General features: G+C 64.2%; 99 protein-coding genes and 1 tRNA gene (1 of these 100 running past the window's edge). 72 read left to right on the top strand and 28 right to left on the bottom strand.

Annotation, left to right across the window (positions count from 1 at the left end; genetic code table 11):
• The 25 genes from HWE04_RS06765 to HWE04_RS06645 form a co-directional block, all read left to right on the top strand.
• On the top strand, nt 1-957 hold the 3' portion of the coding sequence (locus tag HWE04_RS06765; protein WP_241811921.1) for an N-carbamoyl-D-amino-acid hydrolase. Its footprint begins 6 nt before the window's first position; the window shows 957 of its 963 coding nt (coding positions 7-963); the start codon falls outside the window, past its left edge; its stop codon occupies nt 955-957.
• Between the two features lie 37 nt (nt 958-994).
• Nucleotides 995-1867, top strand: coding sequence for a transporter substrate-binding domain-containing protein (locus tag HWE04_RS06760; RefSeq protein WP_006462340.1), 873 nt, complete (start codon nt 995-997; stop codon nt 1865-1867).
• A 30-nt stretch (nt 1868-1897) separates the two neighbouring features.
• Entirely contained in the window at nt 1898-2647 is a 750-nt protein-coding gene (locus HWE04_RS06755; protein WP_006462341.1) for an amino acid ABC transporter ATP-binding protein, read from the top strand.
• Nucleotides 2648-2650: 3 nt separating this feature from the next.
• Nucleotides 2651-3322 carry an amino acid ABC transporter permease gene (locus HWE04_RS06750; protein ID WP_006462342.1) on the top strand — a complete coding sequence of 224 codons (672 nt, stop codon included), beginning with the start codon at nt 2651-2653 and terminating at the stop codon, nt 3320-3322.
• 12 nt (nt 3323-3334) lie between these two features.
• Nucleotides 3335-4009: an amino acid ABC transporter permease gene (locus HWE04_RS06745; RefSeq protein ID WP_198979870.1), complete on the top strand. Its 675-nt coding sequence runs from the start codon at nt 3335-3337 to the stop codon at nt 4007-4009.
• Between the two features lie 448 nt (nt 4010-4457).
• Entirely contained in the window at nt 4458-5243 is a 786-nt protein-coding gene (locus tag HWE04_RS06740; RefSeq protein ID WP_006462344.1) for an ABC transporter ATP-binding protein, read from the top strand.
• Between the two features lie 56 nt (nt 5244-5299).
• Complete coding sequence (locus tag HWE04_RS06735; protein WP_006462345.1) at nt 5300-6295, top strand: ABC transporter substrate-binding protein; 996 nt, start codon at nt 5300-5302, stop codon at nt 6293-6295.
• A gap of 2 nt (nt 6296-6297) precedes the next feature.
• Nucleotides 6298-7167 carry an ABC transporter permease gene (locus tag HWE04_RS06730; RefSeq protein WP_006462346.1) on the top strand — a complete coding sequence of 290 codons (870 nt, stop codon included), beginning with the start codon at nt 6298-6300 and terminating at the stop codon, nt 7165-7167.
• A gap of 36 nt (nt 7168-7203) precedes the next feature.
• On the top strand, nt 7204-7974 hold the full coding sequence (locus HWE04_RS06725; protein ID WP_039874635.1) for an SDR family oxidoreductase: 771 nt from the start codon (nt 7204-7206) through the stop codon (nt 7972-7974).
• Between the two features lie 58 nt (nt 7975-8032).
• Nucleotides 8033-8569: a cupin domain-containing protein gene (locus tag HWE04_RS06720; protein WP_039874638.1), complete on the top strand. Its 537-nt coding sequence runs from the start codon at nt 8033-8035 to the stop codon at nt 8567-8569.
• Between the two features lie 17 nt (nt 8570-8586).
• Nucleotides 8587-9474 carry an alpha/beta fold hydrolase gene (locus tag HWE04_RS06715; RefSeq protein WP_241811920.1) on the top strand — a complete coding sequence of 296 codons (888 nt, stop codon included), beginning with the start codon at nt 8587-8589 and terminating at the stop codon, nt 9472-9474.
• Between the two features lie 14 nt (nt 9475-9488).
• Entirely contained in the window at nt 9489-10322 is an 834-nt protein-coding gene (locus HWE04_RS06710) for an IclR family transcriptional regulator (RefSeq protein WP_006462350.1), read from the top strand.
• Between the two features lies 1 nt (nt 10323).
• Nucleotides 10324-11148, top strand: coding sequence for an SDR family oxidoreductase (locus tag HWE04_RS06705; protein ID WP_241811919.1), 825 nt, complete (start codon nt 10324-10326; stop codon nt 11146-11148).
• Nucleotides 11141-12880, top strand: a complete 1740-nt coding sequence (locus HWE04_RS06700; RefSeq protein ID WP_241811918.1) for a thiamine pyrophosphate-binding protein — start codon at nt 11141-11143, stop codon at nt 12878-12880. Before HWE04_RS06705 ends, HWE04_RS06700 begins: the two co-directional genes overlap by 8 nt.
• Nucleotides 12881-12890: 10 nt before the next feature.
• Nucleotides 12891-13691, top strand: a complete 801-nt coding sequence (locus tag HWE04_RS06695; protein ID WP_006462353.1) for an aspartate dehydrogenase — start codon at nt 12891-12893, stop codon at nt 13689-13691.
• A 49-nt stretch (nt 13692-13740) separates the two neighbouring features.
• A complete protein-coding gene (locus tag HWE04_RS06690) occupies nt 13741-15216 on the top strand; it encodes an aldehyde dehydrogenase (protein WP_006462354.1) in 1476 nt (491 codons plus the stop codon).
• 36 nt (nt 15217-15252) lie between these two features.
• Entirely contained in the window at nt 15253-16224 is a 972-nt protein-coding gene (locus HWE04_RS06685; protein WP_006462355.1) for a VOC family protein, read from the top strand.
• A 35-nt stretch (nt 16225-16259) separates the two neighbouring features.
• On the top strand, nt 16260-17420 hold the full coding sequence (locus HWE04_RS06680) for an FAD-dependent monooxygenase (protein ID WP_077237865.1): 1161 nt from the start codon (nt 16260-16262) through the stop codon (nt 17418-17420).
• Between the two features lie 7 nt (nt 17421-17427).
• Nucleotides 17428-17760 carry a hypothetical protein gene (locus HWE04_RS06675; RefSeq protein WP_006462357.1) on the top strand — a complete coding sequence of 111 codons (333 nt, stop codon included), beginning with the start codon at nt 17428-17430 and terminating at the stop codon, nt 17758-17760.
• Complete coding sequence (locus HWE04_RS06670) at nt 17760-17993, top strand: recombinase-like helix-turn-helix domain-containing protein (protein WP_006462358.1); 234 nt, start codon at nt 17760-17762, stop codon at nt 17991-17993. Before HWE04_RS06675 ends, HWE04_RS06670 begins: the two co-directional genes overlap by 1 nt.
• 40 nt (nt 17994-18033) lie before the next feature.
• Nucleotides 18034-19083 carry an aromatic ring-hydroxylating oxygenase subunit alpha gene (locus tag HWE04_RS06665; protein ID WP_006462359.1) on the top strand — a complete coding sequence of 350 codons (1050 nt, stop codon included), beginning with the start codon at nt 18034-18036 and terminating at the stop codon, nt 19081-19083.
• On the top strand, nt 19080-19511 hold the full coding sequence (locus tag HWE04_RS06660; RefSeq protein WP_006462360.1) for a RidA family protein: 432 nt from the start codon (nt 19080-19082) through the stop codon (nt 19509-19511). Before HWE04_RS06665 ends, HWE04_RS06660 begins: the two co-directional genes overlap by 4 nt.
• An 81-nt stretch (nt 19512-19592) precedes the next feature.
• The gene (locus tag HWE04_RS06655) at nt 19593-20540 is read left to right on the top strand and encodes a PDR/VanB family oxidoreductase (RefSeq protein WP_241811917.1); all 948 of its coding nucleotides are present in this window, start codon (nt 19593-19595) and stop codon (nt 20538-20540) included.
• Nucleotides 20541-20841: 301 nt separating this feature from the next.
• Complete coding sequence (locus HWE04_RS06650; protein WP_326491481.1) at nt 20842-21915, top strand: porin; 1074 nt, start codon at nt 20842-20844, stop codon at nt 21913-21915.
• 470 nt (nt 21916-22385) lie between these two features.
• Nucleotides 22386-24053 (top strand): methyl-accepting chemotaxis protein, encoded by a 1668-nt coding sequence (locus HWE04_RS06645; protein ID WP_241811916.1) that lies wholly within the window; start codon nt 22386-22388, stop codon nt 24051-24053.
• On the opposite strand, the gene tcuC is transcribed toward HWE04_RS06645, so the two are convergent.
• Nucleotides 23951-25264, bottom strand: coding sequence for an MFS transporter (gene tcuC, locus HWE04_RS06640; protein WP_234295927.1), 1314 nt, complete (start codon nt 25262-25264; stop codon nt 23951-23953). The genes HWE04_RS06645 and tcuC overlap by 103 nt on opposite strands.
• Nucleotides 25265-25312: 48 nt before the next feature.
• The gene (locus tag HWE04_RS06635) at nt 25313-26101 is read right to left on the bottom strand and encodes a substrate-binding domain-containing protein (RefSeq protein WP_241811915.1); all 789 of its coding nucleotides are present in this window, start codon (nt 26099-26101) and stop codon (nt 25313-25315) included.
• Between the two features lie 107 nt (nt 26102-26208).
• Between HWE04_RS06635 and HWE04_RS06630 the strand changes: the two genes are divergently transcribed.
• On the top strand, nt 26209-27135 hold the full coding sequence (locus HWE04_RS06630) for a LysR family transcriptional regulator (protein ID WP_241811914.1): 927 nt from the start codon (nt 26209-26211) through the stop codon (nt 27133-27135).
• A 442-nt stretch (nt 27136-27577) separates the two neighbouring features.
• On the opposite strand, the gene HWE04_RS06625 is transcribed toward HWE04_RS06630, so the two are convergent.
• Nucleotides 27578-27847, bottom strand: a complete 270-nt coding sequence (locus HWE04_RS06625) for a hypothetical protein (RefSeq protein WP_241811913.1) — start codon at nt 27845-27847, stop codon at nt 27578-27580.
• A 145-nt stretch (nt 27848-27992) separates the two neighbouring features.
• Between HWE04_RS06625 and HWE04_RS06620 the strand changes: the two genes are divergently transcribed.
• The gene (locus HWE04_RS06620) at nt 27993-29435 is read left to right on the top strand and encodes an ApeA N-terminal domain 1-containing protein (RefSeq protein WP_241811912.1); all 1443 of its coding nucleotides are present in this window, start codon (nt 27993-27995) and stop codon (nt 29433-29435) included.
• A gap of 156 nt (nt 29436-29591) precedes the next feature.
• Here HWE04_RS06620 and HWE04_RS06615 read toward each other — a convergent pair.
• The 4 genes from HWE04_RS06615 to HWE04_RS06600 form a co-directional block, all read right to left on the bottom strand.
• Nucleotides 29592-29676: transfer RNA gene (locus tag HWE04_RS06615), tRNA-Leu, on the bottom strand.
• A 66-nt stretch (nt 29677-29742) separates the two neighbouring features.
• Nucleotides 29743-30195 (bottom strand): surface-adhesin E family protein, encoded by a 453-nt coding sequence (locus tag HWE04_RS06610; RefSeq protein ID WP_241811911.1) that lies wholly within the window; start codon nt 30193-30195, stop codon nt 29743-29745.
• Between the two features lie 272 nt (nt 30196-30467).
• Nucleotides 30468-31547, bottom strand: coding sequence for a tartrate dehydrogenase (locus tag HWE04_RS06605; protein WP_077237875.1), 1080 nt, complete (start codon nt 31545-31547; stop codon nt 30468-30470).
• A 188-nt stretch (nt 31548-31735) separates the two neighbouring features.
• On the bottom strand, nt 31736-32674 hold the full coding sequence (locus tag HWE04_RS06600; protein ID WP_241811910.1) for a D-hexose-6-phosphate mutarotase: 939 nt from the start codon (nt 32672-32674) through the stop codon (nt 31736-31738).
• A 183-nt stretch (nt 32675-32857) separates the two neighbouring features.
• Between HWE04_RS06600 and HWE04_RS06595 the strand changes: the two genes are divergently transcribed.
• Complete coding sequence (locus HWE04_RS06595; protein ID WP_077237877.1) at nt 32858-33772, top strand: LysR family transcriptional regulator; 915 nt, start codon at nt 32858-32860, stop codon at nt 33770-33772.
• A gap of 69 nt (nt 33773-33841) precedes the next feature.
• Here HWE04_RS06595 and HWE04_RS06590 read toward each other — a convergent pair whose 3' ends face one another.
• Together HWE04_RS06590 and HWE04_RS06585 are read right to left on the bottom strand one after the other, a co-directional pair.
• Nucleotides 33842-34795, bottom strand: a complete 954-nt coding sequence (locus HWE04_RS06590) for a LysR family transcriptional regulator (RefSeq protein WP_077237878.1) — start codon at nt 34793-34795, stop codon at nt 33842-33844.
• 106 nt (nt 34796-34901) lie between these two features.
• A complete protein-coding gene (locus HWE04_RS06585) occupies nt 34902-35969 on the bottom strand; it encodes a helix-turn-helix transcriptional regulator (protein WP_102661374.1) in 1068 nt (355 codons plus the stop codon).
• A 228-nt stretch (nt 35970-36197) separates the two neighbouring features.
• Here HWE04_RS06585 and HWE04_RS06580 point away from each other — a divergent pair, with 228 nt between their 5' ends.
• From HWE04_RS06580 to HWE04_RS06555, 6 genes are all read left to right on the top strand, one after another.
• Nucleotides 36198-37844 (top strand): OFA family MFS transporter, encoded by a 1647-nt coding sequence (locus HWE04_RS06580; protein ID WP_241811909.1) that lies wholly within the window; start codon nt 36198-36200, stop codon nt 37842-37844.
• A gap of 441 nt (nt 37845-38285) precedes the next feature.
• A complete protein-coding gene (locus tag HWE04_RS06575; RefSeq protein ID WP_077237880.1) occupies nt 38286-38762 on the top strand; it encodes a formate dehydrogenase subunit gamma in 477 nt (158 codons plus the stop codon).
• Nucleotides 38762-40324, top strand: coding sequence for a formate dehydrogenase beta subunit (locus HWE04_RS06570; protein WP_241812069.1), 1563 nt, complete (start codon nt 38762-38764; stop codon nt 40322-40324). The genes HWE04_RS06575 and HWE04_RS06570 overlap by 1 nt, the downstream gene beginning before the upstream one ends.
• A 30-nt stretch (nt 40325-40354) precedes the next feature.
• Nucleotides 40355-43228 carry a formate dehydrogenase subunit alpha gene (fdhF, locus tag HWE04_RS06565; RefSeq protein WP_241811908.1) on the top strand — a complete coding sequence of 958 codons (2874 nt, stop codon included), beginning with the start codon at nt 40355-40357 and terminating at the stop codon, nt 43226-43228.
• 100 nt (nt 43229-43328) lie between these two features.
• Nucleotides 43329-44174, top strand: a complete 846-nt coding sequence (gene fdhD, locus HWE04_RS06560; RefSeq protein ID WP_241811907.1) for a formate dehydrogenase accessory sulfurtransferase FdhD — start codon at nt 43329-43331, stop codon at nt 44172-44174.
• 62 nt (nt 44175-44236) lie between these two features.
• Nucleotides 44237-44464 (top strand): formate dehydrogenase subunit delta, encoded by a 228-nt coding sequence (locus HWE04_RS06555; RefSeq protein WP_102661379.1) that lies wholly within the window; start codon nt 44237-44239, stop codon nt 44462-44464.
• Between the two features lie 100 nt (nt 44465-44564).
• Here the strand turns inward: HWE04_RS06555 and HWE04_RS06550 are convergent, their stop codons facing one another.
• Nucleotides 44565-45074 (bottom strand): flavin reductase, encoded by a 510-nt coding sequence (locus tag HWE04_RS06550; protein ID WP_077237886.1) that lies wholly within the window; start codon nt 45072-45074, stop codon nt 44565-44567.
• A gap of 194 nt (nt 45075-45268) precedes the next feature.
• On the opposite strand from HWE04_RS06550, the gene HWE04_RS06545 reads away from it, so the two are divergent.
• From HWE04_RS06545 to HWE04_RS06535, 3 genes are all read left to right on the top strand, one after another.
• On the top strand, nt 45269-46195 hold the full coding sequence (locus HWE04_RS06545; RefSeq protein WP_039874714.1) for a LysR family transcriptional regulator: 927 nt from the start codon (nt 45269-45271) through the stop codon (nt 46193-46195).
• 130 nt (nt 46196-46325) lie between these two features.
• A complete protein-coding gene (locus tag HWE04_RS06540) occupies nt 46326-47255 on the top strand; it encodes an NADP-dependent oxidoreductase (RefSeq protein ID WP_241812068.1) in 930 nt (309 codons plus the stop codon).
• 123 nt (nt 47256-47378) lie between these two features.
• Nucleotides 47379-47702, top strand: a complete 324-nt coding sequence (locus HWE04_RS06535) for an antibiotic biosynthesis monooxygenase family protein (protein ID WP_102661382.1) — start codon at nt 47379-47381, stop codon at nt 47700-47702.
• 5 nt (nt 47703-47707) lie between these two features.
• On the opposite strand, the gene HWE04_RS06530 is transcribed toward HWE04_RS06535, so the two are convergent.
• The 8 genes from HWE04_RS06530 to HWE04_RS06495 all read right to left on the bottom strand — a co-directional run bounded on the left by HWE04_RS06530 (nt 47708) and on the right by HWE04_RS06495 (nt 56378).
• Nucleotides 47708-48520 carry an alpha/beta fold hydrolase gene (locus HWE04_RS06530; RefSeq protein ID WP_241811906.1) on the bottom strand — a complete coding sequence of 271 codons (813 nt, stop codon included), beginning with the start codon at nt 48518-48520 and terminating at the stop codon, nt 47708-47710.
• A 41-nt stretch (nt 48521-48561) separates the two neighbouring features.
• Nucleotides 48562-49125, bottom strand: coding sequence for a nuclear transport factor 2 family protein (locus HWE04_RS06525; RefSeq protein WP_006462386.1), 564 nt, complete (start codon nt 49123-49125; stop codon nt 48562-48564).
• 115 nt (nt 49126-49240) lie between these two features.
• Entirely contained in the window at nt 49241-50059 is an 819-nt protein-coding gene (locus HWE04_RS06520) for an ABC transporter permease (RefSeq protein ID WP_006462387.1), read from the bottom strand.
• On the bottom strand, nt 50056-50853 hold the full coding sequence (locus HWE04_RS06515; protein WP_077237888.1) for an ABC transporter ATP-binding protein: 798 nt from the start codon (nt 50851-50853) through the stop codon (nt 50056-50058). Before HWE04_RS06515 ends, HWE04_RS06520 begins: the two co-directional genes overlap by 4 nt.
• A 3-nt stretch (nt 50854-50856) precedes the next feature.
• Complete coding sequence (locus HWE04_RS06510) at nt 50857-51816, bottom strand: ABC transporter substrate-binding protein (RefSeq protein WP_006462389.1); 960 nt, start codon at nt 51814-51816, stop codon at nt 50857-50859.
• A 133-nt stretch (nt 51817-51949) separates the two neighbouring features.
• Nucleotides 51950-53137, bottom strand: a complete 1188-nt coding sequence (locus tag HWE04_RS06505) for an acyl-CoA dehydrogenase family protein (protein ID WP_006462390.1) — start codon at nt 53135-53137, stop codon at nt 51950-51952.
• Nucleotides 53138-53634: 497 nt separating this feature from the next.
• A complete protein-coding gene (mchS3, locus tag HWE04_RS06500) occupies nt 53635-54075 on the bottom strand; it encodes an MchS3 family protein (protein WP_241811905.1) in 441 nt (146 codons plus the stop codon).
• Nucleotides 54076-54257: 182 nt separating this feature from the next.
• Nucleotides 54258-56378: a TonB-dependent siderophore receptor gene (locus tag HWE04_RS06495; RefSeq protein WP_241811904.1), complete on the bottom strand. Its 2121-nt coding sequence runs from the start codon at nt 56376-56378 to the stop codon at nt 54258-54260.
• A gap of 374 nt (nt 56379-56752) precedes the next feature.
• On the opposite strand from HWE04_RS06495, the gene HWE04_RS06490 reads away from it, so the two are divergent.
• From HWE04_RS06490 to HWE04_RS06440, 11 genes are all read left to right on the top strand, one after another.
• Complete coding sequence (locus HWE04_RS06490) at nt 56753-57880, top strand: LacI family DNA-binding transcriptional regulator (protein ID WP_241811903.1); 1128 nt, start codon at nt 56753-56755, stop codon at nt 57878-57880.
• Nucleotides 57881-58138: 258 nt separating this feature from the next.
• A complete protein-coding gene (locus HWE04_RS06485) occupies nt 58139-58942 on the top strand; it encodes a transporter substrate-binding domain-containing protein (RefSeq protein ID WP_006462394.1) in 804 nt (267 codons plus the stop codon).
• Between the two features lie 150 nt (nt 58943-59092).
• Complete coding sequence (locus HWE04_RS06480) at nt 59093-59788, top strand: amino acid ABC transporter permease (RefSeq protein ID WP_006462395.1); 696 nt, start codon at nt 59093-59095, stop codon at nt 59786-59788.
• Complete coding sequence (locus HWE04_RS06475; protein ID WP_006462396.1) at nt 59788-60438, top strand: amino acid ABC transporter permease; 651 nt, start codon at nt 59788-59790, stop codon at nt 60436-60438. The genes HWE04_RS06480 and HWE04_RS06475 overlap by 1 nt, the downstream gene beginning before the upstream one ends.
• Entirely contained in the window at nt 60425-61159 is a 735-nt protein-coding gene (locus HWE04_RS06470) for an amino acid ABC transporter ATP-binding protein (RefSeq protein ID WP_006462397.1), read from the top strand. Before HWE04_RS06475 ends, HWE04_RS06470 begins: the two co-directional genes overlap by 14 nt.
• The gene (locus HWE04_RS06465; protein ID WP_006462398.1) at nt 61156-61899 is read left to right on the top strand and encodes a sugar phosphate isomerase/epimerase family protein; all 744 of its coding nucleotides are present in this window, start codon (nt 61156-61158) and stop codon (nt 61897-61899) included. Before HWE04_RS06470 ends, HWE04_RS06465 begins: the two co-directional genes overlap by 4 nt.
• An 11-nt stretch (nt 61900-61910) precedes the next feature.
• Nucleotides 61911-62855: a sugar kinase gene (locus HWE04_RS06460; RefSeq protein WP_274620064.1), complete on the top strand. Its 945-nt coding sequence runs from the start codon at nt 61911-61913 to the stop codon at nt 62853-62855.
• A gap of 35 nt (nt 62856-62890) precedes the next feature.
• Nucleotides 62891-63850: a 2-hydroxyacid dehydrogenase gene (locus HWE04_RS06455; RefSeq protein ID WP_006462400.1), complete on the top strand. Its 960-nt coding sequence runs from the start codon at nt 62891-62893 to the stop codon at nt 63848-63850.
• A gap of 220 nt (nt 63851-64070) precedes the next feature.
• Complete coding sequence (locus HWE04_RS06450; protein WP_006462401.1) at nt 64071-64826, top strand: electron transfer flavoprotein subunit beta/FixA family protein; 756 nt, start codon at nt 64071-64073, stop codon at nt 64824-64826.
• Nucleotides 64827-64828: 2 nt separating this feature from the next.
• Nucleotides 64829-65758, top strand: coding sequence for an electron transfer flavoprotein subunit alpha/FixB family protein (locus tag HWE04_RS06445; protein ID WP_006462402.1), 930 nt, complete (start codon nt 64829-64831; stop codon nt 65756-65758).
• Nucleotides 65759-65852: 94 nt separating this feature from the next.
• Nucleotides 65853-67637 carry an acyl-CoA dehydrogenase gene (locus tag HWE04_RS06440; protein WP_006462403.1) on the top strand — a complete coding sequence of 595 codons (1785 nt, stop codon included), beginning with the start codon at nt 65853-65855 and terminating at the stop codon, nt 67635-67637.
• An 82-nt stretch (nt 67638-67719) separates the two neighbouring features.
• Here the strand turns inward: HWE04_RS06440 and HWE04_RS06435 are convergent, their stop codons facing one another.
• A complete protein-coding gene (locus HWE04_RS06435) occupies nt 67720-68142 on the bottom strand; it encodes a TM2 domain-containing protein (protein ID WP_102661395.1) in 423 nt (140 codons plus the stop codon).
• A gap of 313 nt (nt 68143-68455) precedes the next feature.
• On the opposite strand from HWE04_RS06435, the gene rpsP reads away from it, so the two are divergent.
• The 11 genes from rpsP to trpS all read left to right on the top strand — a co-directional run bounded on the left by rpsP (nt 68456) and on the right by trpS (nt 77655).
• Entirely contained in the window at nt 68456-68710 is a 255-nt protein-coding gene (gene rpsP / locus HWE04_RS06430) for a 30S ribosomal protein S16 (RefSeq protein WP_006462405.1), read from the top strand.
• A gap of 73 nt (nt 68711-68783) precedes the next feature.
• Entirely contained in the window at nt 68784-69398 is a 615-nt protein-coding gene (gene rimM / locus HWE04_RS06425) for a ribosome maturation factor RimM (RefSeq protein WP_241811902.1), read from the top strand.
• Nucleotides 69399-69482: 84 nt separating this feature from the next.
• Nucleotides 69483-70238, top strand: coding sequence for a tRNA (guanosine(37)-N1)-methyltransferase TrmD (gene trmD / locus HWE04_RS06420; protein WP_077237895.1), 756 nt, complete (start codon nt 69483-69485; stop codon nt 70236-70238).
• Nucleotides 70239-70414: 176 nt separating this feature from the next.
• Nucleotides 70415-70798, top strand: a complete 384-nt coding sequence (gene rplS / locus HWE04_RS06415) for a 50S ribosomal protein L19 (RefSeq protein WP_006462408.1) — start codon at nt 70415-70417, stop codon at nt 70796-70798.
• 123 nt (nt 70799-70921) lie between these two features.
• A complete protein-coding gene (locus tag HWE04_RS06410) occupies nt 70922-71593 on the top strand; it encodes a CoA pyrophosphatase (protein ID WP_006462409.1) in 672 nt (223 codons plus the stop codon).
• Nucleotides 71594-71773: 180 nt separating this feature from the next.
• On the top strand, nt 71774-72733 hold the full coding sequence (locus tag HWE04_RS06405; protein ID WP_241811901.1) for a CobD/CbiB family protein: 960 nt from the start codon (nt 71774-71776) through the stop codon (nt 72731-72733).
• Nucleotides 72734-73066: 333 nt separating this feature from the next.
• A complete protein-coding gene (locus HWE04_RS06400) occupies nt 73067-73417 on the top strand; it encodes a DUF3579 domain-containing protein (protein WP_006462412.1) in 351 nt (116 codons plus the stop codon).
• A gap of 197 nt (nt 73418-73614) precedes the next feature.
• Nucleotides 73615-75003 carry a class II fumarate hydratase gene (gene fumC / locus HWE04_RS06395; RefSeq protein ID WP_006462414.1) on the top strand — a complete coding sequence of 463 codons (1389 nt, stop codon included), beginning with the start codon at nt 73615-73617 and terminating at the stop codon, nt 75001-75003.
• A 377-nt stretch (nt 75004-75380) separates the two neighbouring features.
• The gene (locus tag HWE04_RS06390) at nt 75381-75707 is read left to right on the top strand and encodes a hypothetical protein (protein WP_006462415.1); all 327 of its coding nucleotides are present in this window, start codon (nt 75381-75383) and stop codon (nt 75705-75707) included.
• 76 nt (nt 75708-75783) lie between these two features.
• On the top strand, nt 75784-76344 hold the full coding sequence (locus HWE04_RS06385) for a glycine zipper family protein (protein WP_234295949.1): 561 nt from the start codon (nt 75784-75786) through the stop codon (nt 76342-76344).
• Between the two features lie 261 nt (nt 76345-76605).
• Complete coding sequence (gene trpS / locus HWE04_RS06380) at nt 76606-77655, top strand: tryptophan--tRNA ligase (RefSeq protein WP_006462417.1); 1050 nt, start codon at nt 76606-76608, stop codon at nt 77653-77655.
• A gap of 84 nt (nt 77656-77739) precedes the next feature.
• Here trpS and HWE04_RS06375 read toward each other — a convergent pair whose 3' ends face one another.
• Entirely contained in the window at nt 77740-79116 is a 1377-nt protein-coding gene (locus HWE04_RS06375; RefSeq protein WP_241811900.1) for an ATP-binding protein, read from the bottom strand.
• Nucleotides 79113-79850 (bottom strand): response regulator, encoded by a 738-nt coding sequence (locus HWE04_RS06370; RefSeq protein ID WP_006462419.1) that lies wholly within the window; start codon nt 79848-79850, stop codon nt 79113-79115. Before HWE04_RS06370 ends, HWE04_RS06375 begins: the two co-directional genes overlap by 4 nt.
• A 259-nt stretch (nt 79851-80109) precedes the next feature.
• Between HWE04_RS06370 and HWE04_RS06365 the strand changes: the two genes are divergently transcribed.
• From HWE04_RS06365 to HWE04_RS06345, 5 genes are all read left to right on the top strand, one after another.
• The gene (locus HWE04_RS06365; RefSeq protein WP_102661401.1) at nt 80110-80646 is read left to right on the top strand and encodes a Spy/CpxP family protein refolding chaperone; all 537 of its coding nucleotides are present in this window, start codon (nt 80110-80112) and stop codon (nt 80644-80646) included.
• A gap of 351 nt (nt 80647-80997) precedes the next feature.
• Nucleotides 80998-82569, top strand: a complete 1572-nt coding sequence (locus HWE04_RS06360; protein ID WP_241811899.1) for an MdtA/MuxA family multidrug efflux RND transporter periplasmic adaptor subunit — start codon at nt 80998-81000, stop codon at nt 82567-82569.
• 15 nt (nt 82570-82584) lie between these two features.
• Nucleotides 82585-85740, top strand: a complete 3156-nt coding sequence (locus HWE04_RS06355) for an MdtB/MuxB family multidrug efflux RND transporter permease subunit (protein WP_241811898.1) — start codon at nt 82585-82587, stop codon at nt 85738-85740.
• Nucleotides 85741-85752: 12 nt separating this feature from the next.
• The gene (locus HWE04_RS06350; protein WP_241811897.1) at nt 85753-88989 is read left to right on the top strand and encodes an efflux RND transporter permease subunit; all 3237 of its coding nucleotides are present in this window, start codon (nt 85753-85755) and stop codon (nt 88987-88989) included.
• A gap of 22 nt (nt 88990-89011) precedes the next feature.
• Nucleotides 89012-90559, top strand: a complete 1548-nt coding sequence (locus tag HWE04_RS06345; RefSeq protein ID WP_241811896.1) for an efflux transporter outer membrane subunit — start codon at nt 89012-89014, stop codon at nt 90557-90559.
• Here the strand turns inward: HWE04_RS06345 and pabB are convergent.
• Nucleotides 90556-92412, bottom strand: coding sequence for an aminodeoxychorismate synthase component I (pabB, locus tag HWE04_RS06340; protein WP_241811895.1), 1857 nt, complete (start codon nt 92410-92412; stop codon nt 90556-90558). The two genes, HWE04_RS06345 and pabB, sit on opposite strands and share 4 nt — an antisense overlap.
• A gap of 128 nt (nt 92413-92540) precedes the next feature.
• On the opposite strand from pabB, the gene HWE04_RS06335 reads away from it, so the two are divergent.
• The 8 genes from HWE04_RS06335 to HWE04_RS06300 all read left to right on the top strand — a co-directional run bounded on the left by HWE04_RS06335 (nt 92541) and on the right by HWE04_RS06300 (nt 103223).
• Complete coding sequence (locus HWE04_RS06335; protein ID WP_241811894.1) at nt 92541-93944, top strand: MFS transporter; 1404 nt, start codon at nt 92541-92543, stop codon at nt 93942-93944.
• A 25-nt stretch (nt 93945-93969) separates the two neighbouring features.
• Complete coding sequence (locus HWE04_RS06330; protein WP_182994376.1) at nt 93970-94872, top strand: DMT family transporter; 903 nt, start codon at nt 93970-93972, stop codon at nt 94870-94872.
• A gap of 62 nt (nt 94873-94934) precedes the next feature.
• Nucleotides 94935-95921, top strand: a complete 987-nt coding sequence (locus tag HWE04_RS06325) for a magnesium and cobalt transport protein CorA (protein WP_006462433.1) — start codon at nt 94935-94937, stop codon at nt 95919-95921.
• A gap of 317 nt (nt 95922-96238) precedes the next feature.
• Nucleotides 96239-98371, top strand: coding sequence for a TonB-dependent siderophore receptor (locus HWE04_RS06320; RefSeq protein ID WP_446719216.1), 2133 nt, complete (start codon nt 96239-96241; stop codon nt 98369-98371).
• 10 nt (nt 98372-98381) lie between these two features.
• Nucleotides 98382-99974: an ABC transporter substrate-binding protein gene (locus HWE04_RS06315; RefSeq protein WP_241811892.1), complete on the top strand. Its 1593-nt coding sequence runs from the start codon at nt 98382-98384 to the stop codon at nt 99972-99974.
• A complete protein-coding gene (locus tag HWE04_RS06310) occupies nt 99965-100939 on the top strand; it encodes an ABC transporter permease (RefSeq protein ID WP_241811891.1) in 975 nt (324 codons plus the stop codon). Before HWE04_RS06315 ends, HWE04_RS06310 begins: the two co-directional genes overlap by 10 nt.
• Entirely contained in the window at nt 100936-101769 is an 834-nt protein-coding gene (locus HWE04_RS06305; RefSeq protein ID WP_241811890.1) for an ABC transporter permease, read from the top strand. Before HWE04_RS06310 ends, HWE04_RS06305 begins: the two co-directional genes overlap by 4 nt.
• Nucleotides 101766-103223, top strand: coding sequence for an ABC transporter ATP-binding protein (locus HWE04_RS06300; protein WP_241811889.1), 1458 nt, complete (start codon nt 101766-101768; stop codon nt 103221-103223). The genes HWE04_RS06305 and HWE04_RS06300 overlap by 4 nt, the downstream gene beginning before the upstream one ends.
• Nucleotides 103224-103226: 3 nt before the next feature.
• Here the strand turns inward: HWE04_RS06300 and HWE04_RS06295 are convergent, their stop codons facing one another.
• From HWE04_RS06295 to HWE04_RS06270, 6 genes are all read right to left on the bottom strand, one after another.
• Complete coding sequence (locus HWE04_RS06295) at nt 103227-104732, bottom strand: PepSY domain-containing protein (protein WP_241811888.1); 1506 nt, start codon at nt 104730-104732, stop codon at nt 103227-103229.
• A 3-nt stretch (nt 104733-104735) separates the two neighbouring features.
• The gene (locus HWE04_RS06290; protein ID WP_241811887.1) at nt 104736-106913 is read right to left on the bottom strand and encodes a TonB-dependent receptor; all 2178 of its coding nucleotides are present in this window, start codon (nt 106911-106913) and stop codon (nt 104736-104738) included.
• 199 nt (nt 106914-107112) lie between these two features.
• A complete protein-coding gene (locus tag HWE04_RS06285; protein ID WP_077237920.1) occupies nt 107113-107454 on the bottom strand; it encodes a hypothetical protein in 342 nt (113 codons plus the stop codon).
• Between the two features lie 3 nt (nt 107455-107457).
• Nucleotides 107458-109017 carry a sensor domain-containing diguanylate cyclase gene (locus HWE04_RS06280; RefSeq protein ID WP_234295970.1) on the bottom strand — a complete coding sequence of 520 codons (1560 nt, stop codon included), beginning with the start codon at nt 109015-109017 and terminating at the stop codon, nt 107458-107460.
• Between the two features lie 201 nt (nt 109018-109218).
• Complete coding sequence (locus HWE04_RS06275; protein ID WP_241811886.1) at nt 109219-113277, bottom strand: translocation/assembly module TamB domain-containing protein; 4059 nt, start codon at nt 113275-113277, stop codon at nt 109219-109221.
• Nucleotides 113278-113331: 54 nt separating this feature from the next.
• On the bottom strand, nt 113332-115107 hold the full coding sequence (locus tag HWE04_RS06270) for an autotransporter assembly complex protein TamA (RefSeq protein ID WP_241811885.1): 1776 nt from the start codon (nt 115105-115107) through the stop codon (nt 113332-113334).
• Nucleotides 115108-115343: the final 236 nt, after the last annotated feature.

Raw genomic sequence — 115343 nt, 5'->3', positions numbered from 1 at the left:
GCAAGCAATCACAAACGCTTCGGCCTGGCCGTGGCGCAGATGGGGCCGGTGCAACTGGCCGAGGATCGAGCCACCGTGGTGCGCCGCCTGCTGGAGATGATGCGTGAAGCCGCCTCGCGCGGCGCGAAGATGGTGGTCTTCCCGGAACTGGCGCTGACCACCTTCTTCCCGCGTTACTGGATGGAAGACCAGGCCGAGGTCGATGCCCGTTTCTTCGAATCCGAGATGCCGGGGCCGCAGACCCGCCCGCTGTTCGAACTGGCGGCGCAACTGGGCATCGGCTTCTATCTCGGCTATGCCGAACTGACTGCCGACGGCCATCACTACAACACCGCCATCCTGGTCGATGACAAGGCGCAGATCGTGGCGCGCTATCGCAAGATCCACCTGCCCGGCCATAGCGATCACAAGCCCGAGGCGCCGTTCCAGCACCTGGAAAAGAAATACTTCGAGGTCGGCAACGATGGCTTCGGCGTCACCGACATGCTGGGCACCCGCATCGGCCAGTGCCTGTGCAACGACCGCCGCTGGCCCGAGACCTATCGTGTCATGAGCCTGCAGAGCGCGCGCATCGTCACGCTGGGCTACAACACGCCGTCCTGGAACATCCACTGGAACGAGCCGCCGCACCTGCGCATGTTCCACCACCTGCTGTCGCTGCAGGCCAATGCCTACCAGAACGGCCTGTGGGTGGCGGCCGCCGCCAAGTGCGGGTTTGAAGACGGCTTCCACATGATCGGCGGCTCGGCCATCGTCGCGCCTTCCGGCGAGATCGTGGCGCAGGCACAGGGCGAGGAAGACGAAGTCATCTTCGCCAACTGCGACCTGGGCCTGGGCGAGACCTTCCTGCAGCACGTCTTCAATTTCGCCAAGCACCGTCGTCCCGAACACTACCGCCTCATCGTCGAACGCACCGGTGCCGGCGAACCGCTGGCGCCGTCCGAACTGTCCACCTGAATCCTGTCCACCTTCCACCCAATCGAGGAGTGTTGCGATGTTGCCCTTCCTGGCCCTGCCGTCCAAGTTATCCCTGAAGTGTTCCCTGCTGGTCGCCCTGTCGGCCAGCGCGCTGCTGTCGGCCGGGGCATTCGCCCAGGGCGCGCCGCTGCGCACCGGCGTGGATGCCACCTTCGCCCCGCATGCCATGGTCAAGCTGGGCGGCGGCCTGCAAGGCTTCAACATCGACCTGGGTGAAGAACTGGCGCGCCGCCTGGGCCGCAAGATCGAGATCGAAGGCACCGAATTCTCCGGTCTGGTACCAGGCCTGAACGCCAAGAAATACGACTTCGTGCTGGCGCCGGTGACCGCCACCCCCGAACGCGCCAAGGCCATGCTCTTCACCGAGGGCTACCTCGATACCGACTACACCTTCGTCATAAAGAAGGGTGCGCCCGCCATCACCGCCCTGGAAGACCTCAAGGGCAAGACCATCTCGGTCAACAAGGGCTCGGCCTATGAACTGTGGGCGCGTGACAATGCGCCCAAGTATGGCTTCAAGTACGACGTCTACGGCAACAACGCCGATGCCGTGCAGGCAGTGCAATCGGGACGCGCCGACGCCAACCTGGCCGGCAGCACCGTAGCGGCCTGGGCCGCCAAGCAGAACCCGGCCGTGCAGACCACCTATACCGTCAAGACCGGCCTGGTCTGGGCGCTGGCCTTCCGCCTGGACGACAAGGCCGGCCGCGACGCCGCCGGCATGGCGCTCAAGTGCATGAAGCAGGACGGCACGATGGGCAAGATCGCCCAGAAGTGGTTCGGCTATACCCCCGCGCCAGACGCCACTGTGGTCAAGGTCGGCGTGGGGCAGGGCGTGCCGGGCCTGGATGGCTACGACCCGACGCCGGTCACGCTCAAGTGCCACTGATCCTGGCCCTTTTCACCGGATGAACCACCCATGAACCTTGCCGCCCCCATCCTCGAAATCGTCGGCCTGCACAAGTCCTATGAAGGCAATACGGTCTTGCGCGGCATCGACCTGCGCGTGCGCACCGGCCAGCTGATCTGCGTGATCGGCCCGTCCGGCTCGGGCAAGAGCACCATGCTGCGCTGCTGCAACCGGCTGGAAGAACCCAGTGCCGGCCAGATCGTGGTGGATGGGGTGGACATCATGCATGCCCGCACCGACCTCAACGCGGTGCGCCAGCAGATCGGCATGGTGTTCCAGCAGTTCAATCTGTACCCGCACCTGAGCGTGCTGGGCAATGTGATGCTGGCCCTGAAAAAGGTGCAGAAGCACTCGCATGCCGAGGCCGAAGCCCGTGCCCGACGGGCGCTGGAGCAGGTGGGCATGCTGGAAAAGGCGGCCGCCTATCCCGGCCAGTTGTCCGGCGGCCAGCAGCAGCGCGTGGGCATTGCCCGCGGCATCGCCCTGCAGCCCAAGGTGATGCTGTTCGACGAACCCACCAGCGCGCTCGACCCCGAGCTGGTGGGTAGCGTCCTGGAGGTCATGCGCCAGCTGCGCGAGGCCGGCATGACCATGCTGGTGGTCACGCACGAGATGGCCTTCGCCCGCGCAGCGGCTGATCGCGTGGTGTTCATGGACGGTGGCGTGATCGTCGAGGAAGGCCCGCCCGAACAGATCTTCGGCGATCCGCAACAGGCCCGCACCAAGGCCTTCGTGGCCCGCTACGCCGCACAGCACTGAGCCATGGAGCAATTCCTCTTTACCTTCTTCAATGCCGAGATCGCCGCCCGCTACTGGCCGGATATCCTGCGCGGCATGGGCGTGACCGTCCTGCTGAGTCTGGCCGTGATCGGCGCCGGGCTGCTGCTGGGCCTGTTGCTGGCGGTGCTGCGCGCCACCGGCAAGCGCGGCCTGGTGTTCATGGTGGTGGCCTTCGCCGATGTCATGCGGGCCTTGCCGCCGCTGATCCTGATCATCGTGCTGTTCTTCGCCTTCCCCTACATCGACCTGTCCATGTCGTCCTTCACTGCCACCTGGCTGGCACTGAGCCTGGTGCTGGCGGCCTACGCCGAGGAAAGCATCTGGGCCGGCATCGCCGCCTTGCCGCGTGGCCAGAGCGAAGCGGCGCGCTCCACCGGCCTGTCCTGGGGCCAGACCATGGGCGCGGTGATCCTGCCGCAGGCCCTGCGCATGGCCGTGCCGGCGCTGACCAACCGTGTCATTTCGATCACCAAGAACACTGCGCTGGGCTCGGTGGTGGCCCTGTCGGAAATCCTCAATACCGCCCAGGCCGCCAGCAGCAATGCCGGCAATCCCACGCCGCTGATGCTGGGGGCCGCGGCCTACCTGCTGATCTTCATTCCGGTGGTCTTGTTCGCGCGCTGGCTGGAAACCCGCTGGCGCTGGAAACGATAGGAGAGGGCGCCCATGGAAGCCTTGCTGCAGAATTTCTTCAACCTGGAGGTCTATCGCCAGGTGCTGCCCTTCCTGCTGGGTGGCCTGTGGACCACGGTCTGGCTGTCGTTGCTGGTGATTCCCATCGGCGTGCTCTCGGGCCTGCTGCTGGCCTTGCTGGCCACCCAGAGCCGTTCACGCGTGGTGCGCATTGCGGTGGCGGTGTATGTGGACTTCTTCCGTTCCTTCCCGCCGCTGGTGCTGCTGATCCTGATCTATTTCGGCGCCCCCTTCCTGGGGCTGGAGCTGCCCAAGCTGGTGGCCGTGGCGCTGGGCTTCATGTTCAACAATTCCAGCTATTTCGCCGAGGTGCTGCGCGCCGGCATCGAAAGCGTGCCCAGCGGCCAGATGGAAGCGGCACGCTCCACCGGCCTGTCGCGCTGGCAGGCACTGGCCTATGTGGTGGTGCCGCAGGCGGCGCGCAATGCGCTGCCCGACCTGGTGGGCAACTGCATCGAGGTCATCAAGCTGACCACCATCGCCAGCGTGGTGGCTCTGCCGGAATTGCTGCGGGTGGCACGCGACGCCCAGTCGCTGGTCTACAACCCGTCGCCCATCGTGCTGGCGGCGCTGCTCTACCTGATCCTGCTGCTGCCGCTGGTGCGCTGGCTGTCGCGGCTGGAACACCGGGGCCGCAGCCTGCACTGAGTCCGCTGTCTTTCCCTCCATCTTTCTCCCCGCTTAATACGCCGGCCGCTCCAGGCCGGCGTTTTCATTTCCGGCGCACCACACTGTGTCGTCATCGCGACAGGGCCCGCCACGGTGCAAAAGGCGCACCGGTGCGGCGCTGCATGCCTGTCTTTGGTGAGTTCCCAGCCGCGGAAAGCGCAGAAATCAGGCTTTCCAGCCTGGCACGCTGTTTGCATAAAACGAGCAAAACGGTTTTTATATAAACCATCAGTTTATATATGGAACAAAATAAGTCATTTTGTTTTGAGATATCTGCTATATTGACTGCGAATATCTCCCATATATAAATTGCTGTTTCATATATGGAACGTTTCGGTGCCCGGCAGGAGGCACCCGTCCGCAGAGACGGCAGCCGGGAAGAATAGCTGGGGCGCAACAGCGCGCTATGGCAATCAGCAGAGGCAACATGATCGAAATCGAATTCCGCAAGGTCGGCAAAAGCTTTGTCGATCGCCAGACGGCGCAAGCGCGCGCCGCTGTCACCAACGTCAACCTGTCCATCAAGAGTGGCGAGGTGGTCTCCATCATCGGCCCCTCGGGCTGTGGCAAGAGCACCCTGCTCAACATGGGCGCCGGTCTCTACCTGCCCACCGAAGGCGAAGTCTTCGTCGGCGGCGAGCGCGTGACCAAGCCGGTCCGCAAGGTGGCCTTCATGCTGCAGAAGGACCTGCTCATGCCCTGGCGCAATATCCGCGCCAACGTCACCCTGGGCCTGGAAATCGACGGCATGCGCGAGGCCGAGCGCCGACGCATCGCCGACGAGCTGCTGGCCAAGTGCCACCTCAAGGGCTTTGAAGAGCATTACCCGTACCAGCTCTCCGGCGGCATGCGCCAGCGCGCTGCGTTGGCCCGCACGCTGGCGGTGGACCCGCAGGTGCTGCTGCTGGACGAACCCTTCTCGGCCCTGGATGCGCAGACCAAGATGGTGCTGCAGCAGGACCTGGCCAAGATGCTCTACGAAAAGAAGAAGACCGCGCTCTTCATCACCCACGATCTGGTGGAAGCCATCGCCCTGTCGGACCGTCTGCTGGTCATGAGCGAGCGTCCCGGCACCATCGTCGAGGAAATCGTGGTGGACCTGCCGTTCCGCGACAACCCGCTGGAGCGTCGCAAGCTGCCCGAGATCGGCCCCTTGCAAGGGCGCCTGATGGAACTGCTCAAGGTGGGCAAAGAGACCGCCGAGCTGCACTGATTTCACGCTGCATCTTCACCCGTCAACAGAGAGACCCCAAGGGAGAGCCAGAAACCATGAAGAACCTGTTCGCATCCGCCTGTAGTGCACTTGCCCTGGTCGCCGCCACTGGCGCCGCCGTCCTGCCCATGGCCGCGCACGCCGCGCCGGAAGAAGTGACCTACCTGCTGCCTGCACCACCCAATTCGCCGGCCTTCGCCCCCTGGGTGCTGGCCCAGCACAAAGGCTATTACGCCGATGAAAACCTGAAGGTCAGCTTCATCGTCGCCAAGGGCGGCGTGGACGTGGCCAAGCAGATCGGTGCCGGCAATGCCGTCATCGGTGGCGCCATCGGCGACACCCCCATCGTGGTGCGCGCCAACGGCATCCCGGTCAAGGCTATCGCCGTGCTGGGCGCCGGTTCGGTGACCATGGTGGCGGCCAATCCGGCCGACGGCATCAAGGGCCTGAAAGACCTCAAGGGCAAGACCGTCACCGTGATGTCCTATACCGACACCACCTATTACGCCTTCCTGGGCAGCCTGAAGACGGCCGGCCTGTCCAAGACCGACGTGCAGATCCAGGCCGCCGGCCCATCGGGTGTCTGGCAGCTGTATACCTCGGGCAAGTCGCAGGCCTTCGCCGGCGTGCCGGACTGGGTGGTCAATGCCACCGATGCCGGTGCCAAGGTCGAACTGCTGGACAACGGCGGCTTCAAGAGCATGGCCCAGGCCATCCTGGCCTCCGACGACACCATCAAGAAGAACCCGGAGCTGCTCAAGCGCCTGGTGCGCGCCACCCTGCGCGGCATGCAGGACATCATGAAGGACCCCAAGGCCGCCGCCGATGACTACGTCGCTGCGCTGCCCACCTACAAGGGCAAGGAAGCCAGCATCCAGGCCACCTTCGAGATGTACAACAAGTACGTCTATGCCAACCAGAAGACCCTGGGCCAGATCGACCAGGCGCGCATGGAAGCGGTGCAGAAGTTCTACGTCAGCGAAGGCATCGTCACCAAGGCCACGCCGGTCAACGAGCTCTTCACCAACCAGTTCGTCGGAGTCGCCAAGTAATCATGAATACCACCACAGCCAAAGACCTGACCATGTCCAGTCCCGAGCCAACGTCCTCGCCCAATCCGGTCAAGCCGACGGCACGCCGTCCGCTGTTGAACGACAAGGCCCGCACGGTGTGCGGCAGCCTGGCGCTGCTGGTGGTGTTCATCGCCGCGTGGCAGTGGGGCCCGGGCATGCTGGGCATGCCTGAATACATCCTGCCCAACTTCATGCAGGTGGTGCGTGAAGCGGTGGTGATGTGGAACAACGCGCAACTGTTGCAGCACTTCGGCATCACCGCCATGGAAGTGGTGTTCGGATTCCTCTTCGGCGCCTTGCTGGGCCTGGCCGTCGGTGTCGCGCTGGGCCTCTCGCCACGGGCCGAGGCCATGCTCTCGCCTTACATCCTGGCGCTGCAGATCGCGCCCAAGGTGGCCTTTGCACCCCTGTTCGTGATGTGGCTGGGCTACACCATCTATCCCAAGATCATCGTGGCGGTGCTGATCGTGTTCTTCCCGATCATGATCAACGTGCTCTCGGCCATCCGTACCGTCGATCCCGACATGGTCAACCTGGTGCGCACGCTCAATGCCGGCCGCTGGCAGATCTTCCACCTGGTCGAGTTCCGTTCGGCGCTGCCGGCGCTGTTCTCGGGCCTGCGCATCGCCTCCACGCTGTCGGTGATCGGCGTGACCGTGGGTGAACTGGTGGGTGGCAACCAGGGCCTGGGTTATCTGCTGGTCGATGGTGAAGGGCAGGGCAATACCGCCGCCGTCTTCGTCTCCATCGTCGCACTGACCCTGATCGGCGTGGTCACCTACGGCGTGGTGGTCTGGGCCGAACGCAAGGTCCTGCACTACCTGCCCAAGGCCAATACCAGCACCGTCTGAATCCAGAGACTCAACCAGCGCAACAGGAGCAAGCACATGTCAGCAGCAAGCACGGCGACACTTTTGGCGGGACGACGCATTCTGGTCACTGGCGCCGCACGCGGCCTCGGCCTGGCGTTCGTGGACGCCATCGCCGCCGCCGGGGCCACGGTGGCCATGGCCGACATCCTGCAGGAAGAACTGGCGGCCTCGGTGGCCGCCCTGAAACAACGCGGCCTGCAGGTCGAGGGCTTTGCACTGGACCTGGCCGATCCGGCCTCGGTGAAGGCCTGCGCGGCCGCCGCCACGCAATGGCTGGGCGGACTCGACGGCCTGGTCAACAACGCCGCCATCACCAACTCCGGCGGCAAGAGCAGCGAGCAGCTGGAAGTGGACATGTGGGACCGCGTCATGGATGTCAACGTGCGCGGCACCTGGCTGATGACCAATGCCTGCCTGCCGGCGCTGCGTGCCTCGGGGCGCGGCGCGGTGGTGAACCTGTCGTCCGATACCCCGTTGTGGGGCGCTCCCAATCTGCTGGCCTACGTGGCCAGCAAGAGTGCGGTGATCGGTATGACCCGTTCGCTGGCACGCGAGCTGGGCGCCGACAACATCACCGTCAATGCGGTGGCACCGGGCCTGACGCTGGTGGAAGCCACGCAGTACGTACCGCAGGCGCGGCACCAGCACTACCTGGACGGCCGTGCCATCCGGCGCGACCAGTTGCCCGAGGATGTCTGCGGCGCGGTGGTGTTCGCGCTGTCGGAGATGGCGCGCTTCTTCACCGGTCAGGTGATGGCGGTCAACGGTGGCTTCGTGATGCATTGAAAACGTATTTCTTGCCAGATCAACCCGGATCACTCCGGACCCCTTCAAGGAGAAAAGCATGACCGATATGTCCGAACAGGAGAACATGGGCCGCAGCTGGGATCGCCCCGCCGGCGCCAGCTTCGCCGACTGGATGGAATCGCGCGTGGCGCGCCTGTCCACCCGCAAGTACGACTGGAACGCACTGAAGTTCCAGGCCGACTACGACCCCAAGTACCGTCGCGCCCAGATGCGCTACATCGGCACCGGCGGCACCGGCGTGGCGCATGACGCCAACGTCATTCCCTCCGAGCATTTCACCTTCTCGACCATGATCATCCCGGCCGGCCACGAAGGCCCGTCGCACCTGCACGTGGACGTGGAAGAAGTGTTCTTCGTCCTGCGCGGCAAGCTCAAGCTGGTGCTGGAAAAGGATGGCGAGCGTTTCGAGACCATCCTCACCGACCGTGACGTGGTCTCGGTGCCGCCGGGCGTGTATCGCGAAGAGATCAACATCGGTGACGAAGACGCGCTGATGTGCGTGATGCTGGGCGCCAAGAAGCCCATCACTCCGACCTATCCGCCGGATCATCCGCTGACCTCGGTCAAGCGCTGATTGCAGAGCACCACACCATGCATCCTCACACCTCCATCGCCTCCGCCACCGCAGTCAGCTGCGACGACGCCCTGCGCGAACCGCTGGCCCTGCTGGAAGGCCGCTTCGCCGAGGGCAGCGTCGAGGTGCCGGGCGGCCGTGTCAGCTATCGCAGCTGCGGCAGCGGTCCGGTGGTGGTGCTGTTGCATGGCATCAGCTCGGGCGCGGCCTCGTGGTTGCAGTGCGCGCTCAAGCTGGAGTCGCAGGCCCGCGTGATCGCCTGGAATGCGCCCGGTTACGGCCGTTCCACACCGCTGACGATGAGCCAGCCCAAGGCGGTCGATTATGCACGGCGTCTGCAGGACATGCTGCAGGCGCTGGAGGTTGAGCAGTGCGTGCTGGTCGGCCATTCGCTGGGCGCGTTGATGGCCGCAGCCTACCTGGCCCACGGCGATGGCCGCGCCCGCCGCACGCTGCTGGCCGATCCGGCGCTGGGCTACGGCGCCGCCGGCAAGCAGGAGCGCGCGCACCAGGTGCGGGAAGAGCGGCTGGGCGCCTTGCGCACCCTGGGCATCGCCGGCATGGCGCAGAAACCGACGCGCCTGCTGTCGGCCCACGCCAGCGCGCAGGACCACGCCTGGGTGCGCTGGAACATGCAGTGGCTGGACGCCTCGGGCTACACCCAGGCCGTGCAATTGTTGTGCGGTGACGATATCGCGCCTTACCTGCAGGCTGCACCACGACGGGGGTTGTCGGTGGCATGCGGAGCCGAGGACATCGTCACCACCCCACAGGCCAGTGAAGGGCTGGCCAGGCAGTTCGAACTTCCCTTCAAGCTGGTGGACGCGGCCGGTCATGCCTGCTATATCGAGCAGCCGTCGCAATTTGCTGCGCTGGTCAGCGCGCAACTCACCTCAACCAACTAGAACAGAAAATCATCATGAACAAACCAGTGATGCCAGAAGAAGAGTCGCAAGACAAGTATTCCGTCCCCGGCCTGGAACGCGGCCTGCGCCTGCTGTGCGAATTCAGCCGCCAGGACAAGACCCTGTCCGCGCCCGAACTGGCGCGTCGCCTGGACATCCCGCGCTCTACCGTGTTCCGCCTGCTGGCCACGCTGGAACGCATGGGCTTCGTCGAGCGTGCCGACGGCGGGCGTGATTATCGCCTGGGCATGTCGGTGTTGCGCCTGGGCTTCGAATACCTGGCCTCGCTGGAACTGACCGAGATCGGCCGCCCGCTGCTGGACCGCCTGCGCGACGAGATCGGCTACTCCTGCAACCTGGTGGTGCGCGATGGCCGCTCCATCGTCTATGTCGCCAAGTCGGTCACCCAGACCGCCTTCACCAGCCACGTCAACGTCGGTACCCGCCTGCCGGCGCATGCCACCGTGCTGGGCCGGGTGCTGCTGGAAGACCTGAGCCTGCCGCAACTGCGCGCCCTGTATCCGGAAGAACACCTGGAAGTCTTTTCCAGCAACACCCCCAAGACCGTGGTCGAACTGTTCGACATGGTGCAGGCCGACAAGGAACGTGGCTTCGTGCTGCAGGAAGGTTTCTTCGAAACCAGCATCTCCACCGTCGCCGCACCGGTGCGCGATCACTCCGGCAATGTGGTGGCCGCCATGGGCGCCACGATCCCTTCGCCGCACATCGACGCCAGCCAGCTCGACATCATCGTGGCCCGCGTGCGCGATACGGCGGCCGAACTGTCCCGCCTGCTGGACCACGCCCCGCAGGGCGGTGCCAAGGTAGTCAACATGTGGCGGGGCTGAGATGGCGATGACTTCTCTCCAGGGCAAGGTGGCCGTGGTCACCGGTGGCTCTTCCGGCATTGGTCTGGCGACCGTGGAGTTGCTGCTGGAAGCGGGCGCGGCCGTGGCCTTCTGCGGCCGTGATGGCGCCCGGCTGAAGGACGCCGAAGCCGCGCTGCGCGAGCGCTACCCGCAGGCCCGCCTGTACAGCGCCCCTTGCGACGTGCTGTCGCAGGAGCAGGTGCAGGCCTTCGCCGCCTCGGTGGAAAACACCCTGGGCGCGGTGTCCATGCTGGTCAACAACGCCGGCCAGGGCCGCGTCTCGACCTTCGCCGATACCACCGACGAGGCCTGGAGCGAAGAGCTGCGCCTCAAATTCTTTTCCGTGATCTACCCGACCCGCGCCTTCCTGCCGCAACTGCAGGCCATGAGCGCGCAGCACGGGGATGCCGCCATCGTCTGCGTCAACTCGCTGCTGGCCACGCAACCCGAGCCGCACATGGTAGCGACTTCCGCCGCCCGCGCCGGCGTGCACAACCTGGTGCGCTCGCTGGCCACCGAACTGGCCAATGGCGAAGCCGCCCGCGTGCGGGTGAACGGCATCCTGATCGGCCTGGTGGAGTCGGGCCAATGGCGCCGCCGCTATGCCGCGCGCGGCCCCGAACTGCAGGACCAGAGCTGGGCCCAATGGACCGCCGCGCTGGCCGCAAAGAAACAGATTCAACTCGGCCGTCTCGGCCTTCCCCGGGAAGCCGCGCAGGCGATCGTATTCCTCGCCACGCCGCTTTCCTCGTACACCACAGGCAGCCATATCGATGTTTCAGGAGGACTTTCCCGCCATGTCTAATACCAACCAGCAAGTGACCGTCGGCTGCGCCATCGCGGCTTTCCTCGAACAGTGCGGCGTGAAGGCTGCCTTCGGCGTGATCTCGATCCACAACATGCCCATCCTCGACGCCTTCGGCGAGCGCGGCAAGATCCGCTTCATCCCGGCCCGCGGCGAAGCTGGCGGCGCCAACATGGCCGACGCCTATGCCCGCACCACCGGTGGCCTGGGTGTATGCCTGACCTCCACCGGCACCGCCGCCGGCAATGCCGCCGGCGCCATGGTGGAAGCCTTGACCGCCGGTACGCCGCTGCTGCACCTGACCGGTCAGATCGAGACGCCTTACCTGGACCAGAGCCTGGCCTACATCCACGAAGCGCCGGACCAGTTGAGCATGCTCAAGGCCATCTCCAAGGCGGCCTTCCGCATCCGTAGCGTCGAGACCGCCATCAGCACCATCAAGCTGGCCGTGCAGACCGCACTGACCCCGCCGATGGGCCCGGTCTCGGTGGAAATCCCCATCGACATCCAGGCTGCCCTGATCCCCATGCCCAGCAACCTGCAACCGCTGGCCATCCCGCAAAGCGTGCCGTCGGCGCGCGCACTGGATGAACTGGCCGAGCGCCTGATGAAGGCCAAGCGTCCGCTGCTGTGGCTGGGCGGCGGGGCGCGGCATGCTGGCGCGCAGGTAAAGCGCCTGATGGACCTGGGCTTCGGCGTGGTCACCAGCACCCAGGGTCGCGGCATCGTGGCCGAGGATGATCCGCGCTCGCTGGGCGCCTTCAACCTGCACAAGCCGGTCGAGAATTTCTATCAGAGCTGCGACGCCATGCTGGTGGTCGGCTCGCGCCTGCGCGGTAACGAAACCCTGAAGTACGAACTGAAGCTGCCGCGCCCGCTGTATCGCGTGGATGCCGATCCGGCTGCCGAAGGCCGCTGCTACACCAGCGACTATTTCGTCTGCGGTGATTCGGCGCTGGTACTGTCCGGCCTGGCCGACCGCCTGGCCGCGCTGAAGGTCGATCCGGGCTTCATGGCCGACCTGCAGAAGGCACGCGATACCGCCGTGCATGGTCTGGTCGATGGCCTCGGCCCCTATAGCGCCCTGGTGGAACAGTTGCAGCAGGCGGCCGGCCGCGAGTTCAACTGGGTACGCGACGTCACCGTCTCCAACAGCACCTGGGGCAACCGCTACCTGCGCATCTTCGATCCGCGTGCCGGCGTGCATGCGCTGGGCGGCGGCATCGGCCAGGGCCTGGCCATGGGTATCGGCGCGGCCATCGGTGCGGCGGTCACGCAGTCCGGCAAGAAGACCTTCACCCTGGCCGGTGATGGCGGCTTCATCCTCAACCTGGGTGAGCTGGCCACGGCCGTTCAGGAACAGGCTGACATGGTGATCGTGCTGATGAACGACAAGGGCTACGGCGTCATCAAGAACATCCAGGATGCGCAATACGGCGGTCGTCGCCACTACGTGGACCTGCACACGCCCGATTATGCCGAACTGTCCTCGGCGCTGAAGCTGCGTCACCAGCGCGTGGGCAACCTGGCCGAGGTGGCCGGGGCGCTGGACGAGGCGCTGTCGCAGAAGGGCCCCTTCCTGCTGGAGATCGACATGCTGACCATCGGCAGCTTCAAGACTGCCTTCGCCGGCCCTCCGGTCAATCAGACGGAAAACGCGGAAAGCGCGGAAATGGCCGCCGCCGCAGCAGCAGCCGTGGTCGCCGCTGCCGCCACCGCGGCCACCGCCTGAGGAGCCGAGCATGCTGCACGTATCGATGATCGGATGCGGCGCCATCGGCGTGGGCGTCATGGAGATCTTGAAGAGTGATCCCGAGGTCGCCTTCGACATGGTGGTGGTGCCGGAGGCGCACATGGAGCGCGCCCGCAGCACCGTCTCCACACTGGCGCCGACGGCCCGGGTGGTGTCGCGGCTGGGGGACGAGCGTCCTGACCTGCTGATCGAATGCGCCGGTCACCAGGCCATCGCCGAACACATCATCCCGGCGCTGGAGCGCGGCATCCCCTGCATGGTGGTGTCCATCGGCGCCTTGTCCGAACCTGGCCTGGTCGACAAGCTGGAAGCCGCCGCCCGCGCCGGCAAGACCCAGGTGCAGCTGCTCTCCGGCGCCATCGGTGCCATCGACGCCCTGGCCGCGGCCAAGGTCGGTGGGTTGGAATCGGTGGTCTATACCGGTCGCAAACCGCCGCAGGCCTGGAAGGATACGCCGGCCGAGGCCGCCTTCGATCTGGATGCGCTCAAGGAACCGACCGTCATCTTCGAAGGCAGCGCCCGCGAAGCGGCGCGCCTGTATCCCAAGAATGCCAACGTCGCCGCCACGCTGTCGCTGGCCGGCCTGGGCCTGGACCAGACCCGGGTGCGCCTGTATGCCGATCCCGGTGTGAGCGAGAACGTGCACTACGTGGAAGCGCGGGGCGCCTTCGGCGGCTTTGAGCTGACCATGCGCGGCAAGCCGCTGGCGGCCAATCCCAAGACCTCGGCACTGACCGTCTATAGCGTCGTGCGCGCCCTGGGCAATCGTGCCCATGCGCTGTCGATCTGAGCAGTTGAGTATCTGAATATCTGAGCTTCGCAAGGACATGTCGACCATGATGAATCTGAACGAAACGCTGCCGATCTGCATCGCCGGTCAATGGCGACTGGGTGGCGGCGACCGTTATGCCACGCTCTACCCGGCCACGGGTGAGCCGGTGGCCTACCTCAATGCGGCCAGTGTGGCCGATGTGGAAGAGGCCATCGCCGGTGCCGACCACGCCTTCCGCACCAGCGGCTGGGCGCAGAAGAAGCCGCATGAACGTGCCGCCGTCCTGTACCGCGTGGCGCAGCTGATCCGCGAACGCGGTGAAGCGCTGGCGCAGATGCAGCGCCTGGACAATGGCAAGCCCATCAGCGAGACGCGCAATCTGGTGGCCAGTGCTGCCGGCACCTTCCAGTTCTTCGCGGCCGCCTGTGAAACCCTGGAAGAAACCCTCACGCCCATGCGTGGCGACAACCTCACCATGAGCGTGTATGAACCCATGGGCGTGGTGGCCGCCATCACGCCGTGGAATTCGCCGATCGCCAGCGAGGCGCAGAAGATGGCGCCGGCCCTGGCTGCCGGCAATGCGGTGGTGGTCAAGCCGGCCGAGGTGACCCCGCTGGCCGCGCTGGAACTGGCGCGCATCTGCATCGAAGCCGGCGTGCCGGCCGGCATGATCAGTGTGCTGCCGGGCAAGGGCTCGGTGATCGGCGACGCCATCACCTTGCATCCGCTGGTCAAGCGCGTCTCCTTCACCGGTGGTACCACCACCGGCAAGCACATTGCCCACATCGCCGCCGACAAGATGATGCCGGTCTCGCTGGAACTGGGCGGCAAGTCGCCCACCATGGTGTTCGAGGATGCCGATCTCGACCATGCCGTGGCCGGTGTGCTGTATGGCATCTTCAGCAGTTCCGGTGAATCCTGCATCGCCGGCTCGCGCCTGTTCGTGGCGCGCTCGCTGTACGACGGTTTCATGGAGCGCCTGGCCGCCGGTGCCGCTGCACTGCGCGTGGGCGATCCGGCCGACGAGCGCACCCAGATGGGGCCGCTGATCACCGCCCGCCATCGTGAAGGCATCGAGCGCTATGTCGACATCGGCGTCACCGATGGCGGCCGCATCCGCACCGGTGGCGTGCGTCCGCAGGGCGCGCAGTTCGAACGCGGTTACTACTACACGCCGACCATCATCGAAGGCGTCAGCAATGAACAGCGCATCTGCCAGGAAGAGATCTTCGGGCCGGTGCTGGTGGCCATGCCCTTCGACAACGAAGACGACCTGATCCGGCAAGCCAACGACAGCGTCTATGCGCTCGCTGCCGGTATCTGGACGCGCGACTACAAGCGCGCCTGGCGCATCGGCCGCGCAGTGCAGGCCGGCAATGTCTGGATCAACACCTACAAGCAATTCTCGATCTCGACCCCCTTCGGCGGCTGGCGCGACAGCGGCCTGGGTCGCGAGAAGGGCAGGCTGGGCATCCTGCAGTACATGGAGCAGAAGGCCATGTACTGGGGCATGAACGAACAGCCCTTGCCCTGGGCCGGCTAAGAGCGCCGCCCCCCTGAACACGTATTGGAGACACACATGGACGTATTGGGTATCGACGAAATCATCTACGGCGCGGACGACTTGCCGACCTGCCGCCAGTTCTTCCTCGACTGGGGCATGCTGCTGGCGCAGGAAAGCGCGGCCGAACTGGTCTTCGAATCGCAGAACGGCTGCCGCGTCATCGTGCGCGACAGCGCCGACCCCGGCCTGCCGCCGGCCATCGAAGCCGGACCGACCCTGCGCGAGGTGGTGTGGGGCGTGTCCTCGGCCGCCGTGCTGGACAAGTTCGCCGGCCGCATTAGCGGTCTGCCGGGCTACGTCAATGACGGCAAGCGCGTCGGTTGCACCGATCCGAACGGCCTGGCGGTGCGCTTCCAGGTCTCGGTCAAGCGCGATGTCGAGGTCGAATGCGCACGCATGAACACCTGGAACGAAAAGAACCGCATCAACCAGCGCAGCCCCATCTACGAACGTGCCACGCCCATCGAGGTGGGACACGTGGTGTTCTTCGTCAAGGACGTCAAGGCCTGCGAACGCTTCTATTGCGAGAACTTCGGCTTCGTGCCCTCGGACCGCTACCCGGAGCGCGGCGCCTTCCTGCGCTGCGCCGATGTCGGCGGGCATCACGACATCTTCCTGCTGCAACCGCCGGAGGCAAGGTCGGGCTTGAACCACGTCGCCTTCACCGTGCGCGACATCCATGAAGTCTTCGGCGGTGGCATGCACATGTCGCGCAAGGGCTGGGATACCCAGCTGGGTCCGGGCCGTCATCCGATTTCCTCGGCCTACTTCTGGTACTTCAAGAATCCGGCCGGCGGCCTGATCGAGTACTACGCCGACGAAGACCAGCTCGATGCCCACTGGGAGCCGCGTGACTTCGAACCCGGTCCGACCGTGTTCGCCGAATGGGCCATCGATGGCGGCATCGACGGCAACACCCGCCGCCAGAAGAATGCGCAAGGCCCCAGCGGCAAGTTCCTGACCGACCGCGCGCCGGCCGGCAAGTAAGACGGCAATCCGTCATTTGTAGAAAGGAAATCCAGATGTCCTTCAAGATCGGAATCCTGGGCGCCGGCATCGGCGGCCTGACCGCCGCCATCGCCCTGCAGCGCGCGGGCCATGAGGTGGTGGTGTATGAACAGTCCAAGCAATTCCTGCGCGTGGGCGCGGATATCAACCTCACCCCCAACGCAGTGCGTGCACTCGATGGACTGGGCATCGGCGAGGCCGTGCGCCGTACCGCCGCCCGTCCCACCCACCGCATCAGCCGTACCTGGGACAGCGGCGAGGAAACCTCGCGCCTGGCCATGGGCGACACCGCCGAGCAGAAATACGGCGCACCGCAACTGACCATCCACCGTGCCGACCTGCTGGCGGCGCTGGCCGAGGTATTCCCGCTGGAGCAGGTGCGCTTTGCCAAGCGCGCCGAGAAGATCAGCGAAGAGGGCGATGGCATCCATCTGCACTTCACCGACGGCAGCACGGACCGCGTGGACGTGCTCATCGGTGGCGATGGCATCCACTCCGCCGTGCGCACTGCCATGTTCGGTGCCGAGAGCCCGCGCTTCACCGGCGTGGTGGCCTTCCGCGCCGTGGTGCCGGCCTCCCGCGTAGCCGGCGTGCCGAACCTGCAGGCCTTCACCAAGTGGTGGGGGCCGAACCCGGAAAGCCAGATCGTGACCTTCCCGCTCAATCGCGGTGAAGACATCTTCATCTTCGCTACCACCGCGCAAGAAAGCTGGCACCTGGAATCCTGGACCACCCCGGGCAACGTGCAGGAACTGCGCGATAGCTACGCCGGTTTCCACCCCGACGCCACGGCCTTGCTGGACGCCTGCGACGAAGTGCTCAAGACCGCGCTGTATGAACGCGATCCGCTGCCGGCCTGGGCGCGCGGCAACATGGCGCTGCTGGGTGATGCCTGTCACCCGATGATGCCGTTCATGGCGCAGGGCGCCGGCATGGCCATCGAGGATGCGGTGGTGCTGGCGCGCTGCCTGGCCAAGGTCACCACGCTGGAGCAGGTGGCAGGATCCTTGCATGCCTATGCGCAGTTGCGCATGGAACGCGCCTCCAAGATCCAGATCGGTTCACGTGGCAACAACTGGCTGCGCGAGGGCGGTAACGCCGACTGGGTCTATGGCTATGACGCCTGGACCACGCCGCTGGATGCGCAGCCTGAATCCACCGCCGTCCCTGCGTGAGCCAGCGATGAGTGCAGAGACCCACTCCGACCGCATGCTCCTGACCATCTTGCTCAGGCATGACCAGTCGAAGAACCTGGAGCAGATCCAGGCGCACATGAAGCAGATGGACTGGTGGGAGCGCTTCCCGGTGGAAGGCTGTCGCGTGGTGTCCTGGACCGTGGCCATGGGCCTGGGCCAGATCGTCACCCTGGAGCTGCCGCCGGCGCTGCTGCCGCAAGTCAATGTCGAGCTGGAGCGCTCGGCCTGGGGTGTGTTCCGTACCGAGTGCTACCCCACTTACGATTTTGTTCCCGTGCGCGAGCGTATCCGCGAGCGCGTCAGAAATGGAGGCCAATGATGGTTGCAACTGTTACCGATGTCTATCTCAATCCGCACCAGGCACGTCGCCGTGCGCCGACCCAGTTCGAAGACCTGCTGGGTGACTCCATCGAGCGCGCCTATGCCGCTGGCATCCACGAGCTGGATGCGCTGGTGGCACACCTGAACCGTACCGGTCCGAGCTGCCCCTACAACCAGGGCGTATGGACCGCCGCCAACTTCCAGGAAGAGATTGCCCGCCTGGCCGCCTGATCCGTCCAGACGCCAAGCCAGCCTACAGGAGAGTATCCAAATGAGAACCACCGCCAATGATCCCGTCGACGCCGTCCTCGCCGTCGGCCTGAAAGACCTGTGGTACCCGATCTGCCCGTCCGAGTTTGTGGCCGAGAAGCCGGTCTCGCTGCGTCGCCTGGGCAAGAAGTTCGTGTTCTGGCGCGAGCCCTCGGGCAAGCTGCATGCCTTGGAAGACCACTGCCCGCACCGTGGCGCACCGCTGTCCATGGGCATCCCCATGGGTGACCGCATCGCCTGTGGCTACCACGGCGTGCAGGTGCGCTTCGACGGCGTGGTCACCAGCGTACCCGGCAGCCCCGGCTGCAAGCTGGAAGGGGCCAAGGCCACGCGTCGCTTCCACGTCACCGAAGCGGCCGGCGCCATCTTCCTCTACAACAGCATGGAAGACGTCGACACCCCGCCGCCGCTGCGCCTGCCAGAAGAACTGACCAGCCCCGAGTATTCCAACTTCCTGTGCTACACCGAATGGAAGGGTGATTACCGCTACGTGCTGGACAACGTGATGGACCCCATGCACGGCACCTTCCTGCACAAGCAGTCGCACTCCATGGCCGAAGGCGACAACACCGCCAGCTTCGGCATCCGCGAGACCGACATCGGCTTCGTCTTCGAAAAGGAAGGCCAGCGCGACGTCAACTTCGACTGGACCGAATGGGGCGATACCGACCTGCACTGGATGCGTCTGGCCATTCCCTATCCCAAGACCGGCGGCCCGGGCGGCAGCTTCGTCATCATCGGCAGCTACACGCCCATCGTGGACAACATCGCGGCGGTGTTCCACTGGCGCTGCCGCAAGCTGTCCGGCTGGCAGCGGGACACCTGGCGCTTCCTCTACCGCAACCGCCTGGAAGCGCGCCACTGGAACGTGCTGGAACAGGACCGCGTGGTGCTGGAGCTGATGGAGCCCGACGCCAACCAGCGCGAGATGCTGTACCAGCACGACATGGGCATCGTGCGCCTGCGTCGTCACCTGCGCGGTCTGGCCAAGGCCCAGCTGGCGCGGGAAGAAGAACTGGCCGCGGCCAAGGCGCCGGTGAAGGCAGCATGAACCACGCAGCAAGCCCGGTCGCCGTGCGCCATGTGAAGACCGACAAGGTCCCCGAGCTGGCCACGGCCACCTGGTCCAACTGCCTGGTGGTGGGCGACGAGATCGTGATGTCCGGCATGACCGCACATCCGGCCTCGCGCCAGCAGACGCTGGACACCTACCAGCAGACGCTGGTGGTGCTGGGCAAGATCCGCGATCTGGTGGAAGCCGCCGGCGGCAGCGTCGGCAGCATCACCAAGCTGGTGATCTATGTCACCGACATCGCGCACAAGGACGAGGTGGGACGCGCCCGGCGCGACTTCTTCGGCACGCCTTATCCGTGCTCGACGCTGGTGGCGGTGAGCGCGCTGGTGTTTCCGGAACTGACGGTCGAGATCGATGCCTTTGCGCGCCTGGGTGTCGACCTGCGGCAGGCAGTGGGCGGTTGATGCAAGTGGCTGCAAGTGGCAGCAAGTGACAGCAAGTGACACGAGGCGGTTTGAACAATCTGATGTGGTGGTGGTGCATTCATGAGCAGTCCTCTTATTTCCGTGCGCGTGCAGGCCATGCGCTTTGAAGCGCAAGGCGTAGTCAGCGTCGAACTGCGCCTGCCCGAGGGCGGCGAGCTGCCGGCCTTCGAGGCCGGTGCGCATATCGACCTGCACCTGGGCAATGGCCTGGTGCGCAGCTATTCGCTGTCGAACTCGCCGACCGAGCGGCATCGCTATGTGGTCGGTGTGCTCAACGACCGGGGCAGTCGCGGCGGTTCGCGCTACGTGCATGAACAACTGCGGGTCGGTGCCAGCCTCACCATCTCGGCACCGCGTAACAATTTCCCGCTGGAAGAATCCGCGCCGTTGTCGGTGCTGATCGCCGGTGGCATCGGTATCACGCCGATTTCCTGCATGTATCACCACCTGCGCGCCCAGGGTCGGGAAGCGGTGTTGCACTACTGCGCCCGCTCGCGCAAGGAAGCGGCCTTCACCGCCGAGCTGCTGGGCGAGCCGGGTGTGTCCAGCCACTTCGATGACGAGGCCGGCGCGCCGCCTGACCTGCGGGCTTTCCTCGCCGCGCATCCGAAGGACGCGCATTTCTATTGCTGCGGGCCGACGCCCATGCTCAATGCCTTCGAAAACCTGTGCGAAGAACTGGGCCTGCCCAACGTCCACATCGAACGCTTTGCCGCCGAAAAGGTAGAGGCGGTCCAGACCGGCAGCTACGTGGCCGAACTGGCGCGCAGCAAGTCCAGCGTCACCGTCCCGGCTGGCAAGTCGCTGCTGGACGCCTTGCTGGATGCCGGCATTGCGGTCGATCACAGCTGCCGCGAAGGGGTTTGCGGCGCCTGCGAGACCAAGGTGTTGGAGGGTGAACTGGAACATCGCGATGGCGTGCTCAGCAAGGCCGAGCGCGCTTCCGGCAAGACCATGATGGTGTGCGTGTCCGGCTGCAAGGGACAACGCCTGGTGCTGGACCTGTAGCAGGACCGGTAAGGCAACAAGGCCCGGGCAGCGTTCGCCCGGCCCCATGCCCGTGCTCAGGCACAGGGCATTTTTTTGAGCCTGATGAATTTTGTGGAACGTCGATCCATAGGTGAAACAAATAACACCGGATCACGCACCACCTGGCAAGCGGCGCCCGCCGACCATGCGGGACAGGGCGCCTCGCTTGCCGGCAGAAGTCACCTCTCCTGCGCACGGGGCGCCGGGGAGCAGTGAGTGAATGCGGCCTGGCCGCGTGTTTGGACTTTATTCGTTGAAGGGGAGTTTGATGAAGAAGTTAATGATTGCCGCAGCGGCATCCTGCCTGTCGGCGGGCGCCTTTGCGCAGAGCAGCGTCACCATCTACGGCAGCCTCGATGCTGGCGTAGCCTATATCAACAACCTCAATGGCGGATCGGTGTCGCGCCTGGATCAGGGCACGATGCAGCCGGATCGTATCGGCTTTCGTGGCATCGAGGACCTGGGCGGCAATCTGAAGGCGATCTTCCAGCTGGAAGCCGGCTTCTACACCGACACCGGCGGTACGCCCAATTCCTCCAAGCTGTTCAACCGCTACAGCACCATCGGCCTGTCCGGCGACTTCGGTGCGGTGACCCTGGGCCACATGCCGGACGTGGTGTTCGACTACGTGGGCAAGCTGTCCAACGGCTTCCAGCTGACCAACTGGTACCTGTTCCACCCGGGTAACCTGGACAGCCTGGCCAACACCTACCAGTTCGACAATGCAGTGCGCTATACCTCGCCCACCGCAGGCGGCTTCCAGGGCAGCCTGATGTACGGCTTCGGCGAAGTGGCCGGCGACAGCAGCGCTGGTCGCAACGTCAGCGCCGGTGCGACCTACACCAATGGCCCGTTCCGCGCGGCCCTGGCGTATTCCAAGCTGAACAACCGTGCCGCTGGTTACGCCGGCACCTTCCTCAGCAGCGTCGGCCTGGGTAATGCAGCGACGGTCTTCAACAGCCTGACCACCACCGCCGGCGGCCTGGGTTACACCATCGGCAGCGTGCGCCTGAACACCGCCTACACCCAGGTCAAGCTGGCCATGCCCAGCGGCGCCACACCCAAGCAGAAGAACCTGGATCTGGGCGCGGCCTGGCGCTATGCCACGCTGGACACCATCAACTTCGGTTATGGCCTGTCCAAGCTGGAAGGCGCGCGCTGGAACACCTTCAGCCTGTCGCACGTGCATGAGTTCTCCAAGCGTACCCAGTGGTACGTGCAGGCCGCCTACCAGCGTGCCGGCGGCGATGCGCGCTTTGCCGTCATGAACGGTACCGGTGCCAGCGGTTCCACCGGCGTCTCCGGCGGCCAGGGCCAACTGGTCACCACCATCGGCATGCACCACTCGTTCTAAGGCCATCTTTGGATGGCTGGCATTACCTTCTGTGAATAGTCTTGTCTTGCGTGCAGCTCCCCTGGAGCGGGGAGTTGCTTAGGGTCTGCTCACCTTCAAGCTGCGAGTGCGAGAGGTCGCCAAGCGTTGACTGCCTAGGCGCAGCGACGCGCCGTAGTGGTGCTACGGCAAGGAGCTGCAACAACGGCAGGCGACGCTTGGCGGCCTCTCCCGAAGGGTTGGCCCCAGAAGCCGCGCTGGCGGCGTTGCACGTCAGGGCTGGTGGAACCACCACCAGCCCTGACGCGCGCCTTGCCATCACGGCTTCTGGGGCCAACGCATCTCGCAGATTGAAGGTGAGCAGACCCTAGTAGTGCCTTGGGCGGAGGAAGTCCTCTTTCTCCGCCATTTTTTTATCCAAACCGAATTCATTGCCGGTGGGCATCATGGCATCGTCCCCCCCGGCATTCTTGCGTTGCGGAGAAAGCCTCATGATTGCAAATCTCAAACTGGGCGCCCGTCTTGGACTGGGCTTCGGACTGGTACTGGCGCTGCTGGCCGGGATCACGGGACTGGCCATCGCCAGCCTGTCCACGCTGCACCAGGGCACGCGCCAGATCGTCGAAGACCGCTACCCGCAGGTCTTGCTGGCCAATGACGTGCTCTTGCGCATCAGCGAGAATGCCAGCGCCATGCGCAACCTGCTGCTGCTGGACGACCACCAGAAACTGATCGAGGAAATCGCCCGCATCGACAAGGGTGAAGCCGCCATCGGCGAAGACCTCGGCAAACTGCAGGCACGCCTGTCCAGCGAACAGGGCCGCAAGTCCTTCGCCGAGATACTGGCCTTGCGCGCCAGCTACCGCCAGGGCCAGCAGCGTTTCCTGCAACTGGCCTCCACCGGCGCCACCATGGACGCCACCGAGCTGTTGATGACCAGCCTGCGCCAGGACCAGGACAAGTACATCGCCCGTCTCAAAAGCTATATTTCGGTGGGCACCATGATGATGGAACGCAGCGGCCAGGAAGCCGCCGACCAGTACCACGGCAAGACCCTGATCATGCTGGCCATCGCTGCGCTGGCGGTATTACTGGGTGGCGGCTTTGCCTGGTGGACCACGCGTTCCATCACGCGCCCAGTGCGCCACGCAGTGGAGGTGGCACAGCAGGTGGCCGATGGCAACCTGTGCAGCGAGATCCGGGCCGGCGCGCGGGACGAGATCGGCCAGTTGCTGGAGGCCTTGCGCCAGATGAATGGCAGTCTCACCCGCATCGTGGCCGATGTGCGCGGCGGGGCCGAGACCATCGCCACTGCCTCGGCCGAGATCGCCGGTGGCAACCTGGACCTCTCGGCGCGCACCGAGCAGCAGGCCGGCTCACTGGAAGAAACGGCGGCGGCGATGGAGGAACTGACTTCCACCGTGCGCCAGAATGCCGAGAACGCGCAGCAGGCCAACCAGCTAGCCTCGGATGCCTCCGGCGTGGCGGCGCGCAGCGGGGAAGTGGTACAGCAGGTGGTGAGCACCATGCAGGGCATCAGCGAGGCCTCGCGCCGCATCGTCGACATCATCGGCGTGATTGACGGCATCGCATTCCAGACCAATATCCTGGCGCTCAATGCGGCGGTGGAAGCGGCCCGCGCCGGCGAGCAGGGCAGGGGCTTTGCAGTGGTGGCATCGGAAGTGCGCTCGCTGGCCCAGCGCTCGGCCACGGCGGCCAAGGAGATCAAGGCGCTGATCGATGATTCGGTAGCGCAGGTGGATGCCGGTGGACGCCTGGTGGTACAGGCCGGCGCGACCATGGGCGAGGTGGTGGACAGCGTGCGACGGGTGTCGCACATCGTCGGTGAGATCAGCATGGCCACGCAGGAACAGCGTGCCGGTATCGAGCAGGTCAATCACGCCATCACCCACATGGATGAAACCACCCAGCAGAACGCAGCGCTGGTGGAACAGGCTGCCGCCGCGGCCCAGTCCTTGCAGGACCAGTCGCAGCGGCTGCGGGAGCTGGTGGGTGTGTTCCGGCTGCAGGACGTGCGACCGGAGCGGACGATGCTTCAGGCCGCCGAGGTGGACGATGAGGAGGCGGTCGCCGCCTTGCCGCGATACAACACCAGTGTGGCGATCAGCCCGCAGATGGCGGCAAAGCTCATCCAGTAACCCGGTGCTGCCTTGTCGCCCGAGGTCTCGATCAGCCAGGTCGAGACCAGTGGCGTGAAGCCGCCGAAGATGGCAGTAGCCAGGCTGTAGGCCAGCGAGAAACCGACCGTGCGCACATGCGCGGGCATCACCTCGGTGAGCGCCACCACGGCTGCGCCGTTATAGCTGGCGTAGAGGAAGGACAGCCACAGTTCGGTGATGAGCAGGTTCTTGAAGCTGATGTCCGAGACCAGCCACGACATGATCGGGTAGGCGGTCAGCAGGGTCAGCACCGTGAAAGCCACCAGCACCGGGCGGCGCCCCACGCGGTCCGACAGCGCGCCCATGATGGGCAGCCAGCAGAAGTTGGACAGGCCCACGCAGAAGGTGACGATGAGGCTATCCGAGGCCGACAGCTTGAGCACGTTCTTGCCGAAGGTGGGGGTGTAGACCGTGATGAGATAGAAGGACACGGTCGTCATCACCACCATCATCATGCCGGCCACCACGATCTTCCAGTTCTGTGCGATGGAGGCCATGATTTCGCCAAAACGCGGATGGTGCTTGCGGGCCAGGAATTCCTCGGTCTCCTGCAGCGAACGGCGGATGATGAAGATGGCCGGTACGATCAGGCAGCCGATGAAGAAGGGAATGCGCCAGCCCCAGTCGCTGATCTGCGCCGGTGCCAGCGACTGGCTGACCAGATAGCCGATCAGGGCCGACGCCATGATGGCCGCCTGCTGGCTGGCGGACTGCCAGCTGACGTAAAAGCCCTTGTTGCCGGGCGTGGCCATTTCTGCCAGATAGACCGACACGCCACCCAGTTCCACCCCCGCCGAGAAACCTTGCAGCAGCCGTCCGGTCAGCACCAGGATGGGCGCGGCCACGCCGATGGTGGCGTAGCCCGGCACGAAGGCGATCAGCAGTGTGCCGATGGCCATGATGGCCAGCGTCACGATCAGGCCCTGGCGGCGGCCGACGCGGTCGATGTAGCTACCCAGGATGATGGCGCCCAGGGGACGCATCAGGAAGCCCGCACCGAAGGTGCCGAAGGTCAGGATCAGCGAGACGAACTCGTTGTCCGACGGGAAGAAGGTCTTCGAAATGTAGCTGGCATAGAAGCCATACAGGAAGAAGTCGAACATCTCCAGGAAATTGCCGCTGGTCACCCGCAGGACGGTGGACAGCTTGGAGTGTTGGATGCTTTTTGTGCTTGTTGTGCTTGTGGTCATGTCGGTCTCTCTCTTCTCTCTTGATTCAGGCGCTGGATCAGCCGTCGATCAGCGCGGCGCCGGATCCAGGCCGGAGGCCTTGATGGCCGCCTCGGCTTCCGGCGAGGCCAGGTACTGCAGTAGTTCCCTGGCGGCCTGCGGCTCCCTGGTGCCGACCACGACGCCTACGGAGAAGGGCGTGAGCTGCTGCGCGCTTTCGGGGATGGGGCCGATGATGTCGATGCCCTTGATCGGCTTGAGCTCGGAGATCTGCTGCAGGCCGACTTCTGCCTCGCCACGCGCCACCACTTCACCCACCGGCTCGGCCGGGATCATGCGGCCCTTGTAGGCCATCTGCTGGTCGATGCCCAGGCGCTTGAACAGCTTGGTGGAAAGGAACACGCCGCTGGCGCTATCCGAATAGACCACCGAATGCGCCGTCAGCAGCGTGCGCTTGAAGGCGTCCAGCGTGGAGATATCAGGCCGGGGTGCGCCGGCCTTGACCGCCAGACCGATGCGCGAGAGCGCCAGCAGCTTGTGCTCGGAGCGCGACACCTTGCCCTCGGCCACCAGCTTGTCCAGAGAGTCACCGACCATGATCACCACGTCGATAGGTTCACCGCGCTTGAGACGGTTGGGGATGGCCTGCGGGGTTTCGCCCATGGACGGGCCCCAGCCGGAGATGAGCTTGTGGCCGGTCTTCTTTTCGAAGTCCGGGGCCAGTGCCTTGTAGGCGGCGGCAAAACCGCCCGAGCTGACCACGTGGATATCGGCTGCGGCGGCCAGGCTGCTGGCGGCACCGATGACCAGGGCCAGCACGCTGCGCTGGAGGACGGAATGGGTGAGGATGTTTTTCATGGGATCTCCGGATTGGCGTTTTTAGTTTGAACTAGGGGATGAGACCCGGCAGTTTGCGGAGTATCCTTTGAAAAGTTAATTGCATTTAATCTTGGGATTGATAAAAAATGCGCATCAATATCGAGACCTCCGAATTGCAGGCTTTCATCGCCGTGGCGCGCCAATCCAGCTTCCGGGCGGCGGCCGAGGGCCTGTTCATCACCCAGCCGGCGCTGAGCCGGCGCATCGAGAACCTGGAACAGGCGCTGCAGGAGCGCCTGTTCGACCGCACCACCCGGCGCGTTTCCCTGACCCCGGCCGGCGAGCTGTTCCTGGTGCATGCCCAGGCGGTGATGGAAGAACTGGAACTGGCCGTCAAGAGCGTGGAGCAGGGCATGGCGCAGCGCCGCCAGCATGTGACGGTGGCCTGCGTGCCTTCGGTGGCCAACAACCTGCTGCCGCTGATATTGAAGCCCTATGCGCGCAGCCATCCCAATGTGCGGGTGCGCATCATCGACGAGAGCGCGGCCGACGTACTGGAAAGCGTGCGCAAGGGCGAGGCGGACTTCGGCGTGAACTTCATCGGTGCACAGGAAGCCGAGATCGATTTCGAGGAACTGACCCGCGAGCGCTACCTGGCGGTCATGCCGGCCCATCATCCTTTGGCCGCGCATGTCACCCTGAACTGGAAATCGCTGGCCGGGGAAAAGCTGGTCTCGGTCTCGTCCAGCAGCGGTAACCGCAGCCTGATCGACAATGCCTTCGCCCGCGTACCGCAGCGCCCGGTGATCCAGTACGAGACCAATCACGTGGCCGGCGCCATCAGCCTGGTCGCCGCCGGCCTGGGCGTAGCACTGCTGCCGGAGCTGGCACTGCGCAATGCCCCCTACAAGGGCATTGTGGCGCGCCCGGTGACCAGCCCGGTCCTGAGCCGCGCCATGGGTTTGATCAGCCTGAAGGGACGGGTACTCAACCCGGCCGCCGCAACGCTGGCCCAGGCGTTGCGCGATGCGATCATGACCAAGGGCAAGAGATCGGCAGCGCGGGAAGGCTGACCCTTGCCGGACTGCCTATTTTTTGTGCGGTTTATTGGGAGGGCAGGCGGGGACGCCGCTTGCGCATCGGGGAAATGGGTTATCCACAAATTTATGCACATAAATCGTGGATAAGTTTCCTGCAACGACGGGGCTTCTCGCGAGGTTGCGTAAATTGTTTGCAAAATCGCTGCCCATAAAAAAGGCCCTCGCTGGGGAGGGCCTTTTTGGGGTGTTCTTGTCTGGTCCGGAGGCAGGTTTTCCTGCCTGGCAGGGCTGTCGAATTCCGAAGAGGGGGCGATTATATAGGCTCTGCAAAAAAAATGAAACTGCTCTTGGCAGAAAAAAGATCGGTTTGCTGGCGGGCGGTGCGGGAGCGTTGATTCGGGGGATTTTTCACCGGTTTCCGGGGATGGGTGCAAGGAAACGGGTTTGTCTGAACGGGTGTTCAGTGGCGAACGGATCAGCGGGATTCCTGAGCGAAAGGGTAGCCGGCCTCGTAGAGAATCCATCCCCGACCTTGCGCGCAGTTGACCTCCCGGTACATGAATGCCTTGACCACCTGTTCCCGTCCGAGGGCGCATGGTTCGCCTTTGCGCAGGATGAAGGCCACCTCGTCGGCCTCGTCGGCGGCTTTGAAGACGCTGACGTCCTGAGTCGCCCGCCACCGGCCTTCGGGCTTGCTGCAGCCAAGGAGGCTGAGCGTAAAGAGGATGGGGAGGATGAGTTTCATTGCTTGGTGTAGTGGTTTTTCTTGACGGCTCGTTTTGATCGCTGGATGGCGATCAACAGCTCTCGGTCGGGTATTTGGCTAAGCTATGCTGTCGCGATCAAGTGCTGTAGGCAGGTTCTGCTTTCATATATAAATAGAGGTCGTAATGGCAGAGATAAAAGACATCTTCGATGAGCAGGGACATTTTTGGTGGCAGGACGAACCGGTCTTGTCAGGGGATTTTGCTCCCGCGCATCACATGACAGGACGGCTCCGAATAGACATGGAAGGAACATCGTATTTGGAGTTGGACGGTATTCTTCCCGGAGAAAAGGATAGTTTTGGAAGAATTTTTTCTGGGGCAAAAAAGCATCTGCCACGAGCTATTCAAGGTGTGACGAAAATAACCGGCCACCGGGTCCTGCTGATAGATGCAATACCTAACGGTGGGGCGTTCAATTCAAATCGTTTTTCGTACGAACGGTATATGGCTACCATGTGCCTGTTCGGGAAAAATAGCTTCCCGACGAAAACAACTCCTTTGCATTTCTCAAGGTTCGAAATTGATCTTTCAGGCTTTGAGGAGTGGCTGCAACTGGGAGGACTGCAAGTCGAGCATACCAAGCGTAGCTTGTCGCTCAAAAGCAGAAACGTAAAAGACATCGTATTTGATACGGATGCCGGGAGGCTGATGATCTCTCACCACACTGAGGTTCCTGAGGGACGCGGTGTGTATTTATCTCAGTTGACGGTAAAGGAAGTGAATATCCTCTCTTTGAAGCCAAGAAGGGCCTTTAGTCCGGAAGCGGTACGAAGAGAATTTGCGGTTTTGCAAGACCTGATGATTCTACTGACGGAGACTCACTATTCGCTCAGTTGGCCAGTGGTGCAAATTTCTCGTACTAAGAGTGCATTTACGTTTTACTTTCGCCGTATTGCGAGCAGTGCGACATCTCCGCGATTTTTTGATATGCCTACTAGCTTCCCGCAATTAGAGGATAAGTTCGGGAAAATTTTTTCAAGCTGGCGTACCAAGCGAGAAGAATTTGGATCAGGTTTTCACGCCTATATTTCAACAAATCGTGATATTTCTTTCTACGCCGAGGGAAAATTTATGGCTCTGATTCAAGGGCTTGAATCGTTTCACCGGACTAAGTCAGGAGTTGTGAAATTAAATAATCGCTTACGAGCAAAAATCGATCGCATCTTGGGAGACGTGAAGCTGACGAAGGACAAAATCTGGTTAGAAAGGACGTTACGTCATTCTGCCGAGCCGAGACTCAGTGACCGCCTTGTCGAAATTTTGACCAGTCTCCCACTTGGGCTTGAGCAGGGGCGTATAGAAAAGTTTGCGCAAGAATGTGCGGCTATTCGAAATGATCTCGCGCACTTTGGCGGCCAGAAAACACGTAAAGTAAGTGCTAACTACTTACAAGAGATCGTCGAGAAGAGCCAAGCACTTTCTCTGTTGTACCAGATGGCATTGTGGAGAGAGATTGGTATTGATGATGAACAACTTTTGCTTATATTCTCGGGCTTTGGAGCACATCGGCGCAAACACACGTTAGCAACAGTCCAATTGCTCTCTCCTGAGGTTATTGATGCGTGACACGCTAAGGATCAAGTGAACATCAAGAATCCATAAGGGGACACAATCTTCCCTGCTAATACTCTACATCGGCAGTCAAGCGCGGACATGAAAAAGCCCGCTGTGTCAGCAGACACGCGGGCTTTAGAACATCTTTGAACTTCATTGAATACTGATTGGTGCCGGGAGCCGGAATCGAACCGGCACGCCTTGCGGCGCGGGATTTTGAGTCCCGTGCGTCTACCTATTCCGCCATCCCGGCGACGCGAGCCGGTGATTATTGCCGATTTCGTTTTCCGGGGCAAGCCCTTTCATGCTTGCCGGGAAATTATTTACCGCACACCGCTTCGATGGCGCGCTCGCCGGTGGAGCCCGGGATGGGGTCCTGCAGCTTCACGTCCGAGTAGGCCAGTTGCGGCGCCAGCAGCATCTGCCCTTTGCCGTCAGCCTGCGCGTACATCTTGCGGCTGCCAAAGCCGAGCTGGCGGCTGGTGCAGTCGAAATAGGCGGTCGAGACCTCCGACAGGTAATAGGTCTTGCTGCCCTGGCCCATCAACAGTTGCGGACGGCTCCAGTTCAGCAGGATCTGCGCCTGGCGCACGCTGCGGGTAACGACGATGCTGCTCTTGTCGATGAAGAAGCTGCCGATGGTGTTTTCGCCCAGGGGCGACCATTCGGCGCGCGCGGGCAGGCAGGTCGCGGCCAGGAGCAAGGCCAGCGGCGCCGCCAGCAGCAGGGTGGGGCGGGGAGCGCGCAGGAGGTGAGGGGACGGTCTATCCATATCGCAGGGCTTCGCGTCAGGTCAGCATCATGGCCAGCATGGCGACATCGTCTTCCAGCAGAAGTATCAGCGGGATGCTCCAGAAGAGCAGTTCGGCCAGTACGCGGTGTCCCGTCATGCGCAGGCTTGCAGCCATGTCCAACTCTTCGATCACGAAAATTGAAAGAGCGGCAATCCTAACATGCCCTTTGCAAATCATCATGGGGCCGCCATAGGAAAATGGCCCGCACGCGGCGAGCCATCTTCATTCAGTGAAGGGCAGTCAGGGGCGCTCAGATTGCCGCAGCCACCGCCTTGCCGACTTCGGTGGTGTTGCTCTTGCCGCCCAGGTCGGGGGTGGTCGGTCCGTTGACCAGCACTTCCTCGATGGCCGCCAGCATGGCGTCGTGGGCCTGGCGATACTTGCCTTCGCCGTTGCCCAGGAAGTCCAGCATCATGGCGCCGGACCAGATCATGGCGACCGGGTTGGCGATGTTCTTGCCGAAGATGTCCGGGGCCGAGCCGTGCACCGGTTCGAACAACGAGGGCAGTTCACGGGTCGGGTTGATGTTGGCCGAGGGCGCGATGCCGATGGTGCCGGCGCAGGCCGGGCCAAGGTCGGAGAGGATGTCGCCGAACAGGTTGGAGGCCACCACCACGTCGAAGCGGTCCGGGTTCAGCACGAAGTGCGCGGTCAGGATGTCGATGTGGTACTTGTCGCGACGTACGTCGGGGTACTTGGCGCCCATGGCTTCGACGCGCTCATCCCAGTAGGGCATGGTGATGGCGATGCCGTTGGACTTGGTGGCCGAGGTCAGGTGCTTCTTGGGACGGCTTTGCGCCAGGTCGAAGGCGAACTTGAGGATGCGGTCGGTGCCCTTGCGGCTGAAGACCGATTCCTGGATTACGGTTTCGCGGTCGGTGCCTTCATACATGCGGCCGCCGATGGAGGAGTATTCGCCTTCAGTGTTCTCGCGGACCACGTAGAAATCGATGTCGCCGGGCTTGCGGTTGGCCAGGGGGCAGGGCACGCCGGGCATCAGGCGCACCGGGCGCAGGTTGACGTAGAGGTCGAAGTCGCGGCGGAACTTGAGCAGCGAACCCCACAGCGAGACGTGGTCCGGCACCGTGGCGGGCCAGCCGACGGCGCCGAAGAAGATGGCTTCGAAGCCCTTCAGTTGCTCGAACCAGTCGTCCGGCATCATCTGGCCGTGCTGGGCGTAGTAGTTGCAGTGCGCCCAGTCGAAATGGGTGAACTCGATGTCGATGCCGAATTTCTTGCTGGCGGCCTCGACGGCGCGCAGGCCTTCGGGCATCACTTCCTGGCCGATGCCGTCACCGGCGATGACGGCGATCCTGTGGGTCTTGCTCATCTGCTGTGCTCCTGTGGTCTGTTCTGGGCGGTGTAAACGGTGTCCATCATAGATCGCTTCGGGCGGGGGATCATCCACGATCTGGTGATTTTATAAAACACGATCCGTGAATGATGCGCAAAACCTCAGCCCATGAAAAAGGCACTGCCCGGACTGCGGCAGTGCCTTGGTGATGCCTTGGGAGCGGTTCAGCCGCCCAGTGCTTCGCCCCACAGGCTGACGCCCATGCTGTGCTCGGCACCCGGTTCGAGTTCCACTAGGTCGTCCATCACATTGGCGGTCTCGATGCAGAGCATGCGCTGCCAGGCGTCGTCGGCGAACTGCGACAGGCGGCGCGCCTTGCTGACCCAGGGGTTCCACACCACGGCCGAGGTCGAGCCGCTGGCTTCGATGTGGATGCGGCGGTTCCAGCCTTCGTCGCGGATCGCCAGATGCGCTGGCAGGTCCAGGTAGATGCGGTCGGTTTCGCTGCTGACTACCAACGGGCGCTTCTGTTCGCGCTCGGCCCAGCCTTCCAGGGTTTCGATGTAGCGCTGGCCTTCCAGGCCTTCCACGGTGACGTCGTGGATGCTGCTGACGGCGAAGTAGCTGTGCAGTGCCTGGGTGAGGGCGATGTGCTGCTCGCTGCCGTTGCGGGTGGTGAGCTTGAGGTGCAGGCGGTCGTCGAGGAGGATTTCCAGGCGCAGTTCCAGGCCCGGCGGCAGATGGCGCAGGGCCGGAGAATCGGTGGTAGGAGGGATGGCCATCACCAGGCGCACGGTGTCGCCTTCGATGGCGTTTTCCATCAGCAGCCAGGGGATGCCGCGTACCAGTCCGTGCGCCGGCAGGCGGCCACCGGCATGCAGGGACTGCACCTGCGGTGGATTGCGCATCAGGTCGCCGAACCAGGGCCAGCAGACGGGGATGCCGCCGCGTACCGAGTTGCCGGCTTCGAAGGCGGCTTCCTCGCTCATCCAGATGATCGGTTCCTGGCCGTGGACCTGGTAACGCAGGACCTGGGCGCCCTGTTCGGCGATCAGTACTTCGGCGCGCGCGGTCTGCACGCGCAGGCATTGCAGCTGGTTGACTTCGATACGCTGGATGTGGGGAAGGTCGGGCGGGACCTCCTGCTCCTCGATGATGCTCATGCCGGTGACTCCAAGAATTCGTTGCGATAGCGCAAGACTGCCACAATTCGGGCGTCTGCGGGTGGTTTGGCGCGCCGCGCGAGGCGAGTCGTATCGGCTGGGTCACCCCGCCTGTGGCGCTTGTTCGGGTGGCTCGTGACCCGACTATAATCCACGGATCGTGGATTTCAATGGCTACAGATCGTGAACAATTCTCCCCTGCTGGAAGACCTGCGCCTGTTCTGCGTGGTGGCGCGCCACAGCAACTTCGCCGAATCGGCGCGCGAGGTCGGCGCTTCGCCGGCCTATATCAGCAAGCGCATTGCGCTGCTGGAGCAGGCGCTGGGCGTGCGCTTGTTCCATCGCACCACGCGCAGCGTGGTCATGACCGAGGATGGCGGCAATGTCCATGAATGGGCGCGCAAGATTCTCGATGACGTCGAGCAGATGATGGAAACCGTCAGCAGCGCCAAACGGGTGCCACGCGGGCTGCTCAAGATCAGTACCAGCTTCGGGCTGGGGCGCAAGGTGGTCTCGCCCCTGCTGTCGCGCTTTGCCAGCGAGCACCCGGAACTGAAGATCCAGCTGGAGCTGGTGGACCGGCAGATCGACCTGGTCAATGAAGGCATCGATCTGGATATCCGCGTGGGAGCGGGGCATGAGCCGCATCTGTTTTCCAAGCGCATCCTGCCCAGCCAGCGGGTGCTGTGCGCCAGTCCGGCCTATCTGAAGAAGCAGGGCGCGCCGGCCGACCTGGCGGCGCTGCGCCAGCACCAGTGCCTGGTGATCCGCGAGCGCAACCAGTCCTTCGGCATCTGGCGCATGATGGGGCCCAAGGGGCAGGAGACGGTCAAGGTCTCGGGGGGACTGGCATCTAACCATGGCGAGATCATCCACCAGTGGGCGGTGGATGGGCACGGCATCATCCTGCGGTCGATCTGGGACGTGGCCGATAGCCTCAAGCGCGGGCGGCTGGTGCGGGTGTTGCCGCAGTATTTCCAGGAGGCCGATCTGTGCGCGGTCTATCCCGTGCAGCTGAAGAATTCAGCCAAGGTGCGCGAGTGCGTGCGCTTCCTGCAAAAGCACCTGGATGTCACGGCGCCGGCGATGACGGTGTGAAGGTGCGCGTTCCCGTGGTCCGGTGGTCCGGCGACCCGGCCGGCAGGCCTCGGGCTGACTGCCTGATGTTCAGCGCACATCAAAGCGTTGCCGCACGATGCGCTCCAGGCCTTGCGCCACGTGGGCCACGGCGCGGTCGTCGGCGTGGCGGCGATGATGCAGCAGGCGCAGCGGCGGCGCCTCCAGTGGCAGGGGCGGGCGCAGGCAGGCCAGCACCACCGGATGGGCAGCGGTGGCAGCCGGCACGCAATACATGGGCATCACCGCGATCAACTCTGAGCCCTGCAGCAGGGCCGGTGCCATCAGGAAGTTGGGGATCACCATGCCGATGCGGCGGCGCAGGCCCTGGGTGGCGAGCTGTTCGTCGATGCGGCGATTGAGCGTGTCATGGCAGGCGATCTGCAGATGGGGATACTCCAGCCAGCGCGCCATGGTCAGCTGTTGCGCCGCCGGGTGGTCGCGCCGCATCACCACCACGCAGCGTTCCTGCAGCACTTCGCGGCCGCGCAGGGTGTTGGTCGGCGTGGCCGCGCCCAGGACCAGGTCGGTCTCCCCGCGCTCCAGGCGGGCGGCGGCATCGGCGTCGCCTTGCCAGGTCTGGAATTCCAGATCCAGCAGGGGCGCGCTGGCGCTCAGTTCCTGATACAGCGGCTGGGCCACCACCTGGGCGGGATAGTCGGGCATGAGGATGCGCACCCGGCGCGCCAGCGTGGCCAGGTCCTGCTCGTGCGCCGGGGACGCGGCGCCATCGCCGCCCAGCGCCTGGCGCAGCGGCTCGCGCAGGCTTTGCGCAAGGCTGCTCAGGCGCATCTGCTGGCCGCCATCTTCCAGCAGGGGATCGCGCAGCAACTGACGGCAGCGTTCCAGCGCATTGGCGGCAGCCGGCAAGGGCCAGCCCACGCGGGCGGCGGCACGTGCCAGGTGGACTTCATCGAGGATGGCGTCGAGCAGGCGCAGCAGACGTTGATCCATGGTGGCCAGCGCCAGCAGGGCAGGTGAAGAGGTGAGAGCAGCGGAATTCATGACGCGATCGGGCCAAAAGAGAATGGCCCGCCGCCAGGACGGCAACGGGCCAGGGGCGGGAGTGTAGCCTGATCGCTGCAGGGCTACAAGCGTCTGCGGAGCGCGCTCAGCCGAAGGCTTCCTTGATGGTCTGTATCTTGCCCATGTCGGTGGCGTCGTAGCCGGCCAGGTTGTTGACCACCTTGCGGAAACCATCCGATTGCAGGATGTCGATCACGGCGCGGATCAGCGGGTCTTGCAGCGAGGCCGCGGGCAGGGCGAAGAAGTAGCGTTCGCGCACCAGCGGGATGAAGCCCAGGCCGAAGCGGTGGGCCGCCGTCTGCACGCCGAAGCCGACATCGGCCATGCCGCTGGCGATGAAGGCGGCCACCGCCGAGTGGGTGAACTCGGTATTTTCGAAGCCGTTGATCTTCTTGTGGGCGATGCCGGCGCCGGCCAGCATCAGCTCCAGCAGCATGCGCGTGCCGGAGCCGGCTTCGCGGTTGACGAAGCGCAGGTCGCTGCGAATGAGGTCGGGCAGTCCGCGCAGGCCCTTGGGGTTGTCCGGTTCGACGAACAGGCCCTGGTTACGGATGGCCAGGTGGATCAGGCAATCGCTGCGCTTGTTGAGCCACTTGGCATAGGTGGCGATGGCCGGTTTTTCGAATTCGCCCAGCGGGACGTGGAAGCCGGCCAGGTCGCACTCCTGGCGCGACAGCGCGGCCACGGCATCGGTGCTGTGGCGGTAGCGCACCTCCACCGGCAGGCGAGCCTCGTTGATCTTGCCCAGCAGCGCTGCGACCGCAAAGCCGTGGCTGGCATTGAGCCGCACCTTCTCGGACTGGCCTTCGACCGTCTTGCCCAGTTCCACTTCCAGCTCCGAGGCCAGGCTGTCCAGGGTCGGCGACAGGCGCGCCGTCACCAGGCGGTCAGCCCATAACAGCTTGCTGGCGAAATCGGTGAGTGTGGTGCCACGGCCACGGCCGCTTTCTATCAGTGCGTTGCCAAACATCCTTTCCGCATCGCGCAATAGTCCCCAGGCGTGCCGGTAGGAATAGCGCGTCAATTGCGCGGCACGCGCAATGGAGCCGCTTTGCTGGATCGCCGTGAGCAGTTGCAGCAGGTTGGCCGTGTCCAGAGCCACCTCATTGTCATAGGCGATTTCCCAGTGCGGTTTGATGTGGACTTTGAACATTTAGGCAAAATAAAGCATATTGAAACGGCAGTTTATCGGTGATAATTTCGCGTCACTCCGCATAAATGATAAAAAATATATGCGGCGTTGTACATATATAAATAAATTAAAAGAGAAGGTTAGCGCCGCAAAGATGGGTCGGTTTCACGATCCGGCCCTACCGGCTTTGCGATGCAGTCCTTCCTTCGATTTACCCACCACACACACTCAAAAATATTCGGAGGAATAATGGCTTTCGATTTCCTGAACAAGGAACATACAGTCGCCAAGCCTGGCTTCAATCGCTGGCTGGTACCGCCAGCAGCACTCGCAATCCACCTTTGCATCGGCATGGCCTACGGTTTTTCCGTGTTCTGGCTGCCGCTGTCCAAGGCCCTGGGCGTGACCGCGCCCATCGCCTGCGGCGCCGATGTCGGCTTCTTCGCCCAGGTCTTCTCGTCCTCCTGTGACTGGAAGATCTCCATGCTGGGCTGGATGTACACCATGTTCTTCGTCCTGCTGGGCATCTCCGCCGCGCTGTGGGGTGGCTGGCTGGAACACGCCGGTCCCCGCAAGGCCGGCGTGGTTGCTGCGCTTTGCTGGTGCGGCGGCCTGCTGATCTCGGCCCTGGGCGTGAAGACGCACCAGATCTGGCTGATGTGGCTGGGCTCGGGCGTGATCGGCGGCGTTGGTCTGGGCCTGGGCTATATCTCGCCCGTGTCCACGCTGATCAAGTGGTTCCCTGACCGTCGCGGCATGGCCACCGGCATGGCCATCATGGGCTTCGGTGGTGGTGCGCTGGTCGGCACCCCGCTGGCCGATGCGCTGATGAAGAAGTTCGCCACCCCCACTTCCGTGGGCGTGTGGGAAACCTTCGTGGTCATGGCCGTGATCTACTTCGTCTTCATGATGGCTGGCGCCTTCGGCTACCGCGTGCCGCCTTCGGGCTGGAAGCCGGCCGGCTGGACCCCGCCGGTGGCCAAGTCCTCGGCTACGATGATCACCCAGAACCACGTGCACGTCTCCAAGGTCTGGGGCATTCCCCAGTTCTGGCTGGTGTGGCTGGTGCTCTGCCTGAACGTGTCGGCCGGTATCGGCGTCATCGGCATCGCCTCGCCGATGCTGCAGGAAGTGTTCGGCGGCAAGCTGCTGGGCGTGGACATCGGCTTCAATGACCTGTCGGTCGACCAGAAGACCGCCATCGCGGCGCTGGCCGCCGGCTTCACCGGTCTGATCTCGCTGTTCAACATCGGTGGTCGTTTCGCCTGGGCTTCGTGCTCGGACTTCTTCGGCCGCAAGATGACCTACGCCATCTTCTTCGTGCTGGGCTTCGTGCTGTACGTGAGCCTGCCGTGGTCGGCCAAGGCCGGCAACATCCCGCTGTTCGTGGGTGCGGTCTGCATCATCCTGTCGATGTACGGCGGCGGTTTCGCGACCGTGCCGGCTTACCTGGCCGACCTGTTCGGCACCCAGATGGTGGGCGCCATCCACGGCCGCCTGCTGACCGCGTGGGCGACCGCCGGCATCCTGGGCCCGGTGGTGGTGAACTACATGCGTGAATACCAGCTCTCCCTGGGCATGCCCAAGAGCCAGGTCTACAACACCACCATGTACATCCTGGCCGGCATGCTGGTGCTGGGTCTGATCTGCAACCTGCTGATCCGCCCGGTCGCTGCCAAGCACTTCATGACGCCGGAAGAACTGGCCCGCGAAAAGCAGCTGGCCCACGAAAAGTCGGCTGCCGATGCGGCTGCCACCGCTGGTTCCGGCGACATGTCGCAGATCGGTTCCGGCGGCAACCCGGTGGTGATCGGTCTGGCCTGGGCGGCCGTCGGCATTCCGCTGGTCTGGGGTATCACCCTGGTGTTGCAGAAGTCGGCCGTGCTGTTCCGCTGATCGCGTAGTCCCTGTTTCAACCTCGACTGCAGGCCGGCTCCACCCGGCCTGCACGAGAGACCCCAGCGGCGAAAGCCGCTGACACAAGCTGCCCTGCAACGTGAGCAGCGGCAGCTTGTGTCAGCGACTATCAAAAAATCAGGAGCGCAGTCCGTCCACCCGGTAGAGGGCAGGCCCGCATCCTCAGTGTTCACACCAACCCCGAAGGCAGGGCGAACATGCAACAACGGAGACCAGCTGTTCCACCAAGCACGACGGTGCGCGCCCATGCCCGGGCCTGCGCTGCGCTGCTGCATGCCGCTTCCCTTCGCCTGATCTGTTTCCAGCAGGCCGCCCCTCCGTAGGCGCGGTCCCACCCCTTTCATTCGTCATTTGCGCGGTCCATAGAAGATCCTCCGGGAGAAGGACGAGGTCCGCATCAAGGCAACACAGGAGGCAACAATGAAGCGGCAACAAGTTTTCGACGTGGCGGCGGTGCGCAGCATCATCGCCGATCGCAAGGACATGGCCGGTGCCATGCTCCCCATCCTGCACGGCATCCAGGAAAAGGTGGGGTACATCCCTGCCGATGCGGTGCCGATGATCGCCGGCGAGCTCAATGTCTCGCGCGCCGAGGTACACGGGGTGATCTCCTTCTATCACTTCTTCCGCCAGGAGCCGGCCGGCCAGCACGTGGTGCAGGTCTGCCGTGCCGAGGCCTGCCAGGCACGCGGCAGCGAGGCCCTGGCCGAACATGCGCAGAACGTGCTGGGCTGCGGCTTCCATGAGACCAGCGCCGACGGCAAGTTCACCCTGGAACCGGTGTATTGCCTGGGCCAGTGCGCCATCGGCCCCAACCTGACCATCAATGACGAGCTGCACGCCCGCGTCGATGCCGACAAGTTCAAGCGCCTGATCCAGGCCAAGCGGGAGGCATGATGAGCGCCAACGATATCGTCACCATCTACGTTCCCCGCGACTCCACCGCGCTGGCCCTGGGCGCCAATGAGGTGGCCGCCGCCATCGCCGCCGAGGCCGACAGGCGCGGTCAGTCCATCAAGCTGGTGCGCAATGGCTCGCGCGGCATGTTCTGGCTGGAGCCGCTGGTAGAGGTCGCCACCGCCGCCGGTCGCGTGGCCTATGGACCGGTCGCGCCGGAGGATGTGGCTGGCCTGTTCGATGCCGGCCTGCTGGCGGGCGGCACTCATGCGCTGCATCTGGGCCTGACCGAGGACATCCCCTTCCTGAAGAACCAGGAACGCCTGACCTTCGCCCGCGTCGGCATCATCGATCCGCTCTCGCTGGACGACTACCTGGCCCATGAAGGTTATGTCGGCCTGAAGAATGCCCTGGCCAAGACCCCCGAAGCCATCGTCGAGGAAATGATCGCCTCCGGCCTGCGCGGCCGGGGTGGTGCGGCTTTCCCCACCGGCATCAAGTGGCAGACCGTGCTGCGCGCACCTGCCGCGCAGAAGTATGTGGTCTGCAATGCCGACGAGGGCGATTCCGGCACCTTCTCGGATCGCATGATCATGGAAGACGACCCCTTCACCCTGATCGAGGGCATGACCATCGCCGCCCTGGCCGTGGGCGCGACCGAGGGCTATGTCTATGTGCGCTCCGAATATCCGCATTCGATTGCCACGATGAACGAGGCCATCGCCATCGCCACGGCGCGTGGTTATCTGGGCGAGAACATCCTGGGCTCGGGCAAGTCCTTCCACCTGGAAGTGCGCAAGGGAGCGGGTGCCTACATCTGCGGCGAAGAGACCGCCATGCTCGAAAGCCTGGAAGGCAAGCGTGGCGTGGTGCGCGCCAAGCCGCCGCTGCCGGCCATCGAAGGCCTGTTCGGCAAGCCGACGGTGATCAACAACCTGATTTCGCTGGCCTCGGTGCCGGTGATCCTGGCGCGTGGCGCCGACTTCTACAAGAACTTTGGCGTGGGTCGTTCGCATGGCACCTTGCCATTCCAGTTGGCCGGCAACATCCGCCAGGGCGGACTGGTGGAAAAGGCGTTCGGTCTCACCCTGCGCCAGTTGCTGGAAGACTTCGGGGGCGGCAGCGCCAGCGGTCGTGCTATCCGCGCGGTGCAGATGGGCGGCCCGCTGGGCGCCTACATGCCGCAGTCGCAGTTCGATACCCCGCTCGACTATGAAGCCTTCGCCGCCATCGGCGCCATGATCGGTCACGGCGGCCTGGTGGCCTTCGACGATACGGTGGACATGGCCCGCCAGGCCCGTTACGCCATGCAGTTCTGTGCCGTGGAGTCCTGCGGCAAGTGCACGCCTTGCCGCATCGGCTCGACCCGGGGCGTGGAGGTGATCGACAAGATCATCGCCAACGATGAGCGGCCCCAACAGATCCATCTGTTGAAGAGCCTGTGCGACACCATGGTCAATGGCTCGCTGTGCGCCATGGGCGGCATGACGCCGTTCCCGGTGCTGTCGGCGCTGAACCATTTCCCGGAAGACTTCGGCGCGCCCAGCGAACAGGCAGCCTGATCCCATCACCGAATGCAGAGGAGTTGCAACATGAACCAGCTCAATGAAACGGATTACGGCACGCCGGCGCGTGTCTCGGAAAACATGGTCACGCTGGAGATCGACGGCGTGGCCGTGACGGTCCCGGCCGGCACCTCGGTGATGCGCGCTTCGGTGGAGGCCGGCATCAACGTACCCAAGCTGTGCGCTACCGACAGCCTGGAACCCTTCGGTTCCTGCCGCCTGTGCCTGGTGGAAATCGAAAAGGATGGCCGCAAGATGAAGGGCTATCCGGCCTCCTGCACCACGCCCTGCGAACCAGGCATGAAGGTACAGACCCAGACCCCCAAGCTGGCCGAGATCCGCCGTGGCGTGATGGAGCTCTATATCTCCGACCACCCGCTCGATTGTCTGACCTGTCCCACCAACGGCAACTGCGAACTGCAGGACATGGCCGGCGTGGTCGGCCTGCGCGAAGTGCGCTACGGCTACGAGGGGGAGAACCATCTCAAGCTGAAGAAGGATGAATCCAATCCCTACTTCACCTATGACGCCTCCAAGTGCATCGTCTGCAACCGCTGCGTACGGGCCTGCGAAGAAACCCAGGGTACCTTTGCCCTGACCATCAACGGTCGCGGCTTCGAATCGCGCGTCTCGGCCGGGCAGATGGAAAGCTTCATGGAATCCGAATGCGTCTCCTGCGGCGCCTGCGTGGAAGCCTGCCCGACCGCGACCCTGACCGAGAAGACCGTCATCATGCTGGGCCAGGCCGAGCACAGCGCTGTCACCACCTGCGCCTACTGCGGCGTGGGCTGCTCCTTCAAGGCCGAGATGAAGGGCAATGAAGTGGTGCGCATGGTGCCGTACAAGGACGGCAAGGCCAACCAGGGCCACTCCTGCGTCAAGGGCCGCTTCGCCTGGGGCTATGCGACCCACAAGGACCGCATTCTCAACCCCATGATCCGCAAGAGCATCAACGATCCCTGGCGCGAAGTCTCGTGGGAAGAGGCGCTGTCCTATGCGGCCAGCGAATTCCGCCGCATCCAGGCCAAGCATGGCAAGGATTCCATCGGCGGCATCACTTCCTCGCGCTGCACCAACGAAGAAACCTACCTGGTCCAGAAGCTGGTGCGCGCCGCCTTCGGCAACAACAACGTCGACACCTGCGCCCGCGTGTGCCACTCGCCCACCGGCTATGGCCTTAAGCAGACCCTGGGCGAATCGGCCGGCACCCAGACCTTCGAATCGGTGATGAAGTCCGATGTCATCCTCATCATGGGCGCCAACCCGGCCTCCGGCCACCCGGTGTTTGCCTCGCAGATCAAGCGTCGCGTGCGCCAGGGCGCCAAGCTGATCGTGATCGACCCGCGTACCACCGAGATGGTCAAGTCGCCGCACGTGCAGGCCGACTACCACTTGAAGCTGCGGCCCGGCACCAACACCGCCATCATCACCGCGCTGGCCCACGTGATCCTGTCCGAGGGCCTGCAGGACGAGACCTACATCCAGGAACGCTGCGACCTCCAGTCTTACAAGGACTGGAAGGAGTTCGTGCTGCGCGAGGACAATTCCCCCGAAGCCATGGCCGCCATCACCGGCGTGCCGGCCGAGACCCTGCGTGGCGCGGCCCGGCTGTACGCCACCGGCGGCAATGCGGCGATCTACTACGGCCTGGGCGTGACCGAGCATGCACAGGGTTCGACCACGGTCATGGGCATCGCCAACCTGGCCATGTGTACCGGCAACGTCGGCCGCGAAGGCGTGGGCGTGAACCCGCTGCGTGGCCAGAACAATGTCCAGGGTTCCTGCGACATGGGCTCCTTCCCGCATGAGCTGCCGGGCTATCGGCATATCTCGGACTCCACCGTGCGCAGCCAGTTCGAACAGGCCTGGGGCGTGACGCTGAACCCGGAACCGGGCCTGCGCATTCCCAATATGTTCGATGCGGCGCTGGATGGCAGCTTCAAGGGCCTGTACTGCGAAGGCGAGGACATCGTCCAGTCCGACCCCAACACCCAGCACGTGGCCGCGGCCCTGCAGGCGATGGAATGCATCGTGGTGCAGGACCTGTTCCTGAACGAAACGGCCAAGTACGCGCACGTGTTCCTGCCTGGTTCGTCCTTCCTGGAAAAGGACGGCACCTTCACCAACGCCGAACGCCGCATCTCGCGCGTGCGCAAGGTGATGCCGGCCAAGGCCGGCAAGTCCGACTGGGAAGTCACGGTGGCCCTGGCCGAAGCGCTGGGTTACCCGATGCCGTACAATCACCCCTCTGAAATCATGGACGAGATCGCCGCCCTGACCCCCAGCTTCCATGGCGTGAGCTACGACAAGCTGGAAAAGCTGGGCAGCATCCAGTGGCCCTGCAACGAAGCGGCACCGGAAGGCACGCCCATCATGCACGTCGGCAGCTTCATCCGTGGCAAGGGCAAGTTCATCAACACGCAATACTTCGCCACCGACGAGAAGGTGACGCAGCGTTATCCGCTGATCCTGACCACCGGCCGTATCCTGTCGCAGTACAACGTGGGCGCGCAGACGCGCCGCACCGAGAACTCGCAATGGCATAGCGAAGACCGGCTGGAAATCCATCCGCACGATGCCGAGGATCGCGGCATCCGCGAGGGCGACTGGGTCGGCGTGGAGTCGCGGGCCGGCCAGACGGTGTTGCGCGCCACGGTGACGGAGAACGTGCAGCCGGGTGTGGTCTACACCACGTTCCACTTCCCGGAGTCCGGCGCCAACGTGATCACCACCGACAACTCTGACTGGGCCACCAACTGCCCCGAGTACAAGGTGACGGCGGTGCAGGTCTTGCCGGTATCGCAGCCGTCGGAGTGGCAGCAGCACTACCAGCGCTTCAACCGCGAGCAGCTGGATTTGCTCAAAGGCGAGAAGGCTGCGGAGCCGCTGGTGACGAAGTAGATAGCGCAACGTCATCGCGCCCCATGGGTGCGATGACGGCGTGCCGGTCCTGCCATGATTTCCGCAGACGACCAGCCCGATCCACACAGTGCAGGACAGCATGAACACACGCAGCCAGACCCCGATTCCGAACGTCGATGACACCACCGGCGAGTACACCACCTTTGCCCGCGTCCAGGTGGATCGCTGGCGGGATGGGCAGCGCGAGACGGTGGAAGACGTGGTGGCCGAAGAGGTCCCCATCGCGCTGGAGTACAACGGCATTTCGCACGCGGTGATGATGGCCACGCCCGCTGACCTGGAAGATTTCGCATTGGGTTTTTCGCTCACCGAAGGCATCCTTGCCAGCCCGGGCGAATTGTACGAATGCGACATCGTCCCCGGTTGTGAAGGCGTGCAGGTACAGATGCGCATCGCCACGGAGCGCTTCGTGGCGTTGAAGGAAAAGCGTCGCAATCTGACCGGCCGCACTGGTTGCGGCCTGTGCGGCGCCGAGACGCTGGAGCAGGCGGTACGCCATCCGCAGGCCGTACAGGGTGGCGCCGGCTTTACGGTGGCGCAGGTGCATGCCGCCTTCGAGCAGATGCAGGCCGGCCAGCAACTGCAGCAAGCCACCGGCGCCACCCATGCGGCGGCGTGGATGGATGCAGCGGGTCGTATCGTGCTGGTACGGGAGGATGTCGGTCGCCACAATGCGCTGGACAAGCTGATCGGCGCACTGGCCGAAGAGAAGACCGATTTCTCGCAAGGTGCGGCCATCATCACCAGCCGCGCCAGCTACGAGATGGTGCAGAAGGCGGCCACGGTCGGCATCGGCTTCATTGCCGCCGTCTCGGCCCCGACCGCCCTGGCCATCCGCCTGGCCGAGGAAACCGATGTCACGCTGCTGGGCTTTGTGCGCAAGCAGGGCCACGTGGTGTATGCGCGCCCGCATCGTCTGCGGTGAACCATCCGCGCCGGGCCGCATGCCCGCGTGAACCGATTGAACAATATTGCAGGAGGAGACTCATGAATACCGAACACCTGGTCAAGATGGCCAACCAGATTGGCAGTTTCTTTTCCACCATGCCGGACCGCGACCAGGCCATGGCCGACCTCGCCACCCATCTCAAGCGCTTCTGGGAACCGCGCATGCGCAAGGCTTTCCTGGAACATATCGACAAGACGCAGGGAGAGGGCGTGGATGCCATCGTGCTGGAGGCGGTGAATCGGCATCTGCAGCAGTTGGCTGCCTGATTCCCGTTGATGCCATGGTGCCGATGTCTGCATGGCATCGGTGCCAGTGCTCCGATAAGCGCCGTCCGCCCCTGCGTCGGGCGGCGTTTTCATTTCCCGTTCACGCCGCCAGCGCCGCTTCCGCCACCTCCGCTGCAATCCGGTGGAACCTGCGCCCGAAATAGGCCAGGCCGTCTTCTGCGGTCGAGGCCAGGCGGATGTGTCGCACCTCCACGAACAGCACGCTGTGGGTACCGGCCTGCTGCTGCAACACGATATCCCCCTCCAGCACCGCCAGGGCATCGGGCAGGACCGGCTGGCCGTGGTCGCCGGTGATCCATTGCACCTGGCTCATCCGTTCTTCGGGCGCCACGCCGGTCATGCCGGCGATCATGCGCGCCAGTTCTTCCTGGTGTGCGGCCAGGATGTTGATGCACAGGCGACCGTTGCCGACCAGGGTCGCGTGCGCGGCACTCTTGACGTTGATGCACACCAGCACGGTAGCCGGATCGTCCGAGACCGAGCTGACCGCGCTCACGGTCATCGCCGCGCGTCCGGCTGGGCCGTCGGTGGTGATGATGTTGACGGCCGCCGACAGGCGCGCCATGGCATCGCGAAAGTCTTTCTTCATGGTATGTCCATCCAAAAAAGAGATGACATCCGGCACAAGGCTTCGTTATCCTTTGCGCAATCTGCGGCAAGGGTCGGGCGGATGTCGATCAGCAGGTGAGAGGGAGAACGCATCGCTTGGCAAAGCCTGCGTCCTGGGATGAACAATAGACCCTGAGCAAATCAAGGGTCAAATGATTGTCTGGAATGTCGCGCATGAAGCAAATGAATATCGGGGCGGTGGACCTGAACCTGCTCAAGACCTTCATCGTCATCTGGGAGTTGCGCAGCCTCACCGCCGCCGCTGAGCGCCTGCACCTGACGCAACCGGCAGTGAGCCATGCGCTGCGCCGCCTGCGCGAGATGTTCGACGATCCCTTGTTCGTGCGCAGCACCACTTCCATGGTGCCCACCGAGACGGCCATCCGCCTGCACGAGCCGATTGCCCGCGCCCTGGGCATCATCCACGAAGCCCTGCATACCCATTCCAGTTTTGATCCGGCCACAGCTACGCGCAGCTTTCATCTGGTGATGTCGGACATGTCCTGTAGCCACGTGCTGCCGCTGCTCATGGAAGAGCTGGCCCATGCGGCACCGCATGTCTCCATCGAGGTGCAGCAGATGGCCATGGAAAACCTGGGCGCGGCCATGCGCAATGGCGACATCGACCTGGCCTTCGGCTACCTGCCGGGCTTGCCGGAGGATTGCCAGAGCCAGCTGGTGCTCAATGACGACTACATCTGCATGCTGCGCAAGGAGCATCCGATGGTGGGGCAGGCCCTGACCATGGAAAACCTGCTGCAGCTGCGCTACGTCTACACCAACACCAATACCACCGGCCACCAGCTGGCCGAGGATGTGTTGCGCAATGCCGGTGTGAAGCGCGACTTCGCGCTGCGCATGCCGCATTTCACGGTGGCACCGGAAATCGTGCGCCATACCGACCTGGCACTGTTCCTGCCACGCAGCATCGCCGAGCGCCACAATCTGGACGGCGCCTTCGTGCTGCTGGACCTGCCGCTGGAGATGCCGCGCATTCCGGTGAGTCTCTATACCCACACCCGTTTCTCGGCCGACTCCGGTATCCAGTGGCTGCGCAGCCTGTTGATCGAAATGTTCGGGCGCGAAGAGATCGCGCCGTGATGCTTCGCTGAGCCCTGCCCATGGCTGCGGATGACTGCCGCAAATACATGGCATCAGCGGCGCGGATTTGACCATGCAGCCTGCCTGCAACGACACTGCAGGCTGTTCATTTTTCTGCCCCTGCCAGCCCGTGCGCGCCATTGCCTATCACCGTTACGGACCGCCGTCCGTGCTCGAACCGAGCGATCTCGTTGAACTTCCCATGGCGCCTGACCATGTGCAGGTGGCCATGCATGCGGCCGGCGTGGCACCGGTCGATACCAAGCTGCGTGCCGGCCTGCTGCAGCATCTGCTGCCGCTGAGCCTGCCCAAGGTTCCCGGTCGGGACGGGGCCGGGGTGATCACGGCCATCGGCGCCGATGTGCAGGGCTTGCAGGTGGGTGACGAGGTCTGCGTCATGCCCGGCATGCTGGAGCGTGGCACCACCCTGGAGTGTGCCGTGCTGCCGCAGCAGCAGGTGGTGCGCAAGCCGGCCAGCCTGTCGATGCAGGAAGGTGCGGCCTTGCTGCAGCCGGGGGCGAGTGCTTGGATTCCGCTGCTGCGCACGGCACGCATCCAGCCCGGCATGCGGGTGCTGATCCACGCCGGTTCCGGCGCGGTGGGTAGCTTGATGGTGCAGTTGGCGGCGCATCTGGGCGCCGATGTGACTGCGACCTGTCGCAGCAGCAACGTCGATTACGTGGCGGGCCTGGGTGTCAGGCAGGTGATCGCCTATGACCGTGACGACTTTTCTGCCGTGCGTGAACAGGATGTGGTGATCGACCTGGTCGGCGGCGCCACCCATGATCGTTCCTACTCGCTGCTGCGGCGTGGCGGTCATCTGGTGTGGCTGGTGGCGGCACCCATCCGCGACAGGGGCAGCGAGTTCGGCGTGACGGTCACCCGCTCCCTGATCGAGGAAGACCAGCAGGTCCTGCAGCAGGTGGTGGACCTGGCGGCGCAAGGCGTGTGGCGTCCGGCCATCAGTGCGGTGCTGCCCATGGCGGAGATCGCCCGGGCGCACCAGATGCTGGAAGAGGGAACGGTGACGCGCGGGCGGCTGGTGCTGGAGATCAACTGACCCTGCTCGGGCTTCTCCCTGGGCCGGTCGGCAGCATCGCCGCAATGCAGGCACAATGGCGCGGTCCGGCGGTTGACGTTCCCGTTCCCCGCCGTTGATCCTTCCCCCCTTCAGGAGAGACTCATGTCGATCGCAGTCACCGGCGATGTTCCCTATTACGCCGTCATCTTCACTTCCTTGCGTACACCGGGCGACCATGGCTATGGCCGCATGGCCGAGACCATGGTCGAGGCGGCATCGCGCCAGCCGGGCTTCCTGGGTGTGGAGTCGGCGCGGGAAGAGGTCGGCATCACGGTCTCCTATTGGCAGAGCCTGGAGGCTATCGCCGCCTGGAAACGCGATCTCGATCACCTGATGGCCCAGCGCCTGGGACGGGAGCAGTGGTACCAGGCCTATCGCACCCGCATCTGCAAGGTCGAGCGCGACTACGGTTTTGTGCGGGATTAAGCTGATCAGCAATGCTGCTGCAGGAATTCCATCACCGCCTGCGCAAAGCGGGCGGGAATCTGGTCCGGCAGGGGGACCATGCCTTCTTCCAGCGTCTGGAGGCGGCTGCCATGGATGGCAGCGGCGATGTGCTCAGCATAGGGCGCGGCATGCGGATCGCGACCGGCGCGCAGCACCAGCGTGGGGGCGCGTACCTGGCCGATGCGTTCTTCCATATGGTAGTTGCGTACCACGATGTGGCCGTGCGAGGCCATGGCACCCGCCTTGATGGCGTCGCCGATGAAACGCGTGAGCAGCTCGGTATCGCCCTCGGGATAGAAGGGCTGTCGGCGCTGCCACAGTTCCTGCAGGTGGCTGCCGTCGGCGCGGACTTCCACGTCGTCGATGGTGCGCTTGCCCGCATGCGTGGTGCGGCGCGCTGCATCGTTGAAAGGGCAGGAGGACAGCACCAGCGCTTCTACCCGCTGCGGCGCCGCGACCGCCATTTCCATGGCGGTGACGGCGCCGGTGTGGTGGCCCACGACGGCGGCCTTCTGCAATCCCATTCCATCCATCACTTCCAGCGCCAGTTGCGCCCAGCGTTCAATGCTGTGCTGGTCCAGCGGCAGCTTGCATGAATCGCCGAAGCCGATGGTATCGATGGCGATGGCATGAAAGCCCTGCCCCAGCAGCGGCAGCACCTCCCTGAATTCATCCCAGGAACGCGGAGTCTGGTGCAGCAACAGCACCGGAAAACCGGCCCCCGCGCTGGCAACGTGAAGCGGGCCGGCGCTGGTGTGGATGAACTGGCGGCGAATGGGAGAGGTGGTGGACTGCATCAGGCGCGTCTTTCAGGAAATGAACTAAACGATATAAAAGATTATTCCTTCATTAGCACCGAATAGCTTGGCACGTTGTTGGCCCAGCCGGTGGTCAGCGGCGCCACGAACACATTCTCGGTACGGGTGCGGGCGATCTTCCAGACGCCATCGACCTTCTTGAACAGGTTGTTGAGCCGACTGGAGCGCAGCAGCGAGGAACCGTCACCGAAAATCCACGGCTGGCAATGGACCCACTGGCCATCGGCATGGGTGCATTCGGCGTTGACGTGGATCTGTTCCGAGGTGAGGTAATGGACGTTCAAGAGCAGTTCAGGGTCTTTCTTCTGGCCCCAGAAGGCCTGGAAGTGCTTGCGGATGGCGTCCTTGCCGACGGCCTGGCCGAACTGGCCTTCGTAGTAGGCGCCTACGCCTTCCCAGATGGCATCCTCGGCGTAGAGTTCGAGGATCTTCTCGATGCGCTCGGCGTCGTCGGCTACCGGTTCAGGGCAGGGCGTGTCGCACAGGAACATGTAGCGTGCCTGGATGCGACGGATGTCGGCTTCGGCTTCGAGCACGTCGAGACGGCGTTTGAGTTGCAGGATTTCCTGGCTGATATCGGTCATGGTGGGAGGTCTCTGGTTGTTATTGAAAAGCCACCGTACACGCATACACGTACGGTGGTTGCCGACGATGAGCGCAGCGCTGCATCGTCGGCGGAACTGGCAGGCGGCTTGCGCCTTACAGGTAGCGCGCCAGCAGCTTGCGGGTGGCCACGCGCAGGACGCGGTCGAACAGGTAGCCCAGCAGCCCCAGGGCGATGATGCCCACGAACACCCATTCGGTACGGCTGAAGTTGCGTGCCGTCCAGATCAGCGCGCCCAGGCCTTCGCGGGCCGAGACGATTTCCGCCGAGACCACGGTCAGGAAGGAATTGCCCATGGCGATGCGGGCGCCGGTGACCATGAAGGGTACGGTCGAGGGCAGGATCACGGTGGTCAGGATCTTCCACTGTCCGGCACCGAGCGAGGCCGCAGCGCGCAGGCGCAGCGGGTTCACCGCCTGGACCCCGGCAATGGTGTTCAGGGTGACGATGAAGACGGTGGTATAGAAGATCAGTGCGATTTTCGACAACTCGCCCGGGCCAAGCCAGATCACGGCCAGGGTGACGAAGGCGATCGGCGGGATGAAACGGAAGAACTCGATATAGGGATCGAGCAACTGGCGTACCGTTTCGAAGCGGCCCATGAAGATGCCCAGCGGCACCCCGATCACCACGCCCGCACCCCAGCCGGCCAGGATGCGGCCGGAGGAGGCCAGCACCGACTGTTGCAGGGTGCCGTCGCTGATCAGTTCCAGCGCGGCGGCCCAGGTCATCGAGACCGAGGGCAGGAACAGTGGCGAGGTGGTCATCGAGACCAGTTGCCACAGGACCAGGCCACCGACGATGGCGATCACCGAAATCAGGAAAGGACGGGCTGCTTTCATACGACGCCCCAGGTTGGATGGCATGGCCGACTCTTGTGCCGTCGGGGTGGCTGTCTGCGAGAGCTGCGTCATTTCACTAATTCCTCTTCGATCAATCCTTGGGCGCGCAATACACGCGTGACTTCGGCGCCGATATCGTCGCGGATGCGGGCGTACAGTGCCATGCAGGCCGGGTCGGCCGGATCGCGCGGATGCGGCAGGTCGATGGTTTCGATGGTCTTGATATGGGCGCGGGGACCGGCGGTCATGGTCACCACACGATCGGCCAGGAGGATGGCTTCCCAGATGTCGTGGGTGACGAAGACGATGGTGCAGCCGGTACTCTTCCAGATGCGGTCCAGTTCGCTTTGCAGCACTTCGCGGGTCTGCGCATCGAGGGCGCCGAAGGGTTCATCCATCAGCACCACCGAAGGCTCGTTGACCAGTACCCGGGCGATCTGGGCACGCTGGCGCATACCCCCCGACAGTTCGGCGGGAAACTTGTCGATGGCATGCTTCAGGCCCACCAGCGAGACATAGCGCTCGGCAGCCGACCGTCGTTCCGCCGCCGGCACGCCGCGCAGCTTGAGGCCGTATTCAACGTTCTCACGCACGCTCAGCCAGGGAAACAGTGCCTCCGAGGACTGGAACACCACGCCGCGATCCAGCCCCGGTCCCTTGACGCGTTTGCCGTCGATACTGATCTCGCCGGCCACGTCCTGGAAGCCGGCAATCGCATTGAGCAGGGTGGACTTGCCGCAGCCCGACGGACCCAGCAGACAGACGAATTCACCGGCGCGGATATCGAGGTCGATGCCGGCCATGATTTCATTGTTGCCGATGGTTAGTCCCACCCGCTTGATGGAAACAGAGGATCCATGTGCCATGACTTACCCCTTGTAGAAGCCGCGCTGCAGTACCTTGCTCATGTCCACCGGCGCCTTGATGGCCTGCTTGGAGAGCAGGAAGTCGCCGATGGCGTTGGCGGTCTTGAGATCGGTATCGGTGAAGTCGCGCACCACCGGTTCCATGTCCTTGAGCGAGTTCAGCGTCTGCGGCACCGGGATGCGGGTGACGGCCTGTACCGATTGCGCAGCGCGTGGCGGGTCCTTGCGGGTGATCTCGGCCGCTTCGGCCAGGGCCTTGAGGATATTGCCGGCCACTTCCTTGTTGGCGGCCAGCCAGCCGGCGGTGGCCGAGAGCCACAGCGTGCTGGTATAGCCGACGTCACCACAGGTCATGAGCACATGGCCGCCCTGTTGTACGCCCAGCGTAGGCCACGGTTCCCAGACGAAGTAGGCGTCGATGTCGCCGCGCGCCAGCAGGGCCGGCAGCTCCGGCGGGCCGGAGCGCACCATCTCGATCTTGCTGGCGTCGAGCTTGAGTTGCTTGATGGTCAGGCCGGTGACGTATTCCGAGACCGAGCCGGCGACGATGCCGAACTTCCTGATCTTGTCGGCCGAGGTGATTTCCTTGCGGGCCACCAGCTTGAGGTAGGTCTTGGACTGGTAGGTCACGGCCAGCGGACGCAGCTCGGCGCGCGACAGGCGCACGATGTGCGTGGGTTCGCCGGCACAGCCCAGGTTGACCTGGTTGGCCACCAGCGCGTTGAGCGCCTCGCCGCCATCGGTATAGGACTGCACCGTGACATTGGGGGCGCCGTGCTTGGCGAAGAGCTTCTCGTTGGCCGCCACGAAGAAGGCTGTGAACACGGGATCGGCACCGACGCCGATGGTGACGGGGGCTCCCTGTGCCAGGGCTGGCAGGGCAGGGGCGGCACCTGCGGCGAGCATCGAAGCGGCGCCGAGCAGAAGCTTGCGGCGTTGTGGCGAGACGGTGGAGTGGGTCACGAGCTTGGTCCTCTTTGTAAGGTTGGTGAAACGCCAGTGGAGTTGGCAGGCACAGCAGTAACAAAGGCAAAAACGTCACGGATGCTTGCGGCTGCGGCCGAGGCGCAGGCAAGACTTGGGAAGGGAATGCGCCTTAGCGCTTGATCCCCAGCTTTGCAAAAAGCGCGCCAGCGCTTTCGTAGTTCAGTTCCGACAGTGCGGCGTGCTGGGTGACCACCATCGCATCGCGCACGATGCGTTGCATGCGGTGGGTGCGCTGGATGGCCGCCATGCCGGCTGCCTGGTAGGCGTCGTTGACCACTTCCATCGAGACCCGGGCGGCATAGGTGGCGGAGAGCTTGAGCATCATGTCGATCTCTTCGGTGACGGGATTGCCGGCCACGATCTGTTCCCAGGCCTGTTCGCAGGCGTCGTAGAAGAACATGCGGGCGCTGCGCCACTTGGCTTCGGACAGGCCCAGCTTGATCTTGTAATAGGCGCGATCGGCCAGTCGCAGTGCGCCGGGCATGATCTTGGCGCCGCCGGCCATGTCGGTGACGATGTCCAGCGCGGCGCGGGCCAGGCCGATGTTGACGGCGGCATGCACCTCGGCCTGATAGGCCAGCGCCGGGTAGCGATATAGGGGTTCATCGATCAGGCCGGCGGCACCGCGTGCGCAGGTCCATTCGTGGGCGACGAACTTGTCCTTGAGGCGGGTATCGTGGCTGCCGGTGCCTTGCATGCCGACCACGTTCCAGTTGTCGATGATCTCCACTTCCTGTGCCGGCATGACGGCCATGAGCGCCGGTTTCTGCGTGCCATCATCGGCACCGGTGTTGTCCTTGATGCCCACGCCGATCCAGTCGGCGCCCTTGCAGCCGCTGGCGAAGTGCCAGCGTCCGGTGATTTCCCAGCCGCCGGGGACGGCCTTGGCTTCCTGCAGGGGATAGAGGCCGCCGGCATAGACCTGGTCGGGGCCATCGGCGTAGATCTTGCGTTGTGTTTCAATCGGCAGGGCGGCCAGATAGGTGTTGGCCGACCCGAAGGCGGCGACCCAGCCGGCCGAGCCGTCGGCCTTGGAGATACGCTCGACCATGGCCAGGAAGGCCGCTGGCGCCAGCGCTTCACCGCCGAACTTGCGCGGCGTGCCGCTACGGAAGATGCCGGCCTTCTTCATCGTCGCGACGATGTCGCGCGGCACGTGGCCGAGCTGGTCGAATTCATCCCGACGGGCGGTCACTTCCTCGATGAGGACATCCATTTCGGGGGAGTCCGCATGCGGCGGCGCGGCGGTGACGACTTTCTTCTGGACGGGATAAACATCGAGCGTAATCGAATTCATGGCACACCACTTTGGTTGAAAGAAGGTAGCTGAGTGTCATCCTCGGTCAAAGCAGGGTCAAATTCTATTTAGGAATTGTCCCAATGAATATTAGTAATAATGAGTAGAGCGCTCCGTAATCGCGCACGGCGCCCCTGGCCGGTGCACGGCAATCTGGCGCAAAGCCGCTGTGGTCAAGGAGTTTCCGCTGGTCATGCACCAAACGCGAGAGCGCTGGCGACGTGCGGGGCAAATCATTTACGTTATTTATGGAGCTAATCCGTGGTGCGGATTTGCGTTGGGTGGGAGAGGCTGACTACCATCAATGCCGAGATTGAAATGAACGTCGTTCAGTTTCGTCATAGGCTCCTTCTGGCCTTCTTTTCAGGCGGACTTCGCGAGGAGTTCGCCTGTTTTCTTTCCTGTTCCTCTTTCTTGATGCTTCCCATTTTTCCTGCCGCTGAGAATGCGGGTGGAATGACTTCCTGTTTGCTCTTCTTCGATTTCCCTTCCCACGCTCATCGCCAGTAGGCGTCGTTGCAGCCGGATTCCCCAATCATGCGCAACTGATATTGCAGCGGCTCGCGCTTGAGGATATCGGTACGCAATATGGACACTGACCTGCCGGAAAGACGCAAGGTCCTGGTGAGAGTATCGAACTCGTTCGCAGCCAGCGCACGGATGCCGCAGGCGGCGTAGAGCCTGGCTTCGTCGGTGGCGCCGTCGTCATCGAGCATGCGCCGGAAATCTTCCAACGCGGTGGGGTTTTGCAGGACACGGCGATAACGTTGTTCGCTTTCGCTGATGTGGCCGATGAAGCCGACCTGGCCTAAGGCGAAGACCGAGGTCTGTTTCAAAGCATGGATATCGTCTTCCAGCGCAGTAGTGGGCCATGCGGGAGCCGTCATGGCGATGCTGACAAACGATAGGGACAATGACAGAAGCAGGTGCGGTCTCATTGGTCTTCTTTTCCTTGATTGTCTGGGGCGGGTGTGCATGATGACGCGACCTTGCGCATCAATCGATCTACCCCAGGCATCACGTTAAAAAGCTACAGTTTCTTCGAACAATATGTAGAACGAAAAAAAACGGCCGCTTTTATCAAGCGGCCGTCTTCAATGCGCAGGAATGGACAACGGTCTTAGTACCGATACCCCAGCGTCAGCATCACAGTCCGATCATCCCCCAGCGCCACTGCCCGTGCCAGGCCACCGGCATAGTAGTGGGTGTTGAAGATGTTCTTCACGTTCAGCGCGGCGCGCCAGCGTTCGGCGTTGTAGGCCACGCCGGCATCGGTGAGGACGTAGCCGGGGAGGGTGTAGCCGTTGGTGCGCATCATGCTCTGGCCATGTACGCCACCATTCAATTCCCAACCACTGAGTTCGCCCTTGAGGCGGTAGCGGGCGCTGGCGGTGAAGTTGTGGCGCGGGACGTTGTCCAGCCACTGGCCAACGGTGGTGCTGCGCTGTCCGCCGTCGTCGGTGACGATGGCGGCGGTGTAGGAATAACCGGCATTCAGGCTCAGGCCGTTGCGCAGGTCGGAGGTGATGCTGATCTCGCCGCCTTGCGAACGTTGTTCGCCCACCGCGATGCTGAAGCCGGTGTTGAGCGGATCGCTTACCAGCACGTTGCGGCGGCGCAGGTCGAACACGGCGACGTTGAGGCTGGTGCGGCCTTCGTCGAGATCGAACTTCACGCCTGCTTCCCATTGCTTGCCGGTCTCGGGCTTGAAGGTGCCGCCGCTGACATCGGTGCCGCTGTTGGGATAGAACGAGGTGGCATAGCTGATGTAGGGGCGCACGCCCTGCAGTACCTCGACCATCAGCGCCGCCGAGCCGGTGGTGGCGCTGGACGGGTTGTCGGTGTGGGTGCCGGTGCGCTGGTTGGTGGAATAGGTGGAGGCGTTGTCGTAGCGCAGTCCGGTCAGCAATTGCCAGCGCTGGCCGAAGCTGATCTTGTCGCGTGCATACAGGCCGGTGTCGCGCACCGTGGTGGAGGTGTTGGTGGTGGCCGCGGTGGGGCAGGTCATGCGCGCGCCATAGACCGGGTTATACACATTGAGGGCGGCAATGCTGCAGGTGTAGGACAGGTTGTCTTCGCGGGAATTCAGGTAGTCCGTGCCGAGGGTGATCTCGTGCTTGCCCAGGGCGGTGTTGAAGCTGCGCTGGACGTTGGTGTCCATCGTGAAGGTCTGGCCTTCGAAGGTCTGGTCGGTGGCCTGGCGGGTGAGGTTGCGGCTGGTGCTGGCGAGCGCATTGTTGGTGATGACCTGTCCGCTCATCTCGAACTGCTGGTAGCGCACATTGTTGTTGAGCGTCCAGCCATCGTCGAAGCGGTGTGTCAGGGCATAGCCGATGCGGGTCTCGTTGGCGGCATAGGGGCGCGCACCCGGTTCGCCGATGAAGAGGCTGCGCGGCAGGGCGCCGTTGACGTTGGGGTTGATCGAACCGGACAGCGGCAGGCCTTGCTGGCGCACGTAGCTGCGTTCCTGGTAGCTGGTCAGGATGGTGAAGTCGGTGCGCGCACCCAGGTCCAGCGAGAGCGAAGGAGCGATGTAGCGGTTCTTGAACCAGACGTGGTCGGTGGCGTCGTCCGAATTGGAAATCAGGCCGTTGATGCGGAAGGCCTGCTTGCCGTTCTCCGACAGCGATTTGTTGAGATCCACCGTGGTCTGGTAGAAGTTGTGGCTGCCTGCGGTGACGTCCACGTTGGCGAAGTCCGTTCCCTGCGGGCGCTTGCTGACCATGTTGACCAGCCCGCCCGGCAGCACCAGGCCGTAGAGCAGGGAGCCCGGTCCCTTGAGCACTTCCACCTGCTGCAGCCCGAACAGCTGCTCGGCCACGCGCGAGCTGGCGGTGGTGCGCAAGCCATCGAGGTAGAGCGAATCGGAGGCGACCTGGCCGCGGATGATCAGATCGTCCCAGCCGCGTCGGCCATATTGCTGCGCCACCACACCGGGGACGTTTTCCAGGGCATCGGCCAGGGATACGGCTTGCTGGCTGTCCAGCATGGCGCGGGTGACCACGGAGACCGACTGTGGGGTCTGCGACAGTGGGGTATCGGATTTGTTGACCTGGGTGCGGGTGGCCTTGAACTGGGTGTCGTTCATGCCATCGGCGACCACGTCCACCGTGGGCAGTTGAGACGTTGCGGTAGTGGTGGCGTCATTCGGTGCCGTGACCGGGGCGACAGTCTGGGCGTAAGCACCAGCAGATGAGAATGCGAGCAGGACGGCGAGGGCGCCAGGTGAAAGAGAGGGCATGTTTTCTGATAATAATGAGAATAATTATTATTCATGATATCTCATCTGTGTGCGAAGCAATAGACTTTTCCGGTCTGGCACAAGTGGGCCATGCAGACCCTGTCAGGGCGCAGGCAATGCAGTGCAGCATGGGCAAGGGTGTGCAAGGGGAGGAAGGGGCCTTCCTGACGTTGCAATTTTGCAGCGCGAGCTTGCCGACAGGAAATGCGCGGCGAACTTCATCTCGGCCTGTCAAATTTTTCATGTGAAATTGGTTTGACCAGAACAATCGTGACTGCTATCTTGGAACCGGTTCCAAAAGATTCAAATAAATGAGCAGCCCGGAACCGGAAGCACAAATCAACCCACGCAGTACAACGATTTGGCGGGCAACAGTGAGACAAAGCATCAAGACCGGCACCGACCGGGTCACCATCGCACAGGTTGCGCGGGAGGCCGGGGTGTCCAAGACCAGCGTATCGCGTTACCTGGGCGGCGAGTTCGACGCGCTGTCGGTGCGCCTGCGCGACCAGATCGGCAAGACCATTGCGCGCCTGGGCTATCAGCCCAGCCAGATGGCGCGTGGTCTCAAAGGCGGACGGACGCGGCTCATCGGCATGCTGGTGGCCGATATCCTCAATCCCTATTCGGTGGCGGTGCTGCATGGTGCCGAGGCGGCCTGCCAGAAGCACGGCTACACGCTCATGCTGTGCAATACCGGTAATGACGAGGCACGCGAGAAGCAATCGCTGGCGGCGCTGCATTCCTACAGCGTGGAAGGCCTGCTGTTCAATACGCAGGGGCGCAATGTGACGCCGCTGCGGGAGCTGGGGCAGGCGGCTTTTCCGGTGGTGCTGCTGGATCGCCATGTGGAAGGGTGTGACTTCGACCTGGTGGGCCTGGACAACGTGAAGGCCGCGCAACTTGGCACGCGCCACCTGCTGGCGCAGGGCTATACCGATATCGCGCTGGTGGTGCAGCCGCTGTATGGCGTCAGTTCGCGCCAGGGACGGCAGGCCGGCTTCCTGCAGGCGATGTCGGAGCGGCCCGATTGCCATGGTGAGACGCTGGAAGTGGATGTGGACCAGCCCGGTCATGTGGCCACGGTGCTGCGCGAATTCTTCCTGCGGCGTGCGGCGGCCGGCAGCCAGGGGCGGGTGGCGATCCTGGCCGGCAACGGCATGGTGTCGCTGCAGATCGCGCTGGCCTTGCAGAGCATGAAGCTGCGCTTCCCCGATGATTTGGGGCTGTTGTGCTTCGATGAACTGGCCTGGTCGCCGTTGGTCGGCAGCGGCATCAGTACCATCGAACAACCGACTTACGAAATCGGCTTTACCGCCATCGAGCGCCTGCTGGTACGCATTCAGGGCGAGCGTTCGGTGCGCATGGAACTCCTGCTGGATGGGCGACTGATCCACCGTGGGTCGTCGGCCAGCGTGGCCGAGCATCCAGAGCGCGCCCAGGTGGCAGGCATCAGCGAAAAAATCCACACGACGAACACCCTCCAGTACGCCACAGCCTAGCGTGCGTCTGGAACCGGTACCACCGGCAGTCGAGGAAATACAGGCTACTGGTAAGACCTTAAAACAGGACGGAGGATCAGATGCCGTCGGTGTTCGTCAACAGCAGCAAGCCCGGCCTGGCCGGGTTACAGACCTGATCGCGGGATCAAAGCAGGCACAGGCAATAAAGAGGGGCACAAGAATTCATCCGGCGACCAGCGGGAGGGGTTCCGAGCCAAACGGACTGCCGTCACCACGGCAACTATCGAGGAGACCTACATGAGCATCAAGAAGATTTTCAACGCCAAATTCGTCGCACTGACGCTGGCAGCCGCCTGCGCGGTCGCCGGTGCCGCCAGCGCCAGCGCGCAGAGCATCGCCGAGCTGACCAAGAAGGGCAAGATCACCATCGGTGTGGTGAGCGGCACGCCGCCGTTCGGTTCGGTCGACGCCAAAGGCGTACCCATCGGCTACGACGTGGACGTGGCCAACCTGATCGGCAAGTACCTGGGTCTGCCGGTGGAAATCGTGCCGCTGGTGCCACCGGCCCGTATCCCGGCGCTGGAGTCTGGCAAGGTCGACATGCTGGCCGCGACCCTGGCGCCCACGCCTGAGCGTGCCAAGTCGGTGCTGTTCACGATCCCCTACAGCGGTTTCGAGCTGTCCATCGTTGGCCCGGTCGGTTCCAACTACAAGAAGCTGGACGACCTGGTGAAGAAGAAGGTGGGTGTCTCGCGTGGGTCGACCAACGACACCGCGCTGACCCGCCTGGCGCCTCCGGGTACCGTGCTGGTGCGTTTCGAGGATGACTCCACCGTGACCCAGGCCCTGCTGTCGAACCAGGTCGATGCGATCTCGATTCCCAACACCATGGCCAATGAAATCGTGAAGTCGCGTGGCCAGGGCAAGATCGAAGTCAAGTTCCCGTACTCGGTGCAACCGAACTCGATGACCGTGCGCAAGGGTTCCTACGAGCTGCAGCAGTGGCTCAACAACTTCATCTACTACGTCAAGCTCAATGGCGAACTGGATGCGATCTCGCGCAAGTGGTCCGGCCCGCTGCCGAACCTGCCAGTGTTCTGATGGCTGGTACCGGTTGCGTCGCATCTGACGGAACCGGTCTGGCAGAAGCGGCTGCACGCAAGGCCTGGCCCTGCGGTGCAGCCTGGGTAGAACAGATCACGCGCCGGTCGGGAAGGAACGGCCGGCGCGGGTTTGTGGGAGGAGCACACGATGCATTACGATTTTCAGTTCGCGTTCATCTTCCAGCATCTTGATCAGTTGCTGGTTGGCGCGCTGCTCACCATACGCTTGAGCGCGCTGTCGATGATCTGCGGTTTGGCGGTGGGTATCTTCGGCGCCATCATTTCCATCCACGGCAGCGCGCCGGCGCGCTTTGCGGTCACGTCCTATGTGGAACTGATCCGCAGCACGCCTTTCCTGGTGCAGCTGTTCATCATCTTCTTCGGCCTGCCTTCGATCGGGGTGCAGGTCGATGCCAACATTGCCGCGCTGGTGGCGATGACGGTCAACCTCGGGGCCTATTCGACCGAGATCGTACGGGCCGGCATGATGGCCATCCATCCCTCGCAGATCGAGGCGGCGCAGGCGCTGGCCATGACGCGCGGGCAGGTGATCCGCCACGTGGTGCTCACGCCCGCGCTGGAAAAGGTCTATCCGGCCCTGGCCAGCCAGTTCACGCTGATGATGCTGGCCTCCAGTATCGTCTCGGCGATTTCGGCGGAAGAACTCACGGCCACGGCCAACCTGCTGGACGCCGAGACCTTCCGCAGCTTCGAGATCTACCTGGTGGTGATGGTGCTCTACATCCTGCTGGCATTGCTGTTCCGACTGGCCTTCTGGCTGATCGGCCTGGTGGTCTTCAAACGCCGTCGCCGTCTGGGCGTGGCGCGTCCGAGGAGAATGTAATGCTCGCCGAATTTTCCCTTGATAACTTCATCTTCCTGCTGGAAGCGGCGCAGTGGACGCTGTTGCTGTCGGTGCTGGCCTTCGTGGGCGGTGGCATCGCCGGCTTCATCGTGGCGCTGATGCGCACTTCCCATATCGGCGCGCTGCGCGTGCTCTCGACGGTCTATATCCAGATCATCCAGGGCACGCCGGTGCTGATCATCCTGTTCCTGTCCTTCTACGGGCTGGCGATCTTCGGTTACAAGCTGCCGCCGATGGTGGCGGCCACCATCGCCATGACGATCTACTCCAGCGCCTACCTGGGCGAGATCTGGCGTGGTTGTATCGAGGCCGTGCCGGTGCAGCAGTGGGAAGCCTCGACCGCGCTGGCGATGACCCGCTGGCAGCAGTTGCGCTACGTGATCCTGCCGCAGGCGGTGCGCATTTCGCTGCCGCCCACCGTGGGCTTCCTGGTGCAGATCGTCAAGAACACTTCGATCGCCTCCATCATCGGTCTGGTGGAACTGGCCCAGGCCGGCAAGCTGGTCAGCAATGCGACCTTCCAGCCCTTCCTGGTCTTCCCCATCGTGGCCGGTATCTACTTCGTTTTCTGCTATCCGCTGTCGCGCTTCAGCTTTGCCTTAGAGAGGAAATTACATGCCCATCGTTGAAATTGACAACATCACCAAGCGCTTCGGCAGCAACCAGGTGTTGAACGGCATTTCGCTGTCGGTCGAGCGCGGCCAGGTGGTGGCCATCATCGGCCGTTCCGGGTCCGGCAAGAGTACCATGCTGCGTTGCATCAACGGCCTGGAGACCATCGACGGCGGCAGCATCACCGTGGCCGGCCACAAGCTGACCAACAAGCACGAACACCTGATCGAGCTGCGCAAGGATGTGGGTATGGTGTTCCAGCATTACAATCTCTTCCCGCACCTGACCGTGGAGGAGAACATCATGTTGTCACCCCGCATCGTGAAGAAGACCGCCACCGAGACTGCCCGCGAGACCGCCATCAAGGTCTTGAAGCAGGTCGGCCTGGACCACAAGCGCGATGCCTATCCGGAGCAGCTTTCGGGTGGTCAGCAGCAGCGCGTGGCGATTGCCCGCTCGCTGGCCATGGAGCCGCAGGTGATGCTGTTCGACGAGGTGACCTCGGCGCTGGACCCGGAACTGACGGCCGAAGTGCTGAAGGTGATGGAAGAGCTGGCCCGTGGCGGCATGACCATGCTGCTGGTGACGCACGAGATGGAGTTTGCGCGCCGCGTGGCGGACCTGACGGTCTTCATGCACCAGGGCAAGGTGTGGGAGGCGCGCCCGTCCAAGGAGTTCTTCGCCGATCCGCAGACGCCGGAGGCCAAGCAGTTCATCGGTGCGGGAGCCATCAAGTGAGCCCGGTCCTGGTCGCTGCTTCGGCCTATGGCGCCGACCTGGTGCGACGGGTCGGCCATGCCGATCTGGTGCCGATGGTGGCGGCGGCCGGGGCGGCAGGCCTGGAGATACGACGCGAGCTCTTCGATGGTCCGCAGGACCTGACGGCGCTGCGTGCGCTGCTGGCGCAGCACAAGCTGTTCGCGGTGTATTCGGTGCCGCTGGAGCTGTTCGGCGCCGATGGCCGTTTTGACCACGAACAGATGACCCAGGCGATGGCCGAGGCCGAAGAGGTGGGGGCGCGTTTCCTGAAGGTGTCGCTGGGGCATTTCTCGGCGGGCAGCGATCTGCAGTCGCTGTTGCGCTTCCTCTCGCATGCCCCCATCGAAGTGCTGCTGGAAAACGACCAGACCCCGCAAGGTGGCCGGCTGGAGCCCATCGTCAGCTTCCTGGCGCTGTGCACCGGCAATGGCTATGCCTTTGGCATGACGTTCGACATGGGTAACTGGCGCTGGCAGGGTGTCGATCCCGAGACCGCCGCGCGCTCGCTGGCGCCGCACGTGCGTTACGTGCATTGCAAGGGCGTGCAGGAGGATCGCGGCAAGCTCAAGGCAGTGCCGCTGCAGGCACAGGACAGCCACTGGCAGGCCATGCTGGCGCATTTCCCCACGGGCATCCTGCGGGCCATCGAATTCCCCCTGGTGGGCAGCGATCTGGAAGAGACCACGCGCCGCCATGTCGCCATGCTGGCGGCAGTCTGAGGACAACAACAATGACGATGCAACTGGATGTAGTGACCTGGGGTGAAGCCCTGGCACTGCTGGTGGCCGATGAGGTCGGCCCCTTCGAGGAAGTGGAAAAATACACGCGCCGCCTGGCCGGGGCCGAGACCAATGTAGCCATCGGGCTGGCGCGCCTGGGCCTGAAGGTGGGCTGGGCCAGCCGGGTGGGCAATGATGCCTTCGGGCGCTTCATCCGCCAGCGGGTGGCGCAGGAGGGCGTGGATGTCAGCCGTGTGCTGACCGACAGTGAATTCCGTACCGCCATCCAGTTGAAGGCCAAGGCCGTGGATGGGGCCGATCCGGCCATCGAGTATTACCGCAAGGGCTCGGCGGCCAGTCATCTGTCGCTGGCCGATTTCGATGCCGACTACTTCGGCGCGGCGCGGCACTTGCATGCCACCGGCATTGCACCGGCCCTGTCGGCCACGACCATGGCGTTTGCCCATCATGCGATGGATTTCATGCGCAGCCAGGGCAAGACGATTTCCTTCGACCCCAACCTGCGGCCCATGCTGTGGTCTTCGCAGGAAGTGATGGCCCAGCAGTTGAATGCGCTGGCCTTCAAGGCTGACTGGGTGTTGCCGGGCCTGGCCGAGGGCCGGATTCTGACCGGCCACAGCGAGGCGCGCGATATCGCCGCCTTCTATCTGGAACGTGGCGTGCAGATGGTGGTCATCAAGCTCGGTGCGGAAGGCGCCTACTGGCGCAATGCGCAGGGCGAGGGCAGGGTGGCCGGCGTCGCGGTCAAGGAAGTGGTCGATACCGTGGGCGCCGGTGACGGCTTTGCCGTGGGCGTGATCAGTGGCATGCTGGAAGGCTTGCCGGTGGAGCAGGCAGTGATGCGGGGCAACCGCATCGGTGCCTTCGCCATCCAGGTGGTGGGCGATATGGAAGGCCTGCCGACACGGGCCGAGCTGGAGGCGGCTTCGGCCTAGTTTCTTCCGGCGGGTTTTAATACACAGGGATAACGATGAAGCAGCGTGTAGTGGTCTACAAGAAATTGCCCGAAGCGTTGGCGCAGCGCCTGCAGTCGGAGTTTGACGTGAGCTGGTTCGACCGCGTCACCGAGGCCAATCGCGCCGACTTCATCGCCGCGCTCAAGACCGCGCACGGCATGATCGGGGCCAGCCTGCCGATCACCAATGCCATGCTGGAGGGGGCGCCGGAGTTGAAGATCGCCTCCACCATCTCGGTCGGGGTGGACAATTTCGACCTGGAGTATTTCCGCCAGCGCGGCCTGATGCTGGCGCATACGCCCGGCGTGCTGACCGAGGCGACCGCCGACACCATCTTTGCCCTGATCCTGTCTACCGCCCGCCGGGTGGTGGAGCTGGCCGGGTACGTCAAGGCCGGTCAGTGGAAGGGCAGTATCGGCGAGGCCCAGTTCGGCGTGAACGTGCACGGCAAGACCCTCGGCCTGATCGGCATGGGACGCATCGGCAGCGCGGTGGCGCGCCGGGCGCATCATGGTTTCGGCATGCCCATCCTGTATCACAATACCCGCCCCAATCCCGAGGCCGAGCGTGAACTCGATGCGCGCTATGTCAGCAAGGAAGAGCTGCTGGCGCAGGCCGACTTCGTCTGCCTGATGCTGCCGTTGACGCCCGCCACCGAGCGCATGATCGGCGCGCGCGAATTCGGGATGATGAAGCGCAGTGCCATCTTCATCAATGCCTCGCGAGGCCGTATCGTCGATGAGGCCGCGCTGATCCGCGCGCTGCAGGACAAGACCATCTACGGCGCCGGCCTGGATGTGTTCGAGGTCGAGCCGCTGCCGGTCGAGTCGCCCCTGCTGACATTGTCGAACGTGGTGGCCTTGCCTCACATCGGTTCGGCCACCCACGAAACGCGCCTGGCCATGGCCGAACTGGCCGTCACTAACCTGATTGCCGGCCTGCGCGGCGAACCGGTTCCCCACCTGGCAGTCTGATCCCCACGGATATTGCCCGCAGGCACAGCCCGGGCGATTCCGCTGCATGAAGTTTTTTTCACTTGCGAAGCATTTCCTCTTCCGTTCACGTGAATCTTTGGTGTATGCTGCGAACATTAAAAAGAACGATCGTGCTAAAAAACGGTAGGCAGTTCGTTTTGCTTTTATAATCCTGCGGAAGTTTACGTTTACGTCAATTCCTTTTTGCAAGGGCCATGCGATGAAAGTATTAGTACCAGTCAAGCGCGTCGTGGATTACAACGTCAAGGTGCGCGTCAAGAGCGACGGCAGCGGCGTCGATATCGCCAACGTCAAGATGTCGATGAACCCGTTTGACGAAATCGCGGTGGAAGAAGCCGTCCGCCTGAAAGAAGGCGGCAAGGTCACCGAGGTGATCGCCGTCTCGGCCGGCGTGACCCAGTGCCAGGAAACCCTGCGCACCGCCATGGCCATTGGCGCCGATCGCGGCATCCTGGCTGAAGTCGGTGCCGATGTGGAACTGCAACCGCTGGCCGTGGCCAAGATCCTCAAGGCGCTGGCCGAGAAGGAACAGCCGCAGCTGATCATCCTGGGCAAGCAGGCCATCGACGATGACTGCAACCAGACCGGCCAGATGCTGGCGGCCCTGCTGGGCTGGCCGCAAGCCACCTTCGCCTCCAAGGTCGTGCTGGAAGACGGCAAGGTCAGCGTGACCCGCGAAGTGGACGGCGGCCTGGAGACCCTGGCCCTGACCCTGCCGGCCATCATCACTACCGACCTGCGCCTGAACGAGCCGCGTTATGTGACGCTGCCCAACATCATGAAGGCCAAGAAGAAGCAGCTGGACACCGTCAAGCCCGAGGAGCTGGGCGTGGACGTCACCCCGCGCGTGAAGACGCTCAAGGTCACCGAGCCGGCCAAGCGCAGCGCCGGCGTGAAGGTGCCGGATGTCGCGACCCTGGTCGCCAAACTGAAAAATGAAGCCAAGGTGATCTGATCATGACCGCACTCGTTATTGCTGAACACGACAACGCCAGCCTCAAGGGCAGCACCCTCAACACCATCACTGCCGCCGTGCAGGCCGGTGGTGACGTCCACGTGCTGGTGGCCGGTTCCAATGCCAAGGCCGTGGCCGATGCCGCTGCGCAAGTCGCCGGTGTGGCCAAGGTCCTGTTGGCCGATGGCGCGCAATTCGCCGATGGTCTGGCCGAGAACGTGGCCGAACAGGTCCTGGCCATTGCCAAGGACTACAGCCACATCCTGGCGCCCGCCACCGCCTACGGCAAGAACATCCTGCCGCGCGTGGCCGCCCGCCTGGACGTGGGCCAGATTTCCGACATCACCAAGGTGGAGTCGGCCGATACCTTCGAGCGTCCCATCTACGCCGGCAACGCCATCGCGACCGTGCAGTCGATCGACCCGATCAAGGTCATCACCGTGCGTACCACCGGTTTCGATCCGGCTGCACAGGGTGGCTCGGCCGCCGTGGAGAGCATTGCGGCGGTGGCCGATTCGGGCAAGTCCAGCTTCGTCGGCCGTGAGGTCGCCAAGTCGGATCGTCCGGAACTGACGGCCGCCAAGATCATCGTCTCCGGTGGTCGTGGCATGGGCTCATCGGAAAGCTTCAAGATCCTGGAGCCGCTGGCCGACAAGTTGAACGCCGCCATGGGGGCCTCCCGCGCCGCCGTCGATGCAGGTTACGTGCCCAATGACTGGCAGGTTGGCCAGACCGGCAAGATCGTGGCGCCGCAGCTGTACATCGCCGTCGGTATCTCCGGCGCCATCCAGCATCTGGCCGGGATGAAGGATTCCAAGGTCATCGTCGCCATCAACAAGGACGAGGAAGCGCCGATCTTCTCGGTGGCTGATTACGGCCTGGTGGGTGACCTCTTCGAGGTCGTGCCGGAGCTGGTCAAGCAGCTCGGTTGATCACAACGTACCGTAGTTTTCGCCCCGGCTTTCGCCGGGGTGTTTTCATGCAAGCAAGGAATGCCGCCAGAGCGTTCCCTATTGGAGGTTGGAGATGAGTTACACCGCGCCCGTGAAGGATATGTTGTTCGTCATGAACGAACTGGCCGGCCTGGCTGCCGTCAATGCGCTGCCTGGCTGCGAAGATGCCACGCCGGAAACGGCCGAGGCCATCCTGGAAGAAAACGCCAGGTTCTGCAGCGAGGTGGTCGCGCCACTGAATCATTCTGCCGACAAGCAACCCAGTTCCTGGGCCGATGGCAAGGTGACCACCAGCCCTGGCTTCAAGGAAGCCTTCCGTCAGTTCGGCGAGGCCGGCTGGCAAGGCGTGCAGCACCCGGTGGAGTTCGGCGGGCAAGGCCTGCCCAAGCTGCTGGCTACCCCCTGCATCGAGATGCTGAATTCGGCCAACCTGTCCTTTGCGCTGTGCCCGCTGTTGACCGACGGCACCATCGAGGCGCTGATGACGGCCGGCACCCAGCAGCAGAAGGAAACCTTCATCGCCAACTTCATCTCCGGCAAGTGGACCGGCACCATGAACCTGACCGAGCCGCAGGCCGGCTCCGACCTGGCGCTGGTGCGTACCCGTGCCGTGCCGGAGGGGGATGGCACCTACAAGCTCTTCGGCACCAAGATCTTCATCACCTACGGTGAGCACGACATGGCCGAGAACATCGTCCATCTGGTGCTGGCCCGTACCCCCAATGCGCCTGAAGGCGTGAAGGGCATTTCGCTGTTCATCGTGCCCAAGTTCCTGGTCAATGCCGATGGTTCACTGGGTGAGCGCAACGACGTGCATTGCGTGTCCATCGAACACAAGCTGGGGATCAAGGCCAGCCCGACGGCCGTGCTGCAGTTCGGCGACCATGGTGGCGCCATCGGCACGCTGGTGGGTGAAGAGAATCGCGGCCTGGAATACATGTTCATCATGATGAACGCGGCGCGCTTCGCCGTGGGCATCCAGGGTCTGTCGGTGTCGGAGCGTGCCTATCAACAGGCCGTGGCCTATGCCCGCGACCGCGTGCAGTCACGCGACCTGGCAGGCTCGCCTGGGCCGGTGGCCATCATCCGCCAGCCGGACGTGCGCCGCATGCTCATGTCCATGCGCGCCCAGATCGAGGCGGCGCGTGCGCTGGCCTACGTGGCCGCGGCCACCTCGGATGCGGCGCACTTCAGCGACGACGAGGCCACCCGCAAGGCCAATCAGGCTTTCTATGAATACCTGGTGCCCATCGTCAAGGGCTGGATCACCGAGCTGTCCATCGATGTCACTTCCACCGGTGTGCAGGTGCATGGCGGCATGGGCTTCATCGAAGAGACCGGCGCTGCGCAGTATTACCGCGATGCCCGCATCCTGCCCATCTACGAAGGCACCACGGCCATCCAGGCCAATGACCTTGTCGGCCGCAAGACCACCCGCGATGGTGGCGCAGTGGCCAAGGGCATCCTGGGTCAGGTGCGTCAGACCGTCTCCGAGTTGCAGGGTGATGCGCAATTGCAGCCCATCGCCACGCGCCTGGCCGAGGCTGCCGATGCGCTGGAACAGGTGGTCGATTATGTGGTGGGCAACGTCAAGGGCGACATCAAGGCGGTCTTCGCCGGCAGCGTGCCTTACCTGAAGATGGCCGGCGTGGTGCTGGGCGGCTGGCAGATGGCGCGCGCGGCAGCGGTATCGGCCTCCAGGCTCAAGTCCGGGGAGGGTGACAGCAAGTTCTACGAGGCCAAGCTGGCCACGGCGCGTTTCTATGCCGAGCAGATCCTGCCGCAGGCGCTGGCCTATCGCACGGCCATCGTCGAGGGTGGTCAGGCGGTGATGGCGCTGGACGAAGACCAGTTCTGACCCGGTCTTGAACCTGTCAGCCCGGAAGGCCGCTCTGGCGGTTTTCCGGGCTTGTGTCTTTCTGGGGAGTTTGCGTGGGCCTTCAGCCGAAGGCGCCGCCGGTGAAGAGCAGGTCAAAGCTGCGCGCCAGCAGGGCGATCACGCCCATGGCACCCAGGCCGACGGTGAGTACCAGGATCACCGCCAGTATCCAGTGCGATTCCGAGGTCTTGCCACTGCCGGCATTGTGCCGGGCATCCCATTTCTCGTCAGGCGTGAGACCGATCACCAGCGCTTCCAGGCAGGCGATCAGCGCGGAGAGCACCAAGGGCAGGGCGGTGAACAGTCGGGGAGCTTCCGGTTGCGCCGCCATCAGGGCCAGCGACAGCGGGATGGCCAGGATGTGCAGCCAGCCGAAGCGGTCGCGTCCGCCATACAGATAGAAACGATGCAGGCCGATGCTGCCGGTCACGGTGGCCAGGAAGGTCGTCAGGGTCTTGTTCTTGTGGCGGGGTGCTGAAGGCATGCCGGTTGTCTCTTTGTTCTGGTTGTTGCCGTGGCGCATGACGCTCCCGGCAATGTTGTTGTCAAGCTGTCGGCGCAGTATAGCCGAGGCGCTGGTGCAGGGGGCTTGCCTGCGGGATAGCCCAGAAGGCCTGCCGTGTCCGATGTGGCAGCAGATCTGATGTCATTTGGCATCAGATCTGCTGCTTTTTGGGGCGTTTCTGGGTGTTTCTGCGTTGGTCAACTGCACAAAAGCACCAAGCAGCTTGCCCGAGGGTGGGGAAGTCCGTTATAATCTGCGGCTTTTCCGTGTCCGTATTCTTACTGGAACCATTATGGTCGTTATTCGTTTAGCTCGTGGCGGCGCCAAGAAGCGCCCCTTCTACAACATCGTTGCAACCGACTCGCGCAATCGTCGCGATGGCCGTTTCATCGAGCGCATCGGCTTCTACAACCCGGTCGCTTCGGGCAAGGAAGAAGCAGTGCGTATCGCTGCTGACCGCCTGGCTCACTGGCAAGGCGTTGGCGCACAACTGTCGCCGACCGTTGCTCGCCTGGTTGCCCAAGCTGGTACCAAGGCTGCTGCCTGATCAAGTTTTTCCTGTCTGATCCGGCGCTGCGACCTGTCGTGGCGCAAGTGTGAAGAACAGGTCTGGCGTACTCATGACTTATCCAGCCCAGGCGGGTTTCTCCGCACCCGACGATCTCGTGGTCGTCGGCCATGTGACAGGAGCCTACGGAATCCAGGGCTGGATTCGCGTGCGTCCGTATTCTTCGGAAGCGGATGCCTTGTTGAATGCCAAGACCTGGTGGCTGGAGAAATCCGGCCAGCCCAAGCAGGACGTCGATGTCATGCAGTCCAAGGGGCATAGCGGCGATATCGTCGCGCGCCTGACCGGGGTAGCCGACCGCAATGCGGCCGAAGCGATGAAGGGAACGGTGGTCTCCATCTCCCGCAAGCACTTCCCGGCACTGGATGACAATGAATTCTACTGGGTCGACCTGATCGGCTCGGCGGTGGAAAATCTCCAGGGTGAACAGTTGGGCGTAGTGTCCGACATGATGGACAACGGCGCACATCCCATCCTGAAGGTGACGGCTCCGGCGCAGGAAACTGCGGTCGAGCCCGAAGACGCTGTCGAAGCAAAGCCCAGGAAGGGCGCCAGGGAGAAATCCGTGGCTGCGCCTGAGATGCTGATCCCCTTCGTCGACCAGTTTGTCAAGACGGTACTGCCGAAGGACAAGAAGATTGTCGTCGACTGGGGCAAGGACTACTGAATGTTGGAGAACTACTGACCGCCCAGGTCAGTTTTTCTTTTCCGCCCTGGCCGATGCCGAGAGTTACCTGGAAATGGAGGCGTGATGCAGTTTGATGTCGTCACTCTGTTTCCCGAAATGTTTGCCGCGCTGACGCAATCCGGCATTACCCGCCGGGCGCTGGAGCAGAAGCGCTGGGGCTTGTCGCTGTGGAATCCGCGTGAATTCACCACCGACAACCATCGCACCGTGGATGACCGTCCCTATGGGGGTGGTCCCGGCATGGTGATGCTGGCCAAGCCCCTGCAGGCCGCCATCGAGGCTGCCCAGGCACGCCAGCAGACGCTGGGCCTGGACAAGCCACGGGTGATCTACCTGTCGCCGCAAGGCGCGCCGCTGACCCATGAACGGGTGGTGCGGCTGTCGCAGGACAGTGGGGCCGTGCTGCTGTGCGGCCGCTATGAAGCCATCGACCAGCGTCTGCTCGACAAGTGCGTGGACGAGGAAATCAGCATCGGTGATTTCGTGCTTTCCGGCGGCGAATTACCCGCCATGGCGCTGATGGATGCAGTGATCCGGCTGTTGCCGGGTGCGCTCAACGATAGCGCCTCGGCGGTGGAAGACAGCTTCGTCAACGGGCTGCTGGATTCGCCGCATTACACGCGTCCGGAAGTCTATGAAGGTGAGCCGGTGCCCGCCGTCCTGTTGGGTGGTCACCATGCCGAGATCCAGAAATGGCGTCGGCAGCGTGCGCTGGAAGCCACCTTGACCAAGCGCCCCGATCTGATCGTCAGGGCCAGGGAACAGGGCCTGTTGAGCAAGACCGATGAAAAGTTTCTGAGCAGCCTGCCACAGCCGTAGTCAGTATAGCGGCATGCAGGTCGCCAAATCGAAGTCGTACCAGCAGTACCGCAGGTCCAGCGATGGACCCGCACCGTGCAGCGGCCTGGCCGCTGCGTTTGAAACCCCATCCTCTACCGGGCTACACAATCAGCCTTCGGGCAACGGCGCCGGCAAGATGGTTACAGGAGCAAAAAATGGATCTGATCCAGCAACTCGAGCAAGAAGAGATCGCGCGTCTCGCCAAGAACATTCCCGACTTCGCCCCCGGCGACACCGTGATTGTCAGCGTCAACGTGGTTGAAGGCACCCGCAAGCGCGCCCAGGCCTACGAAGGCGTGGTCATCGCCCGCCGCAACCGTGGTCTGAATTCCAACTTCATCGTGCGCAAGATTTCGTCCGGTGAAGGCGTTGAGCGTACCTTCCAGCTGTACTCGCCGCTGATCGCTTCGATCGAAGTCAAGCGTCGTGGCGACGTGCGTCGCGCCAAGCTGTACTACCTGCGCGAACGTTCGGGCAAGTCGGCACGTATCAAGGAAAAGCTGCCCAGCCGCGCTGCAAAGGCTGCTGCTGCCGAGTAATCGGTTGCATGTTGATGCGTCAGGAAAAGGGGTGTCTCGCGACACCCCTTTTTCGTTTCCGTCAGTTGCATTGCATTCCTCGTTGAATTCCGATTAACAGATCTCAGATCAAGCGAGCACATCGTGGCCAGTTTCGATCCCGTCAACCTGCCGGTGGATGCCGTCGCCGGCGAAAGCGCCCTGGAAGCGGCGCGCCTGAACGCCGACTGGCTGCGCCAGCGCTTTGCCACACCGCCGCGCTGGGAACCCGAGCACAGCGGCGACCAGTTGGCACGCATGGCCGAGACCAAGGGCCGCTTCCGGCTGGCTTCGGTGTTGATTCCGATCGTGCTGCGGGAAGAGGGGATGACGGTACTCTTCACGCGCCGCACAGCTGACCTGAAGGATCATGCAGGCCAGATCAGCTTCCCCGGCGGTCGTCGCGAAGACTATGACGGCTCGGCCATCGAGACCGCCTTGCGCGAAACCGAGGAAGAAATCGGCCTGGCCCGCCAGTACGTCGAAGTCATCGGCTCCCTGCCGGATTACTTCACCGGCACCGGCTATCGCGTCACCCCCGTGGCCGGCCTGATCCAGCCACCGTTCGAGGCAGTCGGCGACCCCCGTGAAGTGGCGGAAATCTTTGAGGTGCCGCTGGCCTTCCTCATGGATGGCGTGAACCATCAGCGCCGTTCGGTGGAACTGCCCGCGCCGGTCGGACGCCGCAGCTTCTATACGATGCCCTACGACCGTTATTTCATCTGGGGCGCGACGGCAGGCATGCTGCGTAATCTCTTCCACTTCCTGCGTAGCTGAACTGTCCACTGCCTTTGGTTGTCACTCTGTATCGAATAAGATACGCAAAGTCGTTGTTGATGTTCAAACACGTAAATATTGATGACATTGCGAGCTTGATTCTCGTCAATAAATCAATTGTTTGATTCCCATCTTGCACTGCGCTATCGTACGGGCTACAGAGACACCTAAGGCTGCTTGATGACATTTCTATCCATTCTCTTTGCGCTGTTAATCGAACAACTCAAACCACTGCGTGCGGACAATCCGGTTTATGCATCCATCAAGTCTTTCGCGGCCACGATAGAGGGCTGGTTCAACGCCGGCCACGTTCATCACGGCCGACTGGGCTGGGTGGTGATGGTCGGTGCGCTGACCGTGCCGGTAGCGCTGGTGTACTGGTTGCTGCTGCATGTGAGCCTGGTGGCGGCGTTCGCCTGGAACGTGCTGGTGGTCTACATGACCCTGGGCTTCCGTCATTACAGTCATTACTTCACTTCCATCCAGCTGGCCCTGAACACGGGCGACGAGATGACCGCCCGCACCCTGCTGGCCGAATGGACCAAGCTGGATACCGCCGGCATGGACGTCAGCGAGATTTCGCGTATCGCCTCCGAGCGCGCCCTGATCACCACGCATCGCCATGTGTTTGGCGTGTTCTTCTGGTTCCTGATGCCGGTCGGCCCGGCACTGGCGGTGATGTATCGCATCGCCGAATATCTCTCGCGCGCCTGGAACGAGCCCGATCACATGAAGTTCGAGGCCTTCGGCCGTTTCGCTGCCCAGGCGTTCTACTGGATCGACTGGATTCCGGCACGCCTGACCGCCTCCGCCTTTGCCGTGGTGGGTAACTTCGAGGATGCCATCTACGCCTGGCGCAACTTCGCCAACCGCTGGGAGGACGAGGCCGCCGGTATCATCCTGGCCGCCGGTGGTGGCGCCATGGGCGTGCGCTTCGGCACCGAGAATCAGGCCGCTGCCGGCATCATCCTGCCGGTTGATGCGGCCACGGTCGATTCCATGCCCGAGGAGACCGACGGCCTGCCCGGCGACACACCATCCCCGCGCACCCTGCAGAGCACCGTGGGCCTGGTCTGGCGTGCCTTGTTGCTGTGGATGTTCCTGTTGCTGCTGCTGTCAGTCGCGGTCTGGATGGGCTAGTTCTTTCGAATTAAGACGAGCGGGCGGTGGCCCGCTTCGTTTTTTGGGGAACGCGATTCCCGCCAACCCGGTATACTTCCGGATTCACATCACCAAGATCGCATCCCGCCCGGCAGCAGCTCAGCCCGGACCAGGAACGAGCGACGCGCAGGGCCAGGCGAGGCAGGATGGCTGGAGGCGAGGAGACCGGTAGAAGCCAAGTCTTCTATAAGATATAATACTCAACACCGCAGGCACCCCCGCGACAAGTCGCGCAGGCACCGCGGAATCCAGGGCTCGGGTCTCACCAGGACCGGGGCATTCGGTTGCAAGCGCTATAGAAGAACTGCACGTATGGCTGATCCCATCAAACCCGCAAACGCACCGGCCAAAGAATTCATCATCCTGGGCAAGACCTCGGATGGCCGGCAGTTCCGCCCCAGCGACTGGGCGGAGCGCCTGTGCGGCGTGATGTCGTGTTTCCGTCCGGAGGGCAGTGGCGGGCGCAACGCACACCTGAAGTATTCTCCCTACGTCTTGCCGACCCACATCGATGGCGTGCGCTCGGTGGTGGTCAACGAAGCCCTGCGCGAGCTGGAACCGCTGGCGTATCACTTCGTGGTCAACTTCGCCAAGGACAACGACCTGCAGGTGATCGAAGCCTGTGTCCTGCCTGACCCTCCCAAGGAAAACAAGGCGCCCTGAGCCTTGTCATCCCCGCCGGGCGGTTTGTATCGCCCGGGCAATACCCCGCCAGCTTCATGCCGCCCCTGCAGGCGGTCCCGCCAGCAGTTACACTAGAACTTACCGTCTTCACTTCCCGCGCTCAGCCGGACACATCAGCCAGCGCCAGCGGGATCACCTGGCCGCACGCGGCCGCCTAATCACGGAGAAGAAGCATCATGAACCACCGCATGGAGCGCGACACCTTTGGCCTGATCGAAGTCCCGGCCGACCGCCTGTGGGGCGCGCAGACCGAACGTTCGCTGCACCACTTCCACATTTCCACCGAGCGCATGCCAGCCGAGCTGATCGTGGCACTGGCTGCCGTCAAGCGTGCCTGTGCCAGTGTCAATCGCGACCTGGGCAAGCTGGAGGGCAAGAAGGCCGAGGCCATCATCGCTGCCGCTGATGAAGTGATCGCCGGCAAGCATCCGCTGGAATTCCCGCTGTCGGTCTGGCAGACCGGCTCCGGCACCCAGAGCAACATGAACATGAACGAGGTGCTGGCCAACCGTGCCTCCGAGCTGTTGGGTGGCGTACGTGGCGAAGATCGCCTGATCCACCCCAATGACGACGTCAATCGCGGCCAGTCCTCCAACGACATCTTCCCGACCGCCATGCACGTGGCCGCCTGCATGGCCGTGGCGACCCACCTGATTCCCTCGCTGCACAAGCTGCGCGGCACCCTGGCGGAGAAATCCACCCAGTTCGCCGACATCGTCAAGATCGGCCGCACCCACCTGCAGGACGCCACTCCGCTGACCCTGGGCCAGGAGTTCTCCGGCTACGTGGCCCAGCTGGAACATGCGGAATCGGCCGTCATCGCCACCCTCAATGCCATCTCCGAACTGGCCGCCGGCGGCACGGCGGTCGGCACGGGCCTGAATGCCCACCCCGAATTCGGCGAGCGCGTGGCTGCCGAGCTGGCCAAGTTCTTCGGTTTCCCCTTCAAGACCGCGCCCAACAAGTTCGCCGCACTGGCCGGCCATGATGCCCTGGTGGCGTCGCATGGCGGCCTGAAGACGCTGGCCGCGGCGATGATGAAGATTGCCAACGACGTGCGCTGGCTGGCATCTGGCCCGCGTTCGGGCCTGGGAGAGATCACCATCCCCGAGAATGAACCGGGCAGTTCCATCATGCCGGGCAAGGTCAATCCGACCCAGTGCGAGGCCATGACCATGCTCTGCGCCCAGGTCTTCGGCAACGATGTTGCCTTGAACATCGGTGGCGCCAGCGGTAATTTCGAGCTCAACGTCTTCAAGCCGGTGATCATCCATAACTTCCTGCAGAGCGTGCGCCTGCTGGCCGACGGCATGGCCAGTTTCGAGGAGCACTGCGCCCGCGGCATCGAGGCCAACCGCAGCCGCATCGGCGAACTGATGGAAAAGTCGCTCATGCTGGTGACCGCCCTGGCACCGCACATCGGCTACGACAAGGCCGCCAAGATCGCCAAGCAGGCGCATCACGACGGCACGACCCTGAAGCAGGCCGCTCTGGCCTTGGGCTATGTCACTGAAGAGCAGTTCGTGGAGTGGATCAAGCCGGAGCAGATGACGCGGCCGGGTTGAGCCAGGTTCAGTGTTGCCGGGGCACTGGCATTCCTGAGTTGCCCTGGCGTGATAAGCATTGACGGCCTTGCAAAAGGCCGTTTTTGTTTTTGCAGACCTTGACGGCAAGGCCTTGCCCGGCTGAAGTAGCACGCTGCACATTGCTGCAAAGCACGGTGATTTGCAAAGCCTTTTCAACCCCATGTATATCAATATTGATTAGGGTTACGAATTGAAACATCTCAAGATTTAAGACCAGCCCCGGCGTATATTGCTTTCATGCGCCAGATGCGTCTGCAAGCCGCGCCCGACAAGGAGTTTCGGGCGATCGGGGAAAGCGGCGGCGATGTCATCGGCGATAATTCCAGACATTCAGAGACACTCCCAAAGGCAATAACATGAAGAAAATAGCGGCAATCGGCGTCTGCGGCGTGCTGGCGGTGGCCGGCCTGGTGGCTAGCGCTTCGGTATATGCGCATGGGCGCTTCTATGGCGGCGTGGTGATCGGCGGGCCGATCTGGGTGCCGCCGCCGGTCTATTATCCGCCTCCGGTCTATGTGGAACGGGTGCCGGCACCGGTCTACGTGGAGCCGCCGCGCCAGGATTACTGGTACTACTGCCAGGAATCCAAGGCGTATTACCCCTATGTCCAGAACTGCCCCAGTCCCTGGATGAAGGTGGTTCCCAATACCCCCGCCGTTCCCGGCGGTCCGCCACCGCAATAGCCTGGCGACCGGGTCGCGCAGGCCGTTCTCAGATGCTCTGCGCTAAAGCAATACCTTCACAGATAAAGGAATCAACGTGAAACCCATCTACAAGACCGCCGCTACCGTCACCGCCGTCGGCGCCATGCTGGCGCTCGGTGGTTGCGTGAGCGTGCCGACCGGACCGTCCGTGATGGCGATGCCGGGCAAGGGCAAGAGTTATGAGCAATTCCGTGCCGACCAGCAGCAATGCCAGCAGTACGCCCAGGACGCCATCGGCGGGCAGGCGGCGCAGACCCAGAACAATGCGGCCAACAGCGCCGCGGTCGGGACCGCCGTGGGTGCGGTGGCCGGCGCACTGATCGGCGCGGCTTCCGGCAATGCCGGTGCCGGGGCGGCCATCGGTGCCGGTGGTGGCCTGCTGGTGGGCAGCGCAGCCGGCAGCAACGCGGCTGCGGGCGGCAATTATTCCATGCAGCAGCGCTATGACATGACCTATACCCAGTGCATGTACAGCAAGGGAAACCAGGTGCAGCAGCCGGTCCAGACCACCACCGTCTATACCTACCACCCGCGCTACTACTACGCTCCGCCGCCGCCTCCGGGCTACTATGGTCCGCCGCCGACGTATTACGGCCCGCCGCCGGGTGCATATTGAGAACGCAGATGGTGAAGAAAACAAACCGCATCCCCGGATGCGGTTTTTTCTTATGCAACGCAACATGGCGGCCCGCCAGTGCTATACTCGCCGCCATGCTTTTCCGAACCCAACTTGCGAAAACCCAGCATTGGTGGCGCGCCTGACCCAGGCGGCCCGTTTTCACACAGCTTGACCATGTGATGCCGCCGGTTCCGGCGGCATGTTTTTTTCAGCTTCGGACCGGCGGCATTCCAGACAGATTAACGATCAGGAATGACCATGTCTTCGAACGCCACTAGTTCCGCTTCCAGCACGACCTCCGCTTCCACCTTGCCCGTGGTCCTCACCGGCGACCGTCCTACCGGTCCGCTGCACCTGGGGCACTACATCGGTTCCCTCAAATCGCGCGTAGCGCTGCAGGAGACTTCGCGCCAGTTCCTGCTGCTGGCCGACACGCAGGCCATGACCGACAACGTCGGTCGCCACCAGAAAGTCACCGACAACGTGCTGGAGGTGGCGCTGGACTACCTGGCCGTGGGCATCGATCCCGAGAAATCGACCATCTTCATCCAGTCCCAGGTGCGCGAGCTCTACGAACTGTCGATGGTGTTGCTGAACCTGGTGACGGTGTCGCGTCTGGAGCGCAATCCCACCATCAAGGAAGAGATCCGCCTGCGCGGCTTCGAGCGCGATATCCCGGCCGGTTTCCTGACCTATCCGGTCAGCCAGGCGGCGGACATCACCGCCTTCAAGGGGCAACTGGTGCCGGTGGGCAGCGACCAGTTGCCGATGATCGAGCAGACCAACGAACTGGTCCGCAAATTCAACGCCACCGTCGATCGTGAAGTGCTGGTGGAATGCAAGGAAGTGCTCTCCGAAACCGGCCGCCTGCCCGGCATCGACGGCAAGGCCAAGATGAGCAAGTCGCTGGGCAATTCCATCGCCCTGGGCGCGACGCCGGCCGAGATCAAGCAGGCCGTGCACCGCATGTACACCGACCCCAATCACCTGCGCGTGGACGATCCGGGCCAGGTCGAGGGCAATGTGGTGTTCACCTTCCTGGATGCCTTCGACCCCGACCGCGATGCCGTGGCCGAGCTGAAGGCCCACTATACCCGGGGTGGTCTGGGCGACAGCGTGGTCAAGCGTCGGCTGGAAGGCATCCTGCAGGAATTGCTGGAACCCATCCGCACCCGTCGCGAAGAGTTCGCCAAGGACCGTGGCGAAGTGCTGGCCATCCTCAAGCGCGGCACCGAGCGTGCCAGTGCCGTGGCCGCGCAGACCATGTCGGAAGTCAATGCCGCGCTGGGCCTGAACTACTTCGGCTAAGGCGCCCAGGCGACCGCCTGCAGAAAACGAGACCGCCGCTTCCCGGCAAGGGGAGCGGCGGTTTTTTCATGCCTGCGGAGGAGTTCAGCGTGCCTTGGCCGGTGTCATCTGCGGCAGTTCCAGCAAGACTTCCAGCCCACCTTCAGCCAGATTGCGCAGGCGCAGCTGGCCATGATGGTTCTCGGCGATATTGAGCGCGATGGTCAGGCCCAGCCCGGTGCCACCGGTATCGCGTGAGCGCGAGGTTTCCAGCCGATAGAAGGGTTCGAAGACTGCCTCCAGCTCGGCATCGGGGATGCCCGGCCCCTGGTCGCGGATACGGATGGCGATCTTCTGTTGCTCCAGGGCGATGCTGACCCGCGCCTGGCGGCCGTACTTGCAGGCATTGTCGATCAGGTTGGTCAGGCAGCGCCGCAGCGCCCCCGGCTGGGCCATCACGAAGGCGCGGGTGCTGCCTTGCAGGCTCACGTCCTGGCCGGCGTCGGCAGCATCGGCACAGACGCTGTCGAGCAGGGAGTCGATATCCAGGGCTTGTATCTTCTCCGAGGAATCCATGCTGCGCGCCAGGTCCAGCCCCTCGCGCACCATGCCGTGCATCACGCCCAGGTCGTCGATCAGCTTTTGCTGCAGTTCGGCGTCGGTGACCTTTTCCAGGCGCAGGCGCATGCGTGTCAGCGGCGTCTGCAAATCGTGGGTGATGGCCGCCAGCATGTGGGTGCGATGCTGTATCTGGCGCCGGATGCGGCCCTGCATGGCATTGAAGGCATGCGCCGCCTGCCGGATTTCGGTGGGGCCGGTCTCGGCCAGTGGCGCATGGTCGATGTCGCTGCCAAGGCGCGATGCGGCCTGGGCCAACTGGCGGATCGGGCGGGTCGCCATGCGCGCCACCAGCCAGGCCAGCATCGCGATCAGCGCCAGGAACAGCAGGATGTACTGCAGGCCGAACGGTCCACCCGGTCCACCGCGTCCGCGCAGGGCCGGGGGCTCGCCCGGCTGGTGCAGGCGCAGGCGCATCAGGGCCTGGTCGTGCAGGCTCACGTAGATCACGCGGCAGGTGTCGCGGCGCGGGGCGTGGGCATCATCGGCCCGCAAGGGCGGGCATTCGCTTTCGCGCTGGACGGCGATCTTGCGGTCCTCCCCCAGACGCGACTGCAGCATCTCGATGAGCGGGCTGGTGCTGGCGTTGGGCCCGATGGCGTCATTCATGTCGTCCACCATGCGCGCCTCGAAACCGAAGTTGGTGGCGGCCTGCAGCACGATGGGACGTTGCGGCGGCGGGATGTCGTCCACCGCCTGGACGATCTGTTCCACGCGGTCGGCCAGATGCTGGAAGCGCAGTTCGCGCAAGGTACTGCGGCGCTCGTTGCCAGACAACCAGGTGGTGGCCATGACCGCCACCACGATGCCCGCCAGCAGCAGGAAGAAGATGCGGTTGCCGATGGAGCCCAGGAAATCCTTCATGCCGGCCGGCCTGCACCTTCCGCGCTGACCGTGGTGGCCAGCACATAACCCTCGTTGCGCACGGTCTTGATGATGGTGGGCGTGCGCGCATCGTCACCCAGCTTCTGGCGCAGGCGGCTGATCTGGATATCTACCGAGCGGTCGAAGGGATCGGATTCGCGGCCCTGGGTCAGCTCCAGCAGCTGGTCGCGGTTGAGCACCCGGTTGGGATGGTCCAGGAACACCTTCAGCAGCCGGAACTCCGCTCCCGACAGGGCCACCACCACGCCATCGCGGTTCACCAGGTGGCGCGCCGTCAGGTCCAGCGTCCAGCCGGCAAAGCGCATGGTGGCCACGTCCGGCTGGGCCATGTTGGGTGGCAGCGCCTGGGTACGGCGCAGCACGCTGCGGATGCGGGCGAAAAGCTCGCGCGGCTCGAAGGGCTTGGCCAGGTAGTCGTCGGCGCCCATTTCCAGGCCCAGGATGCGGTCCAGCGGCTCGCCGCGCGCCGTCAGCATGATCACCGGCACCGATGAGGTGGCGCGCAGGTTGCGACACAGCGTCAGGCCGTCTTCCCCGGGCAGGGTCAGGTCCAGCACGATCAGGTCCACCCGCGACTCTTCCAGCACCCGACGCATCTCGCTGCCATTGGTGGCGGTCAGGGTGCGCAGGCCGTTGCTGTCCAGGTATTCGGCCAGCAGTGTGCGGATGTCGCGGTCGTCATCGACGACGAGGATGTGAGTATTTGTATCCATGGGACGCATTATGCCGAACTTGTCCGTACGTGCAGGATGGATTTGTATCGGGTCTTTACAAGGAGGGGGGGGGAAATAAAACGATACCTGCGAGGCCCGCGGATATACAAAACGATACAAATGACGGCACAGCGGAAAAATCGCCGATACACGCCGCCGGTTTAATGGGAACCGTGCCAAGACAGCACTTCGCTGTATGACAGTACAAGCGCAGTACAAGCACAGTACCAAGCGCAAGACCCACTGAAAGGAGCAACACATGTTGACATTCAAGAACCGTATCCTGGCCGGCATCGCCGCCGTAAGCATCAGCGCCGTGACCCTGTCGGCCTTCGCCCAGATGCCCCCGGGCGGCCCGCAAGGCCATGCCCCGAGCCCGGAACAGATCGCCAAGTTCGAGCAGATGCGCGCCAAGCACCAGGCCCAGCTGCACGACAAGCTCAAGATCACCGCCGCCCAGGAAGCCGGCTGGAAGCTGTTCCTGGACAAGACCAAGCCGGCCCCGTTTGACCGTGCCGCCCGTCCCAACAAGGAAGAATGGGCCAAGCTGTCCACCCCGGAACGTCTGGACAAGCAGCTGGACATGATGCGCAAGCGCGAATCCTTCGCCGAACAGCGCATCGCCGCCACCAAGGAGTTCTACGCCACCCTGTCGCCGGAGCAGCAGAAGACCTTCGACGCCGAGTTCGCCAAGATGCAGCACCATCGCTGGGAACAGATGCATCACGGCCAGCGTGGCGAGCACAAGGGCCCGCCGCGTGACGGCAAGCCCGCTCCCGACGCTCCGGCCAAGTAAGGCACACGGCAGCATTCGCCCGTGCGTTGCAAGCGCGGGCGTTTTCCACCCCGACAGCCTTGCGCTTGACCCGCAAGGCTGTTCTCATTGGCGCGGCCGGCAATAGCTGGGTACACTGCGTGCCAGCCGATGCAGGTGGCATGCGTGGTTGCAGAGTTGCAAGCCGCCCAGGAGAGAATAGCGGTAGGCGGCCCGATCCAACAGGATGGGCCGCCTTCCCTTATGCTCTTGCCTTTGCGTGACCGGATAACGGCACGCCGACGCGATGGCAGAGCGCTGCATCGACTTCCCATGAGACAAGGCCGCCTGTTGGCGGTCTGCATACGTGATCGGTTTACTGGTTTCCCTGACATGACAAATACTCCCAATCCCGGCCAGCCATCTCCCTCCCCATCTCCTTCGCGTTCCCGTGGCAGCATCCTGCGCCGCTGGTGGTTCTGGGTACTGGTGGCCGCACTGGCCGCCGGTGGCGGGTACAAATACTGGTCCAAGAAGAAGGCCGAGCAGGAGCAGATGAGTGCCATGGGTGGCCCCGGTGGCCCCGGGGGCCGTCCAGGTGCTGGCGGTCCGGGCGCCCGCCGCCCGGGTGCCGGCGCCTTCGCTGGCCAGACCATGCCGGTCGGGGTGGCCAAGGCCCGGGTGCAGGATGTGGATGTCTTCCTCAACGGACTAGGGGCAGTCACCCCCACGGCCACCGCCACCGTGCGCGCCCGGGTCGATGGCCAGTTGATGAAGCTGCATTACAAGGAAGGCCAGGTGGTCAAGGCCGGTGAGCTGCTGGCCGAGATCGACCCGCGCTCGCTGCAGGCCGCGCTGACCCAGGCCGAAGGCCAGCTGGCGCGCGACCGTGCACTGCTGAGCTCAGCCCGGCTTGACCTCAAGCGCTACCAGACCCTGCTGTCGCAGGACTCCATCGCCAGCCAGCAGGTCGACACCCAGGCCGCGCTGGTCAAGCAATATGAGGGAACGGTCAAGGCCGACGAGGGCAGCGTCGCCAGCGCCCGCCTGCAGTTGTCGTTCACCCGCGTGATCGCCCCCATCAGCGGCCGCCTGGGTCTGCGCCAGGCCGACGTCGGCAACAACGTCACCACCAGCGACACCAACGGCCTGGTCATCATCACCCAGCTGCAGCCGATCACCGCCATCTTCAGCATTCCCGAAGACAATATCCCCAAGGTCTTGCAGCAGCTGCAGAGCGGTCGCAAGCTGCCGGCCCAGGCCTGGGACCGGGAGCAGAAGAAGAAACTGGCCGACGGCGTGCTGCTGACCATCGACAACGTGGTCGATTCCACCACCGGCACGGTCAAGCTCAAGGCCCAGTTCCCCAATACGGACTACGCGCTGTTCCCCAGCCAGTTCGTCAATATCCGCCTGCAGCTCAATACCGAACAAGGTGCCACCGTCATCCCGACGGCCGCCATCCAGCGCGGGGCCAAGGGTTTGTTCGTCTATGTGGTCAAGGAAGACAACACCGTCACCGTGCGCCCGGTCAAGACCGGCCCGGTGCAGGATGACCTGACTGTCATCACCGACGGCGTGGCCGCCGGCGAGACCGTGGTCATCGACGGCATCGACCGGCTGCGCGAAGGCGCCAAGGTCGAGGCCGTGGCACGCGGTGGCGCCGACGATCCGGCCAACAAGCTCACCACCGAGAACCCCGATGCACGCCGCCATGGCAAGCGTGGCCAGGGTCAAGGACAAGGGGCCGGACAGGCCGCAGGGCAGGGCGCAGAAGGCGGTCAGGGCGGTCAGGCCAGCATGAGCCCGGAAGAGCGCCAGAAGCGCTGGGCCGAGCTCAACAAGCGCATCGATGCCGGCGAATTCGGCGAAGAGATCAAGAAGCTGCCTGAAGACCAGCGTCGCCAGAAGATGATGGAACTGCGGCGCCAGCGCGAGGCAGGCAACGCCAACGGCGCCAAGTAAGCACAAGGCTCACGCATGAATCCCTCGCGCCAGTTCATCCTGCGGCCGGTCGCCACATCCTTGCTGATGCTGGCGATCCTGCTGGTGGGCATCGTCGCCTACCGGCTCCTGCCGCTGTCGGCCCTGCCCGAAGTCGATTACCCGACCATCCAGGTGGTCACCCTCTATCCCGGGGCCAGCCCGGATGTGATGACTTCCTCGGTCACCGCGCCGCTGGAGCGCCAGTTCGGCCAGATGCCGGGCTTGAAGCAGATGTCTTCCACCAGTTCCGGCGGAGCCTCGGTGATCACGCTGCAGTTCAACCTCGACCTGAGCCTGGACGTGGCCGAGCAGGAGGTGCAGGCCGCCATCAACGCCGGCAGCAACCTGCTGCCCTCGGACCTGCCGATGCCGCCGGTCTACAGCAAGGTCAACCCGGCCGATACCCCCATCATCACGCTGGCCGTCACCTCCAGGACCATGCCCCTGCCCAAGGTCCAGGACCTGATCGACACCCGCCTGGCGCAAAAGATTTCGCAATTGTCGGGCGTGGGCCTGGTGAGCCTGTCGGGCGGTCAGCGCCCGGCCGTGCGCATGCAGTTGAATCCGCGTGCCGTGGCCGCGCTGGGCCTGAACCTGGATGACGTGCGTACCGCCATCGGCAACGCCAACGTCAACCAGGCCAAGGGCAGCTTCGATGGCCCCACCCGCGCTTCCACCATTGATGCCAACGACCAGCTGCGCTCGGCCGACGAGTATCGCAACCTGATCATCGCCTACAAGAACGGCGCGCCGATCCGGGTCTCCGATGTGGCCGATGTGATCGATGGTGCAGAAAACGTCCGCCTGGGCGCCTGGGCCAACCAGCAGCCTGCGGTGATTGTGAACATTCAGCGTCAGCCGGGTGCCAACGTGATCGCCGTGGTCGACAGCATCAAGAAGATCCTGCCGCAGCTGCAGGCCAGCCTGCCGGGCTCCATCGACGTCCACATCCTGACCGACCGCACCACCACCATCCGCGCCTCGGTGGCCGATGTGAAGTTCGAACTGCTGCTGTCGGTGGCGCTGGTGGTGATGGTGATCTTCGTCTTCCTGCGCAACGTGCCGGCCACCATCATCCCCAGCGTAGCGGTACCGCTGTCGCTAGTGGGCACCTTCGCCATCATGTATCTGGCCGGTTTCTCGATCAACAACCTGACCCTGATGGCTCTGACGATTGCCACCGGTTTCGTGGTCGACGACGCCATCGTCATGATCGAGAACATCTCGCGCTACATTGAAGAAGGCATGAAGCCCATGCAGGCGGCCCTGAAAGGCGCCGAGCAGATTGGCTTCACCATCATCTCGCTGACCTTCTCGCTGATTGCGGTGCTGATCCCGCTGCTATTCATGGGTGACGTGGTGGGGCGCCTGTTCCACGAATTCGCCGTGACCCTGGCGGTCTCCATCCTGATCTCGGCCGTGGTCTCGCTCACGCTGACCCCCATGATGTGCGCGCGCCTGCTGCGCCATCAGCCGGAAGAACAGCAGGGCTGGTTCTACCACAAGAGCCAGGTCTTCTTCGATCGCATCATTGCCCGCTACGGCGTCATGCTGGAATGGGTGCTGGAGCGCCAGAAGCTGACCCTGCTGGTGGCCGTGGCTACGCTGGGCCTGACCGTGCTGCTGTACGTGTTCGTGCCCAAAGGCTTCTTCCCGCTGCAGGACACCGGGGTTATCCAGGGTATCTCGGAAGCCACGCAGTCCATTTCCTTCAGTGCGATGGGAGAAAAACAGCAGCAACTGGCCAAGGTAGTGCTGCAAGACCCGGCCGTGGAGAGCCTGTCCTCCTTCATCGGCGTGGATGGCACCAATGCCACCCTGAACAGCGGGCGCATGCTGATCAACCTGAAGCCGCACGAAGAACGCGACGTTTCCGCCGCCGACGTGATCCGACGCCTGCAACCCACGCTGGCGCGTGAAGTGCCGGGCGTCACCCTCTACATGCAGCCAGTGCAGGACCTGACCATCGAGGATAGCGTCTCCCGCACGCAATACCAGTTCACCCTGGAAGACGCCGATCCGGCCCTGCTCAGTACCTGGGTGCCGAAGCTGATCGCGCGCCTGCAACAGGTGCCGGAACTGGCCGACGTGGCCACCAACCTGCAGGACCAGGGGCTGCAGGCCTATATCCAGATCGACCGCAATGCCGCATCGCGCCTGGGTATCACCACCGCCGCCATCGACAACGCGCTCTACAACGCCTTCGGCCAGCGCCTCATTTCCACCATCTATACGCAATCGAACCTGTATCGGGTGGTGATGGAGGTCAAGCCGGAATTCCAGCGCGGCCCCGAAGCGCTGGACAGCATCTACCTGGTCACCTCGGGCGGCGGCAAGGTACCGCTGTCGTCGATCGCCACCGTCAGCGAACGCACCGCGCCGCTGGTGGTGAACCACATCGGCCAGTTCCCGGCGGCCACCGTGTCCTTCAACCTGGCCAAGGGCGCCTCGCTGGGCAAGGCGGTCGAGGCCATCAAGGCGGCCGAGGCCGAGATCGGCATGCCGGCCTCCACCGTGACCAACTTCCAGGGGGCCGCGCTGGCCTTCCAGGCCTCGCTGTCCAATACGCTTTGGCTGATCCTGGCGGCCATCATCACCATGTACATCGTGCTGGGCGTGCTCTACGAGAGCTACATCCATCCCATCACCATCCTCTCCACGCTGCCCTCGGCCGGTGTCGGCGCGCTGCTGTCGCTCATGATCTCCGGTACCGACCTGGGCATCATCGGCATCATCGGCATCATCCTCCTGATCGGTATCGTCAAGAAGAACGCCATCATGATGATCGACTTCGCCCTGGAGGCCGAACGGCACGAGGGCAAGAGCCCGCGCGAGGCGATCTATCAGGCTTGCCTGTTGCGTTTCCGGCCGATCCTGATGACCACCATGGCAGCGCTGCTGGGCGCCTTGCCGCTGATGCTAGGCACTGGCGTGGGCTCCGAACTGCGCCAGCCGCTGGGCATCACCATGGTGGGCGGCCTGCTGGTGTCGCAGGTGCTCACGCTCTTTACCACGCCGGTGATCTATCTCGGCTTCGACAGCCTGGGCCGTCGGCTGCGCGCACGCTTCGGGCAGCGCGCGCCTGGGCATGGCGGCGAGGACGATGATGGTGAAGACGGCAAGCCGGCCACGCTGCCGCCGGCGGTGTAGGCGGATGTGCGCATGAATATCTCGTTTCCCTTCATCAAGCGGCCCATCGCCACCACACTCTTGACCATCGGCATCGCGCTGGCGGGCATGGTGGCCTTCCGCCTGCTGCCGGTATCGCCGTTGCCGCAGGTGGATTACCCGACCATCTCGATCTCTGCCTCGCTGCCCGGCGCCAGCCCCGAGACCATGGCCGCGACCGTGGCCACGCCGCTGGAACGCGCCATGGGCGCCATCGCCGGGGTCACCGAGATGACCTCCACCAGCTCCCAGAACTCCACCCGCATCACCCTGCAGTTCGACCTGAGCCGCGACATCGATGGCGCCGCCCGCGACGTGCAGGCCGCGCTCAATGCCGCGCGCAGCCTGCTGCCCACCGGCATGCCGAGCAACCCGACCTATCGCAAGGTCAACCCGGCCGACGCCCCCATCCTGATCCTGGCCATGACCTCCGACACCATGACCCAGGGGCAGATGTACGACGCCGCCGACAGCATCGTGGCGCAGAAACTGTCGCAGGTGCGCGGGGTAGGGCAGGTCAGCGTGGGCGGCAGTTCACAGCCGGCCGTGCGCATCGAACTGAACCCGACCGCCCTCAACAAGTACGGCATCGGCAGCGCCGACGTGCGCACCGCGGTGGCTGCCACCAATGCCAATCGCCCCAAGGGTTTGCTGGAAGACGATGGCCGTAACTGGCAGATCTACGCCAACGACCAGGCCAAGACCGCCGCAGAATACGCGCCACTGATCGTGTCCTACCGCAACGGGACGCCGGTGCGGGTGCAGGACGTGGCCGAAGTGCGCGACTCGGTAGCCGATGTGCGCAACGCCGGCTCCTCCAACGGCAAGCCCTCGGTGCTGATCATCATCAACCGCCAGCCCGGCGCCAACATCATCGACACCGTCGACAATGTGCGCGAGCTCTTGCCGCAGCTGCAGGCCTCGATCCCGTCCGCCATCGACATGAAGGTTGTGCTGGACCGCACCCCCACCATCCGCGCCTCGTTGAAGGAAACCGAATTCACCCTGATCCTCTCGGTGGCGCTGGTCATCATGGTGGTGTTCCTGTTCCTGCGTAACGCCCGTGCCACGCTGATCCCCGCAGTGGCGGTGCCGGTGTCCCTGATCGGCACCTTCGGCGTGATGTACCTGGCCGGCTTCAGCCTGGACAACCTGTCGCTGATGGCGCTGACCATTGCCACCGGCTTCGTGGTGGACGATGCCATCGTGGTGCTGGAAAACATCTCGCGCCATATCGAGTCCGGCATGAAGCCCTACAAGGCGGCCCTGCTTGGTGCGCGCGAGGTCGGCTTCACCGTGCTGTCGATGAGCATTTCGCTCATCGCCGTGTTCATCCCCATCCTGCTGATGGAAGGCATCGTCGGCCGCCTGTTCCGCGAATTCGCCATCACCCTGTCGGTGGCCATCCTGGTCTCGCTGGTGGTGTCCCTGACCACCACGCCGATGATGTGCGCGCAGTTGCTGCGCCATGACCCGGAGGCCGACGCAGCGCGTCGCCAGCGGCGCCATCCCTGGCTGCAGAAGATTTCCGACCAGACCGCCGCCATCTTCGACGACATGCTGCTGGCCTACGAACGCACCCTGGCCTGGGCCCTGCGGGCTGCCCCCCTGATGATGCTGATCCTGCTGGCCACGATTGCCCTGAACGTGTATCTCTACAAGGCCATCCCCAAGGGCTTCTTCCCGCAGCAGGATACGGGGCGCCTGATCGGCGGCATCCGTGGCGACCAGGCCATTTCCTTCCAGGCCATGCGCACCAAGCTCAACGACTTCATCGACATCGTCAAGGCCGACCCCGCCGTGTCCGATGTGGTGGCCTTTACCGGTGGGCAGCGGCGCAATGGCGGCTTCATGTACGTGACCCTGAAGCCGCTCACCGAACGCAAGGACAGCGCCGACAAGGTAGTGGCGCGGCTGCGCATGAAGACCGCCAAGGTGGCTGGCGCCCGGGTGTTCCTGGTACCGGTGCAGGACATCCGCATCGGTGCCCGCCAGAGCGACTCGCAGTATGAATACTCGCTCAAGTCCGACGACGTCGGCCTGCTGCGCATCTGGGAACCCAAGATCCGCCTGGCCCTGTCCAACCTCAAGGAACTGGAAGACATCAGCACCGACCAGCAGGACAACGGCCTGCAGACCACCCTGACCATCGACCGCGAGACCGCCATGCGGGCCGGCGTGACGCCACAGCTGATCGATTCCACGCTGTCCGACCTGTTCGGCCAGCGCCAGATCTCGACCATCTACAGCGGCATGAACCAGTACCACGTGGTGATGGAAGCCGCGCCGCAATACTGGCAGAGCCCGGAAACCCTGCGCGATACCTATGTCAGCCTGGCCGGCTCGTCCAACCTGTCGCCGACCACCTCCAGCCTATCCACCCCACCGGCCCTGTCAGCGGCCGGCAAGCTCAATGCCAACACCGGCCTGGCGCAGACCATTTCCACCGCGCCCTCGCGCCAGATTCCACTGGCCGCGTTCTCGCGCTTCGAGCCGACCACGACCGCGCTGTCGGTCAGCCACGAGGGCCAGTTCGTGGCCTCCACGCTGTCCTTCAACCTGGCCGAGGGCGTGTCGCTGTCGCAGGCCACGGAAGCCATCGACCGCGCCATGGCGCAACTGGGCGTACCCACCAACGTGCTGGGCACCTTCGCCGGTACCGCCAATGCCTTCCAGTCCTCCACCTCCAGCCAGCCCCTCCTGATCCTGACGGCATTACTGGCCGTGTACATCGTGCTGGGCATACTCTACGAGAGCCTGATCCATCCCATCACCATCATTTCCACCTTGCCCTCGGCCGGTGTGGGCGCCTTGCTGGCACTGATGGTGACCGGCACCGACTTCAGCCTGATTGCGCTGATCGGTGTGATCCTGCTGATCGGCATCGTCAAGAAGAACGCCATCATGATGGTGGACTTCGCCATCGATGCCGAACGCAATCGTGGCCTGTCTCCGCGTGACGCTATCTTCGAAGCCTGCCGGCTGCGCTTCCGTCCGATCATGATGACCACCATGGCCGCCTTGCTGGGCGCGATCCCGCTGGCCATGGGCCACGGCGACGGCGCCGAGCTGCGCCAGCCGCTGGGCATTTCCATCGTCGGCGGACTGGTCGTGAGCCAGCTGCTCACCCTCTATACGACCCCGGTGGTGTACCTGTACATGGAACGCCTGCGCGCCTGGGGCCAGCGCCGCTTCGGCCGCAAGAACCAGACAGAAACCTCGGCGGCCTGAGGCTGCCGCCATGGAGAAACGCATGACGCAACAAGACCTGCTCAAACTCAAGCCCGTGCTGATGGCGCTGGCGGTCAGCCTGGCGCTGACGGCCTGCGCGGTCGGCCCTGATTACGTCCGACCGCAGATGGACGAGGCCACCATGGCCCCGGCCGTCTTCAAGGAAGGCCAGAACTGGAAGCCCGCCCAGCCGCGCGACCTGATGGCCGACGGCAAGTGGTGGGAGATGTTCAACGATGCCCAATTGAATGCGCTGGTGGCGCAGGTGGACGTCTCCAACCAGAACCTGGCGCTGGCCGAAGCCAACTTCCGCAGCGCCGTGGCGCTGGTGCAGAGTTCGCGCTCGGCCTATTCGCCTACCTTGTCGGCTTCGGCCGGCGCTTCGCGAGGCCGCTCCGGTTCGGCCGGTTCATCGACCTCGTCCGGTACCTCGTCGTCGTCCGGATCGTCCGGATCGTCCGGCAGCGTGCGCAATTCCTATACCTTCTCGCTCACCGCCGCCTGGGAGGCCGACATCTGGGGCAAGGTCCGGCGCGACGTCGAATCCAGCCAGGCCAGCGCCCAGGCCAGCGCAGCGGACCTGGCCGGCGCCCGCTTGTCGGCGCAGGCACAAGTGGCGCAGAACTACCTGCAGCTACGCGTGCTGGATGCCCAGCAGCAGTTGCTGGATGACACCGTGCAGGCCTACCAGCGCTCGCTGGAGGTGGCGCAGAACCAGTACAACGCCGGCATGGTCGCCAAGTCCGACGTGATCCAGGCGCAGACCCAGCTGAAATCGGCCCAGGCCTCGGCCCTGGACAACGGCGTCACCCGCGCCCAGATCGAACACGCCATCGCCCTGCTGGTGGGCAAGACACCTGCCAGCTTCTCACTGCCCAGGTCGCCGCTGACCGCCGTGGCGCCGCCGGTCCCGCAGGGTGTGCCGTCGATGCTGCTGGAGCGCCGTCCCGACGTGGCCGCCGCCGAGCGCCGCGTGGCCTCCGCCAATGCCAAGATCGGCGTAGCCAAGGCCGCCTATTTTCCCAGCCTGACGCTGTCGGCCTCGGGCGGTTACCAAAGTTCCACCTTTGCCGACTGGTTCACACTGCCGGGTCGGGTGTGGTCGCTGGGACCACAGCTGGCACAGACCATCTTCGACGGCGGCGCGCGCCAGGCCGCCACCGATCAGGCCATCGCCAGCTACGACGGCACGGTGGCCACCTACAAGCAGACGGTGCTGACCGCCTTCCAGGAGGTTGAAGACAACCTGGCCGCATTGCGCATCCTGGAGCAGGAAGCCGCGGTGCAGGGCGAAGCGCTGCAAGCGGCGCGCCAGGCCGTCACCCTGGTGACCAACCAGTACAAGGCCGGCACGGTGAGCTACGTCAACGTCATCACCGCCCAGGCCACGGCCCTGTCGGCCGAACTGAATTCATTGAATATCCTGAACCGCCGCATGGCCGCCAGCGTGTTGCTGGCCAAGGCCCTGGGCGGTGGCTGGGACGGACATAGCCTGGATGACCTGGGACCGCTGGAGCAGCAGAGTGCAGAGCGGGCCAGGGGCTTGAAGGAGAATGCGGCTCTGCGTTAGCAGGCGAGAGTGTCGCTGACGGGCTCTTGCGTTGCCAGTCGGGCCTGCAGCACGCCCCGCAACGCATTGCACACCACCACCTCTTGCGCGCGCATCAGGTCGGCGCGGGTGATGACGGCTTCGCGGGCCTGCCAGTGTGGATCGGCCAGCAGGACGCCGCGCATCACGCCGGGCAGCACGCCGGCGGACAGGGGCGGGGTGCGCCACTGCCCGTCAAGTCTGACGAAGACATTGCTGCGTCCCCCCTCGGTCAATTCATCGCGCTCATTGAAGAACAGCATGTCGAAGCCGCCACGTCGTTCGGCTTCTTTCCAGGCCGCGTCGTAATGTGCACGCCGCGTGCTCTTGTGACGCAGGAAAAAGTCGTCGCTGGCGCAACGATGCTCGGCCAGGAAGACTGTCACCGGGCCCGCCAGCGGTTGCAGCGGTGCATGCTGCAGGCTGATGTTGCCGCCTGCATCCAGTGCCAGTCGCAGGCGCAGGACGACGTCCTTGGGCAGGCCGCCGCAGAGCGCATCGATCTGCTGACGCGTCGCCTTCTCGTCGCAGGGAAAACCGAATACCGCCGCCGAGGCCTGCAGCCGCTGCAGGTGCAAGTCCAGATGACGGCAGCCGGCGTGGCTGGCGTGCATGGTCTCGAAGAGGCTGAATTCCTGTTCCAGCCCGGTGAGGAAAGTCGCTTTCAGGCGGCATTCGGCAAATTCGGCGGCGGCGTCACTGTCGTAGACGATGCCGGCGCCCACGCCCATCACGCCCTGTCGCAGGCCATGCTCAGGCGCTTGCAGTTCCAGTGTGCGGATCGGTACCGACAGGCAGAAGTCGCCGATGCTGCCGCCGCCTTCGCGTGGCGCGTCGAACCAGCCGATGGCGCCGGTGTACAGGCCTCGGGCCTCGGTTTCCAGCTCGTCGATGATTTCCATGGTGCGCCGCTTGGGTGCGCCGGTGATGGAGCCGCAGGGGTAGAGGGCGGCGATGACGGTGGCTAGCGTGGCGTCCTCGCGCAGGCGGGCGCGGATGGTGGAGGTCATCTGCAGCACCTGCCCATAGCGGCGCACGTCGAACAGGTGCGGCACCTGGACTGAACCGGAGCGGGCTACGCGGCCCAGGTCGTTGCGCAGCAGGTCCACGATCATCAGATTCTCGGCCCGGTTCTTTTCATCGTTGGCCAGGGCCAGGGCGCGCTGGGCATTGATCGTGTCGGCAGCGTCAGCCTGGGCATCCATGGCCCGTGCGGTGCCTTTCATCGGCTTGGCCTGCAACATGCCATCCTGGTGCGAGACGAACAGTTCCGGCGAGCAGGACAACACCATGCCACCCTGCGCATCGCGCACCAGCGCACCGTAAGGCACCGGTTGGCGTGCCCGCAGGCGGCGGTAGAGCGTGATGGGGTCACCATGGACCTTGAAGTGCAGGCGATAGGTGTAATTGACCTGGTAGGTGTCGCCGGCGGCGATGTAGTCGCGGATGCGTCCGATGGCGGCGCTGAAAGCGGCCTCATCGACGCTGCTGCGCAGGTTGACGATGCCGGCCGTTTCAGTGGCGCACTGGCCCGCCAGCCAGGCATCGACCTCGGTCGCACCCAGGCGCTGGCAGTGCTGGAACAGCAGGACGCGCGCCAGCGGGGCCGTCAGCGGCCGGTGCGGCAAGCCCTGCAGTGCCGCGCCCAGTTCGTAGCTCCACAAGGCGACCGCATGCTGGCCAGCGGCCAGCGCTGCCTGCATCTGCGCCAGCAGGGCCCCAAAGCCGGCGGCGTCGGTGCAGGCCAGCGTGCGCAGGTGGCCGGTATAGAGGCGCGAGCGCGGTTCGGCCGGCGTGGCAAGATGGTCGTCGAGGAGGGCGAAGCAGTCGGTCATGGAACAGGGGGGCAAGGACGGCAAGGGCAGGCAGGGCAGCGCAGCACCGCCGGCAGCATGATAGCGTAAAAGGTATACTTGAAGGCTTGCCACGCTGCCAGGGCGCTGTCCCTTCACTACCTAGTCCGATGCCCATTCCACGCACCTTCATCATTCCCCTGATCGTCGCCTGTGCGCTGTTCATGGAACAGATGGATTCCACCGTCATCTCGACCTCCCTGCCGGCGCTGGCGCTGGACATGAATGTCGATCCGATTTCGCTCAAGCTGGCGCTGACCTCCTACCTGGTCAGCCTGGCCGTCTTCATTCCCATTTCGGGCTGGATGGCCGACCGCTTCGGCTCACTCACCATCTTCCGCACCGCCATCTGTGTCTTCATGCTGGGCTCCATCCTGTGCGGGGCTTCCTCGACCCTGCCGCAGTTCGTGGCAGCGCGTTTCCTGCAGGGCATCGGCGGCGCCATGATGGTGCCGGTGGGGCGCCTGGTGATCCTGCGCAGCGTGGAAAAGGTCAATCTCGTCAAGGCACTGTCCTACCTGACCATTCCTGCGCTGTTCGGGCCGGTGCTGGGGCCGCCGCTGGGCGGCTTCATCACGACCTACTTCCACTGGCGCTGGATCTTCTTCATCAATATCCCGATCAGCATTCTCGGCCTCTACCTGGCTACGCGCTTCATTCCCGACCTCAAGGCCGGACAGGTGGCGCCGCTCGATTTCAAGGGTTTCGTGCTCTCGGCGCTGGGCTGCTCGCTGCTGATGATGGGGCTGGCGACCTCCGGCCGGCATCTGGTGTCGGGCGATGTCTCGCTGGCCTGCGTGGTGGCGGGCGTGCTGTTCCTGGCAGCTTACGTGTGGCATGCGCGTCGTGCCACGGCGCCGCTGATCGACCTGGCGCTGTTGAAGATTCCCACCCTGCGCGCCGGTGTCTTCGGCGGCTCGCTCTATCGCGTGGGGATCGGCGCCATCCCCTTCCTGCTGCCGCTGATGCTGCAACTGGGCTTTGGCTATACGCCTTTCCATTCGGGGCTGTTGACCTGCGCCTCGGCGGCCGGGGCCATGTTCATGAAGACCATCGCCGCCCGCTTCCTGCGTCGCTATGGGTTCCGCCGGGTGCTGCTGGTCAATGGCGCGCTGGGCGTGCTGGGCTTGTGGGCCATCGCCGGCTTCACGCCACAGACGCCGTATCTGCTGATGGTGCTGGTCCTGCTCATCGGTGGCTGCTTCCGTTCGCTGCAGTTCACCAGCCTCAATGCGATTTCTTACGCCGATGTCGACAAGCAGCGCCTGAGCCAGGCCACCAGCATGGCCAGCGTGGCGCAGCAGTTGTCCATCGGCATGGGCGTGGTGCTGGCCGGCTTTGCCCTGCAGATGTCGAACGACCTCCAGGGTCACGCCACCCTGGTGGCCCAGGATTTCTGGCCGGCCTTCCTGGTGGTGGGGGCGGTAGCGGCGCTGGCGCTGCTGATGCTGCGCCAGTTGCCGCATGATGCCGGCGCCGAGATGGCCGGGCAGCAAGAGAACAAGTCGGCCTGACGTGGCCGCCACGACGAGGAGCGCAATGCGTAGCGATCAGCCCTACAAAGCCCTGTGGTTCCCGCTGGGTGCCGTCCTGATCTGGGCCGGCAACACGGTCATCAGCAAGATGTCGGCCAGCGTCATCGCGCCGGAGGATATTTCCTTCTACCGTTGGGTGCTGGCTGCAGCGCTGATGTCGCCCTTCCTGGCGCGCTCGACCTGGGCCGCACGCGCGCAGATCCGACCCCATCTGGGCAAGATCCTGGTGCTGGCGCTGCTGGGCATGGTGCTGTTCCAGAGCCTGGCCTACTTCGCCGCCGCCACCGCGTCGGCCACCAGCATGGGCATCATTGCCTCGCTGATGCCCTTGCTGACGCTGGTGCTGAGTATCAAGCTGCTGTCCGAACCGCCCACCATCGGCACCCTGGCCGGCGGGGTGCTGTCGCTGTTCGGCCTGGCGGTGCTGATCGGGCGCGGTCACCCGCAGAACCTGTTCGAGCAGGGCGTGGTCACCGGCGATCTGCTGATGCTGCTGGCCACCATCGCCTATGGTCTGTATGGCGTGATGCTGCGGCGCTGGGCGCTGCCCCTGCGCACCTGGCAATTGCTGTACATGCAGGTGCTCATGGCGGTGGTGCTGCTGTTCCCGGGCTTCGTGCTGGGCCATCATTCGCCCATCACCCGCGACAACCTGCCCATCCTGCTGTATGCGGGCATTGCCGCTTCCATCCTCTCGCAGTTCCTGTGGATGCGCGGCGTGGCCTACCTGGGCGCCAGCCGCTGTTCCATTTTCGTGAACCTGATGCCGGTGTTCACTGTCATCATTGCGGTAGCGGCGCTGGGCGAGCAATTGCATGGCTACCACGCCGTGGGCGGCCTGATCACGCTGGCCGGGGTGATCATGGCGCAGGTGTTCAAGCAGCGCCTGCGCTGGCGTGCCGGCTGAGCCAATCTCGCCGACAGAACCCGGTTGATCCGACAAGAACAGGTTGAGAACAGGAAAGAGACATGATCGATCCCACCATGATCGTCAATTGCACGGTCTACAAGAAGGGCAAGAAGCTGCGGGACATCACCCTCGATGAAATCAGCGACGTGCTGGAAGAGGAGGGGACCTTCGTCTGGCTGGGCCTGCTCGAACCCAATGTCGAGCTGATGAACAAGATCAAGGAAGAGTTCTGCCTGCACGAACTGGCGGTGGAAGACGCCTACGCCGCCCACCAGCGGCCCAAGATCGAGGAATATGGCGATACCCTCTTCGTGGTCCTGCACACGGCCCAACTGGCCGGCGGCGAGGTGCAGTTCGGCGAGACCCACATCCTCACCGGTCCGCGCTTCGTGGTCACGGTGCGGCACGGTGCCTCGCGCAGCTATGCCAAGGTGCGCGAGCATTGCGAGATGCTGCCCGAGCGCCTGGTGCGCGGCCCCAGCTTCGTGCTCTATTCCATCATGGACTTCGTGGTCGACAACTACCGACCCATCATGGATGACCTGGAAGCCAAGTTTAGCCAGTACGAGGAACAGCTCTTCAACCCCGGTGCCATCAGCGGCAAGGCCTACCTGCAGGAGCTCTACCAGTTGAAGCGCCAGCTGATCCGCCTGCGCTCGGCGGCCTCGCCGCTGCTGGATGTCTGCACCCAGCTGCTGCGTTTCCATGAAGGGCTGATCACCAAGGACGGCAAGGCCTACTTCCGCGACATCTATGACCACGTGGTGCGCTTCATCGACACCGGCGACCGCCTGCGCGAAATGGTGGAGTCGGCGGTGCAGATCAACCTGGCCCAGGTCACCATCCACCAGAACGAGATCGTGCAGACCCTGGCTGGCTGGGGTGCCATCCTGGCCATCCCGACCATGATCTTCAGCCTCTACGGCATGAACTTCGCGCACATGCCCGGCTTGTCCTGGCAGTGGAGTTTCCCGCTGGTTCTGGGGGGCATCATCACCGCCTGCACGCTGCTGTGGCGGCGTCTGCGCAAGGCAGGATGGCTCTAGGCTGCCGCTCCAGTCCAACCGGTCTTTTTCTTTCAGATCATAGCGAGGTGGGTGCGACAATTGGTCGCAGCCACTGGCTCGCCTGCGCTTTTATACTCCCGCCTGCCTTGATCGGCGGCGCGAAGAGGCAGCGTCAGACACGCATGGCCGGACCTGATTCGGCTGGCTCGTGTTTCCGATGCCTGTCTTTCTTCTTGCTAAATGCAACACGGTTGCATAAAATGCCGGCCTGACCGCGTGAGCCGGTCACCACGCTCGCGGCAAGGCAGCTCAGCACCCAGCCGCAACACACAAAAAACACAAGGGAAAAGATGAAAATGACCGCACTGCGGGCGGCCGTGCTGGGCGCGCTCGCCATGAGCCAGGCCCACAGCCTGGCCTGGGGCGCCGATACCACCACCAACACCGCCGCCACCTCCGCCAGCGCCGACAGCGGACTGGGGCAGGTCGTGGTGACCGGCACCGGCGAGCGCCAGCAATACCGCCAGAACGCGACCTCCAGCGCCACCCGCAGCGAGACCCCCTTGCAGGAGTTGCCGCAATCGGTCCAGGTGGTGTCGCGCCAGCTGATCGACGACCTGGCCGCCACGCGGCTGGATGACGTGCTGCTTTACGTGAGCGGGGTGGCCAGGCAGAACAATTTCGGCGGCCTGTGGGACAACTATTCCATCCGCGGCTTTTCCGGCAGCGAAAACGGCGGCATGAACATCCTCTGGAACGGCTTCGCCTCCAACCGTGGTTATGCGCCGCCGCGCGACATGGCCAACGTCGAGAGCGTGGACTTCCTCAAGGGACCGGCGGCGGCCCTGTACGGCAATAGCGAGCCGGGCGGCACCATCAACGTGGTCAGCAAGAAGCCGCAGTTCAAGTCGGCCAATGCGCTGGATCTGTCCATCGGCACCAACAACACCTACCGCAGTGCCGTCGATTCCACCGGCGCCCTCAACAGCGAAGTGGCCTACCGCATCAACGCTGCCATGGAGCACAAGGGCAGCATGCGCGACGACGTCACCAGCCAGCGCGAATTCCTGGCGCCGGCCTTCACCTGGGTGTTGTCGGATCGTACGGTCCTGAACTACGAAGGTGAATTCCTGCGCCAGAAGGCGCCGCTGGATCGCGGCATCGTCGCCGTCAACGGTAATCCGGGCGTGCTGCCGGTCTCGCGCTTCCTGGGCGAGCCACGCGATGGCGACATCAAGATGGAAAACCGCAACCACCTGCTGACGCTGGAACATCGCCTGGACGACAACTGGCATGTGCGCACCGGCGTGTTCCACAAGGATGGCAGCCTGGATGGCTTCTCCACCGAGGCCTCCGCCCTGCAGGCCGACAATGCCACCCTGCGTCGCCAGCGCCGCTATCGCGACTACAGCTGGCACGACACCTCGTTGCAGGCCGAACTGGGCGGCAAGCTGCAGACCGGCGGTATCGGCCATGAGGTGCTGGTCGGCACCGAGATCGACTGGCTGACGCTGGACCAGCGCATGCTGCGCATCAACCCCAGCGCCGCAGCGCCCTACGCGGTCAACATCTACACCCCGGTCTACGGCCAGGCGCAACCCACGCCCCTGCCCAACACCGATACCAGCGAGCGCCAGATCAGCACCGCGCTCTATCTGCAGGATCAGGTGAGCCTGTCGGATCGCTGGAAATTGCTGGCCGGCGTACGCGCCGATTCCTTCCGCTCCACCCTGAACAACTGGCGCAGCGGCGCGACCACGCGCCAGGACAAGAGCGCCGTTTCGCCGCGCCTGGGCCTGACCTACCTGATCACGCCCGCCTGGTCGGTCTATGCCTGCGCCAGCAAGTCCTTCCGCCCCAACAGCGGCAGCGACGTGCAGGGCAATGCCTTCAGTCCCGAAACCGCCCGCGCAGCCGAAGCGGGTTTGAAGTTCCAGAGCGAGGACCAGCGCAGCGGCGCCACCCTGGCCGTGTTCGACATCACCAAGCAGAATGTGCTGACCACCGATCCGTCCAATCCCTCGTTCTCGGTGGCGGCTGGCGAAGTGCGCAGCAAGGGTGTGGAACTGGATGCCAATGCCAAGCTCGGACGTCACTGGCGCCTGACTGGCAACCTGGCCTATACCGACGCCTATGTCGCCAAGGACAACACTCTCACCGTCGGTGCGCGGCTGGTCAACGTGCCGCGCGTGTCGGGCAGCCTGCTGGCAGTGTTCGAGGATGTCGATGCGCACGGCGCACCCTTTGGCGTGGGTGGCGGCGCCAGCTATGTCGGGGCGCGTACCGGCGACCAGGCCGGCAGCTTCCGGTTGCCCGCCTATGCCACGGCGCGGGCACTGGCCTACTGGCAGTTCACGCCACGCATGAAGCTCTCGCTGGACGTCAATAATCTTTTCAACAAGCGTTACTACACCAGCTCCTACAACAACCTGTGGATCATGCCGGGTGACGAGCGCAATGCCATGCTGGCGTTGAACGTCCGGTTCTGAGGGCGGCCCTGTGTCCCATGACCTGAACGCAGCGCGCCGCCGGGCCTTGCTGGCGGCCGCCGCCCTGGCCGCTGTCCAGCCCTGGCGCAGCGCATCGGCGCACGGCGACGATGCGCCGCATTCGCATGCCGTCACCCGGGCGGATGCCGGCGTGCTGACCGTGGTTGGCCCCTGGGAAATGACCGGCCTCGATCCCTCGCGCTCCGGCTACATGTTCGCCCGCATGGAGGTGGTGGAGACGCTGCTGGAGGTGGACGACAGCGGCCACTTGCGTGCGGCCCTGGCCACTACCTGGCAGGTCAGCGATGACGGTCTGCAATGGCGCTTCGCACTGCGCAGCGGGCGGCGCTACCACGACGGTAGCGCGCTCACGCCGGCCAGTGTGCTGGCCAGCCTGCAGCGCGCCGCCCAGCGGCCGGGCGTATTGCAGCTGGCGGCGATCGCGGCGATGCAGCTGGAGGGCAGCGACCTGGTCATCACCTTGCGCCAGCCCTTCGGCCCTTTCCCCTATCTGCTGACGCACTACACGACGCAGATCCTGGCACCGGCTTCCTTCGACGCCAAGGGCAATGTGCAGGCCATCATCGGGAGCGGGCCATATCGCATTCGTTCCCTGAGCCTGCCCCAGCAATTCGATGTCGAACGCGTCGCCTTGATCGAGTCCGGGCAGGGCAGGCCGATCCAGCGGGCGCGCTACATCAGCGTTTCGCGTGCGGAGACGCGCACCCTGCTGGTCCAGAGCGGCCAGGCCGATCTCGCCTTTTCGTTGGACCCGCCCAGCATCCGGGCGCTGCAAGACCATCCACGCGCGGCCCTGCTGTCGACCATGCTGCCGCGTACCACCATCCTCAAGCTCAACGCCGGTCATCCCTTCCTGGCCGATGTGCGCGTGCGACGCGCCATCGCGCTGTGCATCGAACGCGAGGGCATCGCCCGCGCCCTGCTGCGCGACCCCGACCTCGGTGCTACGCAACTGTTTCCCCCCGCGCTGGCGCGCTGGCACGATGCCAGCCTGCCGCCCTTGCAGACTGACCTGAAACAGGCCCGCCGCCTGCTGGAGGAGGCCGGCTGGCGTCTCGGTGCGGACGGCGTGCGGTGGCGTGAGGGCCAGCGGCTGGCCTTGAATCTGACGACCTTCGTGGATCGTCCCGAACTGCCCCTGATCGCCACTGCCTTGCAGGAAGAGATGCGCCAGATCGGCATTGCCGTGCGGGTGGTGATCGGCAATTCCAGCGATATCCCGGCCGGTCATCGCAGCGGCTTGCTGCAGATGGCGCTAGCGGCGCGCAACTACGGCAATCTCCCCGAACCGGTGGCCAGCCTGCTGCAGGATTTCGGTCCCGAGGGCGGCGACTGGGGCGCCATGGGCTGGCGCGATACCGAGGTGCCGGCGCTGCTGGCGCAACTGGCGGCCGCGCCGGCCGTGCCTGCCGACCGTGACCGCAGCCTGCGCCAGCGCATTACCGCCGTGCTGCAGGAGCAGTTGCCGGTGATCCCGGTGGTCTGGTATCGCCAGACCTGCGCCGTCAGCCGGCGCCTGCGTGGCGCCAGTATCGACCCCTTTGAACGCAGTTACCGGATCTCTTCCCTGCAATGGACCTGAATCGATTATTGAGCACGGCCACCCGGCGCCGCTTGCTGCTCGCGCTGGGGCAGCGCCTGCTGCAGGCCGCTCTGGTGGCGCTGCTGGTGGGCACGCTGTGTTTCTTCATGACGCGCATGCTGCCCGGCGACATGGCCTACCGCATTGCGGCCGGGCGCTACGGCTATGACATGGTCACCACCGAGGCCGCGCTGGCCGTGCGTGCGGAACTGGGCCTGGACCGGCCCTGGTTCATGGCCCTGAGCGAATGGTGGGGCCGCCTGTTGCATCTGGACCTGGGAATGTCCCAGGTCACTGCCTTGCCGGTGCTGGTGGAAATCGGTCATCAACTGGGCCCGACGCTGCGCCTGTCGCTGCTGGCGATGGCGCTGTCGCTGGCCATCGGCCCCACTGCAGGTGTGCTGGCCGGGCTGCACCCGGGCGGCTGGCTGGACCGTGCCACGCTGGCCGTGTCGGTGGTCCTGCGGGCCTTGCCGTCCTTCCTGCTGGGGCTGTTGCTGGTGCTGCTGTTTTCGGTGCAGCTGGGCGCCTTGCCGGCAGCCGGTCATGGTGACCATGGCGGTATCCTGCTGCCGGCCCTGACGCTGGCGCTGGGCCTGGCGGCGGTGTCCTGCCGCGTGGCGCGTGATGCCATGGTGCAGGTCCGACGTTCCGAATACTTCAGTTTTGCGCTGACCAAAGGTTTGACCTTATCCCAGGCGCTGGCGCGCCATGGCCTGCGCAATGTGGCCGTACCGGTGGTGGCTTACCTGGGCGTGCAACTGGTGATGCTGGTCGAGGGCGTGGTGCTGGTGGAAACCATCTTTGCCTGGCCCGGCATCGGCCACGCGCTGGTGCATGCCATCTTCGGCCGCGACGTGCCGATGATCCAGGGCACTGCCCTGGTGCTGGGCCTGATGTTCGTCCTCTTCAATGCGCTGGTGGATGCCGCCTGCGCCTTCCTTGATCCGCGAGGCCGAGCATGAGCCGCCTTTCTGCTTCCGATGTCCTTGTCGAGTGCGGGGCCACCCGCTGGACCTGCGGCCAGTCTGCCGGGCTGCTGCTGTTGCTGGCGGTGGCGCTGCTGGCGCTGGTCGGGCCGATCGCCATCGACATCGACCCTGCGCGCCAGCATCTGGCGCGCTTCCTTGAAGCGCCCAGCCTGGCGCAGCCGCTGGGTTACGACCAGCTTGGGCGCAGCATGCTGGCCAGGCTGGCGCATGGCGCCCGGCTGTCCTTGTCGCTGGCACTGGTAAGCGTGCTGTCGGCGGCCGTTCCTGGCTTCCTCATCGGTCTGCTGGCGGCCTGGTGCGGCGGCTGGACCGAGCGCGTGCTGGCGGCGCTGGCCGATGCCGTGCTGGCCCTGCCAGGCTTGTTGCTGGTGCTGCTGCTGGCGGCCTTGGCGCCGGGTGGCTTCTGGCCCTTGTACGTGGGCATTTCGCTGGCGCTGTGGGTGGAATATTTCCGCGTGGTGCGTGCCGCATGCCGCGTCCTGCTGGCCAGCCCGCAGGTGGAGGCCTCGCGGCTGCTGGGCTTTGGGCCTGCTTACATCATCCGCCGTCACGTATTGCCGGCCTTGCTGCCGCGTCTGCTGACACTGATGCGCTTCGGCCTGGCCGGCGCGGTGCTGGCGATGTCGGCATTGGGCTTCGTGGGCGTGGGTCTGCAGCCGCCGACGCCGGAACTGGGCGTCATGATGATCGAACTGTTGCCTTATTACCGTGAGGCGCCCTGGCTGGTCGGTGCGCCGGTGCTGGTGCTGTTCATGACCCTGCTGGGTTTGCTGCTGCTGTCGCCGCAGAAGGAGGCCGCATGAACGCGCAGGCGCCGGTGCCGGCGCTGTGCGTGCAAGACCTCGCGGTGCTGCACGGGGAGGATGTGCTGGTCGATGCGACCAGCTTTTCCATCCCGGCCGGTGGCGTGCTGACGTTGCTGGGCGAGAGTGGCTCCGGCAAGTCCTTGCTGGCCCAGGCCATCATGGGTCATCTGCCGGCCAACCTGCGCTGTACCGGGCGCATCAGCATCGATGGCGAAGCGGGGGAGGCTGCCGATGTCGCCCCGCGCCAGGCAGGGTGGGGCCGGCGTATCGCGCTGCTGCCCCAGGAACCCTGGCTGGCACTGGACCCGACCATGACCGTGGCGCAGCAGGTGGCCGAGACCTATGAGCTGGTCAGCCGGCCCGCCGTCGATACCCAGAACGACAGCCTGCGGACTGCCCGCAGCAACGCCCGGACGTCGGCCCTGGATGCGCTGGCCAGCCTGGGCCTGCGGGATGCGGCGGACAAATATCCTTTCATGATCTCCGGTGGCATGGCGCAGCGGGTGGCGTTCCTGGCCACGCATGCGGCCGGCGCACCGTTGCTGATCATCGACGAACCCACCAAGGGACTGGATGCCGACCGCCGTGGCGAAGTGCTGGCCCTGCTGCAGGCGGCCCGCAAGGAGGGTATGAGCCTTCTGTGCATCACCCACGACGTCTGGCTGGCGCGGGCGCTGGGCGGACAACTGGCGGTGATGCTGGAGGGACGCATGGTGGAGCGGGGCGAGGCCGAGGCGGTACTGGCCGCGCCGCAGCACACCTATACCCGGCGCCTGCTGGCGGCCGATCCTGCGTGCTGGCCGCTGCCTGCGCCAGTGCAAGCCGCAGCCGGCGATGTTGGCCGGGTCATTGCCGAGATCAGCGGCGTCAGCAAGGCCTTCGGCGAGCGTGTGTTGTTCAGTGATGTCAGTGCCCGCGTCCACGCCGGTGAGATCCTGGCCATCAGCGGGCCCAGTGGGGCGGGCAAGACCAGCTTCGGCAATCTCCTGCTGGGCCTGCTCAAGCCCGATGCGGGAACCGTCACCCGCGCCGCCGGCCTGGCGCGCACGGCGTTCCAGAAGATATATCAGGACCCGGCGGCGGCCTTTGCGCCCACCGTCAGCCTGCGCCAGTCCCTGCGGGACGTGGTGCGCCTGCACCAGCTGGACTGGAACCGGTTGGAGGCGCTGTTGGCGCGCATGCGGGTCGATACCGGGCTGCTGGATCGCCTGCCGCGCCAGGTATCGGGTGGCGAACTGCAGCGCATTGCATTGGCACGGGTGTTGTTGATGAAACCGACGCTGATCTTTGCCGACGAGCCTACCTCGCGGCTGGACCCGCTGACCCAGCAGGAAGTGATCGGCCTCTTGGTGGAAGAGGCCAGGGCAGCGGGTTGTGCGGTGCTGCTGGTGACGCACGACACCGATATCGTGCGCTGCGTGGCGGACCGGCAGATACGCCTGGGTAGCTGACCCTCAGGCGCGGGCGCCGAACTTGCGGCGCAGCCGCCGCCAGCCGATCACCACGCCGCTGCCGGACAAGGCCAGCCCGCCGATGCTCAGCAGGATCAATACCGCCTCGCGCAACCAGCCGGCGGCCAGCATCGGCGCCAGGTCCCAGCTATGCAGCAGGCTGAACAGCCAGCGCCCGATGCGCTGGGCGCGGTCGGCGCTCAATTCCACCTGGCCGCTCTGCAGGTTGAGGTAGACCAGGGTATCACCGGCATCGGCAAACCTCAGTCTGAGCACGGGCAACTGTCGTTGCGCGCCACCCATCATGGCCTCGCTGTCGCGGCGGTAGTAATAGGCATCGTACTGCTCCATGCGCTCCACCTTCACCAGGGGCGCGTCCATCAGCCGGGCCCCGGCACGTTCCAGCGTGGCGCGAGACCAATGCTGCGCCACCAGCAGGCGCTGCCCCTTCGCATCGGCGGCCAGTACCAGGCGCGTTCCATCATGTGCGTCGCGGGCCAGCACGAAGGGCTGGCCGGCCAGCGTCAGCCATTCCAGTTCCACCGGACGAAACCCGCTATCGGCCAGGCTTTGCAGGATGGCTCCGGTAGGGGCCGCCAGCAGGCCGCCTTGGGCCGGCACCGCCGTATAGCGCGCCAGGTCGGGGCGTTGCGCGGCGGAGAAGATGCCCAGCGGGTTCATCGACATCAGGCCGCTGAAGATCCAGGTCAGGGTGATGGCCGCGAAGCCCAGGCCGAGCAGGTGATGCCAGCGCATCCAGCCGGGCGCGAAGGGTGAGTGCGAGCCGGACTTGTAGGGCCGGCCGAAGCGCCAGCGCCACAGTCCCACCACGATACCGCTGCAGGCCACCAGCACGCAGCCGGCCGAAAGCGCGATCACGGTCCAGGTCCAGACCGGATCGACCGGCTGATTCTTGAAGACGTAGAGCCAGTGCAGCCAGGCGCCGACATAGTTCCAGCCGCGTTGCAGGCGGGTTGCCTGCATCACCACTTCGCCGGTATGCGAGGAGACATAGACCAGGGTGTGGGCGGCATCGTCCAGCATGATCTGGTGCAGCGGCCGATGCGCGTCCAGCGACCGGGCATGGGTCCAGCGGTCTTCGTGCAACTGACCCAGGTAATGGGCCTCGGCGCCCGGACGGAACAGGCGTGCCGAGCGCAGCGCGGCATCGCGATCGAATTGCGCTTGGGCTGTGCCGGACTCCGCATCCAGCGACAGCAGGCTGCCATCCTTTTGGCGCAGGAGATAGCGCGGCTGGCCACTGGCGGCGTTGAGCACCAGTGCGCCGGCACGCGCCTGCGGCGGTGGGCCCGGCAGCTTGCTGCTGGATTCCAGAGCCGGGAGGGCTGCCAGCCTGTCCCAGGGCGTGAGCTTGGGATAGCCGACGAACAGCATCACCACGCCGCTGGCGAACCACAGGGCCATCAGCAGGCAGCCTGCCACGCCGCACCAGCGGTGGGTCAGGTAGGTCCAGCGACGCAGGCGCGCCGGCCAGGAAGTCGCCGCCATTGATCAGAAGCGGTGGTTCACGCTCAACTGCAACTCGCGTCCCGGTCCGTACAGCCATTGGGTATTGGTGTAGTAGGCGGTGGTGAAGTAGTGCTTGTCGAACACGTTGTTGGCACGCAGGGTCAGGGTGGTGGCTTGCGTGGCCTTCCAGCGCAGGGCCAGGTCGGTAGTGGTGTAGGCCGGCAGCTTGAGGGTGTTGGCGTTGTCGGCATAGCGCGCGCCCACGTACTGCAGGCCGCCGCTGGCGGTCCAGGCGGGCAGGAAGTCCCAGCTCAGCCACAGGTTGGCCAGTCGTTCCGGCACGTTGGTGGGGACATTGCCGCTGCGCGAAACAGCCACGCCGGCCACCGCTTCGGCGAAGTCGTCGAAGCGCGCCCGCAGCACGGTGGCGTTGGCGTCCAGCTTCACGGTATCGGCCAGGGCCAGCGACAGGCTGGCTTCGACGCCCCGCGAGGATTGCTGGCCGACCTGGATGCTCTGGCTGGCATTGGCCGGATCGCGGGTGACCAGGTTGTTCTTGCGGATGTCATAGAGGGCCAGGGTCCATTGGCCACGCCTGTTCCAGAACACCTGCTTGACGCCCACTTCCACCTGGCGACCGGTGGACAGGGCGAAGCGGCTGTTGGACTGGGTCAGCATGAGCAGGCCCGACACCGGTGCGGCGGCCTTGGTGTACTGGCCATAGACGGACAGGTCCGGCGTGATGGCATACACCGAGCCCAGGCGCCAGCCGAGGTTGGAGTAGCTCTGGCTGAAGTCGTTGGCGCTGTTGATCAGGTCGCTGCGGGAGACGTCGGCATGGTCGAAGCGCAAACCGGCCAGCGCGCTCAGGCGCTCGGTCAGGTCCAGCTTGTCCTCGGAGAAGACCGAATACTGAGAAGCACTGTTGCGATAGCGTGGCCGGAAGGCGGGGATGCCGGTACCGCTGGCGTAGACGCCGGGGTCGAAGTCATAGGGATTGACGCTGCTGAAGTTGCCCACATAGGTGTTGTTGGTGTGGGTGAAGCTGCTGGAGTTGATGTCGAAGCCGACCGAGACCTGGTTGCTCAGGCCCAGCAGGTGGCCCTTGAAGGTGGCGTCGGTGGTGTTGCCGGTCTGCGACTGGTCATGCCGGATCTGGGTCGCGCCGCTGCGGTCGACCAGCCCGGAGGCCGCGTTGTAGACGTAGGATTCGGCGTTGCGCCAGTTGCGGTCGCTGTTGATCTGGTAGAAGCGGGTGCGCACGGTGGTGTCGGCATTGGGTGTCCATTGCGCTTCCAGTTGCGCCCAGCGGTCCTTGTAGTCGATGTTGCCGTCACCGACGTTGAAGTTCTTTTCGCGCAGCGCATCGACCTGCTGGCCATTGATCAGCGGCGTGCCGAAATAGGCCATGGGACGCTGGTGGCCCTGGGCGTAGCTGAGTTGCACGAACAGGTCGGGATTGACGTCCAGCCGCAGCGCGCCGGAGAAACTGAGGTTGTTGGAATAGCCGCGATCCACCCAGCCATCGGAGCGATCACCGCTGATATCCACACGGTAGGACAGCATGTCGTTGATGGCGCCACCACTGCCCAGGCCCAGGCGTTGCGTGTTGTGGCTGCCGATGCTGGCCTCGACTTCATTTTCGATCTTGCCGCGTGAAGGTTTCTTCGGCACCACGTTGACCACGCCGCCGATGGCGCCATCGCCATAGATCACCGAGGCCGGTCCGCGCAGCACTTCGATGCGTTCCACGCTCCAGGTGTCGAAGGGGAAGCTCACGCCGACGCCGCCGTACTGGCGCACACCGTCGTACAGGCGCATGACCGAGGTGGTATCGGTAAAGCCGCGTGCCGACAGCGAGCTGCCGCTGTTGCCCGGGTGCGCCAGGCTGCTGTAGCCGGGGGCGCGGGTGATGGCATCGACGATGCTGGCGTCGCCGCGTTCTTCCAGCTGACGACGGTCGATCACGCTGACGCTGGCCGGAATCTGCAGGGGCGTGAGGTCGAGGTTGGAACCGGTGCTCACCGGATTCTGCAAGGGCGCGGTGCTGGTGGCGCTCACCGAGATGGTGGGCAGGGTGGCGTCGTTCTGCTGTGCCTGAGCACTGGCGGCGAGGCACAGCAGGGGCAGTGCCAGGTGGAAGGAGGAGCGTTGCTGCTGGCCGGGGCTGCCCCGGTGCTGTCGTGTGGTCTTGGTCATGGTCGCAGTCTGAGTGGGCATGCCATGCATGCCTGCAGGAAGTAAAGAAATCGGATCGCGGCCGATTCTAACAACGCAGAGGGTCGGACTGGGGGCAGCTTGAATCGGGTGAAAATGCTCTGTCGCAGAGGGGAAAGCCGCTCCAGCAAAGGTTTTGCGGCTGATTTGGGAGGGCGATGGGAGGTGCCGGGTGCGACAATTAGCCGCAGCCCTGCAGCGGCTAATCCAGGCGGCTGATGGGCCCAGGCTCGCCCCCGCCCAGCAGCAGGGTCGTCCATCTTCCCTGGGCGGAGGAGGCGCCTTCGGGCAGGATCATGTAGGAGAGGCTTTTCAGTCCGCAATACTGTTCCAGGTAGTCGCGCGCATGGGCCATGCGGTCGCGCAACTGGGTGATGCCGTCCTTCGCGCCTGGCTGCACGGGAAGGAATTCGAACATCACTTCAGGATGCAGGAATTCGGTGAGATGCTGGATCACCAGCTCGGTATCGGGGGCCTCGGCGTTGAACTCGTGGTGAGAAGGGAGTTCTTCCTCGCGCAGTTGATAGCGGATCAGGCAGCGCATGGGTCACCTCACTCCGGGAATGTCCGGCAGCAGGGTCAGGCGCGGATACTCATGCTGGATGGCACGGTCACGGCCCTGTTCCTTGGCCAGATAGAGGGCAGCGTCGGCACTGTCGATCAGGTCGCGGGCATCCACCTGCGCGCCCTTGCCGCTGGCCAGGCTGGCCGCGCCCACGCTGATGGTGACTTGTCCGACCGGGCTGCCCTCGTGGGGAATGCGCAATGCCCGCACCGCCTGCACCAGCCTGCCGGAAATGGCAGCCGCACTGGCGGCATTGCAGTTGGGCAGGATCAGGGCGAATTCCTCGCCGCCATAGCGCGCCACGATGTCGCCCTGGCGGCGCGCCACCCCATTGAGGGCGGCGGCCACCTGCTTGAGGCAGATGTCGCCGGCGGCATGGCCGTAGGTATCGTTGTAGCGCTTGAAATGGTCCACATCCACCATGATCAGCGAGAGCGATTCGCCGGAACGGTTCAGGCGCGCCAGTTCGGCCGTGAGCGCGGCATCGAAGTAGCGGCGGTTGAAGACATCGGTCAGGCCATCCTTCTGCGACTGTGCTTCCAGGGTGCGGTAGAGACGCTCCAGTTCGGTGCGGGCGGTGATGGCTTCCATCTCCGCCGTTTCGCGGCCAGCCACCTGCGCCACCAGCCGGTTGCCGCCGTAGCCGATGACGATCAACAGCAACAGCACGGCAATGCCGCGTATCCAGACCCGGCGCGTCCAGTCTTCCAGGATGTCGTCCTTGGCCTGTGCCACCGCTACGAACAGCGGATACAGGTTGCAGTGCTTGAAGCTGGTCAGGCGCACGATGTCATCGCGCGGCGAGCGCATCTCGAAGGAACCCTGGTCGGCCTTGCTCAGGTATTGCTGCAGCAGCATCGACTTGGAAATGTCCAGCCCGATGGAATAGCTCAATAACGGCTGGCGGTAGATCACCGTGCCTTCGTTCAGTCCGAACAGGATGGCGCCATTGCGGCCGATGGTGAATTGCTCGTAGTAGCGCTGGAAGTGCGACAGGTCGATGTCGGCCACCACCACCCCGGCGAAGCTGCCGTCGGGATGATTGATGCGGCGGCTCATGGTGACGACCCACTGACCACTGACACGACTGCGCATGGGTTTGCCGAGATAGGCCTGGTTGGTGCGCAGGCGCTGGTGATGCAGGAAGTAGTCGTCCTGGATATAGCGGTGTTCAAGGGTGGCCTGGGAGGTGCCGATGGCCAGCCCCGTTTCGTCGTAGACCATCAGCATGGCCAGTTGCGGCACCGCCGCCACCGAGGTGACCATGAAATCGTGCGTACGCTGGCTTCCGGCTGCATTGGTGCCGTCATAGTCGAGGTGCTCTTGCACCCCGAGCAATACCACGTCGACTTCCTTGAAGGACTGGTCGGCCTGCTGGGTCAGCGCCAGGGTCATATTGGCGCCGTCCCGGTTGGCCTCGTCCAGCGCCATCTCATAGGCGCGCCAGGCCGACCATGCCTCCAGCAGCAGGATGATCAGGCAGACCACGACCACGAACAGCTTGGCTGTTCTTGATGCGCGCTGGATTCTGTGTTCTGGCATGTCGCTTTCCCCGGAAACGGCCTTTCCCCGGGCGCCATTGTTATGAATTCCTGCTGGTCCGTCCATCGGGGATTACCTGAACTTGCGACGAGATTAACAGATTCCCCCTCTCCGGGGGCAAGCCTTGCCTGCCGGAAAGCGCCATCGGGGCGCTGTCCGTGGCTTTTCCACCCGAGTCGCTGCGCCCCTTGTCGCTGATCGCTAGTCGTAGCGACGGCTGAACAGGATGTTCAGGCCGTTGATGGTGCCGGCGCGGGCCACCACCGACCAGCGGCGCGAAATCTGCCAGGTCGCCTTGGCCACGCTGGCCGCACCCTGCAGGCTTTGTTCGTAGCCCAGGGTGATCTTCTGGGTGATGGCCTTGCCCAGGTTGACCACCTGCTCGTCGGTCAGCCCCGATTCGCTGGAGCCGATGCTGAACTGGTCCAGCCCGATATCCTTGGCGATGCGCTTGCCGCCCATGTTGCCCACCAGCGCCAGGGCCTGGCTGCTGGCGTTGCGCTGGCCGATGTTGGAGCTGTCGGTGCCATGGCCGAACATCATCCAGGACAGTTTTTCATCGTCCGGGACGTTGGGTTCGGACACCAGTTGCACGCGCGGCTGGTTGGCATTGCCGGTCACCGAGACACCGGCTTCGACGTCCTGGTTGCGACGCATGGCCAGGATGTTGATGTTGGGATTGGCGATCGGTCCCTGGAAGTTGATGATGCCCCGCTCGATATTGAGCTTGGTGCCAAAGGCTTCATAGCTGCCCTCGGCCACGTTGATGGTGCCGGTGGCGCGCAGGGGGGAGAGCGGTTCGCTGCGCACCATCATGTCGCCGCGCAGCAGCAGGTCGGCGCCACTGCCGCGGAAGCGGAAGTCATTGCCCAGGTCGACCGCCAGGTTGATGACGGGTGCGAACTTGCTGGCCGGCTTTTCGGTCGCGGCTTCCAGCTTCTGCTGCGAGGAGGCGGCCGCACCGACGCGGTTCTTGCCGCTGCGACTGACGATGACCACGTCGTCCCCCAGCTTGGGTGCGCTGCTCTTGGGCAGGTCGAACAGCCCGCGGTCGACGATGAACTTGCCGTCCACGCGCAATTGTTCGTTGACGTTGCTGATCTTGCCTTCGCCGGAGAGCATCAATTGCCGGTCGGGACTGGCGAAGAGCTCCAGGTGATCGGCGGTGAGGGTGGCGTTGAGGTCGGGATTGTCGGCACCGAGCTGGATCTTGCCACCGGCGCGCAGGGTGCCGCGCCCGCCACGGAACTCGATCTGGCGCAGTTCGATGACATTGCTGTCCATGACGATGCGCACGATGCCGTCCTTCAACTGGATACCCTGGTCGAATTCGGTCAGCGCCAGGTTGTCGCCGTTGATGGCCCCCGACAGGCGGGGCTGGCCCAGCGTGCCGGCGGCATTGAGGTCGGCCGACAGCTTGCCGTTGAGGCTCAGTTGCGGGCCGATCAGATCGCCCACCCGCTTGAGCTGCGGGACATCCAGGCGGGCGCGGAGGTTCAGCGGGGATGCCGCGTCCAGTGCCAGCAACTGGTCGACGCGATGCAGGCCGACTTCGCCGCCCAGGTCCAGGCTGCCGATGCGCGCGGCATCGACACGGCCGCTCACGCGCATCTGTTCGCCCTGGAAGTCGCTGCGCAACTTGAGCTCGGACAGGCCCAGCGTGGCTTCGCCGGTGCTGGTGGTGACCCTGACATCGCCCGATCTGCGGGCGATCTGCAGGTAGCCGCTGGCGCGTTCGGCCAGGCTGAAGTCCCAGTCGCTATCGAGCACCAGGTCGGTCTTGACGGGGGCGGGTGTGCCGCTGAATTGCTGCACCAGTTCCAGCACCCGTCCCAGGTCCAGCGCCCGAACCTGGCCGGCCGATGCCAGTCGGCCCTGCTGATAGGACAGGCGTTTGAGTTCGATGGCAGTACGGTCGATCTCGATGCGGGTGCTGCCAGCCTCGATGCCGTCGGCCGAGGCATCCAGTGTCAGCGGACTGCCCAGGGCGATGCGCGGGAAGCCCTGGTTGCTGAACTGGTCGATGCTGCCGGCCCAGCCATACTGGCCCTTGGTCTTTTCGGTGATCTGGCCATGGGCGTCCACGGCCAGGTCCAGGGTCTGATCCTGCAGCTTGCCCTTGGCCTGCAAAGCCAGCGTGTGCCGGGCGTAGGTGCCGTCCAGCTTGATCGCCAGGCGTGACAGTTCGGCCTGCGGGCCGCTGTAGCCGTCACCCTCCAGCGTGAGCGCCAGGCGGTTGTCGGGCGAGGCCACACCGGCGGCCAGGTTGCTGTGCAGTTCGCTCTGGCCGGCCAGGTGGTGCAGCTTGTGCGCGCCGAACTGCAATTGCTCCGCCTGGAAACTGGCCACCACATCGGGGCGCTGGCGCGTGCCGCTGACGGTACCGTCCAGGCGCAGCAGGCCGGACAGGCCATAGCCCAGACGCGCCAGTTGTGGCGCATCGACCTTGAGCCGCAACTTGTCCCCGGCCTTGCCGAAGCTGCCGTCCAGGTCCAGCGTATTGCCGGCAACCTGCAGATTGGCCCTGGAAGGCAGAAGACGCATGCCGGCCAGCTGCAGGTCACCCCGGCCGCTCATGGGCAGATCGCCATAGCTGCTGTCGTGGATGCGGAAACCGAGCTTGACCTTCAGCTCCGGCGAGAGGGCGCCGGCTGCGTCGAAGTCCATGTTGATGCGCGCGCGCACCGGTTGCGAAGACGCGGCGCTGCGGGTGCGACGCCCCTTGGTGACCGGTGGCGGGGCGACGGCCTGCAGGACGGCCGTGGGGTCGAAGTCCAACAGCCTGCCCTTGAAGGCGTAATCCATCGCGCCCACGGTCTGCAGGGACCCGGCGGTTTCCAGGCGCGATTTGCCGGCGGTCAGGGAAGCCTCGCGCACCTGTACCCGATCGGCGCCGATGACGGTATCCACGTGAAGCTTCAGGGCGCTGTCCTGCAGGGTCAGCAGCAGTTGCTGGGCGTTTGGCGCCAGCGTCACGTCGACCGGCCCGGACAGCCGGGTGGGACGCACCTGCCGATGGATCTGGCTGAGATCGAGTTCGTTGACGCGCAGCTTGAACTGGCCGGCCATGGGGGTCTCCCTGCCGGGCTCCGTGCTACCGGGGCGGAACTGGCCACCGCCTTCGATGCGGGCGTTGCGGGGCAGGCGGATATCCAGTCGCGACAGGGTCTGCTGTTGCAGGTCCAGTTGCAGATCGGCGCTGGCCGAGAGCAGGGGCAGCAGTTGCTGGTCCAGGCTGCCAGGGCGGGCATTGGTGATGTCCACCCGGCCGGCCACCTGCAGAGGGGCATTGGCGGGGAGTCCGGCCGGCGGAGCGAGGTCGGCGCGCAGGTTGAGGTCGGCTGCCGGCGCGGCGGCGTTGAAGGCCTGCGGATTGAGATGCTGCAGATCGACCCGGGCGCGCTTGAGCGGGACCGCGGCAAAGGGTGTGGCGACGATGTCGGCGTTGCCCTTGAGCTTGTCGCCCCCGGCGGTGAGGGCGATGCCCAGTTCCTCCAGCGAGCCCGACAACTGGGCGGCCAACTGGTATTGCTCCTTGAACTCGCCCTGCTGATAGGCGCCGGTCAGTTCCAGCCCGCCGCCGATGGCGAAGGGGCGCTTGCCGTTCAGATGCAGCAGGGCCGTGGCCTGGCCGTAGGGGGTCATGACCCGGTCCAGCACCAGCGTGTGCTGCACGCCGTCGGAGCTGCCGTGCAGTTTCAGGTCCGACAGTTCGGTGGTGGACGTCCCCTGGGTCAGGCTCAGGTGGCCCAGGCTGATCTCGCCGATCTCCACGGCCAGGGGAATGTCCAGCGAGGTCGGCAGGGTGGTCGGCTCGGACGGTGAGGGCTGCTGTTTCAGCTGCACCGCGCCCACGCGCAGGTAGTCGATGCTGAACTTGCGCTGCAGCGCGGACAGGTGCCAGCGGGCGTCGATGCTGTCGATATCGAGGATGCGCTGCCCATCCTGGTAGTGTAAGGCGCGCAGGCGCAGACCATCGGCCACCGTGCCGCCCAGCAACTGGCCGGAGAGCTTGCCGTCCAGCGCCTTGACCGCGCCGTTCCACAGCAGGCGGGTGCCGCTTTCAGTCTTCAAGGCGTACAGGCTTGTACCGGCGGTGGCCAGGAGCAGAAGGGCGAGCGTGCCGCCGCTCCAGGCCAGGATGCGGCCCGTGCGGCCCATTCGGCCCATGTTGCCAGCGCGCTTGCGCGAACGCCGTGGACCCGACGGCGGCTCCGGTGTAGGGGAAGAATCCTGCGATGCTTGTGGCTGGTCGCTCATGCGTGCCTGTCGTTCGAAATCATATAAATCGTTTGGGCAATTCTGGCGCCTGCGTCAGAACGCGATGCCCAGCGAGATGTGTGGACGGATCTGGCGCTTCTGGATGCCATAGGCCAGGTCCAGGTTCAGCGTCCCCACCGGACTGCGCCAGCGTGCACCGGTGCCCACACCGTGATAGAAGGTCTTGTTGTTCCAGTTGTCGGCGGCCGCGCCGATGTCGTAGAACACTGCCGCGCCCCATTTCTCGCTGAACCAGCGCTGGTATTCGGAGCTGCCCACGGCCAGGTACTTGGTCGGATAGACGGTACCGTTCTGCTCGTTGCCGATGCTCTGGTAGCTATAGCCGCGCACCGAATCGTTGCCGCCGGTGCGGAACAGCAGCGAGGGCGGCACCGCCCCGGCACTGCCGGCCGTGAAGACGCCGCCCAGTTCTGCGCGCAAGACCACGATGTCGCGCTTGCCCACCGGCACAAACTGCTTGAAGCGGCCATACAGGCGACTGAAACTCTGGTCGGTCAGCAAACCCTTGAGCGCGAAGCCGGCTTCCAGCGTCAGCAGGTTGCCCCGGCGCGGAAAGATCGGGTTGTCCACATTGCGGCGTGACCAGGCGAAGCCCGGCACCAGCGCCCGGTGCTTGCCGGGGGTGACGATGGTATTGGCGGGCAGGGTGCTGCCGTCCTCCTGGCTCAGCTCATCGCGGTAATAGGTCAGCGAATAGGTGGTGTCGTAGTTCTCGCTGTTGCGGGCGCGCTTGAGCCCGATCTGCTGGCTGCGCAGGTCGATGCCTTCCAGCTTGGTGCGGTCGTAGGAGGTATTGAGGCTGTTGACGAAGGCCTTTTCATCCGGCGGCATGGCCAGGGACATCATGCCGTACTGGCGTTTCTGCTCCAGCCGTGCCTGGCTGTCGAAGACATAGGCCTTGTCAAACACGTTGTAATGCGAATAGCGACCTTCGACCTGGGCGCCGGTGTCGGTGCTATAGCCCACGCCGGTGCGGATGCGCTGGGTCGGAAACTCGGTGACCTGCACCTTCACCGGTGTCAGGTCCGGGTGTTCGGGGTCATCGTCGATGGCCACGATGGCGTTGGAGAAGTAGGGCGTGTTCTGGATCTGCCGCTGCAGCGCCAGCAGGCGGTCGACGTCATAGGCTTCACCGATGTTGAGCGGATTGACGTTGCGGATGATGGTCTCGGGATAGCGGCGCGTGCCGGTGATCTGCAAGGGCCCCAGGGTGAAGGCCGGGCCGCTGTCATAGCGCACCGACAGGTCGGCCTGGTGTTCGTCCGGATCGACCCGGGCCTGGGAGGAGGCGATGCGGGCAGCCGCGTATTTCTTTTGCTGCAGCTGGTCCAGGCCGGCATTCTTGGCCTTGTCCCAGTCTTCCTGGCGGAACGGCTGGCCCGGCGGCAATGACCAGTTCTCGCGCAGGGCCGCCACCCGGGCCGCGTCTTCACGGGCGGCCACGCCGGTGACGGCGATGTCGGCGCTGCTGATCGCGGTGCGCGGGCCGGCGTCGACGCTGAGCTTGATGCGGCGCAGCGGCTGCTGATCGGCCGCGGCGGGCTCGGTCTGCACGCTGACCTTGGTGACGGGCGCGAAATAGCCCTCGGTCGAGGTCAGTTCGCGCACCTGGTCGCCGACGGTATCCATCATGAACTTGAGCTGCTCGTCGCTGATGTCGTCGCGGTCCTGATAGCGCGAGAGGTCCAGGAAATCCTTGAGCAGCGACTGCACCGGCTTGGGCGCTTCGATCTCCACCTTGTAGGCGGCATAGGCGGTATCGGCGGCACACCAGAGAAAGGCGATGGCCAGGTGGCGGGTCCAGGTCATTGATTCACTGCATCTTCGTTTATCGGTTGAGGCGGCCGGCCTGCCGCCCCTTGGGGCAAGTCGGGTAGGATGGAGGGCTTGGCGGTTCATGCCACCAAGGCCTGACCGGCGTGCGGCGCGGATAGTTCCTGGCGACATGGGCAGGGCGATCCACCGCCTTGTTCATCCCGCTATTGTAATGTGCCTGCAGCGTCGCCCGGGCAGGTATTGCGGACCAAAGCTGCACATCGCTTCCC

The sequence above is a fragment of the Herbaspirillum sp. C7C2 genome (assembly GCF_022627865.1).
In the GTDB taxonomy this organism is placed as follows: domain Bacteria; phylum Pseudomonadota; class Gammaproteobacteria; order Burkholderiales; family Burkholderiaceae_D; genus Herbaspirillum; species Herbaspirillum frisingense.
The sequence above is the reverse complement of the archived record's forward strand: the minus strand, read 5'-3'. Positions and strand labels throughout refer to the sequence as shown.

Bases quoted from the DNA above. Each gene is read 5' to 3' on its own strand.
- HWE04_RS06630 (WP_241811914.1), top strand. From the start codon at position 26,209: ATGCGCATCAATATCGAGACCTCCGAATTGCAGGCTTTCATCGCCGTG.
- fumC (WP_006462414.1), top strand. From the start codon at position 73,615: ATGAACCACCGCATGGAGCGCGACACCTTTGGCCTGATCGAAGTCCCG.
- HWE04_RS06575 (WP_077237880.1), top strand. From the start codon at position 38,286: ATGAAGCGGCAACAAGTTTTCGACGTGGCGGCGGTGCGCAGCATCATC.
- rimM (WP_241811902.1), top strand. From the start codon at position 68,784: ATGACTTATCCAGCCCAGGCGGGTTTCTCCGCACCCGACGATCTCGTG.
- HWE04_RS06670 (WP_006462358.1), top strand. From the start codon at position 17,760: ATGGTTGCAACTGTTACCGATGTCTATCTCAATCCGCACCAGGCACGT.
- fdhD (WP_241811907.1), top strand. From the start codon at position 43,329: ATGAACACACGCAGCCAGACCCCGATTCCGAACGTCGATGACACCACC.
- HWE04_RS06295 (WP_241811888.1), bottom strand. From the start codon at position 104,732: ATGGCGGCGACTTCCTGGCCGGCGCGCCTGCGTCGCTGGACCTACCTG.
- HWE04_RS06605 (WP_077237875.1), bottom strand. From the start codon at position 31,547: ATGAGCAAGACCCACAGGATCGCCGTCATCGCCGGTGACGGCATCGGC.
- HWE04_RS06580 (WP_241811909.1), top strand. From the start codon at position 36,198: ATGGCTTTCGATTTCCTGAACAAGGAACATACAGTCGCCAAGCCTGGC.
- HWE04_RS06690 (WP_006462354.1), top strand. From the start codon at position 13,741: ATGAATCTGAACGAAACGCTGCCGATCTGCATCGCCGGTCAATGGCGA.
- trmD (WP_077237895.1), top strand. From the start codon at position 69,483: ATGCAGTTTGATGTCGTCACTCTGTTTCCCGAAATGTTTGCCGCGCTG.
- HWE04_RS06505 (WP_006462390.1), bottom strand. From the start codon at position 53,137: ATGAATTCGATTACGCTCGATGTTTATCCCGTCCAGAAGAAAGTCGTC.
- HWE04_RS06730 (WP_006462346.1), top strand. From the start codon at position 6,298: ATGAATACCACCACAGCCAAAGACCTGACCATGTCCAGTCCCGAGCCA.
- HWE04_RS06330 (WP_182994376.1), top strand. From the start codon at position 93,970: ATGCGTAGCGATCAGCCCTACAAAGCCCTGTGGTTCCCGCTGGGTGCC.
- HWE04_RS06745 (WP_198979870.1), top strand. From the start codon at position 3,335: ATGGAAGCCTTGCTGCAGAATTTCTTCAACCTGGAGGTCTATCGCCAG.
- HWE04_RS06760 (WP_006462340.1), top strand. From the start codon at position 995: ATGTTGCCCTTCCTGGCCCTGCCGTCCAAGTTATCCCTGAAGTGTTCC.
- HWE04_RS06435 (WP_102661395.1), bottom strand. From the start codon at position 68,142: ATGCCTTCAGCACCCCGCCACAAGAACAAGACCCTGACGACCTTCCTG.
- HWE04_RS06320 (WP_446719216.1), top strand. From the start codon at position 96,239: ATGACCGCACTGCGGGCGGCCGTGCTGGGCGCGCTCGCCATGAGCCAG.
- HWE04_RS06550 (WP_077237886.1), bottom strand. From the start codon at position 45,074: ATGAAGAAAGACTTTCGCGATGCCATGGCGCGCCTGTCGGCGGCCGTC.
- HWE04_RS06695 (WP_006462353.1), top strand. From the start codon at position 12,891: ATGCTGCACGTATCGATGATCGGATGCGGCGCCATCGGCGTGGGCGTC.
- HWE04_RS06555 (WP_102661379.1), top strand. From the start codon at position 44,237: ATGAATACCGAACACCTGGTCAAGATGGCCAACCAGATTGGCAGTTTC.
- HWE04_RS06280 (WP_234295970.1), bottom strand. From the start codon at position 109,017: ATGCCAGAACACAGAATCCAGCGCGCATCAAGAACAGCCAAGCTGTTC.
- HWE04_RS06680 (WP_077237865.1), top strand. From the start codon at position 16,260: ATGTCCTTCAAGATCGGAATCCTGGGCGCCGGCATCGGCGGCCTGACC.
- trpS (WP_006462417.1), top strand. From the start codon at position 76,606: ATGTCTTCGAACGCCACTAGTTCCGCTTCCAGCACGACCTCCGCTTCC.
- rpsP (WP_006462405.1), top strand. From the start codon at position 68,456: ATGGTCGTTATTCGTTTAGCTCGTGGCGGCGCCAAGAAGCGCCCCTTC.
- HWE04_RS06545 (WP_039874714.1), top strand. From the start codon at position 45,269: ATGAAGCAAATGAATATCGGGGCGGTGGACCTGAACCTGCTCAAGACC.
- HWE04_RS06610 (WP_241811911.1), bottom strand. From the start codon at position 30,195: ATGGATAGACCGTCCCCTCACCTCCTGCGCGCTCCCCGCCCCACCCTG.
- HWE04_RS06590 (WP_077237878.1), bottom strand. From the start codon at position 34,795: ATGAATTCCGCTGCTCTCACCTCTTCACCTGCCCTGCTGGCGCTGGCC.
- HWE04_RS06450 (WP_006462401.1), top strand. From the start codon at position 64,071: ATGAAAGTATTAGTACCAGTCAAGCGCGTCGTGGATTACAACGTCAAG.
- HWE04_RS06335 (WP_241811894.1), top strand. From the start codon at position 92,541: ATGCCCATTCCACGCACCTTCATCATTCCCCTGATCGTCGCCTGTGCG.
- HWE04_RS06375 (WP_241811900.1), bottom strand. From the start codon at position 79,116: ATGAAGGATTTCCTGGGCTCCATCGGCAACCGCATCTTCTTCCTGCTG.
- HWE04_RS06755 (WP_006462341.1), top strand. From the start codon at position 1,898: ATGAACCTTGCCGCCCCCATCCTCGAAATCGTCGGCCTGCACAAGTCC.
- HWE04_RS06635 (WP_241811915.1), bottom strand. From the start codon at position 26,101: ATGAAAAACATCCTCACCCATTCCGTCCTCCAGCGCAGCGTGCTGGCC.
- HWE04_RS06310 (WP_241811891.1), top strand. From the start codon at position 99,965: ATGGACCTGAATCGATTATTGAGCACGGCCACCCGGCGCCGCTTGCTG.
- HWE04_RS06520 (WP_006462387.1), bottom strand. From the start codon at position 50,059: ATGACGCAGCTCTCGCAGACAGCCACCCCGACGGCACAAGAGTCGGCC.
- HWE04_RS06275 (WP_241811886.1), bottom strand. From the start codon at position 113,277: ATGAGCGACCAGCCACAAGCATCGCAGGATTCTTCCCCTACACCGGAG.
- HWE04_RS06390 (WP_006462415.1), top strand. From the start codon at position 75,381: ATGAAGAAAATAGCGGCAATCGGCGTCTGCGGCGTGCTGGCGGTGGCC.
- HWE04_RS06585 (WP_102661374.1), bottom strand. From the start codon at position 35,969: ATGTTCAAAGTCCACATCAAACCGCACTGGGAAATCGCCTATGACAAT.
- tcuC (WP_234295927.1), bottom strand. From the start codon at position 25,264: ATGACCACAAGCACAACAAGCACAAAAAGCATCCAACACTCCAAGCTG.
- HWE04_RS06720 (WP_039874638.1), top strand. From the start codon at position 8,033: ATGACCGATATGTCCGAACAGGAGAACATGGGCCGCAGCTGGGATCGC.
- HWE04_RS06675 (WP_006462357.1), top strand. From the start codon at position 17,428: ATGAGTGCAGAGACCCACTCCGACCGCATGCTCCTGACCATCTTGCTC.
- HWE04_RS06360 (WP_241811899.1), top strand. From the start codon at position 80,998: ATGACAAATACTCCCAATCCCGGCCAGCCATCTCCCTCCCCATCTCCT.
- HWE04_RS06530 (WP_241811906.1), bottom strand. From the start codon at position 48,520: ATGCAGTCCACCACCTCTCCCATTCGCCGCCAGTTCATCCACACCAGC.
- HWE04_RS06445 (WP_006462402.1), top strand. From the start codon at position 64,829: ATGACCGCACTCGTTATTGCTGAACACGACAACGCCAGCCTCAAGGGC.
- HWE04_RS06440 (WP_006462403.1), top strand. From the start codon at position 65,853: ATGAGTTACACCGCGCCCGTGAAGGATATGTTGTTCGTCATGAACGAA.
- HWE04_RS06685 (WP_006462355.1), top strand. From the start codon at position 15,253: ATGGACGTATTGGGTATCGACGAAATCATCTACGGCGCGGACGACTTG.
- HWE04_RS06600 (WP_241811910.1), bottom strand. From the start codon at position 32,674: ATGAGCATCATCGAGGAGCAGGAGGTCCCGCCCGACCTTCCCCACATC.
- HWE04_RS06700 (WP_241811918.1), top strand. From the start codon at position 11,141: ATGTCTAATACCAACCAGCAAGTGACCGTCGGCTGCGCCATCGCGGCT.
- HWE04_RS06305 (WP_241811890.1), top strand. From the start codon at position 100,936: ATGAGCCGCCTTTCTGCTTCCGATGTCCTTGTCGAGTGCGGGGCCACC.
- HWE04_RS06350 (WP_241811897.1), top strand. From the start codon at position 85,753: ATGAATATCTCGTTTCCCTTCATCAAGCGGCCCATCGCCACCACACTC.
- HWE04_RS06740 (WP_006462344.1), top strand. From the start codon at position 4,458: ATGATCGAAATCGAATTCCGCAAGGTCGGCAAAAGCTTTGTCGATCGC.
- rplS (WP_006462408.1), top strand. From the start codon at position 70,415: ATGGATCTGATCCAGCAACTCGAGCAAGAAGAGATCGCGCGTCTCGCC.
- HWE04_RS06270 (WP_241811885.1), bottom strand. From the start codon at position 115,107: ATGACCTGGACCCGCCACCTGGCCATCGCCTTTCTCTGGTGTGCCGCC.
- HWE04_RS06480 (WP_006462395.1), top strand. From the start codon at position 59,093: ATGCATTACGATTTTCAGTTCGCGTTCATCTTCCAGCATCTTGATCAG.
- HWE04_RS06570 (WP_241812069.1), top strand. From the start codon at position 38,762: ATGAGCGCCAACGATATCGTCACCATCTACGTTCCCCGCGACTCCACC.
- HWE04_RS06645 (WP_241811916.1), top strand. From the start codon at position 22,386: ATGATTGCAAATCTCAAACTGGGCGCCCGTCTTGGACTGGGCTTCGGA.
- HWE04_RS06515 (WP_077237888.1), bottom strand. From the start codon at position 50,853: ATGGCACATGGATCCTCTGTTTCCATCAAGCGGGTGGGACTAACCATC.
- mchS3 (WP_241811905.1), bottom strand. From the start codon at position 54,075: ATGAGACCGCACCTGCTTCTGTCATTGTCCCTATCGTTTGTCAGCATC.
- HWE04_RS06660 (WP_006462360.1), top strand. From the start codon at position 19,080: ATGAACCACGCAGCAAGCCCGGTCGCCGTGCGCCATGTGAAGACCGAC.
- HWE04_RS06620 (WP_241811912.1), top strand. From the start codon at position 27,993: ATGGCAGAGATAAAAGACATCTTCGATGAGCAGGGACATTTTTGGTGG.
- HWE04_RS06725 (WP_039874635.1), top strand. From the start codon at position 7,204: ATGTCAGCAGCAAGCACGGCGACACTTTTGGCGGGACGACGCATTCTG.
- HWE04_RS06300 (WP_241811889.1), top strand. From the start codon at position 101,766: ATGAACGCGCAGGCGCCGGTGCCGGCGCTGTGCGTGCAAGACCTCGCG.
- HWE04_RS06485 (WP_006462394.1), top strand. From the start codon at position 58,139: ATGAGCATCAAGAAGATTTTCAACGCCAAATTCGTCGCACTGACGCTG.
- HWE04_RS06470 (WP_006462397.1), top strand. From the start codon at position 60,425: ATGCCCATCGTTGAAATTGACAACATCACCAAGCGCTTCGGCAGCAAC.
- HWE04_RS06495 (WP_241811904.1), bottom strand. From the start codon at position 56,378: ATGCCCTCTCTTTCACCTGGCGCCCTCGCCGTCCTGCTCGCATTCTCA.
- HWE04_RS06325 (WP_006462433.1), top strand. From the start codon at position 94,935: ATGATCGATCCCACCATGATCGTCAATTGCACGGTCTACAAGAAGGGC.
- HWE04_RS06285 (WP_077237920.1), bottom strand. From the start codon at position 107,454: ATGCGCTGCCTGATCCGCTATCAACTGCGCGAGGAAGAACTCCCTTCT.
- HWE04_RS06355 (WP_241811898.1), top strand. From the start codon at position 82,585: ATGAATCCCTCGCGCCAGTTCATCCTGCGGCCGGTCGCCACATCCTTG.
- HWE04_RS06715 (WP_241811920.1), top strand. From the start codon at position 8,587: ATGCATCCTCACACCTCCATCGCCTCCGCCACCGCAGTCAGCTGCGAC.
- HWE04_RS06460 (WP_274620064.1), top strand. From the start codon at position 61,911: ATGACGATGCAACTGGATGTAGTGACCTGGGGTGAAGCCCTGGCACTG.
- HWE04_RS06655 (WP_241811917.1), top strand. From the start codon at position 19,593: ATGAGCAGTCCTCTTATTTCCGTGCGCGTGCAGGCCATGCGCTTTGAA.
- HWE04_RS06400 (WP_006462412.1), top strand. From the start codon at position 73,067: ATGGCTGATCCCATCAAACCCGCAAACGCACCGGCCAAAGAATTCATC.
- pabB (WP_241811895.1), bottom strand. From the start codon at position 92,412: ATGACCGACTGCTTCGCCCTCCTCGACGACCATCTTGCCACGCCGGCC.
- HWE04_RS06665 (WP_006462359.1), top strand. From the start codon at position 18,034: ATGAGAACCACCGCCAATGATCCCGTCGACGCCGTCCTCGCCGTCGGC.
- HWE04_RS06525 (WP_006462386.1), bottom strand. From the start codon at position 49,125: ATGACCGATATCAGCCAGGAAATCCTGCAACTCAAACGCCGTCTCGAC.
- HWE04_RS06345 (WP_241811896.1), top strand. From the start codon at position 89,012: ATGACGCAACAAGACCTGCTCAAACTCAAGCCCGTGCTGATGGCGCTG.
- HWE04_RS06365 (WP_102661401.1), top strand. From the start codon at position 80,110: ATGTTGACATTCAAGAACCGTATCCTGGCCGGCATCGCCGCCGTAAGC.
- HWE04_RS06535 (WP_102661382.1), top strand. From the start codon at position 47,379: ATGTCGATCGCAGTCACCGGCGATGTTCCCTATTACGCCGTCATCTTC.
- HWE04_RS06475 (WP_006462396.1), top strand. From the start codon at position 59,788: ATGCTCGCCGAATTTTCCCTTGATAACTTCATCTTCCTGCTGGAAGCG.
- HWE04_RS06735 (WP_006462345.1), top strand. From the start codon at position 5,300: ATGAAGAACCTGTTCGCATCCGCCTGTAGTGCACTTGCCCTGGTCGCC.
- fdhF (WP_241811908.1), top strand. From the start codon at position 40,355: ATGAACCAGCTCAATGAAACGGATTACGGCACGCCGGCGCGTGTCTCG.
- HWE04_RS06750 (WP_006462342.1), top strand. From the start codon at position 2,651: ATGGAGCAATTCCTCTTTACCTTCTTCAATGCCGAGATCGCCGCCCGC.
- HWE04_RS06405 (WP_241811901.1), top strand. From the start codon at position 71,774: ATGACATTTCTATCCATTCTCTTTGCGCTGTTAATCGAACAACTCAAA.
- HWE04_RS06370 (WP_006462419.1), bottom strand. From the start codon at position 79,850: ATGGATACAAATACTCACATCCTCGTCGTCGATGACGACCGCGACATC.
- HWE04_RS06705 (WP_241811919.1), top strand. From the start codon at position 10,324: ATGGCGATGACTTCTCTCCAGGGCAAGGTGGCCGTGGTCACCGGTGGC.
- HWE04_RS06625 (WP_241811913.1), bottom strand. From the start codon at position 27,847: ATGAAACTCATCCTCCCCATCCTCTTTACGCTCAGCCTCCTTGGCTGC.
- HWE04_RS06290 (WP_241811887.1), bottom strand. From the start codon at position 106,913: ATGCCCACTCAGACTGCGACCATGACCAAGACCACACGACAGCACCGG.
- HWE04_RS06710 (WP_006462350.1), top strand. From the start codon at position 9,489: ATGAACAAACCAGTGATGCCAGAAGAAGAGTCGCAAGACAAGTATTCC.
- HWE04_RS06650 (WP_326491481.1), top strand. From the start codon at position 20,842: ATGATTGCCGCAGCGGCATCCTGCCTGTCGGCGGGCGCCTTTGCGCAG.
- HWE04_RS06455 (WP_006462400.1), top strand. From the start codon at position 62,891: ATGAAGCAGCGTGTAGTGGTCTACAAGAAATTGCCCGAAGCGTTGGCG.